At 69.2% G+C, this 115343-nt stretch carries 103 protein-coding genes and 2 riboswitches (2 of these 105 only partly in view); of the genes, 59 read left to right on the top strand and 44 right to left on the bottom strand.

Going from position 1 to position 115343, the window contains the following annotated elements; all coding sequences use genetic code 11:
• Positions 1-390, bottom strand: the 5' portion of a protein-coding gene (locus tag QU603_RS04110; RefSeq protein WP_308493224.1) for a BglG family transcription antiterminator. The gene continues 1536 nt to the left of window position 1, outside the view; the window shows 390 of its 1926 coding nt (coding positions 1-390); it begins with the start codon at positions 388-390; its stop codon lies off the left edge, out of view.
• Between the two features lie 151 nt (positions 391-541).
• Between QU603_RS04110 and QU603_RS04105 the strand changes: the two genes are divergently transcribed.
• The 6 genes from QU603_RS04105 (at position 542) to QU603_RS04080 (ending at position 6396) form a co-directional block, all read left to right on the top strand.
• Positions 542-946 carry a PTS sugar transporter subunit IIB gene (locus QU603_RS04105; RefSeq protein WP_308493223.1) on the top strand — a complete coding sequence of 135 codons (405 nt, stop codon included), beginning with the start codon at positions 542-544 and terminating at the stop codon, positions 944-946.
• Entirely contained in the window at positions 943-1215 is a 273-nt protein-coding gene (locus QU603_RS04100) for an HPr family phosphocarrier protein (RefSeq protein WP_308493222.1), read from the top strand. The genes QU603_RS04105 and QU603_RS04100 overlap by 4 nt, the downstream gene beginning before the upstream one ends.
• A 124-nt stretch (positions 1216-1339) precedes the next feature.
• Positions 1340-2965, top strand: coding sequence for a phosphoenolpyruvate--protein phosphotransferase (gene ptsP, locus QU603_RS04095; protein WP_370655345.1), 1626 nt, complete (start codon positions 1340-1342; stop codon positions 2963-2965).
• A 31-nt stretch (positions 2966-2996) separates the two neighbouring features.
• Positions 2997-4667, top strand: a complete 1671-nt coding sequence (locus QU603_RS04090) for a PTS mannitol transporter subunit IIBC (RefSeq protein WP_308493220.1) — start codon at positions 2997-2999, stop codon at positions 4665-4667.
• A gap of 129 nt (positions 4668-4796) precedes the next feature.
• Positions 4797-5237, top strand: a complete 441-nt coding sequence (locus QU603_RS04085) for a PTS mannitol transporter subunit IIA (RefSeq protein WP_308493219.1) — start codon at positions 4797-4799, stop codon at positions 5235-5237.
• 10 nt (positions 5238-5247) lie between these two features.
• Complete coding sequence (locus tag QU603_RS04080) at positions 5248-6396, top strand: mannitol-1-phosphate 5-dehydrogenase (protein ID WP_308493218.1); 1149 nt, start codon at positions 5248-5250, stop codon at positions 6394-6396.
• Positions 6397-6407: 11 nt separating this feature from the next.
• On the opposite strand, the gene QU603_RS04075 is transcribed toward QU603_RS04080, so the two are convergent.
• The 4 genes from QU603_RS04075 to QU603_RS04060 are packed head-to-tail and all read right to left on the bottom strand — an operon-like array spanning position 6408 to position 11711.
• The gene (locus QU603_RS04075) at positions 6408-7397 is read right to left on the bottom strand and encodes an ABC transporter permease (RefSeq protein WP_308493217.1); all 990 of its coding nucleotides are present in this window, start codon (positions 7395-7397) and stop codon (positions 6408-6410) included.
• Positions 7394-8329, bottom strand: coding sequence for an ABC transporter permease (locus QU603_RS04070; RefSeq protein WP_308493216.1), 936 nt, complete (start codon positions 8327-8329; stop codon positions 7394-7396). The genes QU603_RS04075 and QU603_RS04070 overlap by 4 nt, the downstream gene beginning before the upstream one ends.
• Positions 8326-10047 (bottom strand): dipeptide ABC transporter ATP-binding protein, encoded by a 1722-nt coding sequence (locus QU603_RS04065; protein ID WP_308493215.1) that lies wholly within the window; start codon positions 10045-10047, stop codon positions 8326-8328. Before QU603_RS04065 ends, QU603_RS04070 begins: the two co-directional genes overlap by 4 nt.
• Positions 10044-11711 carry an ABC transporter substrate-binding protein gene (locus QU603_RS04060; RefSeq protein ID WP_308493214.1) on the bottom strand — a complete coding sequence of 556 codons (1668 nt, stop codon included), beginning with the start codon at positions 11709-11711 and terminating at the stop codon, positions 10044-10046. The genes QU603_RS04065 and QU603_RS04060 overlap by 4 nt, the downstream gene beginning before the upstream one ends.
• Before the next feature lie 295 nt (positions 11712-12006).
• On the opposite strand from QU603_RS04060, the gene QU603_RS04055 reads away from it, so the two are divergent.
• Positions 12007-12963, top strand: a complete 957-nt coding sequence (locus tag QU603_RS04055) for a hypothetical protein (RefSeq protein ID WP_308493212.1) — start codon at positions 12007-12009, stop codon at positions 12961-12963.
• 28 nt (positions 12964-12991) lie between these two features.
• Here the strand turns inward: QU603_RS04055 and QU603_RS04050 are convergent, their stop codons facing one another.
• The 9 genes from QU603_RS04050 to QU603_RS04010 form a co-directional block, all read right to left on the bottom strand.
• A complete protein-coding gene (locus QU603_RS04050; protein WP_308493211.1) occupies positions 12992-13690 on the bottom strand; it encodes an SDR family NAD(P)-dependent oxidoreductase in 699 nt (232 codons plus the stop codon).
• An 11-nt stretch (positions 13691-13701) separates the two neighbouring features.
• Positions 13702-14817, bottom strand: coding sequence for an adenosine deaminase (locus QU603_RS04045; RefSeq protein ID WP_308493210.1), 1116 nt, complete (start codon positions 14815-14817; stop codon positions 13702-13704).
• Between the two features lie 49 nt (positions 14818-14866).
• Positions 14867-16168 (bottom strand): thymidine phosphorylase, encoded by a 1302-nt coding sequence (locus QU603_RS04040; RefSeq protein ID WP_308493209.1) that lies wholly within the window; start codon positions 16166-16168, stop codon positions 14867-14869.
• Positions 16165-16563 (bottom strand): cytidine deaminase, encoded by a 399-nt coding sequence (locus tag QU603_RS04035; RefSeq protein WP_308493208.1) that lies wholly within the window; start codon positions 16561-16563, stop codon positions 16165-16167. Before QU603_RS04035 ends, QU603_RS04040 begins: the two co-directional genes overlap by 4 nt.
• Positions 16564-16642: 79 nt before the next feature.
• The gene (locus tag QU603_RS04030) at positions 16643-17923 is read right to left on the bottom strand and encodes an ABC transporter permease (protein WP_308493207.1); all 1281 of its coding nucleotides are present in this window, start codon (positions 17921-17923) and stop codon (positions 16643-16645) included.
• Complete coding sequence (locus QU603_RS04025; RefSeq protein WP_308493206.1) at positions 17920-19272, bottom strand: ABC transporter permease; 1353 nt, start codon at positions 19270-19272, stop codon at positions 17920-17922. Before QU603_RS04025 ends, QU603_RS04030 begins: the two co-directional genes overlap by 4 nt.
• On the bottom strand, positions 19269-20786 hold the full coding sequence (locus QU603_RS04020; protein WP_308493205.1) for an ABC transporter ATP-binding protein: 1518 nt from the start codon (positions 20784-20786) through the stop codon (positions 19269-19271). Before QU603_RS04020 ends, QU603_RS04025 begins: the two co-directional genes overlap by 4 nt.
• Before the next feature lie 77 nt (positions 20787-20863).
• On the bottom strand, positions 20864-21979 hold the full coding sequence (locus tag QU603_RS04015) for a BMP family lipoprotein (protein WP_308493204.1): 1116 nt from the start codon (positions 21977-21979) through the stop codon (positions 20864-20866).
• Between the two features lie 133 nt (positions 21980-22112).
• Entirely contained in the window at positions 22113-23228 is a 1116-nt protein-coding gene (locus QU603_RS04010; RefSeq protein ID WP_308493203.1) for a mannose-1-phosphate guanylyltransferase, read from the bottom strand.
• A gap of 173 nt (positions 23229-23401) precedes the next feature.
• Here QU603_RS04010 and sdhC point away from each other — a divergent pair, with 173 nt between their 5' ends.
• The 8 genes from sdhC to trpS all read left to right on the top strand — a co-directional run bounded on the left by sdhC (position 23402) and on the right by trpS (position 30836).
• On the top strand, positions 23402-23836 hold the full coding sequence (sdhC, locus tag QU603_RS04005) for a succinate dehydrogenase, cytochrome b556 subunit (RefSeq protein WP_308493202.1): 435 nt from the start codon (positions 23402-23404) through the stop codon (positions 23834-23836).
• 1 nt (position 23837) lies between these two features.
• Positions 23838-24299 (top strand): succinate dehydrogenase hydrophobic membrane anchor subunit, encoded by a 462-nt coding sequence (locus QU603_RS04000; protein WP_308493201.1) that lies wholly within the window; start codon positions 23838-23840, stop codon positions 24297-24299.
• A 20-nt stretch (positions 24300-24319) separates the two neighbouring features.
• The gene (sdhA, locus tag QU603_RS03995) at positions 24320-26125 is read left to right on the top strand and encodes a succinate dehydrogenase flavoprotein subunit (RefSeq protein WP_308493200.1); all 1806 of its coding nucleotides are present in this window, start codon (positions 24320-24322) and stop codon (positions 26123-26125) included.
• Positions 26125-26892 (top strand): succinate dehydrogenase iron-sulfur subunit, encoded by a 768-nt coding sequence (locus tag QU603_RS03990; RefSeq protein WP_308493199.1) that lies wholly within the window; start codon positions 26125-26127, stop codon positions 26890-26892. Before sdhA ends, QU603_RS03990 begins: the two co-directional genes overlap by 1 nt.
• A 62-nt stretch (positions 26893-26954) precedes the next feature.
• Positions 26955-28277 (top strand): YhjD/YihY/BrkB family envelope integrity protein, encoded by a 1323-nt coding sequence (locus tag QU603_RS03985; RefSeq protein WP_308493198.1) that lies wholly within the window; start codon positions 26955-26957, stop codon positions 28275-28277.
• A gap of 10 nt (positions 28278-28287) precedes the next feature.
• Positions 28288-29148 carry an exodeoxyribonuclease III gene (locus tag QU603_RS03980; protein WP_308493197.1) on the top strand — a complete coding sequence of 287 codons (861 nt, stop codon included), beginning with the start codon at positions 28288-28290 and terminating at the stop codon, positions 29146-29148.
• Between the two features lie 168 nt (positions 29149-29316).
• A complete protein-coding gene (locus QU603_RS03975) occupies positions 29317-29781 on the top strand; it encodes a hypothetical protein (RefSeq protein ID WP_308493196.1) in 465 nt (154 codons plus the stop codon).
• Positions 29782-29825: 44 nt separating this feature from the next.
• A complete protein-coding gene (gene trpS, locus QU603_RS03970) occupies positions 29826-30836 on the top strand; it encodes a tryptophan--tRNA ligase (RefSeq protein WP_308493195.1) in 1011 nt (336 codons plus the stop codon).
• 255 nt (positions 30837-31091) lie between these two features.
• Here trpS and QU603_RS03965 read toward each other — a convergent pair whose 3' ends face one another.
• Positions 31092-31742 (bottom strand): FMN-dependent NADH-azoreductase, encoded by a 651-nt coding sequence (locus tag QU603_RS03965; RefSeq protein ID WP_308493194.1) that lies wholly within the window; start codon positions 31740-31742, stop codon positions 31092-31094.
• An 89-nt stretch (positions 31743-31831) separates the two neighbouring features.
• Between QU603_RS03965 and QU603_RS03960 the strand changes: the two genes are divergently transcribed.
• The 7 genes from QU603_RS03960 to QU603_RS03930 all read left to right on the top strand — a co-directional run bounded on the left by QU603_RS03960 (position 31832) and on the right by QU603_RS03930 (position 38163).
• A complete protein-coding gene (locus tag QU603_RS03960; protein ID WP_308493193.1) occupies positions 31832-32167 on the top strand; it encodes a winged helix-turn-helix transcriptional regulator in 336 nt (111 codons plus the stop codon).
• A 55-nt stretch (positions 32168-32222) separates the two neighbouring features.
• The gene (locus QU603_RS03955) at positions 32223-33083 is read left to right on the top strand and encodes a DNA-formamidopyrimidine glycosylase family protein (RefSeq protein ID WP_308493192.1); all 861 of its coding nucleotides are present in this window, start codon (positions 32223-32225) and stop codon (positions 33081-33083) included.
• A 60-nt stretch (positions 33084-33143) separates the two neighbouring features.
• A riboswitch (FMN riboswitch) is annotated at positions 33144-33297 on the top strand.
• A gap of 72 nt (positions 33298-33369) precedes the next feature.
• Positions 33370-34437 carry a bifunctional diaminohydroxyphosphoribosylaminopyrimidine deaminase/5-amino-6-(5-phosphoribosylamino)uracil reductase RibD gene (gene ribD, locus QU603_RS03950; protein ID WP_308493191.1) on the top strand — a complete coding sequence of 356 codons (1068 nt, stop codon included), beginning with the start codon at positions 33370-33372 and terminating at the stop codon, positions 34435-34437.
• Positions 34437-35183, top strand: a complete 747-nt coding sequence (locus QU603_RS03945) for a riboflavin synthase (protein ID WP_308493190.1) — start codon at positions 34437-34439, stop codon at positions 35181-35183. The genes ribD and QU603_RS03945 overlap by 1 nt, the downstream gene beginning before the upstream one ends.
• Entirely contained in the window at positions 35180-36520 is a 1341-nt protein-coding gene (gene ribA / locus QU603_RS03940) for a GTP cyclohydrolase II (RefSeq protein WP_308493189.1), read from the top strand. The genes QU603_RS03945 and ribA overlap by 4 nt, the downstream gene beginning before the upstream one ends.
• Complete coding sequence (ribH, locus tag QU603_RS03935; protein WP_308493188.1) at positions 36517-36990, top strand: 6,7-dimethyl-8-ribityllumazine synthase; 474 nt, start codon at positions 36517-36519, stop codon at positions 36988-36990. The genes ribA and ribH overlap by 4 nt, the downstream gene beginning before the upstream one ends.
• 42 nt (positions 36991-37032) lie before the next feature.
• Entirely contained in the window at positions 37033-38163 is a 1131-nt protein-coding gene (locus QU603_RS03930) for an aminotransferase class V-fold PLP-dependent enzyme (RefSeq protein ID WP_308493186.1), read from the top strand.
• A 137-nt stretch (positions 38164-38300) separates the two neighbouring features.
• Here the strand turns inward: QU603_RS03930 and QU603_RS03925 are convergent, their stop codons facing one another.
• Entirely contained in the window at positions 38301-38726 is a 426-nt protein-coding gene (locus tag QU603_RS03925; RefSeq protein WP_308493185.1) for a DUF2269 family protein, read from the bottom strand.
• Positions 38727-38993: 267 nt separating this feature from the next.
• On the opposite strand from QU603_RS03925, the gene QU603_RS03920 reads away from it, so the two are divergent.
• Positions 38994-39896, top strand: a complete 903-nt coding sequence (locus tag QU603_RS03920) for a hypothetical protein (RefSeq protein WP_308493184.1) — start codon at positions 38994-38996, stop codon at positions 39894-39896.
• Between the two features lie 15 nt (positions 39897-39911).
• Here the strand turns inward: QU603_RS03920 and QU603_RS03915 are convergent, their stop codons facing one another.
• From QU603_RS03915 to QU603_RS03905, 3 genes are read right to left on the bottom strand one after another with little or no spacing between them, the layout of a single operon-like run.
• Entirely contained in the window at positions 39912-40745 is an 834-nt protein-coding gene (locus QU603_RS03915) for an ABC transporter permease (RefSeq protein WP_308493183.1), read from the bottom strand.
• Positions 40742-41647, bottom strand: coding sequence for an ABC transporter permease (locus tag QU603_RS03910; protein WP_308493182.1), 906 nt, complete (start codon positions 41645-41647; stop codon positions 40742-40744). Before QU603_RS03910 ends, QU603_RS03915 begins: the two co-directional genes overlap by 4 nt.
• A complete protein-coding gene (locus QU603_RS03905) occupies positions 41644-42585 on the bottom strand; it encodes an ABC transporter ATP-binding protein (RefSeq protein WP_308493181.1) in 942 nt (313 codons plus the stop codon). The genes QU603_RS03910 and QU603_RS03905 overlap by 4 nt, the downstream gene beginning before the upstream one ends.
• A 149-nt stretch (positions 42586-42734) precedes the next feature.
• Here QU603_RS03905 and QU603_RS03900 point away from each other — a divergent pair, with 149 nt between their 5' ends.
• Together QU603_RS03900 and QU603_RS03895 are read left to right on the top strand one after the other, a co-directional pair.
• Positions 42735-43841, top strand: a complete 1107-nt coding sequence (locus QU603_RS03900) for a 5-methyltetrahydropteroyltriglutamate--homocysteine S-methyltransferase (RefSeq protein ID WP_308493180.1) — start codon at positions 42735-42737, stop codon at positions 43839-43841.
• A 131-nt stretch (positions 43842-43972) separates the two neighbouring features.
• On the top strand, positions 43973-45652 hold the full coding sequence (locus QU603_RS03895) for a class I adenylate-forming enzyme family protein (protein WP_308493179.1): 1680 nt from the start codon (positions 43973-43975) through the stop codon (positions 45650-45652).
• A 60-nt stretch (positions 45653-45712) separates the two neighbouring features.
• Here QU603_RS03895 and QU603_RS03890 read toward each other — a convergent pair whose 3' ends face one another.
• From QU603_RS03890 to QU603_RS03875, 4 genes are read right to left on the bottom strand one after another with little or no spacing between them, the layout of a single operon-like run.
• Positions 45713-46705 (bottom strand): VOC family protein, encoded by a 993-nt coding sequence (locus tag QU603_RS03890; RefSeq protein WP_308493178.1) that lies wholly within the window; start codon positions 46703-46705, stop codon positions 45713-45715.
• 28 nt (positions 46706-46733) lie between these two features.
• Positions 46734-47801: a 4-oxalomesaconate tautomerase gene (locus tag QU603_RS03885; RefSeq protein WP_308493177.1), complete on the bottom strand. Its 1068-nt coding sequence runs from the start codon at positions 47799-47801 to the stop codon at positions 46734-46736.
• Positions 47791-48504 (bottom strand): 4-carboxy-4-hydroxy-2-oxoadipate aldolase/oxaloacetate decarboxylase, encoded by a 714-nt coding sequence (locus QU603_RS03880; protein ID WP_308493176.1) that lies wholly within the window; start codon positions 48502-48504, stop codon positions 47791-47793. The genes QU603_RS03885 and QU603_RS03880 overlap by 11 nt, the downstream gene beginning before the upstream one ends.
• The gene (locus QU603_RS03875) at positions 48501-49256 is read right to left on the bottom strand and encodes a PIG-L deacetylase family protein (protein ID WP_308493175.1); all 756 of its coding nucleotides are present in this window, start codon (positions 49254-49256) and stop codon (positions 48501-48503) included. The genes QU603_RS03880 and QU603_RS03875 overlap by 4 nt, the downstream gene beginning before the upstream one ends.
• Positions 49257-49435: 179 nt before the next feature.
• Here QU603_RS03875 and ligM point away from each other — a divergent pair, with 179 nt between their 5' ends.
• Positions 49436-50839, top strand: coding sequence for a vanillate/3-O-methylgallate O-demethylase (gene ligM / locus QU603_RS03870; protein WP_308493174.1), 1404 nt, complete (start codon positions 49436-49438; stop codon positions 50837-50839).
• Positions 50840-50857: 18 nt separating this feature from the next.
• Complete coding sequence (locus QU603_RS03865) at positions 50858-52435, top strand: AMP-binding protein (RefSeq protein WP_308493173.1); 1578 nt, start codon at positions 50858-50860, stop codon at positions 52433-52435.
• A gap of 147 nt (positions 52436-52582) precedes the next feature.
• Here QU603_RS03865 and QU603_RS03860 read toward each other — a convergent pair whose 3' ends face one another.
• Entirely contained in the window at positions 52583-53452 is an 870-nt protein-coding gene (locus tag QU603_RS03860; protein ID WP_308493172.1) for an IclR family transcriptional regulator, read from the bottom strand.
• 45 nt (positions 53453-53497) lie between these two features.
• The gene (locus QU603_RS03855) at positions 53498-54868 is read right to left on the bottom strand and encodes an aminomethyl transferase family protein (RefSeq protein WP_308493171.1); all 1371 of its coding nucleotides are present in this window, start codon (positions 54866-54868) and stop codon (positions 53498-53500) included.
• 263 nt (positions 54869-55131) lie between these two features.
• Between QU603_RS03855 and QU603_RS03850 the strand changes: the two genes are divergently transcribed.
• The 5 genes from QU603_RS03850 to QU603_RS03830 are packed head-to-tail and all read left to right on the top strand — an operon-like array spanning position 55132 to position 59825.
• The gene (locus tag QU603_RS03850) at positions 55132-55914 is read left to right on the top strand and encodes an ABC transporter ATP-binding protein (protein WP_308493170.1); all 783 of its coding nucleotides are present in this window, start codon (positions 55132-55134) and stop codon (positions 55912-55914) included.
• Positions 55901-56611, top strand: a complete 711-nt coding sequence (locus tag QU603_RS03845) for an ABC transporter ATP-binding protein (RefSeq protein WP_308493169.1) — start codon at positions 55901-55903, stop codon at positions 56609-56611. The genes QU603_RS03850 and QU603_RS03845 overlap by 14 nt, the downstream gene beginning before the upstream one ends.
• Positions 56612-56614: 3 nt before the next feature.
• On the top strand, positions 56615-57496 hold the full coding sequence (locus QU603_RS03840; RefSeq protein WP_308493168.1) for a branched-chain amino acid ABC transporter permease: 882 nt from the start codon (positions 56615-56617) through the stop codon (positions 57494-57496).
• Complete coding sequence (locus QU603_RS03835) at positions 57496-58566, top strand: branched-chain amino acid ABC transporter permease (RefSeq protein WP_308493167.1); 1071 nt, start codon at positions 57496-57498, stop codon at positions 58564-58566. The genes QU603_RS03840 and QU603_RS03835 overlap by 1 nt, the downstream gene beginning before the upstream one ends.
• 2 nt (positions 58567-58568) lie before the next feature.
• On the top strand, positions 58569-59825 hold the full coding sequence (locus QU603_RS03830; RefSeq protein WP_308493166.1) for an ABC transporter substrate-binding protein: 1257 nt from the start codon (positions 58569-58571) through the stop codon (positions 59823-59825).
• A 77-nt stretch (positions 59826-59902) separates the two neighbouring features.
• Here the strand turns inward: QU603_RS03830 and QU603_RS03825 are convergent, their stop codons facing one another.
• On the bottom strand, positions 59903-60547 hold the full coding sequence (locus QU603_RS03825; RefSeq protein WP_308493165.1) for a GntR family transcriptional regulator: 645 nt from the start codon (positions 60545-60547) through the stop codon (positions 59903-59905).
• Between the two features lie 225 nt (positions 60548-60772).
• Here QU603_RS03825 and QU603_RS03820 point away from each other — a divergent pair, with 225 nt between their 5' ends.
• The 4 genes from QU603_RS03820 to QU603_RS03805 all read left to right on the top strand — a co-directional run bounded on the left by QU603_RS03820 (position 60773) and on the right by QU603_RS03805 (position 66703).
• Entirely contained in the window at positions 60773-62269 is a 1497-nt protein-coding gene (locus tag QU603_RS03820; RefSeq protein ID WP_308493164.1) for an aldehyde dehydrogenase family protein, read from the top strand.
• Positions 62270-62449: 180 nt separating this feature from the next.
• Positions 62450-62662: an AsnC family protein gene (locus QU603_RS03815; protein WP_308493163.1), complete on the top strand. Its 213-nt coding sequence runs from the start codon at positions 62450-62452 to the stop codon at positions 62660-62662.
• Between the two features lie 63 nt (positions 62663-62725).
• Complete coding sequence (locus QU603_RS03810) at positions 62726-64801, top strand: ABC transporter ATP-binding protein (RefSeq protein ID WP_370655324.1); 2076 nt, start codon at positions 62726-62728, stop codon at positions 64799-64801.
• 75 nt (positions 64802-64876) lie between these two features.
• A complete protein-coding gene (locus QU603_RS03805; RefSeq protein WP_308493162.1) occupies positions 64877-66703 on the top strand; it encodes a molybdopterin-dependent oxidoreductase in 1827 nt (608 codons plus the stop codon).
• 102 nt (positions 66704-66805) lie between these two features.
• Here QU603_RS03805 and QU603_RS03800 read toward each other — a convergent pair whose 3' ends face one another.
• Entirely contained in the window at positions 66806-68587 is a 1782-nt protein-coding gene (locus tag QU603_RS03800; RefSeq protein ID WP_308493934.1) for a phosphoenolpyruvate carboxykinase (GTP), read from the bottom strand.
• A gap of 219 nt (positions 68588-68806) precedes the next feature.
• On the opposite strand from QU603_RS03800, the gene QU603_RS03795 reads away from it, so the two are divergent.
• Complete coding sequence (locus QU603_RS03795) at positions 68807-70246, top strand: helix-turn-helix domain-containing protein (protein WP_308493161.1); 1440 nt, start codon at positions 68807-68809, stop codon at positions 70244-70246.
• 115 nt (positions 70247-70361) lie between these two features.
• On the opposite strand, the gene QU603_RS03790 is transcribed toward QU603_RS03795, so the two are convergent.
• The 4 genes from QU603_RS03790 to QU603_RS03775 all read right to left on the bottom strand — a co-directional run bounded on the left by QU603_RS03790 (position 70362) and on the right by QU603_RS03775 (position 72890).
• A complete protein-coding gene (locus QU603_RS03790) occupies positions 70362-71492 on the bottom strand; it encodes a winged helix DNA-binding domain-containing protein (RefSeq protein ID WP_308493160.1) in 1131 nt (376 codons plus the stop codon).
• A 103-nt stretch (positions 71493-71595) separates the two neighbouring features.
• Entirely contained in the window at positions 71596-71946 is a 351-nt protein-coding gene (locus QU603_RS03785) for a DUF202 domain-containing protein (RefSeq protein WP_308493159.1), read from the bottom strand.
• Positions 71943-72302 (bottom strand): YidH family protein, encoded by a 360-nt coding sequence (locus QU603_RS03780; RefSeq protein WP_308493157.1) that lies wholly within the window; start codon positions 72300-72302, stop codon positions 71943-71945. The genes QU603_RS03785 and QU603_RS03780 overlap by 4 nt, the downstream gene beginning before the upstream one ends.
• Before the next feature lie 63 nt (positions 72303-72365).
• Positions 72366-72890, bottom strand: a complete 525-nt coding sequence (locus QU603_RS03775) for a DUF2127 domain-containing protein (RefSeq protein WP_308493156.1) — start codon at positions 72888-72890, stop codon at positions 72366-72368.
• Positions 72891-72961: 71 nt separating this feature from the next.
• Here QU603_RS03775 and QU603_RS03770 point away from each other — a divergent pair, with 71 nt between their 5' ends.
• The 4 genes from QU603_RS03770 to QU603_RS03755 all read left to right on the top strand — a co-directional run bounded on the left by QU603_RS03770 (position 72962) and on the right by QU603_RS03755 (position 77896).
• A complete protein-coding gene (locus tag QU603_RS03770) occupies positions 72962-73612 on the top strand; it encodes an HAD-IA family hydrolase (RefSeq protein ID WP_308493155.1) in 651 nt (216 codons plus the stop codon).
• Between the two features lie 151 nt (positions 73613-73763).
• A complete protein-coding gene (locus tag QU603_RS03765; protein WP_308493154.1) occupies positions 73764-75413 on the top strand; it encodes a thiamine pyrophosphate-binding protein in 1650 nt (549 codons plus the stop codon).
• Positions 75414-75581: 168 nt separating this feature from the next.
• Positions 75582-77195, top strand: a complete 1614-nt coding sequence (locus QU603_RS03760) for an ATP-binding protein (protein ID WP_308493153.1) — start codon at positions 75582-75584, stop codon at positions 77193-77195.
• Positions 77192-77896 carry a response regulator gene (locus QU603_RS03755; protein WP_308493152.1) on the top strand — a complete coding sequence of 235 codons (705 nt, stop codon included), beginning with the start codon at positions 77192-77194 and terminating at the stop codon, positions 77894-77896. The genes QU603_RS03760 and QU603_RS03755 overlap by 4 nt, the downstream gene beginning before the upstream one ends.
• 55 nt (positions 77897-77951) lie before the next feature.
• Here QU603_RS03755 and QU603_RS03750 read toward each other — a convergent pair whose 3' ends face one another.
• Positions 77952-79838 (bottom strand): FAD-dependent monooxygenase, encoded by a 1887-nt coding sequence (locus QU603_RS03750; protein WP_308493151.1) that lies wholly within the window; start codon positions 79836-79838, stop codon positions 77952-77954.
• Positions 79839-80011: 173 nt separating this feature from the next.
• On the opposite strand from QU603_RS03750, the gene QU603_RS03745 reads away from it, so the two are divergent.
• A complete protein-coding gene (locus QU603_RS03745; protein WP_308493150.1) occupies positions 80012-80788 on the top strand; it encodes an IclR family transcriptional regulator in 777 nt (258 codons plus the stop codon).
• A 134-nt stretch (positions 80789-80922) separates the two neighbouring features.
• On the opposite strand, the gene QU603_RS03740 is transcribed toward QU603_RS03745, so the two are convergent.
• The gene (locus tag QU603_RS03740) at positions 80923-82350 is read right to left on the bottom strand and encodes an MFS transporter (RefSeq protein WP_308493149.1); all 1428 of its coding nucleotides are present in this window, start codon (positions 82348-82350) and stop codon (positions 80923-80925) included.
• Between the two features lie 133 nt (positions 82351-82483).
• Here QU603_RS03740 and QU603_RS03735 point away from each other — a divergent pair, with 133 nt between their 5' ends.
• The 9 genes from QU603_RS03735 (at position 82484) to QU603_RS03695 (ending at position 91337) form a co-directional block, all read left to right on the top strand.
• The gene (locus QU603_RS03735) at positions 82484-84049 is read left to right on the top strand and encodes a fumarylacetoacetate hydrolase family protein (protein WP_308493148.1); all 1566 of its coding nucleotides are present in this window, start codon (positions 82484-82486) and stop codon (positions 84047-84049) included.
• A complete protein-coding gene (locus tag QU603_RS03730) occupies positions 84046-84717 on the top strand; it encodes a GntR family transcriptional regulator (RefSeq protein WP_308493147.1) in 672 nt (223 codons plus the stop codon). The genes QU603_RS03735 and QU603_RS03730 overlap by 4 nt, the downstream gene beginning before the upstream one ends.
• Before the next feature lie 34 nt (positions 84718-84751).
• A complete protein-coding gene (gene hpaE / locus QU603_RS03725) occupies positions 84752-86311 on the top strand; it encodes a 5-carboxymethyl-2-hydroxymuconate semialdehyde dehydrogenase (protein WP_308493146.1) in 1560 nt (519 codons plus the stop codon).
• 32 nt (positions 86312-86343) lie between these two features.
• Positions 86344-87507 (top strand): 3,4-dihydroxyphenylacetate 2,3-dioxygenase, encoded by a 1164-nt coding sequence (gene hpaD, locus QU603_RS03720; protein ID WP_308493145.1) that lies wholly within the window; start codon positions 86344-86346, stop codon positions 87505-87507.
• A 26-nt stretch (positions 87508-87533) separates the two neighbouring features.
• Entirely contained in the window at positions 87534-88319 is a 786-nt protein-coding gene (gene hpaH / locus QU603_RS03715; protein WP_308493144.1) for a 2-oxo-hept-4-ene-1,7-dioate hydratase, read from the top strand.
• Complete coding sequence (locus tag QU603_RS03710; RefSeq protein WP_308493143.1) at positions 88304-89116, top strand: HpcH/HpaI aldolase family protein; 813 nt, start codon at positions 88304-88306, stop codon at positions 89114-89116. Before hpaH ends, QU603_RS03710 begins: the two co-directional genes overlap by 16 nt.
• A 67-nt stretch (positions 89117-89183) precedes the next feature.
• Positions 89184-89726 (top strand): hypothetical protein, encoded by a 543-nt coding sequence (locus QU603_RS03705; protein WP_308493142.1) that lies wholly within the window; start codon positions 89184-89186, stop codon positions 89724-89726.
• 100 nt (positions 89727-89826) lie between these two features.
• Complete coding sequence (locus QU603_RS03700; RefSeq protein WP_308493141.1) at positions 89827-90213, top strand: YciI family protein; 387 nt, start codon at positions 89827-89829, stop codon at positions 90211-90213.
• 41 nt (positions 90214-90254) lie between these two features.
• A complete protein-coding gene (locus QU603_RS03695) occupies positions 90255-91337 on the top strand; it encodes an RNA polymerase sigma factor (RefSeq protein WP_308493140.1) in 1083 nt (360 codons plus the stop codon).
• A gap of 104 nt (positions 91338-91441) precedes the next feature.
• On the opposite strand, the gene QU603_RS03690 is transcribed toward QU603_RS03695, so the two are convergent.
• Both QU603_RS03690 and glyA read right to left on the bottom strand, forming a co-directional pair.
• Entirely contained in the window at positions 91442-92329 is an 888-nt protein-coding gene (locus QU603_RS03690; protein WP_308493139.1) for a bifunctional methylenetetrahydrofolate dehydrogenase/methenyltetrahydrofolate cyclohydrolase, read from the bottom strand.
• A gap of 184 nt (positions 92330-92513) precedes the next feature.
• On the bottom strand, positions 92514-93788 hold the full coding sequence (gene glyA, locus QU603_RS03685) for a serine hydroxymethyltransferase (protein ID WP_308493138.1): 1275 nt from the start codon (positions 93786-93788) through the stop codon (positions 92514-92516).
• 43 nt (positions 93789-93831) lie between these two features.
• Positions 93832-93914, bottom strand: a riboswitch (ZMP/ZTP riboswitch).
• Between the two features lie 103 nt (positions 93915-94017).
• On the opposite strand from glyA, the gene QU603_RS03680 reads away from it, so the two are divergent.
• On the top strand, positions 94018-95586 hold the full coding sequence (locus QU603_RS03680) for a beta-N-acetylhexosaminidase (RefSeq protein WP_308493137.1): 1569 nt from the start codon (positions 94018-94020) through the stop codon (positions 95584-95586).
• Positions 95583-96734, top strand: coding sequence for an N-acetylglucosamine-6-phosphate deacetylase (gene nagA, locus QU603_RS03675; RefSeq protein WP_308493136.1), 1152 nt, complete (start codon positions 95583-95585; stop codon positions 96732-96734). The genes QU603_RS03680 and nagA overlap by 4 nt, the downstream gene beginning before the upstream one ends.
• A 4-nt stretch (positions 96735-96738) precedes the next feature.
• On the opposite strand, the gene QU603_RS03670 is transcribed toward nagA, so the two are convergent.
• Complete coding sequence (locus QU603_RS03670) at positions 96739-98871, bottom strand: alpha-galactosidase (RefSeq protein WP_308493135.1); 2133 nt, start codon at positions 98869-98871, stop codon at positions 96739-96741.
• A 482-nt stretch (positions 98872-99353) separates the two neighbouring features.
• On the opposite strand from QU603_RS03670, the gene QU603_RS03665 reads away from it, so the two are divergent.
• From QU603_RS03665 to QU603_RS03655, 3 genes are read left to right on the top strand one after another with little or no spacing between them, the layout of a single operon-like run.
• Entirely contained in the window at positions 99354-101018 is a 1665-nt protein-coding gene (locus tag QU603_RS03665) for a sigma-70 family RNA polymerase sigma factor (RefSeq protein WP_308493134.1), read from the top strand.
• Positions 101019-101077: 59 nt separating this feature from the next.
• A complete protein-coding gene (locus QU603_RS03660) occupies positions 101078-101506 on the top strand; it encodes a YrdB family protein (protein WP_308493133.1) in 429 nt (142 codons plus the stop codon).
• Positions 101503-102894 (top strand): FAD-binding oxidoreductase, encoded by a 1392-nt coding sequence (locus QU603_RS03655; protein WP_308493132.1) that lies wholly within the window; start codon positions 101503-101505, stop codon positions 102892-102894. Before QU603_RS03660 ends, QU603_RS03655 begins: the two co-directional genes overlap by 4 nt.
• Before the next feature lie 30 nt (positions 102895-102924).
• On the opposite strand, the gene QU603_RS03650 is transcribed toward QU603_RS03655, so the two are convergent.
• The 6 genes from QU603_RS03650 to QU603_RS03625 all read right to left on the bottom strand — a co-directional run bounded on the left by QU603_RS03650 (position 102925) and on the right by QU603_RS03625 (position 109206).
• Complete coding sequence (locus tag QU603_RS03650; RefSeq protein WP_308493131.1) at positions 102925-103704, bottom strand: glucosamine-6-phosphate deaminase; 780 nt, start codon at positions 103702-103704, stop codon at positions 102925-102927.
• Positions 103697-104665, bottom strand: a complete 969-nt coding sequence (locus tag QU603_RS03645) for an ROK family protein (protein WP_308493130.1) — start codon at positions 104663-104665, stop codon at positions 103697-103699. Before QU603_RS03645 ends, QU603_RS03650 begins: the two co-directional genes overlap by 8 nt.
• A gap of 43 nt (positions 104666-104708) precedes the next feature.
• Positions 104709-105605, bottom strand: a complete 897-nt coding sequence (locus tag QU603_RS03640) for a carbohydrate ABC transporter permease (RefSeq protein WP_308493129.1) — start codon at positions 105603-105605, stop codon at positions 104709-104711.
• Positions 105602-106582, bottom strand: coding sequence for a carbohydrate ABC transporter permease (locus QU603_RS03635; protein ID WP_308493128.1), 981 nt, complete (start codon positions 106580-106582; stop codon positions 105602-105604). Before QU603_RS03635 ends, QU603_RS03640 begins: the two co-directional genes overlap by 4 nt.
• A gap of 28 nt (positions 106583-106610) precedes the next feature.
• Entirely contained in the window at positions 106611-107942 is a 1332-nt protein-coding gene (locus QU603_RS03630; RefSeq protein WP_308493127.1) for a sugar ABC transporter substrate-binding protein, read from the bottom strand.
• Positions 107943-108015: 73 nt separating this feature from the next.
• Positions 108016-109206, bottom strand: a complete 1191-nt coding sequence (locus QU603_RS03625) for an ROK family transcriptional regulator (protein WP_370655323.1) — start codon at positions 109204-109206, stop codon at positions 108016-108018.
• Between the two features lie 186 nt (positions 109207-109392).
• Between QU603_RS03625 and QU603_RS03620 the strand changes: the two genes are divergently transcribed.
• On the top strand, positions 109393-110817 hold the full coding sequence (locus QU603_RS03620; protein WP_308493126.1) for a L,D-transpeptidase: 1425 nt from the start codon (positions 109393-109395) through the stop codon (positions 110815-110817).
• 62 nt (positions 110818-110879) lie between these two features.
• Complete coding sequence (locus tag QU603_RS03615; RefSeq protein WP_308493125.1) at positions 110880-111755, top strand: LLM class flavin-dependent oxidoreductase; 876 nt, start codon at positions 110880-110882, stop codon at positions 111753-111755.
• Positions 111756-111816: 61 nt separating this feature from the next.
• Here QU603_RS03615 and QU603_RS03610 read toward each other — a convergent pair whose 3' ends face one another.
• On the bottom strand, positions 111817-114036 hold the full coding sequence (locus QU603_RS03610) for an NADP-dependent isocitrate dehydrogenase (protein ID WP_308493124.1): 2220 nt from the start codon (positions 114034-114036) through the stop codon (positions 111817-111819).
• A 154-nt stretch (positions 114037-114190) separates the two neighbouring features.
• Here QU603_RS03610 and QU603_RS03605 point away from each other — a divergent pair, with 154 nt between their 5' ends.
• On the top strand, positions 114191-114643 hold the full coding sequence (locus QU603_RS03605) for a GNAT family N-acetyltransferase (RefSeq protein ID WP_308493932.1): 453 nt from the start codon (positions 114191-114193) through the stop codon (positions 114641-114643).
• A gap of 230 nt (positions 114644-114873) precedes the next feature.
• Here the strand turns inward: QU603_RS03605 and QU603_RS03600 are convergent, their stop codons facing one another.
• On the bottom strand, positions 114874-115343 hold the 3' portion of the coding sequence (locus tag QU603_RS03600) for a hypothetical protein (protein WP_308493123.1). The gene runs 313 nt beyond the window's last position; 470 of the gene's 783 nt are visible here — the last part of the coding sequence; its start codon lies off the right edge, out of view; the stop codon is at positions 114874-114876.

Here is a 115343-nt window from a genome sequence, read left to right as displayed (position 1 = left end):
CACTGCCCGCACCCGCGCGAGGTCGGCCTCCACAGTCGCCCCCGACACGTGCAGCCGGTCGGCCGTCTCGTGCACGTCGATGCCGTCGTCGGCCTCGAGCAGGTCTCGCACCAGCTCATGCAGTCGGTCGCGCGGGGTCGCGGCATCCCCCGCCGTCGTCTGCAGCGCCTGGGCAGCGTCGGGTCCGGCCCGGTAGCCCTGCGGACCGGATTCGACCGCGGCGCCGGGCTGCTCCTGCCCGCTGCGGGCCACGCGGGAGTTCAGCGCCGTGACGTACGAGCGCACGCTGCGGGGCGTGACTCCCAGCGCGTCGGCCAGGCGTGCGGCCGTCACCCAGTCGCCGTCCTGCGTGAGCAGCGCCAGCAGTCGGTCCTGTCGCGCTCTGGTCACCCGCCGCTCCTCCTTGGCCGCGCACCGGTACGCCGTCCGAACCAGTCAACCATGTGCGGCGGGGCCGCGGTGGGTTTCCGCCCCTGCGGAAACAGATCTGGTTGTCGGCCGCGCGCACCCCCCGCCACAATGGCCATCAGGAGGCGGATCGATGAGGATCGTGGTGCTGTGCGGGGCGGGTGCGTCCAGCACGTTCGTCGCGCAGCGGCTGCGTCGTGCATTCGCCGCACACGCGCTGGCCCACACCGCGACGGCCGCGCCGCTGTCGGCGATGCCCGGCTGCCTGAACGAGGCCGATCTGCTGCTGGTCGGCCCGCACCTGGCCGACCGCATCGACGAGCTGGCTCGGGATGCCGCGGCCCGCGGCGTGCGCGTCATGCCGCTGCCGTCCGACATCTTCGGCGACCTCGACGGGTCGCGCGCGCTGCAGATGGTGACCTCCGCGTTCGCCGATGCCGGCCTCAGCGACCGCGCGCCCGGACCTGACGCGCGCGCAGACGTCACACCGCACCACACCGATCCCGCCGAGGCGGGCCGACGAAGGGAACACCCATGACTCTGAGCAGAACCGTTCGGATCGGCTCCTCTCACGGGCTGCACGCGCGCCCGGCCAAGCTGTTCGCGCAGGCGGCCAGAGACGCCGGCATCCCGGTGACGGTCGCCAAGGGCGACGGCACCCCGGTCAACGCCGCCAGCATCCTCGGAGTCATCGCCCTCGGCGTCGACCAGGGCGACGAGGTGACTCTGACCGCCGACGGCGAGGGTGCCGCCGGCGTCCTCGACACGCTCGCCGAGCTGCTGACCACCGACCACGACGCCGAGTGACCCACCGACGGCAGACGAGGACGACATCGTGAGCGTGAACCCCGTGACCCCGGGCCCCGTGACCCCCCGCTCCGTGACAGGGGTCGGCATCGGCCAGGGCGTGGCCCAGGGGCCGGTGGCCCGCATGGCCGACCCGCTGCCGGCGCCCGCCGACACGCCCAGCGCCGCTGACGTGGATTCCGAGCGTGCACGCGCGGGCGACGCCCTGGCCGCCGTCGCCCGCGAGCTCGAGTCCCGCGGCGCACGCGCCGGAGGCGCCGCGCAGGAGGTGCTCGAAGCGCAGGCGATGATGGCCGAAGACCCGTCGCTGGCCGACGAGGTCGAGTCGCGCCTGGCCGCCGGAAAGACTGCCGAGCGCGCCGTGTACGAGGCGTTCGCGAGCTTCCGCGACACGCTCGCCGAGATGGGGGGCTATCTCGGCGAGCGTGCCGCGGATCTGGATGATGTCGCCGGGCGCATCATCGCCCGGCTGCAGGGCGTCGCCGCGCCCGGCGTGCCCGAGCCGGGGCATCCCTTCGTCCTCGTCGCCCGGGACCTCGCACCCGCCGACACCGCCCTGCTGGACCTGGACCAGGTGCTGGCACTGGTCACCAGCGACGGCGGCCCCACCTCGCACACCGCGATCCTCGCCCGCGAGAAGGGCATCGTCGCCGTCGTCGGCGCCGCCGGTGCGGTCGATCTGGCCGACGGTCAGACGGTGATCGTGGATGCCGCGGCCGGCGCGGTCACCGTCGACCCGTCCGCCGACGACCTGGCCGATGCCGCCGAGCGGGCACGGGCCCACGCGGCCGCGGCATCCGCCCCGCCCACCGCCGGCGCGCTGTCCGACGGCACCCCGGTGCCGCTGCTGGCCAACCTCGGCAAGCCCGGCGACGCAGAGGCCGCCCGCGCGCTGGGGGCGGAGGGCGTGGGACTGTTCCGTACCGAGTTCCTCTTCCTCAGCTCCGACGAGGCACCGACCGTGGCCGCCCAGCGCGCAGAGTACGAGCGGCTGCTGGCAGGGTTCGCCGGCACGAAGGTCGTCGTGAGACTGCTGGATGCCGGCGCCGACAAGCCGCTGCCGTTCCTCAACGACAGCGAAGAGGAGAACCCGGCGCTGGGCGTGCGCGGGCTGCGTGCCCTGCGCTCGCACGAGAACATCCTGCGCGACCAGCTGACCGCGCTGGCCGAGGCCGACGCCGCCACCCGCGAGCGCGGCGAAGGCGCCGACCTCTGGGTCATGGCGCCGATGGTCGCCACCGTCGAAGAGACCCGGTACATCACCGCACTCGCTCGGGAGCACGGCATCCGCACCGCCGGTGTCATGATCGAGATCCCCGCCGCAGCGCTGCTGGCCGACCGGCTGCTCGCGCACACCGACTTCGCCTCGATCGGCACCAACGACCTCACGCAGTACACGATGGCCGCCGACCGGGTGCTGGGCGCCGTCGCCGGCTACCAGGACCCCTGGCACCCGGCAGTGCTGCGGTTGGTCGCCGAGGTCGGTGCCGCCGGACGCGCACACGGCAAACCGGTCGGCATCTGCGGTGAGGCCGCCGCCGACCCCCTGCTGGCCCTGGTGCTGGTGGGGCTGGGCGCGACCACCCTGTCGATGGCGCCGGCAGCCCTCGCCGACGTGCGCGCACTGCTTCTGACCCACAGCCTCGACGACGCAACCCGCGTGGCCGAGGCTGCCCTCGCCGCAGACGACGCCACCGCCGCACGGGCGGCTGCGACGGCTGCGGCATCCTCCTCCCCCACCCCGGCGTGAGCCGGCACACCCGAGAGAAAGAGACACTGCCATGACAACGGCGTCACCCCCCGTCGCGACCAGCGGCGGCAAGAAGGCGCAAGTCGCCGTCCAGCGATTCGGCACGTTCCTGTCCGGCATGATCATGCCGAACATCGCGGCCTTCATCGCCTGGGGATTCATCACCGCCCTGTTCATCGCCACCGGCTGGCTGGGCTGGTGGCACCCGATCGCCCCCATCCTCGGCGGGTTCGGCAACGCCGACCAGACCGGGTGGGCGCACGCGATGACCCAGCTGGCCCAGGCCGCCGAGGGCGGGGCCACATTCCCGCAGTACGTCGGTCTGGTCAGCCCCATGATCACCTACCTGCTGCCGCTGCTGATCGCCAACACGGGCGGCCGCATGGTCTACGGCGAGCGCGGCGGCGTGGTCGCCGCCATCGCCACGACCGGTGTGATCGTCGGCACCACGATCCCCATGTTCATGGGAGCCATGGTGATGGGCCCGCTCGCGGCACTGCTGACCAAGTGGATGGACCGGATCTGGGACGGCAAGATCAAGCCCGGCTTCGAGATGCTGGTCAACAACTTCAGCGCCGGAATCCTCGGCATGATCCTGGCCGTGATCGGATTCTTCGTGTTCGGTCCGGTCATGACCTGGCTCAGCGACGGCCTGGGGGCGATCGTGAGCTGGCTGACCACCAACGGCCTGCTGCCGCTGCTGTCGATCATCGTCGAGCCCGGCAAGGTGCTGTTCTTGAACAACGCCATCAACCATGGAGTGTTCACGCCACTGGGCACGCAGCAGGCGCTCGAGACCGGACGCTCGCTGCTGTTCCTGGTCGAGGCGAACCCCGGGCCGGGCCTGGGCATCCTGCTCGCGTTCACGTTCTTCGGGGTCGGCATGGCCAAGGCGTCTGCGCCCGGCGCGATCATCATCCAGTTCTTCGGCGGCATCCACGAGATCTACTTCCCGTACGTGCTGATGAAGCCGATCCTGGTGATCGCGGCCATCGCCGGCGGCATGACCGGTGTGGCCACCAACGCCGTGTTCGGCAGCGGTCTTCGCGCCCCTGCGGCGCCGGGATCGATCATCGCGGTGCTGATCCAGACCGCGGGCGAGAGCAACTTCGGGCCCGGCTGGGGCTACGTCGGCGTGATCCTCTCGGTCGTGCTGGCCGCCACCGTCACGTTCCTGGTGGCGTCGGTGTTCCTGCTGCGCACCCGTCGGCGCGACCTGGCGATGGAGGGTGCCGGCGACCTGTCGGCAGCCATCGCCCAGACCGAGGCCAACAAGGGCAAGTCGTCGCAGGCGCTGTCCGGTCTGCGTGACCGTGCGCAGGCCGACGCCGCAGCCGAGGGCACCTCGATCGGTGACGAGGTCACCGCCGCGGGTGTCGCCGCCGGCGCCGTGCTGACCGGCCGGCGCGTGGACAGCATCGTGTTCGCGTGCGACGCGGGCATGGGTTCGTCGGCGATGGGCGCCAGCGTGCTGCGCAACAAGATCAAGAAGGCAGGGGTCGAAGGGGTGACCGTGGTCAACAAGGCCATCGCCAACCTCGACGGCTCGGCCGACCTGATCATCACGCAGAACCAGCTGACCGACCGTGCTCGGGCGAAGGCCCCCGAGGCGATCCACGTGTCGGTCGACAACTTCATGAATTCCGCGAAATACGACGAGGTGGTGGACCTGGTGCGCGAGCAGCACCAGGATGAGCACTAGACCGCTGCGGGGCCGGGCGGGCATACGCCCCCGGCCCCGTGGCCCTCGCCGCCGGTGCGCCGCCTGCGGCGGCACGCACGGGCTCGACAGCACGACGGCGTACGCAGACGCATGAAGAGAGGTAACAACATGGCACGCGAGGTTCTCTCCACCGGGCAGGTCCGCATCCATTCGGACGGCGCCAGCCGCGATCAGGCGATGAAGGAGGCCGCCGACATGCTCGAGGCCGCCGGCGCGGTCACCAGCGCCTATTACGACGCGATGCAGCAGCGCGAGCGCACGGTGTCGACCTACATGGGCAACGAACTGGCGATCCCGCACGGCACGAACGAGACGAAGGATGCGATCCTCGACTCGGCTCTGGCGGTGATCCGCTACGACGGCGGCGTGGACTGGGACGGCGAACCGGTCACCTTCGTGATCGGCATCGCCGGCAAGGGCGACGAGCACCTCGAGATCCTCTCGCAGATCGCCATCCTGTTCTCGGATGAAGACGAGGTCGCCCGTCTGAAGTCCGCCGGCTCCCCCGAGGAGCTGTTCAGCATGCTCGCCTCGGTGAACGAGTCGTGAGGGCCGCGGCATGAAGGCCGTCCACTTCGGCGCCGGCAACATCGGACGCGGCTTCGTCGGCCTGCTGCTGCACGACGGCGGCTACGACCTGGTGTTCTCCGACGTCGCAGCCCCGCTCGTCGACGCCATCAACGCGGTCGACTCCTACACCGTGCACGAAGTGGGCGCCGGCGGCCGCGACACCGTCGTGACCGGCTTTCGGGCCATCAACAGCGCACAGGACCCGGATGCCGTGGCCGACGAGATCGCCACCGCCGAGGTCGCCACGACCGCTGTGGGCCCCACGATCCTGCGGTTCGTGGCCCCGCTGATCCTCGAGGGCCTGCGTCGCCGGCCGGCGGATGCTCCGCCGCTGCAGGTGATGGCGTGCGAGAACGCGATCGGGGCGACCGACGTGCTGCGCGGTGAGATCGAGGGCGCCGCAGGCGACGAGTGGGCCGTGCTGCACGGACGCGCCGTGTTCGCCAACACGGCGGTGGACCGGATCGTGCCGGCCCAGCCCGAAGGAGCGGGGGTGGATGTCACAGTCGAGCCGTTCTTCGAGTGGGCGATCGAACGGCCTGCGTTCGGCGACCGGCTGCCGCACATTCCCGGCGCGCATTTCGTGGACGAACTCGCACCGTACATCGAGCGCAAGCTCTTCACGGTGAACACCGGCCACGCCGCCACCGCGTACTTCGGGGCGATCGCGGGGATCGAGCAGATCTCCGCCGCCCTGGCCGAGCCCGGCATCGCCGCACGGGTGGCCGCCGCGCTCGAAGAGACCTCGGCACTGCTGGCGGCCAAACACGGTCTGGACGCCGCCGAGCTCGCCGCCTACCGGGCGACGATCCTGGACCGATTCCGCAACCCCGCACTGCCCGACACCGTCTGGCGCGTGGGGCGCCAGCCGCTGCGCAAGCTGTCGCGGCATGAGCGGTTCATCGGCCCGGCCGCCGAGGCGGCCGAGCTCGGCCTGCCGGTGTCGGCCCTGGTCGAGGCCGTGGGTGCCGCCCTCGCGTTCGACGATCCCGCCGACGAGCAGTCGGTGTCGCTTCAGCAGCTGCTGCGTGAGCTGGACGCCGACGTGTTCACCGAAGAGGTGACGGGGCTGATCCCGGCCGACGCCCTCTTCCCCGCCGTGCGCGCCGTGGTGGCCGCCCACCAGGCCGGCCGGTAGCCGGGTCCGCGTCAGGCTGTCTTCACGCGCGGGTCGACGAAGCCGTACAGCAGGTCGACCACGAAGTTCGCGAACACGATCAGGAACGCCGCGAACAGGGTGAATCCCACCACGAGCTGCAGGTCGAGCGTGTGCACGCCGTCGATCAGCAGCGCCCCGAGCCCCTGCATCGAGAACACCTTCTCGGCGATCACGGTGCCGCCCAGAAGGCTGCCCAGGTCGAGTCCGAAGATCGTCACGACCGGGATGATGGCGTTGCGCAGCCCGTGCCGGGTCACGACCCTCGGCTCGCTCAGGCCCTTGGCCCGCGCGGTGCGGATGTAGTCCTGCCCCATCGATTCGATCATCTCGCCGCGGGTGAGCCGTGCATAGATGGCCGCGCTGATGAACGCCAGCGTGCACCACGGCAGCACGAGATGCAGGAACCACTGCACGGGATCTTCGGTCAGGGGCACGTACCCGCCGGTGGGCAGCCACTGCAGCGTGAACCCGAACAGCAGGATCCCCAGCAGCCCGACCAGATAGCTCGGCGCCGAGACCCCCGCGATCGCGAAGGTCATGACGGTGCGGTCGGCCCAGGTTCCGCGCCGCAGGGCCGAGATCACGCCGCCCGCAACCCCCAGCACGAGCCACAGCACGGCTGCGCCGACGGCGATGGATGCCGAGACCGGGAATCGTGAGGCGATCAGGTCGGTGACCGACGCGTTCTGCTGGAACGAGTAGCCGAAGCAGGGCGCCGCGCATACGACGGCGGCATCGCCCGAGCCGAAGGTGCGGCCGGCGACGATCCCCCACAGGAAGGCGCCGAGCTGCTGCCACCAGGGCAGGTTCGTGCCCATGAACTGCTCGGCGCGTGCGAGGTTCTCGGGCGTGCAGGGCTTGCCGCAGCTGAGCTGGGCGGGGTTGGCCGGGAGCAGGTAGAAGATCGCGAACGAGATGATCGCCACGACCAGCAGCACCAGGACCATGCCGGCGAGGCGCTGCAGGATGAATCGCGTCATCGCCGGACCCCCTTCGGATCGAGCGCGTCGTGCAGGCCGTCGCCGAGCACGTTGAAGGCGAGGGTGATCAGGAACAGCGCGGCACCGGGGAACACGAGATACATCGGCGTCACCTGCACCCACCCGACGGCCTCGCCGATCGTGCGGCCCCAGCTGGGAGTGGGCGGCGGCACGCCCACACCCAGGAACGACAGCGCCGCCTCGAACCCGATCATCGAGGGCACCATGATCGTCGTGTACACGATGATCGTCGCCGACACGTTGGGCAGCACCTGGCTGACGGCCACCCGCCATCCGCCGGCGCCCATGGCGGTGGATGCCGTGACGAACGCGCGCTCGCGCAGCGACAGCACCTGTCCGCGCACGACGCGGGAGATCGAGGGCCAGCCGAACAGCCCGATGACGATGATCATGAACAGAGGACGGGGGAAGGCGCTGGGCACGATCGCGGTCAGGGCGATCATGAACACGAGGGTGGGAAAGCCGAACATGACATCGACCACCCGGCTGCCGACCCGGTCGTACCAGCCGCCGAAGAAGCCGGTGGTCAGCCCCACGAACACCCCGATGAGCACCGAGATGACCGTGGCGCTGATGCCCACCAGAAGCGAGATGCGCGCGCCGTAGACGACGATCGAGAACAGGTCGCGGCCGGTCAGAGGCTCGACGCCGAACCAGTGCGTGGCGCTGATGCCGCCGCCGAAGCCGAGCGGTGCGCCGGATTCGTCGAGCAGATCGACATGGTACGTGTACGGGTTCTGCCCGGTGATGCCGGTCAGCAGCGGCGCGAAGATCGCGGCGAGCACGAACACGACGATGGTGACCGCCCCCGCGGTGGCCCACGGGTCGTGCAGCACAGAGCGGGCGACATGGGCGAACCCGGTGCGCTGTGACGGGATGCCGGTGCCTTCGACCGTGTTCGCGACGGTCATGCGACGGCCTCCGCATCGTCGTGGGTCAGTCGACGCCACTGCTCGCGGCGCTCGCGCTGGGCGATCGGGTCGGCCACCGGAGCTGCGGCGATCAGGCGCCGGGTGTATGCGTGGGCCGGGGCGGTCAGCAGTCGCCGCGCGGGACCCACCTCGACGATGTGGCCGCCCTGCAGCACGGCGACATCCTGCGCGACCTCTTGCACGACGGCGAGGTCATGGCTGATGAACAGGCTCGCGAAGCCGAATTCACGCTGCAGCTGCACGAACAGTTCGAGCACGGTGGCCTGCACCGACACGTCCAGGGCGCTGGTGGGCTCGTCGGCGATCAGCAGCGCCGGGCGCAGCGCGACGGCGCGGGCGATCGCGACGCGCTGGCGCTGCCCGCCCGACAGCTCGTGCGGGTAGCGCTGGGCGTATGAGGCCGGCAGCTGCACGGCATCCAGCAGCTCGGCCACCCGCGCGCGGCGCTGCGCGGCCGGCAGTCTCGCGTGCAGCCGCAACGGCTCGGCGATGGCGCGCCCGATCGTGGAGCGCGGGTTGATCGATGAGGCCGGGTCCTGGAACACATAGCCGATGCGGCGCCGCACGGCGCGCAGCCGCCGGTGCGAGGCGGTCGCCAGATCCACTCCGTCGACCTGCACGCGTCCTGCCGCCACCGGCACGAGGCCTGCCAGCGCTCGACCCAGCGTTGATTTTCCCGACCCCGATTCTCCGACCAGGCCGAACGTGCATCCGGCGTTGATCGTGAAGCTCGCCTCGCTCACGGCGTGCACGCTCGTGCGGCCCCACCCGTTGGCGCCGTACACGATGTCGACCTCGTGCACCTCGACCACCGGAGAGGAAGAGGATGCCGCAGCCGCGGCATCCGGCGCCACGAGATCGGGCGCGGATCCGCCGGATGCGGGCGCGTCCAGTCGCGGCACCGCCTGCAGCAGCCTGCGCGTGTAGTCGGCCTGCGCCGCGGCGAACAGGGTGTGCACCGGGGCGCGCTCGACCACTTCGCCGGCGCGCATCACGATCACGTCGTCTGCCAGGTCGGCGACCACGCCCATGTCGTGGGTGATCAGCAGCACCGCCATGCCGCGCTCGTCGCGCAGCGTGCGGATGAGGTCGAGGATGCCGGCCTGCACGGTGACATCCAGTGCTGTCGTCGGCTCGTCGGCGATGAGGATCTCAGGGTTGCACGAGATCGCCATCGCGATCATCGCGCGCTGCAGCTGCCCGCCGCTGAGCTCGTGCGGGTGGGAACGGGCGACACGTTCCACGTCGCGGATGCCGACAGAGCCCAGCAGGTCGCGCACGTGCGCGCGCACGTCGGCGTGCGAGAGCCGTCCGTGCGTCTCGAGGACTTCGGCGATCTGCCACTCGATCGTGTACACGGGGTTGAACGCGTTCATCGGCTCTTGGAAGATCGTGCCGATCCGGGCGCCGCGCACCGCCCGCAGTTCGCGCTGCGATGCGCCCACCAGCTGTCTGTCGCCGAGCAGGATGCTGCCGGTCACCCGCGCCGTCGGCGGCAGCAGCCCCAGGATCGACATCGCGGTGACGGACTTGCCCGACCCGGATTCGCCGACCAGTGCCAGCACGCGCCCGGGGTACAGGGCGAAGCCCACGCCGTCTACGACGGTGCGGGCTTCGCCTCGGGTGCCACTGGTGTCGGCGAACGCGATGCGGACCGCGTCCGCCGACAGCAAGGGTGCAGGTGGTTCGAGCGTCACTGTCCCAGTGTGACAGTGAGGTAGTTCGGATACGCGGGGAACGACGCGATGAAGAAGTTCTTCACATCGCTGCCGGCCAGGAACGACTGCTTCGCATAGGTCAACGGCACGACTGCGGCATCCTGCATGATGCGCTTGTCGGTCTGCGCCCACAGCTTCTGCGCGGCGGCCGGGTCGACGGTCGCGCTGGCCTGGGCGATGAGCTTGTCGACGTCCGGGTTCGAGTAGCGCGACAGGTTGTACCCGCCGCCGCCGATCTGGCTCGAGGCGAACAGCGGCTGGATGTTGCCGTTCGCGCTCGGGAAGTCCGGCTGCCAGCTGCTGAGGACCAGATCGTAGTCGGGGTTGGCTCCGGTCGTGGCGTCGTTGAACAGGGTGTTCACGTCGAGGGGCTTGATCGTCACCTGGATGCCCGCGCGCTCGATGCCCTGCTGCAGCGCCTGCGCCTGCGCCTGGTTGGACGGATCGTTCTGCGCCCACAGCACCAGCTTCAGATCGGACGAGTGCCCGGCCTCGGCCAGCAGCTGCTTGGCCTTGGCGACGTCACCGTCCGCGCCCGACGGATACAGGTCGTATTCCTCACGGCCCGGGATGCCGGGGGTGATCAGCGTCGTCGCGCGGATGGCCGCCTGCGGGCCGCCCTGCGCGATGATGAACGCCTTCGTGTCGACGGCGTACTCGATCGCCTGACGGACCTTGAGGTCCTTCAGCGCCGGGCGCTGAGTGTTCAACGCGAGGTAGGTGAGGGGTCCTGCGTCACTGGTGGCCAGGCGCTTCTTGGCGTCGGGGTTCTTGTTCACGAGGTTCAGCTCGGCGGCGCCGAGATAAGTGGCCAGGAACGACGTCTTGGCACTGCCGGCGTCACTGATCAGCGTCTGTGTGCTGGTCGAGACATCCTGGCTCTCTTTGAACACGATCTTGTCGGGGCCGGCCGTTCGCACCGGATCGGTCTTGGCGTCCCAATGCGTGTTGCGCACGAGGTCGAGCTCGGTGCCCTGCTTGTTGGAGGCGACCTTGTAGGGTCCGGTGGCGACGGGGTTCTCGCCGTAGGTCTGCGGGTTGTCCTTCGCCTTGGGCACCGGCGCGAATGCCGGCATCGACGCGATCCACGGCCAGTCGCCGTATGGCGCGTTCAGGTGGAAGACGATCGTCTTGGCGTCGGGGGTCTGGATCGAGGCGAGCTCGCCGCCGGTGTAGGGGCCCTTGTAGTCAGCACCGCCCACCAGCAGCGACTTGTGGTAGCCGAGGCCGCCGGACAGCTCCGGGGCGAACGAGCGCTCGATGCCGTATTTGATGTCCTGCGCGGTGATCGGCGTGCCGTCGGCGAACTTCAGGCCGTCCTTGAGGGTGTACGTCCACGTCTTGCCGCCGTCGCTGGCGGTGCCGATCGTCGTCGCCAGGTCGGGGACGACCTCGGCGGGCTTGCCCTTCTGGATGTCCCACGTCGTCAGGCGCCGCTCGATCAGACCCATGGTCGTGATCGCGAGGTTCTGGCTCTTGGCGGGGTCGAGGTTGATCTGCGTGGCCTGCGTGAGGATCGTGAGCGTGCCGCCCTTGCCCCCGGACGCGCTGGTGCCGTTGTCGGTGCTGCCGGAGCACGCGGTCAACGCCATGGCCGCCGCTGCGGCCAACGCGATGGCCGCCGCCAGGTGTCGTCGTCTCATATGATGCCTCTTCTGTCCACTGCGTGTGTCCGCCGCTTGTGTACGCGGCTTGTATCCGCCGCACGGATGCGCGCATGCCGAGATGCCACGGTCGCCGCAAGCGTCGGGGGTTTCGGGGGCGCGGCGTGGCCGCACCCCCTCAAGTACCAGCCTGATGTGGCCCCGCCGTATTCCCGAAACGGATCGAAACCCACGGTCATGCGGCGTCCGTCCGCGCCCAGCGGCAGGTCTGTCTGCGAATGCCCTGAGAGTGGTACCTTGGCGGGGTGCCGAGAATCCCGAACGAGGCGCGGTAGTGAGCGACGATGCTGACGTGCGTGTCGATGCGGTCCCGCGCGCGCTGAACGGCGTGGATGCCGCGGCCGCGGCATCCGGTGCACCGGCCTTTCCCCTCCCGCTGTCGACGCCGCCTCGTCGACGCGCATCGCGTCGGCACACCCTCGCGATCCTGGGCACGGCGGTGGCCGCCACGCTCCTGGCGGTGTTGGCCGGCACCTCGCAGGCCTCGACGGTCACGGCCGTCACGAGGCCCGCCGTCACGCCCCCGCTCGCCCAGCTGCGCTCCGTCCATGACGACGCCGCCGGTGTGCTCACCCGGCTCGCGCGCACCGCGGCTGCGGCGCCGCCGGCGACGAGCACGACGATCGATTACCAGACCTGGAACCTGGACCTGGTGACGGATCCCGCGCAGACGGCGGCGGCGCAGTTCATCCAGCCGCGCGAGGTCACTGTCGCACGCGGCGGGGCCACCGTATCGGTGGTCGCCCGGGCGGGAACGCCGTTCGCCGACACCGGCGCGGTCGTGATCCCGGCAAGTGCCCACCCTGCGGGCCAGATCATCGCGCAGTACACGATGGAAGATCCGGTCCCTGAGCCGCCCGAGTCGTCTGCGAAGTGGGCGGCGTATCTGGCACGGACGTTCGGGGTGGATGCGTCAGCCCCCGCCGGCGAGATCCTGATGCAGGTTCCGACCATCCTGGATTCCTGGCGTCTGGACGCCGCGCAGACCTCGGCCATGCTGACCTTCCTCAGCACCGCGCACTCCCTCGAGGTGGCCGGCAGCGGCAGAGATCGCCTGGGCCGGCGCGGCACCGTGCTGGTGGGGCCGTCGGCCGACGGCCAGCATCAGGCCCGCGCCACGATCGAGGACCGCACCGGCCGGGTGCTCGCCGTCGAGGTCGTCTACACCGGCGGAACCCGCGCAGACCTCTCATCGCCGTGCGTCACCTCGTACACGGCATGGAGGTACTGAGCTCTGAGGCCGCAGGCGGCGACCGGTCTCACCAGGGGACGGTCTGCCCCCGATAGTCGAGGTAGTGCAGGCCGCCTGCGCCCGAGCGCGCCTCGATCACATCGACCACCCCGCGAGAGCTGTCTTCGACGGTTCCCGTCGCGTCGGGTCCGCCCAACTCGGTACGCACCCATCCGGGCGCCATCAGCAGCAGGGTGCGCGGGTCATCGGGATGGCGTGCGGCGAAGCTGCGCATCAGCTGGTTCAACGCCGACTTGCTCGCGCGGTAGATCTCCCAGCCGGTCACCCGCGTGTTGTTGGTGACGCTGCCCTGCCCCGACGACATCACCCCGATGGTGCCCGTGTCGGGTACCAGATCGTGGAACTGCTCGACGAATCGCACCGGGCTGAGCGCATTTGTCAGCATCACCCGCTGGAACGTCGAAGTGGCGATGTCGGCCACCGTCTCCCACCGGTCGTGCGTCGTGCCCGCGTTCACGAACAGCAGGTCGAAGCCGGCGCCGGTCAGTCGCTCGTGGAGCGCGGCCACCGAGTCAGGATCGTCGATGTCGACCGTCTCGAGCTGCAACCTCCCGGCAGAGCGTTCGGCCAGGGTCGCCAACTCGCCGGCGCGGGAGCGTCGGCTGGTGGCCGTCACCTGCCATTCGCGCTCCAGCAGCCGTTCGACCAGTCCGAGACCGATCCCCCGCGACGCTCCGACGATCAGCGCCCTCTTCGTCACCGTCACCGCCACAGGTCTCAGCGGTCGAATCCGGCGGCGATGACCTCCACGAGCTCTTCGCGCTCTTCGACCGGCAGGAAGGCGCCGGCGGCGGCATTGAGCTGGAACGCCTCGATGTCGGCCAGGTCGTAGTCGAACGTCTCTGTCAGCAGCGCCAGCTCGCGGGTCAGCGACGTGCCGCTCATGGTGCGATTGTCGACGTTGACCGTGACCGCGAAGCCCAGCTGGTAGAGCAGGTCGAACGGGTGATCCGAGAGCTCTTCGCCCCAGGCGGCGACCGCACCGGTCTGCAGGTTCGAGGAGGGCGAGAGCTCCAGCGGGATCTCGCGGTCGCGCACCCACCGCGCGACGTCGCCGAATCGCACCTGCACGTCATCGCCCTCGCGACCGACGAACTCCAAGTCCGATGCGATGCGCACGCCGTGGCCCAGCCGCAGCGCGCGCCCGTCCAGCAGCGCCGAGCGGATCGAGTCGATGCCTGCCGCCTCGCCCGCGTGCACCGTGGTCGGGAAGAACTGCGAGGCCAGGTAGTCGAACGCCTCACGCAGCCGTGAGGGCGGAAAGCCGTCCTCGGGGCCGGCGATGTCGAAGCCGACCGCGCCGCGGTCGCGCCACGACACGGCCAGTCGGGCGATCTCCAGCGAGCGGTCGGTATGGCGCATCGCGGAGATGAGCTGGCCCACGCGGATGTCGTGCCCTGCCGCGGCTGCGGCATCCTCCCCTTCGTCGATGCCCCGCTGCACGGCGTCGACCGCGTCATCGAGGCTGAGCCCCTTCGACACGTGCTGCTCGGGCGCCCAGCGCACCTCACCGTACACGACGCCGTCGGCGGCGAGGTCCTCGACGAATTCGCGGGCCACGCGGGTGAGGCCCTCGCGCGTCTGCATGACGGCGGTGGTGAGGTCGAACGTCTTCAGGTACTCCACCAGCGAGCCCGAGTCGCTCTGCGTCGCGATCCAGCCGCCGAGGGCGGCCGCGTCGTGCTCGGGCACCTCGACGCCCGCCGCGTCGGCGAGCTCGATGATGGTCGCGGGCCGCAGTCCGCCGTCGAGGTGGTCGTGCAGCGAGACCTTCGGCAGGCTCCGCAGCGAGACGCCGTCGATGCTGGCGTCGCCGTTCTGTTCGATGGGCATGATGTTCCTCACGAAGACGATGGATGCCGCGGCAGCGGCCGCAGCACGGTCAAGCGGTGATGCGCTCGATCACGAGGGGGCGCGTCGCCGGGGCGACGGCCTCGACGGCCCACCCGCCTTCGAGAACCTCGAGCGCACGCGGGATGCGCGACGCGTCGGCGGCGCCGAGGGTGAACAGCGGTTGACCGGCTGCCACGCTATCACCCGGTTTGACGTGCAGATCGATACCGGCCTCGTGCACCACCGGATCCTGCGGCCGTGCCCGGCCCGCGCCCAGCCGCCAGGCGGCCACGCCGAAGTCCCACGCGTCGATGCGGGTGACCACACCGGCCGACGGCGCGGTCACGGTCTCGGTCTCGCGCGGCGTGGGGAGCACGGCATCCGGATCGCCGTCCTGCGCGCGGATCATCGCACGCCACACGTCCATCGCCCGGCCGTCCTGCAGCGCCGCTTCCACGTCGGCGTCGGGCTGCCCGGCCAGCGCCAGCATTTCGCGGGCCAGGGTCACCGTCAGCTCGACCACGTCGGCGGGGCCGCCTCCGGCGAGCACCTCGACCGATTCGCGCACCTCGTTCGCATTGCCGATCGCCAGCCCGAGCGGTGTGTCCATGTCGGTGATCAACGCCGTCGTGGCCACCCCCGAATCCGTGCCCAGCGCCACCATCGTCTGGGCCAGGTCGCGAGCGCGGCCCAGGTCGTGCATGAAGGCGCCCGACCCGACCTTCACGTCGAGCACGAGCGATTCGGTGCCTTCGGCGATCTTCTTGGACATGATGCTGGAGGCGATCAGCGGGATCGCCTCCACCGTCCCCGTGACGTCGCGCAGCGCGTACAGGCGCTTGTCGGCGGGGGCAAGGCCGGTGCCCGCCGCACAGATCACGGCGCCGAGTTCGCGCAGCTGCGCGAACAGCTCGTCGTTCGAGAGCGCCGCGCGCCACCCGGGAATCGACTCCAGCTTGTCGAGCGTGCCGCCCGTGTGGCCCAGGCCTCGGCCGCTGAGCTGCGGAACGGCCACTCCGAACGCGGCCACGAGGGGCGCAAGCGGCAGCGTGATCTTGTCGCCCACCCCGCCGGTGGAGTGCTTGTCGACCGTGCGACGGCCGAGCCCGGCGAAGCTCATCCGCTCCCCCGACGCGATCATCGCGTCGGTGAGCACGCGGATCTCGCCGCGGTCCATGCCGTTCAGCAGCACCGCCATCGCGAAGGACGCCATCTGCGCATCGGTGACGTATTCGCGGGTGTAGGCATCCACCATCCAGCGCAGCGCCGCCTCGGAGTTGCCGGTGCGATCGCGCTGCGCGCGGATCACGTCGACCGCGTCGAACGCTTCGACGCGCGCAGGCTCGGTCATCGTGCGCTCTCCAGGTCGCGCGGACCGAACGCGTCGGGCAGCACCTCGTCGATCGTGCGGATGCCCGAGACGGTGTCCAGCAGCATGCCGGGGATCGCGTGCTCGTTCAGCAGCTGACGGCACCGGCCGCACGGCATGATCGTCGCCCCCTCGCCGTTCACGCAGGCGAACGCCACCAGCTGCCCCCCGCCCGAGCGGTGCAGGTCCGAGATCAGCCCGCACTCCGCGCACAGGGTCAGCCCGTACGACGCGTTCTCGACGTTGCAGCCCGAGATGATCCGTCCGTCGGTCACCAGCGCCGCCGCCCCCACGCGGTACCGCGAATACGGCACGTACGCGTGCTCCGAGGCCTCACGCGCCGCCGCATGCAGTGCATCCCAGTCGATATCGGTCACGATGTTCGCTCTTCCTTCGCGTCGGGTCTGGATGCCACGCCCCGCCGCAGCCCGATTCGCCGGGCGGCGGCATCCCGCGTCATCCCTTTATGTATGGTTTGCCGTCGGCTGCGGGGGCCTTGATCTGTCCGGCGAATCCGGCCACGGCCAGGATCGTGACGATGTACGGCAGCATCAGCATGAACTCGCTGGGAATCGGCGTCTTCAAGACCGTCAGCAGGTTCTGAAGATTGGTCGCGAAGCCGAACAGCAGCGCCGCCAGGGTCGCCCTGATCGGGTCCCAGCCGCCGAAGATCACCGCTGCCAGCGCGATGAAGCCGAGGCCCGCCGTCATGTCCTTCGTGAAGTGCGGCACCGAGACCAGGGTGAAATACGCCCCGCCGATGCCGGCGATCCCACCGGCCAGCAGCACGTTCCAGAACCGCGTGGGGTTCACCTTGATGCCCACGGTGTCGGCGGCCTTGGGGTGCTCGCCCACGGCGCGCAGCCGCAGGCCCCATCGAGTGCGGTACATGCCCCAGGCGACCACGGCCACCACCACGTACATGAGGTACACGATGAAGGGCTGGTGGAAGAACACCGGGCCGATCACCGGGATGTCGCCCAGCAGCGGGATCTTCCATTTGGGGAAGGTCGGCGCGCTGTTCAAGGTCTGCTGGGCCGGCGCGAGCAGCGCACCGTAGAGGAAGCCGGTCAGGCCCGAGACCAGCACGTTCAGCACGACACCGACGATGATCTGGTCGACGAGATAGCGGATCGCGAAGGCGGCCAGGACGAACGCGACCAGGACGCCGCCGATCACCGCGCCGATCAGGCCCACGTACGGGCTGCCGGTCATGCTCGCCAGCAGCACCGCGCTGAACGCGCCCAGCAGCAGCTGGCCCTCGATCGCGATGTTCACGACGCCGCCGCGTTCGCCGATCACGCCCGCCAGAGCGCCGTAGACCAGCGGCACCGACAGCGACAGTGCGCCCGCGAGCGTGCCCGCGACCGGGACGACCCCTCCGTCCTGCGCCGCCCACGTGAGGAAGGCGAACATCGCCAGCACCGCGAAGACGATCGGCAGCCAGAGGCGCGTGCGGCGGTAGGCCACGGCATCCAGCCATGTCCAGGCCGTGAGCACCACCAGCAGGGCCCACGAGATCCACACCGTCGGCGCGGACGGCACGTGCACGTCGGCCAGCGCGATGGCCGATCCGGAGTCGCTGAGGCGGAACACGCTGTCGCCGGTCACCGGAGACAGCAGGAACAGCAGACCCAGCAGCACGTCCACGATCGACAGGGTGATCGGCAGCTTGAAGTGCCGGGTGCGCACGACGTCGAGCTGCAGCTCTTTCACGTCGATGGCAGGCGCCGTCATGAGGCCACCGCCTTCTGCTCGGTCGCCGCGCGTTTGCGAGCGATGCGCGCCCGCGCCCGCGGCGAGCGCTCGGAGTCGTCTTTGGGAAGGCCGAAGATCGAGCGCACCAGAGGCGGAGCGGCGATGAACAGCACGATCATCGACTCCACGACCAGCACGATGTCCACCGGAATGCCCTCGGCCGCCTGCATCGTGAACGAGCCCGCCTTCAGCGCGCCGAACAGCAGACCCGCCCAGAAAGTGCCCCATGCGCGGCTGCGGCCCAGCAGCGCCACGGTGATCGCATCGAAGCCGATGCCCGCGTCGATGCCACCGTCGAAGCCGCTGGTGACAGACCCGAGGATCTGGTTCATGCCCGCCAGGCCCGCCAGCGCACCGGCGAGGACCATCGCGTACACGTACATGCGCTGCACGCTGATGCCCGCCGCCCGCGCGGCGTGCGGGTTCTCACCGACCGCGCGCAGCCGGAATCCGAGGCTGGAATGCTCGATGAGCCACCAGACGATCAGCGTCGCCAGGATGACGACCGGGAAGCCCCAGTTCAACAGCGGGAACTGCGGCCCGAACAGTGACGGGAACTGCGCGGATTCCGGCGTGGCCGCCGAGATCGGCTGGTTCTGGTCGGGTTTGCGCAGCAGGCCGGGGGTGCGCACCATCCAGCTCAGCAGATACAGCGCGACGTAGTTGAGCATGATCGTGAGGATCACCTCGTGTGCGCCCGTGCGCGCTTTGACGAGCCCCGCGATGCCGCCCCAGACCGCGCCGCCGATGATGCCGGCGATCAGAGTCAGCGGCAGGTGGATCCACATCGGCAGGTCGAGGTTGAAGGTCACCAGCGCCGCCGTGGCACAGGCGATCAGCATCTGGCCGCGGGCACCGATGTTGAACAGGCCCGCGCGGAACGCGAGCGCGACACCGAGACCGGCGGCGATCAGCGGCGCGGCGAAGCCCAGCGTGTTCGTCAGCGGCCGGATGAACTTGATGAACGAGTTCGCCTCGGGGTTGATGACCGCACCCTGGAACATCGCGTAGTAGCCGCCCGAGACGGACTGCCAGATCGCGACGAACGTGTCGCCGGGCCGCGAGAAGAAGTAGCCGGCAGCGGCCTGCACGTTCTCGTCGGTGACCGCGATGAGGATGCCGCCGGCGACCATCGCGGCGACGATGGCCAGGATCGTGGTGACCACCGAGCCGCGCAGAATCTCGCGGATCAGCTGATTCGAACGCGGTGCCGGAGGGATCTCGGGCTCGGCGGCCGACTGGCCGGTGAGCGGACCGGATGCCGCGGGCAGCTGTTCGGCGGGCAGCCCGATGTCCTCGGGCCCCGCGCCAGGGACTCGGTCGCTCATGCGGCGTCCTCCGTCGGGTTCTCGCCGGCCATCATCAGGCCGAGCACATCGCGCGGGGTGTCGGCGGGGACGATGCCCACGATGCCGCCGCGGTACATCACCGCGATGCGGTCGGCGAGGGCGACCACCTCGTCGAGTTCGGTGGAGACGACCACCACCGGAACTCCGGCGTCACGGGTGGCGATGATGCGTTTGTGGATGAATTCGATCGAACCCACATCGACGCCGCGCGTGGGCTGCGAGGCCAGCAGCAGCTTCAGATCGCGGCTGAGCTCGCGGGCGATCACGACCTTCTGCTGATTGCCGCCCGACAACGACCCGGCAGGGCTGGCGGGGCCCTGCGTGCGGATGTCGAACTCGCTGATGCGGCCGCGCGCGAACTCCTCGAGGTCGCGGCGGCGGATCGTGGCCGCCGACTGGAACGCCGGGTCGCTGCTGCGGTCGAGGATGAGGTTCTCGGCGACCGAGAACGTGCCGACCAGCCCGTCCTCCTGCCGGTCTTCGGGGACGAACCCCACGCCTTCGTCGAGGATGCGGCGAACGCTCTGCCCGACCAGTTCGGTGCCGTCCAGCGTGATCGATCCCTCGACCCGCTCCTGCAGTCCGATCATGGCTTCTGCGAGCTCGGTCTGGCCGTTGCCCTGCACGCCCGCGATCGCCAGCACCTCGCCGGGGCGCACATCGAAGTCGACGCCGTCGACCACGACGGCGCCGTCGTGGCTGAGCACGCGCAGGCCGCGCACTTCGAGTCCGCCACCGGGGCGGATCTGCGGCGGGTCCTTGTGCACTGTCAGCTCCACCGCCCGGCCCACCATCATCGAGGCCAGCTCGGTGTTGGTGGCGCTGGGGCTCGCTTCGCCGATGACCTTGCCGAGGCGGACCACGGTGATGCGGTCGGCGACCTCACGCACCTCGCGCAGCTTGTGCGTGATGAACACGATCGCGGTGCCCTCGTCGCGCAGCTGCCGCATGATGCGCATGAACTCGTCGGTCTCCTGCGGGGTGAGGACGGCTGTGGGCTCGTCGAAGATCAGGATCTTCGCATCGCGGGCCAGTGCCTTGACGATCTCGACGCGCTGCTGCACGCCCACCGGCAGGTTCTCGACGAGGGCGTCGGGATCGAGCTCGAATCCGAAGCGATCGGACACCTCGCGCACCCGCCGCCGTGCGGCGGCGAGATCGAGGATGCCGGGGCCGCGGGTCTGCTCGTGCCCGAGCATGAGGTTCTCGGCGACGGTGAACACCGGGATCAGCATGAAGTGCTGGTGCACCATGCCGATGCCGGCCTCGATCGCGTCGCCCGGACCCCGGAAGTGCTGCGGCACTCCGTCGATGAGGATCTCGCCCTCTTCGGCCTGGTACAGACCGTAGAGCACGTTCATCAGCGTCGATTTGCCGGCGCCGTTCTCACCGAGCAGCGCGTGGATCTCGCCGCTGCGCAGTTCGAGGTCGACGTGGTCGTTGGCCACCAGGCTTCCGAAGCGCTTCGTCACGCCCCGCAGCTCCAACTTCATACAGTGCACCCTATCCAGCGAACGGTCGTTGAGCGAGGCCCGTCAGGGCACTCGCTCAACGACCGGATCGGCTTGTCTTACTTCGGCGAGTTCGTCGAGGTCACCTTGAGGTCACCCGAGATGATCTGCTGCTTCAGCTCGTCGAGCTTGTCGGTCAGCCCCGACGGCAGCTTGCTCTCGAAGTCGTGGAAGCTCGACAGGCCGACGCCGCCGTTCTCGAGTGTGCCGATGTAGGGCGAGAAGTCCATCTTTCCGGTGGCGGCCGAGCTCACCGTGTCATAGACGGCCTGGTTGATCTGCTTCATGATCGACACCAGCGTGACATCGGCCACCGACGGGTCGGCCACTGCCAGGTCGGAGTCGACACCCAGCATCACGGTGTCCTTGCCGCTGTCCTTGATGGCGGCCGCAGCGCTCTGGTAGATGGGTCCACCGACGGGCAGGATGACGTCCACGCCCTGGTCGAGGATGCCCTTGGCGGTCTGCTTGGCCGTGTCGTTGGCCTGGAAGCCGCCCGTGAACGAACCCTTCTGGGTTGCCACATCCCAGCCGAACGTCTTCACGCTCGCACTGTTGTCTTCGTTGTACTTCTGCACGCCCTCGATGAAGCCGTCCATGAAGATCGCGACCGACGGGATCTGCAGGCCGCCGAAGGTGCCCACCTTGTCGACCTTGCTCTGGTCGCTCCACGCGGCGGCCGCGTAGCCGCCGAGGTATGCCGCCTCCACCGTGTTGAACAGGATCGGCTTGATGTTCGGAGCGTCGGGCTTGCCGTCGCCGTTCGCGTCGGCGCCGTCGTCGATGATCGCGTAGTTGATGTCAGGGTTGGCCAGAGCCGACTTGATCGTGTCGGCCGACAGCTTGAAGCCGACCGAGATGATCAGGGTGCAGTTCTGCGAGACCAGGCTCTCGAGGTTGGGGGCGAAGTCGCTGGCCGAGTCCGACTCGACGTCGATGGACTTGACGCCCAGCTCCTTGGCGGCCTTGTCGATGCCCTCCTTGGCCGACTGGTTGAACGAACGGTCGTTCCACCCGCCGTCATCCGAGACGATGCAGGGCTTGAACCCGGCGACGGCGGTCTTGCCGCCTTCGGTCGGGTTCGCTGCGGGCGCCTGGCCGCAGCCGGCGAGCGCGAGGACAAGGCCGGCAGCGGCGGTGACGCCGGCGAGCTTACGTGCAGAAGAGATGGTCAACTCGACCTCCACAGACAGATGGGCGCCGCAGGATCTCGCGGCGGTGCTTAGAAGTTACCCAGTGTGACATCCGAATTGCGCACTTCGCACCCCGCGACATGCGAATGGTTATCAACCCGCAATGATGGGGTGGCTAGAGCACATCACCACGCCCGGTCAGCTTCAGGGCGTCGACGACGCCTTTGACGCGCTGGGCGTTCTCGCTCGTGGTCACCAGCAGCGCGTCGGGGGTGTCGACGACGACGATGTCCTTCACGCCGATCAGCGAGATCACCCGTGAGGTCTGACTGACCACGATGCCGCTGGCAGCGTCGGAGAGGATGCGGGCATTGGGGCCGAGGATGGCCAGGTCGTTGGGGCGCCCGTGCGAGTTCAGCTTGGCCAGGCTGGCGAAGTCCCCGACGTCGTCCCAGTCGAAGTGTCCGGGGATCACGGCCAGTCGGCCGCGTTCGGCAGCGGGCTCGGCGACCGTGTAGTCGATCGCGATCTTCTCCAGCGTCGGCCAGACGCGGTCCACGACCGGTCCGCGCGCGTCTCGGTCGTCCCAGGCCTCGGCGAGGTCCATCAGCCCCGCGTACAGCTGCGGCCGGTTCTCGGCGATCTCGCCCAGGAGTACGTCGGCGCGCGCGATGAACATGCCCGCGTTCCACAGATACGAGCGGTCTGCGAAGTACTCCCGTGCGGTGTCCTGATCGGGCTTCTCGACGAAGCGCTCCACCAGTGCCGCCTCCGGCGCTCCCTCGACGAACAGCTCCCCGGCCTTCTTGATATACCCGAAACCGATCGACGGCTCGGTGGGAGGGATGCCGATCGTGCAGATGTATCCCTCGCGGGCGACCGCGATCGCCTGCCGGACCGCCCAGTCGAACAGATGCGGCACCCGGATGACATGGTCGGCCGCGAACGACCCGACGATGACGTCGGGCTCGCGCCGCGACAGGATCGCGGCGGCCAGCCCGATCGCTGCGGTCGAGTCGCGGGGCTCGGATTCGAGGAACACGTTGTGATCCGGAATGTCGGGCAGCTCCTTCTCCACCGCGGCGCGGTGCGCACGCCCGGTGACCACCGCGATGCGGTCGGCCCCCGACAGCGGCTCGAGACGATTCCACGTGTCGCGCAGCAGCGTGTGGCCCGACCCGGTCAGATCGTGCAGGAACTTCGGCGCGTCGGCCCGTGAGAGCGGCCACAGCCTGCTGCCGATACCGCCGGCGGGGATGATCGCATAGAAGTCGGAGACGGGTTCAGCCATACGCACAGGCTAGCCGCCCGCACCCTCGAAACGCCCGAGGTAAGGCCTGCCTGAGTCGCCCCTGTGCGACCGACGGGAATAGGATGGGAGCCGCGCCTGCGTGACGCCGAGGCCGTTCGGCCTTTGAGGGGCATCGATCGCCCCGACTCGAGTTCTACCCAGGGAGGACGGCCGTGTCTGCACCAGCACGGGTCACACCGAAGGTATCCGAGACCACTTCTCGAACCCCGCGCGGAACGCTGTACCGCGGGCATGAGGGAATGTGGTCCTGGGTGCTGCATCGCATCACCGGCATCGGGATCTTCTTCTTCCTGCTGGTGCACATCCTCGACACCGCGCTGATCCGGGTGACTCCGGCGGCGTACGACGCGGTGATCAGCACCTACAAGAATCCGATCATGGGGCTCGGCGAGATCATCCTGGTCGCCGCGATCGCCTACCACGCGTACAACGGTCTGCGCATCATCCTCGTCGACTTCTCCGAGAAGGCAGCGAAGTACCAGCGCCAGCTGTGGTGGGGAGTGCTGGCCCTCTGGGTCATCACGATGGCGGGGTTCGTCCCTCGTCAGCTGATGGTCATCGCCGCCGAGATCACGGGAGGGCACTGACATGACCGCCGACACTCTGGCCGCCCCGCGCAGTCCTCACGGCGACCCCGCAGCCCCGCGTCGGAAGGGCCTCAACCTCGAGAAGTGGGGTTGGGTGTTCATGCGCGGGTCGGGCGTGCTGCTGGTCGTGCTGATCTTCGGGCACCTGTTCGTCAACCTCATCCTCGGCGAGGGCGTCCGCCAGATCGACTTCGCATTCGTCGCCGGCAAGTACGCCACGCCGTTCTGGCAGTGGTGGGACGTGATCATGCTGTGGCTGGCGCTGATCCACGGCACGAACGGCATGCGCACGATCGTCAACGACTACGTCGGTCACAACGGCACGCGCCGCACGCTGATCTGGGCGCTGTGGATCGTGGCCGCCTTCCTCATCCTGCTCGGCACGCTCGTGGTCTTCACCTTCGACCCGTGCCCCGCAGGCTCGCCCGCAGATCTGCTGCCCAGCTTCTGCCCGGCACCGTAAGCAACCGTCCTAGGAGTCCCGTGAGCACCCAGACACAAGGCGACGTCGTCAAAGACGGCGTGCACTACCACCAGTTCGACATCGTCATCGTGGGCGCCGGCGGCGCCGGCATGCGGGCGGCCATCGAAGCCGGCCCCGGCGCGAACACGGCCGTCATCTCCAAGCTGTACCCGACGCGATCGCACACCGGTGCCGCGCAGGGCGGCATGGCGGCGGCGCTGTCCAACGTCGAAGAGGACAACTGGGAGTGGCACACGTACGACACCGTCAAGGGCGGTGACTACCTCGTCGACCAGGATGCTGCCGAGATCCTCGCCAAAGAGGCGATCGACGCGGTCATCGACCTCGAGAACATGGGCCTGCCGTTCAACCGCACGCCCGAGGGCAAGATCGACCAGCGGCGCTTCGGCGGTCACACCCGCGACCACGGCAAGGCCGCGGTGCGTCGCGCCTGCTACGCGGCCGACCGCACGGGTCACATGATCCTGCAGACGCTGTACCAGAACTGCGTGAAGCTCGGCATCAATTTCTTCAACGAGTTCTACGTGCTCGACCTGATCACGACGAAGGATGCCGACGGCAAGACGCAGATCGTCGGCGTGGTCGCCTACGACCTGGCCAGCGGCGAACTGCACGTGTTCCAGGCCAAGGCGATCATCTTCGCCACCGGTGGCTTCGGCAAGATCTTCAAGACCACCTCGAATGCGCACACCCTCACCGGCGACGGCGTGGGCATCATCTGGCGCAAGGGCCTGCCGCTGGAGGACCTCGAGTTCTTCCAGTTCCATCCCACCGGCCTGTTCGGGCTCGGCATCCTGCTCACCGAAGGTGCCCGAGGCGAGGGCGCGATCCTGCGCAACGCGTCGGGCGAGCGCTTCATGGAGCGCTACGCCCCGACCATCAAGGACCTGGCCCCGCGCGACATCGTCGCCCGCAGCATGGTGCAAGAAGTCATGGACGGCCGCGGCGCCGGCCCGCACAAGGACTACGTCTACCTGGACTGCACGCACCTGGGCGCCGAGGTCCTCGAGACCAAGCTGCCCGACATCACCGAGTTCGCCCGCACCTACCTGGGTGTGGACCCGGTCACCGAGCCGGTGCCGGTGATGCCCACCGCGCACTATGCGATGGGTGGCATCCCGACCACCAACAACGCCGAGGTGCTGCAGACCAACACCGAGGTCGTGCCGGGCCTGTATGCGGCCGGCGAGTGCGCGTGCGTGTCGGTGCACGGCTCGAACCGCCTGGGAACCAACTCGCTGCTGGACATCAACGTGTTCGGCAAGCGCGCGGGGCGCAACGCCGTCGAGTACGTCAAGACCGCCGAGTTCCGGCCGCTGCCGGAGGACCCGGCGGGCGCCGTGCGCGAGCTGATCGAGGGGCTGCGCAACAACCCCGGCACCGAACGCGTCGGGGCGCTGCGCAAGACGCTGCAGAACGAGATGGATATGAAGGCGCAGGTGTTCCGCACCGACGAGTCGCTCGGCGACGTGCTGAACACGATCGAAGAGCTGCGCGCGCGGTACAAGAACGTGCACGTCGACGACAAGGGCCGCAGGTTCAACACCGACCTGCTCGAAGCCGTCGAGCTCGGATTCCTGCTCGACATCGCCGAGGTCGTCGTCCACGCAGCACGCAATCGCAAGGAGAGCCGCGGCGGTCACATGCGCGACGACTATCCGAAGCGTGACGACGAGAACTACATGAAGCACACGATGGCGTACCTGACCGGTGACCCGCATTCGTCGGATGCCACCGATCACATCACGCTGGACTGGAAGCCCGTCGTCATCACGCGCTACCAGCCGATGGAGAGGAAGTACTGATGTCCACGGTCGTCGAGTCTGGTCCGGTGGCGTCGTCGGGCGAAGCGCCCATCCAGACGTTCATGGTGACGTTCAACATCCGGCGATTCGACCCCGAGGTCGATGCGGAGCCGCGCTGGGTGGACTACGACGTCGAGATGTACCCCACCGAACGCGTGTTGGACGCCCTGCACAAGATCAAGTGGGAGCAGGACGGTTCGCTCTCGTTCCGTCGCTCGTGCGCGCACGGCGTGTGCGGGTCCGATGCGATGCGGATCAACGGCCGCAATCGCCTCGCCTGCAAGACGCTGATCAAGGACCTCGACATCTCGAAGCCGATCTACATCGAGGCGCTCAAGGGCCTTCCCCTCGAGAAGGACCTGATCGTCGACATGGAACCGTTCATGGACGCGTACAAGGCCGTCAAGCCCTTCCTGATCGCCCACTCGCACCCCGAGCACGGCAAAGAGCGCATTCAGTCGGCCGAAGAGCGTGCGCGCTTCGATGACACCACCAAGTGCATCCTGTGCGCGGCGTGCACGTCGTCGTGCCCGGTGTTCTGGACCGACGGACAGTACTTCGGCCCCGCGGCGATCGTGAACGCGCACCGGTTCATCTTCGACTCCCGCGACGACGCGGCCGACGTGCGCCTGGACATCCTCAACGACAAAGAAGGCGTGTGGCGCTGCCGGACGACCTTCAACTGCACCGAGGCGTGCCCCCGCGGCATTCAGGTCACGCGCGCGATCGCCGAGGTGAAGCAGGCGGTCCTTCGCGGAGGACGTTGAGCCCTCACCTCTTGTGCGCGAGCGCCCACCGGATTCCGGTGGGCGCTCGCTATCGTTGACCCGTGACCCAGCCCACTCGAGCCCAGCGCACGGCCGGCAGCCACGAGGCTGCTCACCGCGCGCGTGAGCACGAGGAGCATCTCAAAGAGCACTTCGACGAAGCCGAGCGCGAACTGCGCGAGCGCTTCGCGTCACCGATCGAGCGGGCAACGCTCCTGACCCGACGCACGCTGGCGCTGTTCCCGGTGCGGGTGTGGCGGCGCTTTCTCAAGGACAACGGGTTCCTGCTCGCCGCAGGCGTCAGCTACCAGGCGCTGTTCGCATTCTTCGCGGCGATCTACGTCGCATTCACGATCATCGGCATCTGGCTGGGCGTCGACTCGGACGCCGGCTCGGAACTCGCCAGCAACTGGTTGATCGACCTGATCAACCAGTACGTCCCCGGCCTGATCGGCACCGATGACGCGAACGGCATCATCGAAGCGTCCCAGCTGCAGCAGATCGTCACCGCCAGCGCCGGGACCCTGACCATCACCGGCATCATCGCCGCCGGCACCCTGGTGTGGACGGCCATCGGCTGGGTGACTTTCTCGCGGCGCGCGGTGCGCGACATCCTGGGCCTGCCGTTGGACTCCCGCAGCTACATACTGCTGAAAGCCCGCGACTTCCTGGCCGCCCTGATCTTCGGACTGGCCATGGTCGTCGGCGGCCTGCTGAACAACCTCGGCACGTGGGCCCTCACCTTCATCTTCGATCTGCTGCACATCAGCACGTCGTCGGGCTGGTTCCTCGCCGCCGTGCGCATACTGACGGTCCTGATCTCGCTCGCGCTGAACACGGCGGCGCTGGCCGGACTCTTCCGTTTCCTTGCCGGAGTGGGCCTGAAGGGCAAGCGCGTCAGGCCGGGCGCCCTGCTCGGCGGCATCGGCATCACGATCCTGCAGCTCGGTGTCGGTCTGCTGCTGTTCTACACTCCCGCGAACCCGCTGCTGGCGACGTTCGCAATCTTCATCGGCCTGCTGCTGTGGTTCCGCCTGATCGGGATCGTCACGCTCGTGGCCGCCGCGTGGATCGCCGTCGCCGCAGCCGATGCCGACGTGCCGCTGCAGGCGCTCACCGAACAGGAACGCCTGCGTGCCGCACACGAAGAGCTGCTGCGTGCGGCCCGAGATCGGTTGCGCACCGCGCGCGCCGCGCGCGACGCGACCCCGTGGCTGCGCCGCCTGCCCGCCAACCGCGCCGTGCGCGAAGCCGCGAGCGAACTGCTGCGGGTGGAGACGTCGGCGCCCGCTCCGCTGCATGTCTCCGTCCCGCCCGCCAGCAGCGCACGGGGCCGGAAGGATGCTGCCCCGGCCACCGCTGAGCGTCACCGCGCGCGTCGCTAGGCTGGAGTGCATGCCTTCCCCCGCACATCAGCCCGGCACCCTGCGCATCGCTTCGATCAACGTGAACGGCATCCGAGCCGCCGTGCGCAACGGCATGCTCGATTGGCTCGCCGGCGCCGAGGTCGACGTGTTGGCGCTGCAAGAGGTGCGGGCGACGGCCGAACAGCTGACCACCGCCCTGCCCGGGTGGCAGACCGTGAGCCACGAGGCTCTCGCCAAGGGGCGGGCAGGCGTGGCGATCGTGACCCGGACACCGGTCGCCTCGGTGCGCACGGGGCTGGATGCCGACGAACTCGACTCGGCCGGCCGCTGGATCGAGGCCGACGTCACGCTCGGCGACAGGACACTGACGGTCATCAGCGCCTACGTGCCCACCGGCGAGGTCGGCTCCCCCAAGCAGGACCAGAAGTGGGCGTTCCTGGACGCGATGGGCCGGCGCATGCGCGAGTTGGCCGGCGACGGCGCGCTCGCGCTGATCATGGGTGACCTGAACGTCGGGCATCGTGAGCTCGACATCCGCAACTGGCGGGGCAACGTGAAGAAGGCCGGGTTCCTCCCCCGCGAGCGCGCGTACTTCGATCGGTTCTTCGGCGAGACCGGGGCGACGGTCGAAGGCGTGGACGGCTCGGCGGGGACGGGCCTGGGCTGGGTGGATGTCGGCCGCAGGTTCCACGGCGAGGTGGACGGCCCCTACACCTGGTGGTCCAGCCGCGGCAAAGCCTTCGACAACGACACGGGCTGGCGCATCGACTATCACGTCGCGACCCCCGCGCTGGCTGAGCGCGTGCGCGACTACTGGATCGGGCGCGCGCCCTCGTGGGACACGCGCTGGAGCGACCACGCTCCCGTCGTCGTCGACTACGCGCTCTGACGCCTCCTGCGCGGTCCCAGGCGCTCACGGATCATCCACAGATCCGCTGCTTCGCGCCCTGCACAGGCCTGTGGAGAGCTAGCGTCGATGCCGTCGGCGGCCGATGTGCGCCGCCGACGGCTCCGACCACGAGCCGTCCCGCGACTGCGAAGGAACACAGTGACGATCATGACCGATACCGTCGAGCCCTCTCTCGCCACACTCGCCCGGGGTCTGTCCCAGTACGCGGAGGAACAGCGTGAGACACGCACCCGTCTCGAGGTGCACATAGAGGCCTCCGGCCGCTATTTCCTCGGCCTGGAGAGGATGTTCGACGGGCTTCGCGACACGATCAGCGCCCAACATCTCCTGGTGTCAGGTGACATCGGCGCCGCGCGTCGAGACATCGCCACGGTCGAAGAGCACATCGGACTGCTCACGACGATGGTCACGGCGCACGGCAAGCGCCTGGACGGCATCGACAGCAGACTCGACGGCATCGACGGCAGACTCGACGGCATCGACAGCAGACTCGACGCGCACGACAAGCGGTTCGACGCCATCGACACGCGACTGGACGGCATCGATGCGCGACTGGGCGGGCTGACCGACGTCGTGGTGCAGATCCGCGATGCCGTGATCCCCCGCGGTTGACGCTGCGGCGCGGGGCCGCGGCATCCACTCAATAGACTGTGGGAGTGAACAAGCCCCGTCTCTACTCCGGAATGCAGCCCTCCGCCGACTCGCTCCAGGCCGGCAACTACATCGGGGCGCTCCTGCAGTGGCGGGATCTGCAAGACACCTACGACGCCTACTTCTCAGTCGTCGACCTGCACGCGCTCACGCAGCCGAACAACCCGGTCGAGCTGCGTGAGAAGACGCGTCGCACAGCGGCGCAGTACATCGCGGCCGGCATCGAGCCGTCCCGGTCGACACTGTACGTTCAGTCGCACGTGCCGGCCCACGCCGAGCTGGCATGGATCCTCTCGACGCTGACAGGCTTCGGCGAGGCCAGCCGCATGACGCAGTTCAAAGACAAGTCGCAGCGGTACGGCACCGACGGCACGACGGTCGGACTGTTCACCTACCCGGTGCTCATGGCCGCCGACATCCTGCTCTACCAGACCGACATCGTGCCGGTCGGCGAAGACCAGAAGCAGCACGTCGAGCTGACCCGCGACCTCGCCGAGCGCTTCAACAGCCGGTACGGCAAGACGTTCGAAGTGCCGCGGCCGGTGATCCAGAAGGACACCGCCCGCATCTACGATCTGCAGAACCCGACGTCGAAGATGTCGAAGTCGGCGGAATCGGATGCCGGTGTGCTGTGGCTGCTTGATGAGCCGAGCGCATCGGCGAAGAAGATCATGCGGGCAGTGACCGACTCCGAGGGCACGGTGCGCTACGACCGCGAGAACAAGCCGGGTGTCTCGAACCTGCTGGTGATCTATGCCGCACTCACCGGGCGGCAGATCCCCTCGATCGAGGACGAGTACGCCGGGCGCGGCTACGGGGACTTCAAGAAGGGCCTGGCCGAGGTCGTCGTCGACGAGTTCGGTCCGGTGCGCGAGCGCGCGCTGGCGCTGCTGAACGACCCGGCCGAACTCGATCGGGTGCTGGCGGCGAACGCGGCGCGCGCATCCGACGTCGCCGAGCGCACGCTGGCCGAGGTCTATGAGAAGGTCGGGCTGCTGCGCCGCGTCGTCCTCTGAGCCGCACTCACGTGTTGATGCTCCTGGCGCATCAACACGTGAGTGCGCGCGAAGCAGCCACTGCGCGCACCCCGCACGGCGATCAGACCGCACGACGAACGACCTGCACAGCAGCCGCACGACGGCTGCATCGCTGGGCTCTATCCGGCGATGACCGGGCGCCGGTGGCCTGGCCGGTGCTCTGATCTTCGCCGAACGGAGCAACGGCGGCCGCGATGATGATCCGCGGCCGCCGTCCCCACTCGCCGTATCGGGTCAGGCCGCCAGCGACTGCACCTGCGTGGCGATGGCGCGACCGTGCTCAATCGCGAGCTGCTCGGCTGCGGCCTTGATCTCCGCGGCCTGATCGGCGAACCGATCCATCGCGGGATCGACGCCGACGAGAGTGAACTGGCGCTGGACGACGCGCAGGTCGGCGCCCCACACGTCGCGGAACACCCGGGTCAGCCACGGAGTGGCGTGATCCCACCCGTCCTTCGGGGTGCCCGGGTTGTAGTTGCCGCCGAGCACGGAGGCCAGCACGACGGGCTTGTCGTTGAGTGCGCCGCCGGCGATGCGGGGGTCGGTGTAGGTGAGGTCGTACCACGTCTTCACGTGGGCCGGCACTCCCCAGTTGTACAGCGGAATCGCCAGCAGCACGGCATCCGCCTCGATCAGTTCGTCTGCGAGTTCGGCGGCGCGGGCAAGAGCGGTGCGCTGGGCAGGACTGCGGTCGGCCTCGGCTGCGAAGCCACCGGTGACGGCCTCGCGCCAGATCGTCGCAGACAGCGGTTCGCTGCCGATGTCACGACGGACCACGGCAGCCCCCGGATTCTCGGCGGACCATTCAGACTCCACCAGGTCGGCCAGCGCACGGCTCTGAGAAGTGGCGGGCATGATGCTGGCGTCAAGACGGAACAAAGGCATTGCATCTCCAAATACTGATTGACTACGTAAAACAAAGCGACTTGCGCGACGCTAGCACAGGTTCGGCCGACGCGGCTAGTATCGATGTCATGTCCGACATGAAGGCCGAGCCGCGCGCCTGTGACGAGGCGATCACTCTTGCCTTCTCGGTGCTGGGCAAGCGGTGGAACGGGATGATCCTCGGCGTCCTCGGCTCGGGCAGCGCATCATTCGTCGGGCTGCGCAAGGCCGTCCGCGGCATCAGCGACACCGTGCTGTCGGAGCGTCTGTCCGGTCTCGCCGAGGCCGGGCTCGTGCGCAGAGTCGTCGCGGAAGGGCCACCGGTCTCGGTCACGTACGAGCTCACGGCCGCCGGCGCCGACATCGTGCCGGCCATCCAGGCGCTGGCGGCGTGGGCGACCCGCAATCTGCAGCCCCTCCCGTGACCCGCACGTGGCCCGTGCCGGGACCGATGTCGGCAGCGCGTGACAGGATGGGCGCATGCCGGAGATGCCGGAAGTGCAGGGCCTGGTCGAGTTCCTCGGCGGTCGCGTCGTGGGCACCGAGATCACACGCGCAACCGTCGCGGCCATCGCTGCGCTGAAGACATACGACCCGCCGATCGACGCCCTGCGCGCGGCATCCATCACCGGTGTCACTCGCCATGGCAAATTCGTCGACGTCGCGACCGACGCCGCGCATCTCGTCTTCCACCTGGCGAAGGCGGGGTGGCTGCGCTGGTACGACGCGCTGCCGTCGACGATCATCAAACCCGGCCGCACGCCGATCGCGCTGCGAGTCGCGCTGTCGGACGGCTCAGGCTTCGATCTCACCGAAGCCGGCACCAAGAAGTCGCTGGCCGTCTACGTCGTGCACGACCCCGCCGATGTACCCGGCATCGCCCGCCTCGGCCCCGATCCGCTCGATGCCGGGTTCACCCGCGAGGCCTTCGCCGCGCTGCTGGCGGGCAAGCGCACGCAGATCAAGGGGCTGCTGCGCGATCAATCGGTGATCGCCGGAATCGGCAACGCCTACTCCGACGAGATCCTGCACGCCGCGCACATGTCACCGTACGCACTGGCGGCCACCCTCGGTGACCACGAGGTCACGGGCCTGTACTCGGCAATGCTCGTGACGCTGAAGGATGCCGTGGCCGAGGCATCCGGCAAACCGCCCGCCGACCTCAAGGACGCCAAGCGGCGCGGTATGCAGGTGCACGGACGGCGGGGCGAGGCGTGCCCGGTGTGCGGCGACACCGTGCGCAGCGTCTTCTTCGCCGACAACAGCCTCGAATACTGCGCGACCTGCCAGACCGGCGGCAAGGTGCTGGCCGACCGACGCCTGTCGCGACTGCTGAAATAGCCGAGGGTGATGGCTGCGGGAATGATCCGGCGGCCGATGCGTTGGGTAGACTCAGAGCAGAAACGTGCTCCGGGGTCGGTGAGAATCCGAACCGGCGGTGACAGTCCGCGAGCCGCGACGCCCGACAGGCGCCATGGTCGAGCCGGTGGAATTCCGGAACCGACGGTGATGTGATGGTCCGCCATCGCTAGTCCGGATGGGAGGCAGCACGCGGCGTACGCCTGCGCGTGGTCCGCTGATCCTTCCCGTCGAGCGTCGGAGCCGACACAGTCGGTCAGGAGAACGGATGACGGTCAGCGACGTCGAGCACGACGCCATGCGGCGCGCGCTCGCCCTCGCACGCCGCGGCCCTCGCGGCGTGAACCCACAGGTGGGTGCGGTGATCCTCTCCCCCTCCGGCGACATCCTCGCCGAAGGCTGGCATCACGGAGCCGGCACCCCGCACGCCGAGGTCGATGCGCTCTCGCAGCTCTCCCCCGGGCAGGCGCACGCCGCCACCGCGGTGGTCACGCTCGAGCCGTGCAATCACACCGGCCGCACCGGGCCGTGCTCGCTGGCGTTGATCGACGCCGGCGTCGCCCGCGTCATCTACGGCCTGGACGACCCGAACCCGCGCGCGAGCGGCGGCGCCGAACGGATGCGGGCTGCCGGCCTCAGCGTCGTCGGCGGCGTGCTCGCCGACGACGGCGTCGCACAGCTGCGCGACTGGCTCACCGTGCAAGAGCTCGGCCGCCCGCACGTGACGGTGAAGTGGGCGCAGAGCCTGGACGGCCGGGCCGCGGCATCCGACGGCACCAGCCAGTGGATCACCGGACCCGCAGCCCGCGCCGACGTCCATCGCCGCCGCTCCGAGGCCGATGCGATCATAGCGGGCACCGGCACGGTGCTCGCAGACGACCCCGCCCTGACCGCTCGCACCGAGGACGGCGGCCTGTACGATCACCAGCCCCTGCCGGTCGTCCTCGGCGCGCGGGCGACGCCGGATGAGGCGGCCGTGCGCCGTCACCCGGTGCCGCCGCTGTTCGTGTCCGACCACGACCTGCACGCGCTGCTGCAGACCCTGCGCGAGCGCGGAGTGCAGCGCGTGTTCGTCGAAGGCGGCCCGACCGTGGCCAGCGCGTTCGTGCGCGCGGGCCTGGCCGACGAGGTCCTGGCCTACATCGCCCCCGTCCTGCTCGGCGGGCGGCGGCTCGCGCTCGGCGACCTCGGCGTCGACACGATCGGCGACGCGCGGCGACTGACCGTGGCATCCATCGACAGACTCGGCGACGACCTGCTCGTCGTCGCGAACCCGGAGCACACTGCGCCTCGCAGCGCGCTCGGGCACCCAGCCGCTCAGAAGGAGAACGCCTGATGTTCACCGGAATCATCGAAGAGGTCGGACAGATCACCGCCGTCTCGCCCTCCGGCGACGGCATGCGACTGACCGTGCATGCCCCGCTCACCGTCTCGGATGCCGCGCACGGCGATTCGATCGCCGTGTCGGGCGTGTGCCTGACCGTGGTCGAACAGGGCGAGGACTGGTTCACCGCCGACGTGATGCGACAGACCCTGGAGATGTCCACGCTCGACGAGATCCCCGTCGGGCGACGCGTGAACCTCGAACGCGCGCTGACGGCCACGGCGCGCCTGGGCGGCCACATCGTGCAGGGACACATCGACGGCACCGGCGAGGTGCGACAGGTGCGCCCGGGCGCGCAGTGGCGCGTGCTGCGCATCGGCATCCCGGCAGGTCTGGCCGACCTCGTCGTCGACAAGGGCTCGATCGCCGTCGACGGCGTCTCGCTGACCATCAGCGACGTGAGCGCTGCCGGTGCCCACGACCCGTGGTTCGAAGTGTCGCTGATCCCCGAGACCCTCACCGCCACAACGCTCGGTGAGCGCGCGCCCGGCGAACGCGTGAACCTCGAGACCGACATCCTCGCCCGACACGTGCGACGGCTCGCGCAGTTCGCCGCAGCCTCGGCTGCGCCGCGGATCGCCGATGATCTCCCGTCCGAGCTGGACGGGTCCGAACCCAACAGTGTCCATTCAGACGAAGTCCATTCAGACGAAGCCCATTCAGACGAAGTCCACTCAGACGAAGGAGGGCTCGCATGAGCCTGGCCACGATCCCCGAAGCACTCGAGGCCCTGCGACAGGGCCGCCCGGTGCTGGTCGCCGACGACGAGAACCGCGAGAACGAGGGTGATGCCATCCTCTCGGCACAGCTGGCGACGCCCGAATGGCTCGCCTGGACGATCCGGTACTCCAGCGGCTACCTGTGCGCGCCGATGCCGGCCGACTGGGCCGACCGGCTCGACCTGCCCCCGATGGTGGCCAACAACCAGGACTCGCGCGGCACCGCGTACACGGTGAGCGTGGACGCCGCCGACCGCGTCTCGACCGGGATCAGCGCCACCGACCGCGCGCACACGCTGAACGTGCTGGCCGATCCCGACTCGACTCCGACCTCGGTCATCCGCCCCGGCCATGTGCTGCCGCTGCGCGCCGTGGACGGCGGCGTGCGCGAGCGCAGCGGCCACACCGAAGCAGCCGTCGAGCTGATGCGTCTGGCCGGGCTCGCCCCGGTCGGAGCGATCGGCGAGGTCGTCAACGACGACGGCAGCATGATGCGCCTGCCCGGTCTGATCGAGATGGGCGAGCGTGAAGGAGTGCCGGTCATCACCATCGAGCGGCTGATCGCCTATCTCGACGAGCACGAACCGCGCACCGAGCAGGTCACCCACCGGCGCCGCGTGAGCCTGCGCGCCGAGGCGAACGTGCCCACCGCACACGGCCGGTTCCGCTTTCTCGCGTACAAGGACCGCATCACCGGCACCGACCACCTCGCGGTGGTCTCGGGCACCCTGGACGGCGACGCGCCGCTCGTGCGCGTGCACTCGGAATGCCTGACCGGTGAGGCATTCGGCTCCTTGAAGTGCGAATGCGGTCCGCAGCTGCAAGCGGCGCTGGATGCCATCGACAAGGACGGGGGCGTGGTCATCTACATGCGCGGCCACGAGGGGCGCGGCATCGGTCTGATCAACAAGCTGCGCGCCTACAGCTTGCAGGAGCGCGGCCTGGACACCGTCGACGCCAACCTCGCCCTGGGCCTGCCGGCCGACGCCCGCGACTACGCCGCGGCTGCCGGCATCCTCTCCGACCTCGGCGTGCAGCGCGTGCGTCTGCTCACCAACAACACCGACAAGGTGCGCCAGCTGCGCGAAGCCGGGCTCGACATCGTCGAGCAGGTGCCGCTGCTGGTCGGGGTCGGCCCCAACAACCACCAGTATCTGCAGACCAAACGCGACAAGATGGGGCACCTCATCGACACCGACGACCTCGAAGAGGCGCTGCAGGACATGCGGGATGCCGAGGCCCTGCACGGCGTGACAGGACACGGCGCGGCAGAGGCAGAACACGGTGAGATCGAACCCAAGGGAGCAGACGCGTGAGCAGAACCGGAGCGCCGAAAGCACACGAGATCGACGGCACCGGCGTGCGGGTGGTCATCGTCGCCGGCACCTGGCACGAGACCATCACCGAAGGGCTGATCGCGGGAGCGCAGCGGACCCTGGAGGCCGCCGGCGCCGAGCACCGGCTCGTGCGCGTGCCCGGCTCGTTCGAACTGGCGCTGGCAGCCCAGGCCGCATTCGCCGGGGGTGCCGACGCGGTCGTGGCCCTGGGCGTGATCGTGCGCGGCGGCACTCCGCACTTCGACTACGTGTCGCACGCGACCACCGACGGACTGAACCGGGTGGCACTGGATGCCGGTAAGCCGGTCGGATTCGGGATCCTCACTCTGGACGACGAGCAGCAGGGCCTGGACCGGGCGGGCCTGCCCGGTTCGAAGGAGGACAAGGGCGCAGAAGCCGCCGAAGCGGCCCTGCGCATGGTGACCGTGATCGGCGAGCTCGCCGGCTGACGGCATCCTGATCCACCGCGTCCGCCGTGCCATGCTGGTGGTATGAGCCTCCCCCGCGCTGAGATCGACCCCGATGGGCTGCTCGAGTACTCGGTGGTGTTCACCGACCGCTCGCTGAACCACATGTCGGCACGCTTCATCGGCGAGATGCAGCAACTGCTCGGCATTCTGCGCACCACGTACCACGCCGACAGCGCCGCGGTCGTGCCGGGCGGCGGAACCTACGCGATGGAGGCGGTCGCGAGGCGCCTGGCCACCGGCAAGCGGTGCCTGATCGTGCGCAACGGGCTGTTCTCGTACCGGTGGTCGCAGATCCTCGACACGGGACGCATCAGCGACGATGTCGCCGTGTGCACGGCCCGCCCGGTCGAAGACGTGCCGCAGGCGGCGTGGCAGCCAGCGCCGCTCGGCGAGGTGATCGAGGCCATCCGCACGCAGCGCCCGCAGGTCGTCTTCGCCCCGCACGTCGAGACGGCCGCGGGAATCCTGCTGCCCGACGACTACGTCCGCGCCGTCGCCGACGCCGTGCACCACGTCGACGGCATCTTCGTCCTGGACTGCATCGCATCCGGCGCGATGTGGGTCGACATGGAGGCGCTCGGCGTCGACGTGCTGCTCAGCGCGCCGCAGAAGGGATGGAGCGGCACCCCGTGCGCGGGGTACGTCATGCTCAGCCCTGCGGGGCGGAAGGCCGTGGCATCCGGAACCGCGACGAGCTTTTCGATCGACCTCGCGAAGTGGCTGGACATCTCGGACGCCTACCGCGACGGGCGTGCCGCCTACCACGCGACGATGCCCACCGACTCGCTCGCCGCGAACCTGGTGCGGATGGTCGAAACCCGCGACCGCGGACTCGAGACGCTGCGCACCGCGCAGGTCGAGCTCGGCACACGCGTGCGAGAGCTGTTCGCATCGCACGGGATGCCGTCGGTGGCCGCATCCGGATTCGACGCGCCGAGCGTGGTCGTCGTGCACACCGACGACGCCGACCTGCACAGCGGCGCCGCCTTCGTGCGCGAAGGCGTGCAGGTCGCTGCGGGAGTGCCGCTGCACTGCGGCGAGCCGGCGACGTTCTCGAGCGTGCGCGTCGGACTGTTCGGGCTCGACAAGCTCGGCGACGTCGACGGCACCGTCACGCGGCTGGCGGCGGTGCTCGACCGCATCCGGGGCTGAATCTCGCGGTTGAGTCTCGCGGTTGAGTTCCCGGGGCGTGCCGCGTCGGGGCGCGGTGCTGTCGGCGCGCGGTGCTGTCGGGGCGCGGTGCTGTCGGGGCGTGCCGCGTCAGGGGCGCGCGGTCGCGACGGGCGCGATCAGTGCCAGACCATCAGCAGGACGACCACGAGCAGCAGCAGACTCGCGATGCCGCTGCTGGCGGTGATCACGCCGTAGCCGGCGGGCTTGGTGCCTTCGGCTGCACCGTCGACCTGGCCGGCGGCCTTGTTCAGCTGCGGTGCGACGACGAACACGCTCAGCACGAAAGCGATCACGTAGGCGATGATCGACCACAGGATCCACGGAGTGCCGATGCTGATCTTCCACGCGCCGGCCACGCCGAACCCGATCACGAAAGTGATCAGCGAGAGCCACGAGAAGATCGCGGTGGACTTTGCCAGGCTGCGCACTGCAGACGCGTTGCCGGATCGCAGCGTGCGCAGGCCGGTCATCGGGATGACGGCCATCGGGCCGACGATGAAGACGGCGGTGATGACGTGCAGGATGATCATGACGGTACCCATGCCTTGAGCCTACGTCATGTCGGCCCTCACCTTATGCCACCCTGAAGGCTGGCGGCGCTCGCGCCCTCCCCGCCGCCGAGATCTGCGAGTTGACACAAATGGCCGGAATTGCGCGCCCCTTAGCGGCCACTCCTGTCAACTCACGGACCCCGCCGGGCCGAAGGGCGCGGCGGCCGGGCGGGAACGGAGTGCGGGAGGAGAGGATGCCGCGGCGCGGGGTGTGGATAACTAGACGGGCGTGGTCGGCTAACGCGACAGGCTGGGAGGATGGCGCGACGCAGCACTCCCCTCCCCGAGCCCTTTCCCGGGAAGTCGTTTTCGGTCGCGACCGCTCGGGGCCACGGCATCCCGCGTCGTCGCACCCGCGGGCGGGACCTGATCCAGCCGCACCGCGGGGTGCGCGCGCCTGCCGGTGTGGTGTTCTCGTTCGCGCGGGAGTGTGCGACCCTCTTCCTCGTCCTGCCATCGTGCTCGGCATTCAGCCACGTGACGGCGGCACGGCTGCACGACCTGCCGCTCCCGCTCGCCCTCCAGAACGACGACTTCTTCGATGTCATCGTGCCGCGCGGCGTGCGGGCTCCCCGGCGAAAGCGGGTGCGCGGGCACCAGTCCGCGCTCGGCGAGAAGGATGTCGACAAACGGACGAAGGTGCGGGCCACCACGCCCGAGCGCACGTTCTGCGACCTGGCGACCATGCTCACCCTCGGCCAACTCGTCGCCGTCGGTGACGAGCTGCTCGCACGCGGTGGCCCACCGGCGCGCAAGCGGCTCGAAACGGCCGTGCGGCAGCATCCGTCACGGAGACATCGACGCGTCCTGTGTCGCGCTCTCGACCTGCTCGACCGCAGGGCGGAATCGCCCAAGGAGTCCGAACTGCGGGTGCTGTTGATCGAGGCCGGATTCTCCGCGCCGGCGGTCAATCACGTCGTGCGCACCACCGATGGAGCCTTCGTCGCCCGGGTCGATCTCGCCTACCCGCAGCTGAAGATCGCCATCGAATACGAGGGCGACCACCACCGCGAGAACAAGGACCAGTGGCGCAAGGACCTCAAGCGCCGGCGCCGGCTCGAGGCACTGGGGTGGCTCTATCTGGCCGTCACCCAGGCTGACCTCGACGACCCCACCGACCTGATCGCCGACCTGCGCGCCGCCGTCGCCCGCCGCTCCTGACCGCCCCGCGGGCGATCAGTCCAGGAACAGGGCACGCAGGCGCTTGGTGGTGAAGACCAGGCCGACGGCGATCATCACGACGTAGTAGAGGACGTGCCAGATCATCGCGGTCGAGTAGGCGCCCGTGGTCAGCGCCCGGATCAGCTCGACACCGTGCCACAGGGGGAAGGCCATGATGACCGACTGGATCCACTGCGGGTAGATCGAGATCGGGTACAGCGTCGCCGAGAACAGGAACATCGGCAGCAGCACGATGTTGAGCCAGTCCATGTGCTGGAACGTCTTCATGTAGCTGGTGACGGCCATGCCCAGGCTGGCGAACCCGAATGCGATCAGCAGCACCGCCGGCAGAGCCAGGATCGCGGTCGCGGCAAGGTTGAGCCCGGCGACTTGCATGATGATCATGAACCCGCACGCATACACGAGTCCCCGCAGCAGCGCGTACAGGATCTCGCCGAGCGCGACATCCAGCGGGCCGAGCGAGGTGGCCAGCATGCCCTCGTAGAGCTTGCCGTAGTTGAGCTTGAAGTACACATTCCACGTCGAGTCGTAGATCGCGCCGTTCATGGCCGACACCGCCAGCAGCGCCGGTGCGATGTACGCGGCGTAGGAGACGGCCACGCCCGGCGTCACCTGGACCTCGCCGATGAAGCTCTGCAGACCGATGCCCATCGACAGCAGGTAGAAGACCGGCTCGAAGAATCCGGAGAGGATGACCACCCAGCTCGACGAGCGAGCCGCGATCAGACCGCGCTGCACGACCGCCCAGGGGTTGCCCGCCCACAGCGCTCGCACACCCCCGCGGCGGGGCACGGCATCCCGCATCGTCTCGGGAGGCGCGACGGTCATTTCGCCAGCCTCCGGGTGAAAGCGCGGCGGGTCAGCAGGTAGCCGCCGATGCTCAGCACGAGCAGATATCCGACGTGCACCACGAGCATGACGACGTTGACCGGCGCGTCGAACGTGGCCATGCGGCCGAGTTCGGTCGCATGCCACAGCGGCGAGATCCAGCCGATCCACTGCAGCCCCCAGGGCAGCACCGCGAGCGGGTAGAACGTGCCCGAGAACAAGAACATCGGCATGAAGACGAACCGTTGCACGAGCGCGAACTGGCCCTTGTCGGCTTCGAGAGATGCGGCATATGCCATCAGCGGCATGCCGAACGAGAGGCCGGCCACGAGGCCGATCAGCACCGAGATCCAGCCTGTCGCCGGGTCGGGGACCGTCATCATCCCGGTCATCGCGCCGAACGCCCAGATGAACAGGTAGTACGCGCCGCCGGCGAACAGCATCCGCGCCGAGGCGGCGATCATGACGCCGTTCGCGATCTGCGGCGACGAGAGGGCCGAGGCGTTGAAGCCGTAGAAGTAACGTCGCCACTTGAAGCCGGCCATCACGGGGTAGGTGAATTCTTCGGATGCCACGGCGATGGTCGCCGTCATCAGCAACGCGGGTGCCACGAACACGAGGTACGACACCGCGCCGCCGCCACCGGTGGGAATGTCCTGCTGGATGAGGGCGGCGAGCCCCACCGCGAGTCCGAACAGATACACGAGGGGCTGGCCCAGGGCGCCCACGACGATCGTCCAGCCATAGGCGCGCATCGCGCGCAGCATGTGCTCGGTGGCGTACCACGAGCCGAACCGGCGCGGTCTGCGCCCGCGGGCCATCGCCTCGGCGCGCAGCTCGTCCAGCGACGGGTGGGCGTAGGTCGCGGCATCCGAGCCGCCCTGAGCCGGTCCCGGAGTCATTCGATCAGCGACCTTCCGGTCAGCCGCAGGAAGACGTCTTCGAGGCTGGAACGACGCACGAGGCTCGTCAGCGGCTGCAGGCCCAGCTCGGCGACGCGGGCCAGCACGGCCTCGCCGTCACGCGCGTAGATGAGGATGCGATCGGGCAGCACCTCGAGGCGATCGCCGAGGCCTGCCAGCTGGGCTGCGGCGGTCTCGTTGTGCTGCGATCCGAAGCGCAGCTCGGCCACCTCGCGGCTGGAGTGCTCGCGAATCAGCGAGGAGGGCGTGCCCTGCGCCATGATGCGCCCCTTGTCGACGACGATCAGGCGGTCGCACAGCTGCTCGGCCTCGTCCATGTAGTGCGTGGTCAGCACCAGGGTCGTCCCGCGCTCTTTGAGCCGGAACAGGCGGTCCCACAGCACATGCCGAGCCTGCGGGTCGAGGCCGGTGGTCGGCTCGTCCAGCAGAAGGACGCGCGGGTCGTTGATGAGGCCGCGCGCGATGGTCAGGCGCCGCTTCATGCCGCCCGAGAGCTGGTCGACCTTGCTCTTGGCCTTCTCCTCCAGCTGCGCGAATGCGAGCAGCTCGTCGGCCTTCTGCGCGCACACCTTGCCGGGCAGACCGAAATAGCGCCCGTACACGTAGAGGTTCTCGCGGGCGTTCAGCTCACCGTCGAGGTTGTCTTCCTGCGGCACGACGCCCAGCCGCGAACGGATCTCAGGGCCGAACCGGTCAGGGTCGAGCCCCAGGATCTCGAGGTCACCGGAGGTGCGCGTCGAGACAGCGCCGACCATCTTCATCGTCGTCGACTTGCCGGCTCCGTTGGGACCGAGCAGACCGAACGATTCACCGGGGGCCACCTCGAAGCTGAGGTCGTCGACGGCGCGGAAGTCGGGCTTGCCTTTCACCGCGTACGTCTTGACGAGATTCGCGGCACGGATCACAGGTGCGAGCACCGGATCACTCTAACCAGTTCCGACGACATCGGCCGGAGCGGGAGAACGGCGTGCACCCGGCAGCCCCGCCGTCGACGCGATGTCCGCGGCCGATGACGCTCGATGACGACCGAACCGGCTCAGCGATGAATGCGGGTTAGCATCACCCGGTGACCACTCCTGCCTACCGCGCCGATATCGTCGGCAGCTTCCTCCGCCCCGCCGCTCTCAAGGACGCCCGCGCCCGGCACGCCGAGGGGACCCTCGACGACGGGGGCCTGCGCGAAGTCGAAGACGCGGCCATCGCCGATCTCGTGCAGAAAGAGGCCGACAACGGGCTGCAGGATGCCACGGACGGGGAATTCCGTCGTTCCTGGTGGCACTTCGACTTCTTCGGGCACCTCGGCGGTGTCGACCTCGTCGAACTGGACCACGGCATCCAGTTCCAGGGCGTGCAGACGAAGTCACGAGGCGTTGAGGTGAACGGTCCCATCCGGTTCGACCCGCAGCATCCCTTCCTGGACCACTTCCGCGCGGTCAAGGATCTCGCCACGCGCACCGGCGCCACACCGAAGTTCACGATCCCCTCGCCGACGGTGCTCGACTTCCGCCTCGAGCCCGACCACATCGCCGGCGGCTATGACGGACGCGACGCGATCGTCGACGACCTCGTGCAGGCCTACCGCGACGCGCTGGCCGCGTTCTACGACGCCGGGGCCCGCTACCTTCAGCTGGATGACACGGCGTGGGCCTATCTGTGCAGCGAGGCCGAACTGGCCAAGGCCCGTGAGCGGGGCATCGCCACGGATGGCATCGCCGAGCGCTACGCCGGCATTCTCAACCGCGTGCTGCAGGGCAAGCCCGATGATCTGACCGTCACGACCCACGTGTGCCGCGGCAACTTCCGCTCGACCTGGATCTCGTCGGGCGGCTACGAGCCGGTGGCCGAGCAGCTGCTGGACGTCGTGCAGTACGACGGCTACTTCCTCGAGTACGACAGCGATCGCGCCGGCGGGTTCGAGCCGCTGCGGTTCCTGCCCGAAGGCGACAAACGGGTCGTGCTGGGGCTGATCACAAGCAAGTCCGGTGAGCTGGAGAATCCCGACGACGTCAAACGCCGCATCGACGAGGCCTCCGCGTTCGCACCGCTCGAGCAGCTCGCGCTGAGCCCGCAGTGCGGTTTCGCCTCGACCGAAGAGGGCAACGTGCTCAGCGAAGACGAGCAGTGGGCCAAGGTCCGCTCGGTCGTGGACATCGCCGCCGACGTCTGGCGCTGACCGGCCGCGACTTCGGCGGAAACGCCGGGGGCAGGGATGCCGAACCCCGGCGCCGAACGATGCATGACGTGCGAGTCCGGCCCCCGATATGCTGGCGACAGCCTCGACGAAGCGGATCAGGAGACGTCACCATGGGGAACACCGACTACGACCCGAGCGAACTCAAGCGCGTGTTCGAGGCCCACTTCACGTGGGCCGCAGCATTCGAACGCAACACGCACCGTTATGCCCACCGACCGGCGATGACCGACCCGCCCACCGGCCGCCGATGGACCTATGCCGAGCTCGGCGAGACCACCGGACGCCTGGTCGAGGGACTGCGCGCGGCGGGTGTGGGCGTCGGCGACATCGTGTGCCACCAGTTGAAGAACACTCCCGAGTTCGCGTTCCTGTACATCGCCGCACAGGGGCTGCGGGCCGTGAGCTCTCCGATGAACTTCCGCCTCGCGCCGGCCGAGACCGCGCACATCCTCGACCAGGCCAAGCCCGTGGTCTTCGTCTACGACGGGACGGATGCCGCGAACGTCGCGACCGCCCTGGAGCTGGCCGCGCATCGCCCGCGGGTGCTCGCAGCGGTCGGCGGCGATCAGGCGGGTCTCGTCGAGGGCGCGATCGCGTTCGAGGACCTGTTCGCCGCGGATGCGGCATCCTTCCGCGCGCCCCAAGACGCCAGCACCTGGGACGAGACGAGCCGTCTGTACACGAGCGGCACCACCGGCATGCCCAAGGCCGTGCCGCTGACCAGCCTGAACGAGGTGCTCACCGCCCACGACGTGACGATGCACTTCCCGCTCGGGCCCACCGACAAGTCGATGAACATGTCGCCCTGGTTCCACCGCGGCGGCAACTACTGCGCGGGCCCGAACACGGCGTTCTTCGTGGGCGCCGAAGTGGTCACCCTCCCCCAGTTCGATCCCGACGTCGTGCTCGACGCGGTCGAGGACTACCACCTCACCTATGTCATCGGCGCCCCGACGAACCTCGAGCGGCTCGCCGAGGTGCAGGAGGCCCACCCCCGCGACCTGTCCAGCCTGCGCGGCATGGTGACGATGGGCGCGCCGCTCAGCCACGATGCGGCGCTGCGCTACCAGCGCGTGCTGACCCCGCGCATCGCGAACGGATACGGCACGACCGAGGCGTTCTGGAACACGTACCTGCGCCCCGACGACCTGCCCGAGGCCGCCGGGGCCGCCGGACGCGCATGCCTGGACGACGACGTCGCCGTCGTGCGCGTGCAGCGGGACCGGATCTCGGCGCCCGACGAGCACGCGCGCCACGACGGGCAGGAGATCGGCGAGGTCATCATGCGCTCGGTCAAGTCGGGGTACTCCTACCTCGGCAACCCCGAGGAGCAGGCTGAGAAGTTCCGCGACGGCTGGGTCTATCCGGGCGACCTGGCCACCTGGGACGAGGACGAGATCGTCACGATCGTGGGACGCAAAGACGACATGATCATCTCCGGCGGCGAGAACGTGCACCCCGTGCAGGTCGAAGAGGTGCTGGCCTCGCACGCCGGCGTCGCCGATTCGATCGTGGTCGGTCTGCCCGATCCGCAGTGGGGCGAGATCGTCGTCGCCTACGTGCAGCCGCGAGAGGGTTCATTGACGGATGCTGCGGCTGCGGCATCCGAATTGGATGCCTTCGTGCACGCCAGCGTCAAGATCGCCGACTACAAGCGGCCGCGCAGGTACGCGTTCGTCGACGAGCTTCCTTACACAGCCACCGGCAAGAAGCAGCACTTCAAGATGAGGGAGCAGGCACCGGCCGACGCCGAAGCCGGCCGCTTCATCGCCCCCGCCCCCGGTCGTTGAGCGAGCGCGCGCGCAGCGCGCCCAGCCGAGACGCCCCCGGTCGTTGAACGAGGGGACGCGTCAGTGGCCGGCGAGGGCCTGGCGGTCGATCTCCTCCTGGTTCTCGACGTACGGCGTGCCGTGCGTGTGGAAGGTCGCGACCGTCTTCATGCCCCAGGCCTGCCCCTTGGCTCGCTCAGCGGCGCTCCACTCCACGACGGGCCAGTCGGGGTCCAGCAGCAGACGCGCCTGCGCGTTGGCGAACTCGATGCGGTTGCCGCCGGGCTCCCACACGTACAGGAAGAAGGTCTGGTTGATGGCGTGCTTGTAGGGGCCGTACTCGATGTAGACGCCGTTCTCGAGGCAGATGTCGGCGGCCTTGAGGATGTCCTCGCGCGAATCCGGGGCGAACGCGAAGTGGTGGAAGCGCCCCCGTTCGCCGGTCCAGTCCTCGGAGTAGACGACGTCGTACGACTTCTGGTGGAACCGGAACCACCACGCAGCCATGTGCCCGTCGTCCATGCGCACACGCTCGGACTCCCGGGCGAACATCACGTCGCGCCAGAACTCGCCGGCGGCGTCCACGTCGGCGGCCAGGTAGTTGATGTGGTCGAGCCGGCGTGCGTTGATGCCGCGGCCGGGATAGGCCGAAGCCTGGTTCTTCAGGGCCGGGCGGTCCTGGTCATCGGGCACGTAGTGCTCGGTGTCGTAGTAGAGCGCCATGAGGTGTCCGTCCGGATCTTCGAACTCGAACGACCGGCCCACACCCACCTCTGGCTCACGCCAGCCGTGTCCGAGGCCGGCCTTCTCGATCGCGGCGACCCGGCGGTTCAGCGCGTCTTCGCTCGTCGCGCGGAACAGCGTGCGGCCTGCACCGTTGGTGTCGGATGCGGTGAGCTTGAGCGAGTAGAGCTGGTATTCGTCCCACGTGCGCAGGTACGCCGAGTCCCCCACCCGCGCGACTTCGCGCATGGCGCAGATGTCGCGGAAGAAGTGCAGGCTCTCTTCGAATTTCGGGGTGAACAGTTCGACGGCGCCGAGGTGCGCGAGATCGAAATTCTCCTGGTGTGCCATGGGTCCTCCTTGACTGGTGACGGGCGGTTCACGATCGCGGGCGCGGAAAAACGCGTCCGTCGAAGAGTTTGCGGGCGGTGCGCAAGGACGCGGATGTCGCGCGCCACACGCCGTCGTCCTCGTGCAGCTCGACGCGGGCGGTGAAGGTCCCGCGCGGGTGCTCCAACGGCGTGTCGCTGTCATGCATGATCTGGGCGAGGTCGGCGCCGACGGCACCGGGGATGCGGATCCCCGCGGCCACCGAGGCCGCCATCAGCACCCCGATCGAGGTGTGCACGCGGTGCGGGATGAATGCACGCGTCGTGACGGCCCCGCCCTCCCGCGGCGGTGAGAGCAGAAACATCTTCGGCACCGTCTGCTCGGCGACATCTCCCAGGCCGAACAGCTCCCCCGCGGCCAGGCGCACCCGCTCGACCTCGGCGCGCAGGGCGGTGTCGCCTTCGAGCCGGGCCGGGGCCTCGCTGCCGTCGATGCCGAAATCCGCGGCGTCCATCAGCACCACCGGCATGCCGTTGTCGACGAGTGTGACGCGGCGGCCTGCGACGGTGTCGGCGACGTGACCGGTCGGCAGCAGCGGACGCGAGCCGGTCAGGGCGAGGTCGATGGGGCACGCGGTGCCCGGCACCCCGTCGATGTGGGCGTCGCCGTCGTAGTCGGGCATTCCGCCGGAGACGGCGAAGGATGCCGTGGCCACATCACCGGTGTTCAGCAGACGTATCCGCACCGTCGCCGTCTCGCCCTGCGCCGCGATCAGGCCGCGTTCCAGCGCGAACGGACCGACCCCGGCCAGGAGGTTGCCGCACGTCTGCCGATCGCTGACCTGCGGCTCGTCGACGGCGACCTGCAAGAAGAGGTAGTCCAGGTCGATGTCGGGTTCGGCCGAGCGGGAGACGATGGCGACCTTGCTCGTGAGCGGGTGCGCGCCGCCGATGCCGTCGATCTGCGCCGGGTCGGGGCTGCCCATGATCCGCAGCATGAGGTCGTCGCGTACGGCGGGATCGTCGGGAACGTCGTCGGCGATGAAGTAGGCGCCTTTCGAGGTGCCACCGCGCATCAGCATGCAGCGGACGCCCTCACGCACCACGTCAGCGGGCATCGTATTCCTGCTGGGTCATATAGACGACGCCGAGGTCCGTCAGGCTCGCGCGCAGGCCCTTGCGGTCAAGGCTCAGCTGGCCGTCGCGGTAGGCGACCCGGTCGGCGTCTTCTTTCGCGATCCGCGCGTCGGAGGCGGAGAGGGCGGATGCCGCATCCTCACGCGGAACGCAGACGATGCCGTCGTCGTCGGCGATGACGACGTCGCCGGGATGGATGACGACGCCACCGATGATGACGGGCACGTTCACCGACCCGGGTGTGGCTTTCACGGTGCCCTGGGCGCCCACCGCCGTCGCCCACACGGGAAAGCCCAGCGCGCGCAGCTCTGCGGTGTCGCGCACGCCCGTCGTGGTGACCAGACCCCGCACGCCGCGCGCGTGCAGCGCGGTGGCGAACAGTTCGCCGAACGCACCGTCGGTGGACGGTGAGGTGGTGGTGACCACGAGCAGGTCGCCGGCGCGGCACTGCTCGACGGCCGCATGGATCATGAGGTTGTCGCCGGGGTGGCTGAGCACGGTCACCGCGGTGCCGGCCACCCGCACATCCTGCTGGATGGGGCGCAGCCCGATGCCTGCCGGCCACGTGCCAACCAGGCCCGTGCGGCCCATCGCCTCGTGCACCGTCGCGACCCCGTGCACGGCGAGCGCATCGACGGTGGCGGCGTCGGCGCGGGCGATGTCGGTGACCACGACAGCGGTCATGACAGCTCTCCGGTCACCTGCGGGTAGTAGCGCACATAGGCCTCGCCCATCGTGTCATGCGGCAGGCCGAGGTTCGGTCCGGCGTTGCGGCGCACCTGCACGCCGCGGCGCACGGCGAGGTCGGTGTAGTACGACCACATGTGCTTCTGGGCGGGCAGACACTCCATGGCGGCGCGCTTGCGCGGGAAGGCGTCGGTGATGTCCAGCAGGACGTTGGGGCGGAAGTCGCACTGCTCGCCCTGATGCGGCTCGAAGAAGAACACCGGCGGTGCGCCGATGATCTGCTCCTTCGTCGGGAACGAGCCGTCGGCATTGGCCACGCCGATCGCCTGCGCGAGCACACGCGCCTGCAGCGCCATGCGCGCCGCCGCCGGGTGGTCGCCGTTGTACGGGTCGACGAGGGTGTGGGTGAGCACGACCGTCGGCTGCACGCGCCGGTACAGGCCGACCAGGGTCGCCACCGCGTCGTCGCTCTCGCGCAGAGGATAGTCGCCGAGGTCGAGGAACTCGATGTCGGCGCCGAGGGCGGATGCCGCGGCCTGAGCCTCATCGCGGCGGGTGGCCTTGATCTCCTCGAGCGATCTGCCCGCCAGCCACTGACTGGCCGATTCGCCGCGCTCGCCGTAGCTCAGGCATGCCACGGTGACCCGTTCGCCGCGCATCGCGGCGGCGGCGATGGCCCCTCCGGCGCGCCATACGAAGTCCCCCGCATGAGCGCTGACGACCAGAAGGGAACCGGCGTTGTCGACCATGGGACTCCTCGGGATGCGTGATCGTTCGGCTCCATCCAGACAATCACACCGCGTGACATTGGTCAAGAAATTGTCTACAATCTTGGAGCCGGGCGCATTACCTATGGACATAGGCATCATCGGTCCGTAGGATCAGCACCAATCGTGACGGACCCGCCCACGACGTCGAAGGAGACACCATGGCCGAAAATCTGCAGCAGCTGCTGGACGAGAAGGGGAACGTCGTCCAGATGCTCCGCAACTCGCAGCTGGGCGCCTACATATATCCGATCGTCCCCACCGAGTTCTCGAACTGGCGGCGCGAGCAGAAGGCCTGGCGCGAGACGGCCGTGCTCTACGACCAGACCCACCACATGGTCAACTTCTTCATGTCGGGACCGGGCGCGCTGAAACTCCTCAGCGACACCGGCATCAACTCGTTCGCGAACTTCCCCGTCGACACCGCGAAGCAGTTCGTGCCCACCGCCTCCAACGGCGGCGTGATCGGCGACGGCATCCTGTTCCACGAAGCCGAGAACGAATACGTCTATGTGGGCCGCAACCCCGGGGCCAACTGGCTGCAGTTCCACGCCGAGACCGGCGGATACGACGTCGAGACCCGCTACGACGATCGCTCGCCCTCGCGTCCGTACGGTCAGGCCGTGCACCGCGACTACTACCGCTTCCAGATCCAGGGTCCCAACGCCTGGCCGATCATCGAGAAGCTCGCCGGCGGCCCGGTCGAGAAGGTCAAGTTCTTCCACATGGGTCACCTGACCATCGCCGGCTCCTCCGTGCGCACGCTGCGTCACGGCATGGCAGGGATGCCGGGCCTCGAGCTGTGGGGTCCGTACGCCGATCACGGCCGCATCCGCGACGCGATCCTCGAGGCCGGCGCCGAGTTCGGCATCGAGCCGTGCGGCGCCCGCGCCTACTCGTCGAACACGCTGGAGTCGGGATGGATCCCCTCGCCGCTGCCGGCCATCTACACCGGCGGCGAGATCGAGCGACGCTTCCGCGAGTGGCTGCCCGCCGACGGCTACGAAGCCATCAACGCGATCGACGGCTCGTTCGTCTCCGACGACATCGACGACTACTACACGAACCCGTGGGAGCTCGGCTACGGCTCGTTCGTGAAGTTCGACCACGACTTCATCGGCCGCGACGCCCTGGAGAAGATCGACCCGACCACCCAGCGCAAGAAGGTCACGCTGGCGTGGAACGACGAGGACCTGGGCAAGATCCTCACCTCGGTGATCGACCGCAGCGGCCCCGGCTACCAGTTCTTCGATCTGCCGAACGCGAACTACGGGTCGAGCAACTTCGACTCCGTGATCGACGCCGACGGTCAGAACGTCGGTCTGTCGATGTTCACCGGCATCACCGCGAACGAGCGGCGCGGCCTGTCGCTGGCCACGGTCGATCACGACGTGCCGATCGGCGCCGAGGTGCGGGTGCTGTGGGGCGAGAGCCCGAACACGTCGAAGAAGACCGTCGAGCCGCACGAGCAGATCGCGGTGCGTGCCGTGGTCAGCCCGGTGCCCTATGCCGAGACCGTCCGCCAGGAGTACCACGGCGGATGGCGCACGACGGGAAAGCTCTGAGCGGCGGCGAGCGTCGGAATGCGCGCGCATTACGCGGACGTGTGGCGGGCGGTGGCCGATGCCGCCCCCGACCGCACGGCCATCCGATCGATCGACGGTGACACGTGGACGTACGCCCGATTCGCGCGGGAGGCGGGGGCGCTGGCGAGCTCCCTCGCCGCCCGCGGCGCGGCCCCGGGCGACCGGGTCGCGATGCTGCTGCACAATCGGCCCGAGTTCCTCATCACGATGTTCGCGTGCCTTGCCGCGGGCATCATCCCGGTGCCGCTGAACTACCGGCTGCGTGCGAACGAGGTCGCAGCGCTGCTCGACGACGCCGACGCGCGCGTGCTGATCGCACCCACCTCGACGAAGGACGTGGCGCAGGATGCCGCGGCCGCCGCATCCACTCCCCCCGCTCTGCTCTGGATCAGCGACGGCGGCGACAGCGCGGAGCCCTCATGGCGTGAGGCCACCGCGACGGTGGCAGACCTGCCCAGTCCTCCGGACAACGCCGAGCTGTGGCTGTACACCGGAGGGACGACCGGGCGTCCGAAGGCCGTGCGGTGGGACGAGCAGGAGATGTTCGAGGCGCAGATGGCGCCCACCTACTCGGTGATGGACCTGGAATGGCCACGGACGGTCGAGGACGCGGCGCGCATCGCGACCGACCCTGCCACCCCGCTCGTGGTGACGCTGCCGCTGTCTCCGTTCCTGCACGGGACCGCGATGACGACCGCCATGAACACCCTCACGCTCGGCGGCACCGTGCTGGTGACCTCGTCGCCGCGGCTGGACCCCGAGGCCTCTGTGCGCTTCGCGGCCGACGCGTCCGCCACCCGGCTGATCGTCGCCGGCGACGGCGTCGCGATGCCGCTCGTGGAGGCCGCCGAACGGCTGCAGGTCCGCCTGCCGGCGATGCGCAGCGTGATCAGCTCGGGCATGCGGTTCAGCCCCGAGACCAAGCGTCGCCTGCACGCGCTGGGGGAGCTCACCATCATCGACATGCTCGCCTCGACCGAAGGCGGCGTCTACGCGTCGACCACGACGACCGGCCCGCAGGATCTGCCGGGTCGCCCGCGTCTGTTCCCCAGCGCCGTCGTGCTGGATCAGGACCTGAACGAAGTGCAGGACCGACCGGGGGCGCTGGGCATCCTCGCCCAGCGCGGAGCGTTGCCGCTGGGCTACTACGGCGATCCCGAGAAGACGGCCGCCACCTTCCCGGTGATCAACGGCGTGCGCCACGTCATGCCGGGCGATTGGGTGCGCGTGCAAGACGACCGGCACATCGAGTTCTTGGGACGCGGCAGCGGGGTCATCAACACCGGCGGCGAGAAGGTCTACCCGCTCGAGGTCGAAGAAGTGCTGCTCGAGCACCCCGCGGTGGCCGACGTCGTCGTGCTGGGCGCCCCCGATCCGCGGTTCGGCGAGATAGTGACCGCCGTCATCTCCCGCCGACAGGATGTCACCGCCGACGAGCTGCTGGCCTTCGTCAACGAGCGGCTGGCCGGATACAAGCGGCCGCGGCACATCCTGTTCCGCGCGTCGCTGGATCGCACCCCGACCGGCAAGGTCGACATGGCCGGGCTGCGCGACGAGGTGATCCGCGACCGCTGAGCCGACCCGGGCCGCCGAGCACCCGTGGCGCTGGCGGCCGGCGACAGGTCGAAGCCGCGCACGCTCGCTCCGGCGTCGCGCAGTCCTCGTGCATGGATGCGGCCGGCCTCGCCGAGGCCGAGGATCGCGATCGTCGGCATGGCCAGATCACCCCAGGCCCGACGCGGCGTGGTTCTCGTCCCGCCCCGCGAAATACTCCAGCGACGCACGCGACCCGCTCACGAGTGGGCCGGCACGCCGGCGCCCGGACTCGTCGTCGGGCAGGTATGCCTCCTGCAGCGCCCGCCCGATCCCGGTGGCCGCGACGGTGAGCAGCTCGACGATGGGCTGCGCGGCTGAGCCGTCGTTGCTGACGACGACCCCGAGCGCGGCGTGGACGACCCCGAGCGGACCCAGCACCGGCACCGCGACGCCGCGGGAGGCGTCGTGGATGTGTCCGGGCAGATCGGCGAACCCCTGGCTGCGCACTCGGCGCAGCTGCTCGCGCAGCGCCTCACCGTCGCTCGTCGTGTGCGCGGTGAACCGCGGCCAGCCGGCGGCGATGACGTCTGAGACGACATCGTCCTCGGCGTGCGCGAGCAGCACGAGGCCGCTCGATGACACCGGCAGCGGAGTGCGACCGCCGATGAGGGTCGCGTTCACGACCGCGTCAGGCGTGGAGATCCGCTCGATGAACAGCACGTCGCGACCGCTGCGCACACCCAGCTGCGTGTGCTGGCGGATGCGGGCGTGCACGCCGCTCATCCAGGGGCGCGCGAGCTCGCGCAGGCCCAGCGCGCTGGGCGTGCGCGCGGCGAATTCCCACAGCCGCACGCCCAGCCGGTACGACTTGTCCGGCAGCCGCTCGAGCAGTCCTTCGGCCTCGAGCTGGGTCACCAGCCGATGCGCGGAGGACGCGGCCAGGCCTGCGGCGTCCGCGATCTCGGACAGCGTGAGGTACGGCCGGAACGCGTCGAACGCCTCCAGCACGCGCAAGTGCTTGCGCAAGACGGATTCGCCGTCGGATCCCCGCGCCATGCCGCCTCCCTCGTCGGACAGGCTAACGCTTCTCGGCGGGGCCGTTCACTGGTTTGCGCGATACACCGTCCTCGCGTATTCGTGATACGGCGCGGGTGCGACCGTCGCGCGGATGCGCACCTGCCGGTGGGCGCGGTCGGCCTGCGGCTTGTGCGAGACCGGGTCCTCGCCCCACACCACGTCGACCTCTGTTCCCTCGGGGATGTCGGCGTCCAGTGTGGCCAGCGACATGTAGAGCTGATCGAAGGCGACATACCCGGCGTCGGTGGAGATGCCCACCCGCCGGCCGTCCTTGACGACCTCGTCCATCTGGTAGAAGCCGTAGCGGGCCTTGGGGAACTCGAGGAACTTCGCCGGGGTCCCGGGCTCGAGCTGTGAACGGACCACGTCGGCGACGTCGGCGGAGTTCCAGATGAGGGTCACCTTGTGCCGGCGCTGATTCTCGGCGTGCTTCTCCAGCGCCGCTCGCCCGTGGAAGTCGTGGTCGAAGCGCACGGACTTGCCCAAGCCGATGTCGTACGGCGTCATGTAGTAATCGTGCACGTCTTCGGAGTACAGCGACCCGCCGATCGAGCCGGCGCGGGCGGCGGGAAGCCACTCGCGGTATTCGGCGAAGTCGTCGTCGAAGATCGCGGGGAACGGTGTGGGCACCCAGCCGGATTCCAGCGGCGACGCCGAGTACGCCTTGGCACCCACCCGGCGGATGTCGAACTCGGCGCCGGCGTCCATCAGCGCGTTCAGGACGATCTCGTTGTCTTCCCACGGACCGTAGAACTCGAAGCCCGGCTGGCCGGCCATGCCGTGCCGCAGCGCCCTGACCGGGCGACCGGCGATCTCGACGTCGCCGATGTGGAAGAACTTGATCTCGGGGGCGGGCCCGCCGAACACCTTCTCCATCACTTCGTCGGCCTTGGGGCCCTGCAGCTCGTAGCGGTAGAACGTCGGCGGTCCCTGGCGCATGTGCGAGTTCGCCTCGAGGCGGTGATGCACGTCCTTGCCGGCAGCTTCTGCTTTCTCGGCGTTGAACCGCACCCAGTCGATGAGCAGGTGGTGCCCGATGAGCACCCGTCCTTCTGCGCCCTCGTGGTTGTAGAACAGGATGCCGTCGCCGACCAGGTACCCGTCGGCATTGACCGCGATGAGCTGTTTGGCAACGCCCGGTCGGAACGTCCCGAAGGTGTTGGGCGAGATCGACGACAGCATCGGGATGAGGTCGTCGCCGTGCAGGAACAGCTGGGTCATGTGGTGGGACTGGTCCATCAGGGCGACCGTCGTGTTCCAGGCGCGCTGCTCGTCACGCCAGTTCGTGAACTCCGGGGCCACCGGGAAGGTGAATGCGGGCCAGTCCTGGTTGCGCAGCAGCGGCACGGCGCCGCCGGCTCGGGTCATCGCTTGCGCGAGGGATTCGGTAGTCATCGTCGACCTCCATCGTGGGTTCGTGGGTTCGCCAGGAACGCTAGGCAGGTCCCGGTGCCACCGGTCGCGAGATTCCGTTCAACGGAATCGATCCTCGCACCGCCTGGTATATGCGCTGGGATGTACCCGTGCACAACGGTTGGATAAAGACACGCGCAATGTGAATCCAAAATCGTTGACAATCTGAGCGTGAATCCGTAGCGTCCCGTCCAAGGACGCCAGGCACGCGTCTGCGAAGAAGCGACGAATCGGAAAGGCGGGCAATGGGAGCTCGACTGACCCTGGGGGATGTCAGCCTGCACTTCGGCGGCGTCTCCGTCCTCGACAAGGTGGGATTCGACGTGGAGCCCCGACAGATCTTCGGGTTGGTCGGACCCAACGGCGCCGGCAAGACGTCACTGTTCAACTGCATCAGCGGGCACTACCGCCCCAGCAGTGGATCCATCATGATCGACGGCGAAGAAGTGCGCGGCTCACGCCCCGCGACGCTGGCCCGACACGGTCTGGCCCGCACCTTCCAGCACCCGGCACTGCAGCTGAACCAGACCGTGCTGCAGAACGTCATGCTGGGCGCGCACACCCGACTGCCCGGCGGCCCGCTGGAGTGGGCGCTGCACCTGCCGCACACCGCCCGCGCCGAACGCGCACTGCGCGAGGAAGCGCGTGAGCTGCTCGAGCGCAACGGCTTGGGCTGGGCGACCGACGTCCGTGCCGACGAGCTCTCGCACGGCCTGCACAAGGGCATCGAGCTGTGCCGGGCACTGCTGATGCGCCCCACCCTTCTGCTGCTGGACGAACCGGCCGCGGGACTGCCGCACAACGAGGTGGAGCAGCTCATCGCCTCGGTGCGCCGCATCCGGGACGAAGACGACATCACCGTCATCATCGTCGAGCACAACATGGGACTGATCGCCGCGCTGACCGACCGTGTGGTCGTGCTCGACCACGGCCGCAAGCTCATGGAGGGCACCGCCGCCCAGGCGCAGGCCGACCCGCGCGTCATCGAGGCCTACATCGGAAAGGACGCCGCCGATGCCGCTGCTTGAGCTCGAATCGGTCACGGCGTTCTACGGCCCCGTCCAGGTGCTGGACGGAGTGTCGCTGACCGTTCCCGACGGTGGCGCCGTCGGGATCCTGGGTGCCAACGGCGCCGGCAAGACGACGACGCTGCGCTCCATCAGCGGCACCGTGCGCGCCGCCGGGAAGATCACCTTCGAGGACAAGAACATCCGGGGTCTCGGGCCCGACAAGGTCGCCGCCCTCGGCATCGCGCACGTACCCGAGGGCCGGGGCACGCTCGGGGACCTCAGCGTCCGTGAGAACCTTCGCGTCGGCGCGTATCTGCGCAAAGACCGCAAGGCCATCGCCCACGACATCGACTACTGCCTCGATCTGTTCCCGCAACTGCAGAACCGGATCCGCTCGACCGGCTCGGCCTTGTCCGGCGGTGAGCAGCAGATGCTCGCCATCGGCCGGGCGATCATGGCAAAGCCTCGGCTCATGCTGCTGGATGAGGCATCCCTGGGTCTTGCCCCCGGCACGGCGAAGACCGTCTACGAGGCCATCGGGCGACTGCGCCGGGAATCCGGCATCGCCATGGTCGTGGTCGAGCAGAACGCCAACCTTGCCTTCACCCTCGTCGAGTCGGCGACCGTCCTGGAGACCGGCCGCAACGCGCTGTCCGGCACGACGGCCGAGCTCAAGGGCATGGACGAGATCCGACGCGCATATCTGGGAGGGTGACCGGTGGGGACGTTCGTTCAGCTCTTCGTCGACGGGTTGTCGACAGGATCGATCTATGCAGCCCTGGCGCTGGCCTTGGTGCTCGTGAATCAATCGACGGGCATGGTCAACTTCGCGCAGGGCGGCATGGCCGTGCTGTCGGCATACATCGCCTGGTGGCTGACGACCCTGGGCGTGCCGCTGATCGTCGCGATCCTGATCTCGGTCGCCGCCTCGTTCGTCATGGGCGCGCTGATCGAGCGCTATCTCATGCGCCGCTTCGAGCGCGGTGACCCCGATACCGCGATCGTGGTCACCATCGGCCTGCTCACGCTGATCACGGGACTGTGCGGCTGGCTGTGGACGTACAACAACAAGCAGTTCGCGTCGCTGTTCTCGCTGGACACGGTCCCGTTCCTGGGTGCGTCGATCAGCCTGCGATCGATCGGAACCTTCGCGGTGATCCTGGTGATGATGCTGCTGCTGCAGGCGCTGTTCCTGGGAACGAAGCTCGGGCTCGCGCTGCGTGCGGTCGCCATCAACCCGCAGTCGGCGGCCTTCTCGGGCCTGCCCGTGGGGCGACTGCTCATGATCGGCTGGGGCCTGGCCGCCGTGCTGGGCGCCGTCGCCGGGGCGCTCGTGGCACCGCAGCTGACGCTGACTCCGGGGATGATGGACAACGCTCTGGTCTACGCGCTGGCCGCGGTGATCCTGGGCGGACTGTCCAGCCCGTTCGGGGTCGTGATCGCCGCATGGCTCATCGGCGTGCTGGAGAATCTGGCGGCCGTGTATGTGCCGTTCATCGGCTACGACCTCAAGGTGGCCGTGCCGTTCATCCTCATCTTCGTCGTGCTCGTCGTGCGACCGCAAGGGCTGTTCGGCCGGAAATCGGTGGTGCGTGTCTGATGTCTGTCACCTCGTTCATGCGCACCCCGTGGGTCCGGTGGGTCGCGGTCGCCGTCGTGGTCGTCCTCCTCGCGGTCATGCCGCTGGTACTGCCCGAGTTCGCGAACCAGACGATCGCGCGCATCGGCGTGTTCGCCGTGGCCGTGCTCGGACTGAACGTGCTCATGGGCTACACCGGGCAGGTCTCGCTCGGCCAGATCTTCTTCGTCGGGCTGGGCGCCTACGTCACCGCGTACGGCGTCACCCACGAGTGGAACATCCTCATCACATTCCTGCTGTCGTTCCTGATCCCCGCGATCGTCGGGCTGATCATCGCCCTCGCCGCCGCCCGACTGGGGGGCCTCGCGATCGCGATGATCACGCTGGCGCTGCCGATCGTCGGGGTGCCGCTGGCCAAGCGGCTGGGGGAGATCACCGGCGGATCGCAAGGACTGTCGGCGCGGTTCAGCGGCGCCCCCGAGTGGGCTCAGGCGGTCCCCGTCTATGACGACCAGTGGCAGCTGTACGTGGTCCTTCTCATCACCGCGATCGTCTTCCTGCTCACCCGCAACCTCGTCCGCGGGCGCTACGGCCGTGCGTTCGCGATCGTGAAGGGCAATGAGTCCGTCGCCTCCTCGATGGGGATCTCGCCCTACTGGTACAAGGTCATCGCCTTCACCGTGGCATCCCTCATCGGCGGCGTCGCGGGATTCCTGTACATGGTCGTCATCCAGTACACCTCCCCCGAGACGATGAGCTTCGGGCACTCCATCACCCTGCTGGCCTCCATGGTCATCGGCGGCGCGGCCAGCATCGTCGGGTCGCTCATCGGCGGCGCGTACTACGTACTCGTCCCGCAGCTGACCAACATCGTGGACCCGAACTCGACCGCGCTGCTGCAGGGCGCCATCCTCCTCATCGTCCTGTTCGTCCTGCCCGGCGGCATCGTGTCGCTGCCGCGCGTCATCCATCGACTGCTCAGCCGCGGACGCGGCGGCGCAGGACGAGCGCAACAGACCACTCCGATCGCGGAACCGAACCCGGCCGCGGCATCGGAGGGAACCACAACAGAGAGGCAAGATCAGGCATGAACATGCGCAGAACAGCCCGGAACACCCTCGGCGCCGTCGCCGTGGCATCCGTCGTCGCGCTCGCACTCGCCGGCTGCGCCCGCGGCGGTGGGGGCGACAACGGCGATGGCAATACGGCGACAGCCAGCCCGGGCATCACAGACACGACACTGACCATCGGCATCACCACGCCGCTCAGCGGCGCTACGGCCGGACCCGGAACCTGCACCGTCGCAGGCGCGAAGGCCTACTTCGGCGCCAAGAACGCCGCCGGCGGCATCAAGTTCGGCGACGGCAAGACGCGCGAGATCAAGATCGACGCGCTCGATGACGGCTACGACCCGCAGAAGGCCAAGGCGAACTACGACCAGCTGAAGGACAAGGTCTTCGCCATGGGCATCGGACTGGGCACCCCGACCAACCGTGCATGGCGCGAGGCCGCCATCGCCGACAAGGTGCCGCAGGTGCTGGTGGAGACCGGTGACCCGATCTTCAGCAACAAGGCGGACAGCCCGTGGCAGCTCGGCTTCGTCCCCACCTACATGAACGAGGGTGAGGCGTTCGGCAAGCTCCTGGCCGCGTCGGGTGCGAACCACAAGGTCGCGGTGCTCTCCCAGAACGACGACTACGGCGAGGGCTACGTCGAAGGCTTCAAGAAGGGCATCGAGGGTGCGTCGAACATCACGATCACCAAAGAGCTCACCTACGAGGCCACCGACACATCGGTCGATGCGCAGCTGACCGAGCTGGCCGCCACCGACGCCGACGTCTTCTTCAACGCGATGTCGATCACCCCGCTGGTGATCTCGGCATTGCAGAAGGCCCAGCAGCTGAACTGGAAGCCCAGCTGGTTCCTGCCCTCGAACACCTCGAGCCCGAAGGCGATCCTGGAGCCGGGCAAGGCAACGGCCTTCCCGGGGATCTACTCGGTGGCCTTCTCGAAGGCGGTCGCAAGCCCCGCATACGCCGACGACGAGGACGTGAAGACGTTCCTGTCCGACCTCAAGCAGTACGGCGACTACCAGGACGTCCCGGCGTTCCCGCACTGCCTGTGGAGCTACATCAGCGGCGCGACGCTGGAGCAGGCGTTCGGCAAGATGACCGAACCGACCCGTGCGAACTTCATGGAGGCGCTGCGCTCGATCTCCGACTTCACGGCGCCGCTCATGCTGGAAGGCACGTCGGTGAACACGACCGAGGACGGCCAGCCTGCCGTCTCCAGCGTGGTCGTGCAGAAGTACAACGGCAAGGGGTACGACACGGTCCAGTCCTTCGGCTGATCGTGCGGTGGAAGGCCCGGCCGGGTTCTCCCGGCCGGGCCTTTCGCTGTCCCCTGTCGGGGCCGCAGCACGCGGGTTCAGTCCATCGAGCGCAGCAGCTCGGCGATGCCGGCCAGATGCACGCGCGTCGCACTCTCGGCGCCGGCCGGGTCGCGCGCCAGGATGGCGTCGATGATCGCGATGTGCTCGGGGGCGGATGTCTCGGCCCGGCCGGGCACGAATGCGAGCCGGAACTGGTGTCGTGCCGACTGCGCCCGCAGCCGCTCGAGAAGCTGCGTGGCCGTCGCCTGTCCCGCGATCTCGCGGATGCGGTGATCGAGCTCCTGGTTCGCGCGCGAGTACTCGACGAGATCGCGCGTGCCCGCCGCCGCCTCGATACGCGAGCGCAGCGCGCGCAGCACCGCCTCGTCGTCTGCCGTCAGGTTCTGCGCCGCCTTGCGTGCCACGAGCGACTCGAGCTCCATGCGCACCTCGACGATCTCGACGGCCTCCTCGACCGTGATCGCCCGCACGCGCGCACCACGGTTGGGCAGACGCTCGACCAGACCTTCGTTGGTGAGATTCAGCAGCGCCGTGCGCACCGAGGCGCGGGATGCCCCGTACCGTTCGCTGAGGTCGGCTTCGATGAGCCGCTGCTGCGGAGCGAACTCCGCGCTCTGGATCGCCTCGCGCAGACGTTGCGTCAGCTCGGGTCCTGCGAGCTGGTCCGTCGTCGTTGACACTCCGCCTCCCCATGGAGCCGCACTGGCCGGCCCCCTTCTCGACCGCACCGCGGCCGCGCTCTAGAGGATAGCGCGCGCCACCGGTTGGCGACGAGATTCGTGATGATTTTGTCGTGAGTATTGCATCCAACGCGAGGTTGAGGCACCCTGGAGCCAGGGCGCGATGACGCGCTGTCGTGCGGCCCGCCGACCCGAGTGCGGGTGCGAGGAGATAGGGGCAAAGAAATGTCCGAGACGACGACGTCCGCTGCGGTGCGGACGGGACTGTACATCGGCGGGGTTGAACGCTTCACCGACGAGGTGCTCGAAGTGGCCGACCCCGGCAAGCCGGGTGTCATCGTGGGCGAGGCGGCATCCGCCTCGAAGGAGGACATCGCCGACGCGGTGGCTGCGGCGAAAGCCGCGTACCCGGCGTGGTCCGCGCTGGGCGCGACCGCGCGAGCGGCCGCGATGGCCGACGCGATCGCCGGAGTCGGTGACGATCGAGACGAAGACGCCGCGATCCTGTCGCAGGAGAACGGCAAGATCCGGCTGGAGGCATGGATCGACGCGCTCGTGTTCGAGCTGCGCTGGAACCTCACGCTGCAGGTGGCCGACCAGGTCGAGACCACCTCGACGCTGCCGGCGATCCCGGGCGCCGTTCCCGTGAACACGCAGGTCGGCTACCAGTCACTGGGCGTCGTGTCGCTGATCGTGCCGTTCAACTGGCCGATCGCGATCCTGGGTGCGTCGCTGCCGAACGCTCTGCTGGCCGGCAACTCGGTCATCGTCAAGGTGCCGCCGACAACCCCGCTGGCCATCACCCGCGTCGTGCAGCGGGTGGCCGAGAAGCTGCCCACCGGCGTGCTGAACGTCGTCAGCGGCAAAGACGAGAACATGTCGGGGCTCGTCCAGAACCCCGACGTCGCGAAGGTGTCGTTCACCGGCAGCGTGAACGGCGGCAAGCGCATGATGCAGATGGGTGCGACGACCCTCACGCGTGTGACGCTCGAACTCGGCGGCAACGACCCGGCGGTGTTCCTCTCCGATGCGATCATCGACGATGAGCACCTCGACCGCCTGTACGCGGCGATCTTCGACACCACCGGTCAGATCTGCATGAGCGCGAAGCGGGTCTTCGTGCATCGGTCACGCCTGGACGAGGTCGTCAACGGTCTTGCCGCACGGTGCGAGAAGGCGGTGCTCGGCTACGGGCTGGACGAGGGCACGACGATGGGCCCGCTGAACTCGCCGGCGCAGAAGGCGTTCGTCGACGAGATCATCGAAGAGGCCAAGGATGCCGGTGCCGACGTCCGCGAATTCGGCGAGCTGCCCGGCGGCGACCTGGCCGGCGGCAACTTCGTGCGGCCGACGCTCGTGATCGACCCGGCCCTGTCGCTGCGCGTGGTGACGCAGGAGCAGTTCGGTCCAGTCATCCCGATCATCCCGTTCGACGACGAAGACGAGGCAGTGCGCCTGGCCAACGACACCTGGGCCGGCCTGTGCGGATCGGTGTGGACAGCCTCGACCGAGGCCGCCCGGCGCGTGGGCTCGCAGCTGGTCTGCGGCTACGTGTGGGTGAACGACCACGGCGCGACGCGTCTGGACCTGCGCGCCCCGTTCGGCGGCATGAAGGGCTCGGGCTTCGGCCGCGAGCAGGGCATCGAAGGCGTCCGGGACTTCCAGGACACCCGCTCGATCGCTTTCCTCGACGCGGACGCTCTGGCGGCCATGCCGCACTGACCCACCGACGCTGCTCGCCGACCCGACGACGGGCAGAATGCTGAAACCGGGGATCCTTCCCGCACCCGGGGCACCGCCCCGTCGTGCAGAGGGTCCCCGGTTTCGGCGTTCCTGCGTCTCCCGAGACGCATCTGTCAACTCAGATTGACGATTGGGCGTACGTCAACTAAGGTTGACGTCATGAGCGATCAGATCCCCACCGCCCTGGGCACCGATGACCGCGACGAACCGCTCGTCGCCTTGCGTCGGCTGCAGGCCGCGCGCGCCGAGATCGCGCGCGCCGAGGCGGAGCAAGTGCGTCGTGCGCGGGCTCAGAAATACTCGTGGCTCGCGATTGCCGATGCGCTCGGAGTGTCCAAACAGGCTGCGCATAAGAAATACGGAAGAAGATAGTCCGGGCGCCTTGCGCGTCGAGCCACCCCCTCCCCCTCCCCCACGTCGTCAAGGAGACCCACCGTGTCCGCCACCGCCGCGCCGTCCCGCCCCGCGCAGTCCGCGCCTGCACCGGCCCGCCGATCGCTGTTCCACCGGCGCAAGGATGACGGTCCGCGCGCAAGCCTGGGGCAGCTGCTGCCCTACATCTTCGAGCACCGGGGTGTCATCACCGTCGTCATCGTGCTCAGCGTGATCGGCGCCGTCGCGAGCCTGGCGCAGCCGCTGATCGTCGGCCAGGTGATCACCCGCGTGCAATCGCACGATCCGCTGGGCTCGCTGATCTGGCTCCTGGTCGTGCTGGTGGTCGTGGCATCCCTCGTCTCGGGCTACCAGCACTACCTGCTGCAGCGCACCGGCACCGCCGTCGTGTATTCGAGCCGACGGCGCCTGATCGCCCGCATCCTGCACCTGCCGATCAGCGAGTTCGATGCCCGGCGCACCGGCGACCTGGTCTCGCGGGTGGGCACCGACACGACCCTGCTGTATGCGGTGCTCACACAGGGGCTGGCGGATGCCGTGGGCAACGCGCTCATCTTCCTCGGGGCGCTCATCGCCATGGCGATCATCGACCCCGTCCTGCTCGCGCTGATCGTCGTGGTCATCGGAGCCTCGGTGGGCGTGGTCGGGGCTCTCAGCGGACGGATCCGCCGCGAGACGCGCATGCAGCAGGAGAAGGTGGGCGAGCTCGCCTCGGGCGTGGAGCGGGCCGTCGGCTCGATCCGCACGATCCGCGCCGCCGGCGCCGCCGAGCGCGAGGAGCAGTCGATCACGACCATCGCCGCAGAGACCTACACGGTCGGCGTGCGCATCGCGAAGGCCTCGGCGCTCATCGTGCCGATCGCCGGGATCGCGCTGCAGGTCTCGCTGCTGGTGGTGCTGGGCGTGGGCGGATTCCGCGTCGCATCGGGGGCGATCTCGATCGCCGCGCTGGTGACGTTCGTGATGTTCCTGTTCATGCTCATCCAGCCTCTGGGCACGTTCTTCGGCGCGATCATGTCGGTCAACCAGGCGCTGGGCGCCCTCGGCCGCATCCAGGAAGTGCTCGACCTGCCTGTCGAGACGGCGGACGACGCCGCGATCGCCGCGCGAGTCGCCGCATCCTCGCCCGCACCCTCGCTGTCATCCTCGCTTCACGCGAGGGGATATCACGAAACGAGGACCGATCGCGGCGAAACCACCCTCGCGTCGTCCGATCCCCTCGCTTCGCGCGAGGATCCGGCATCCACCCCCGCCATCGAATTCCGCGACGTGCGGTTCGCCTATCCCGCCGCGGCGGTCGACGCGCGACGTAAGACCGAGTCCGAGGCGCTCGCACTGCTCGAATCGGCCCGCGTGGACACGTCGGCGATGGAACTGCCCGACGATGACACCGCCGACGATGACACCGCCGACGGTGCCGCTGACGCACGAGAGCGCGCAGATGTGCTGCACGGCATCTCGTTCACCGTGCCGCGCGGTGCACGCGTGGCGCTGGTCGGCCCGTCGGGGGCGGGCAAGTCCACGACGCTGGCCCTCATCGAGCGGTTCTACGACCCGACCGACGGCGCGATCCTGCTGGGCGGTCAGGATGTGCGCACGCTGGACCGTGCGACACTGCGCGCGCAGCTCGGGTATGTGGAGCAGGACGCCCCCACTCTGGCCGGCTCCATCGCCGACAACCTGCGGCTGGCCTCGCCCGAGGCCACCGACGCCGACTGCGAGCGCGTGCTGCGCGCCGTGAACCTCACCGAGGTGCTCGAGCGCAACCCGCTCGGGCTGGAGGCCCCGGTCGGCGAGGCGGGCGTCATGCTCTCGGGCGGCGAGCGCCAGCGCCTGGCGATCGCGCGGGCGCTGCTGGCCGCTCCCCCGGTGCTGCTGCTGGATGAATCGACCTCGTCTCTGGACGGCTTGAACGAGCAGCGCATGCGCGAGGCCATCGATGCGGTGGCCACCGGCCGCACCCTCATCGTCATCGCGCACCGCCTGTCGACAGTGGTGGATTCCGACCACATCGTCGTGATGGATCACGGGCGCGTCGTCGGGACCGGAACACACTCCGAGCTCGTGGCATCCACCCCGCTGTACCGAGACCTGGCCAAGCACCAGCTGCTGGTGTGACAGGCCGCTTCAGTGCCACCTCCGAAAGTTTGTATAAAGCTTGTGAAAATCAGGCGGCTCTCCTAGCCTGAGACCGTGGACCGCACTGAGTCACCCTCCGAGCCGGCACCCGAGCCGACACCCGATACCACGCGAGCGTCTCAGACGCCCGACGACGAAGCCATCACTCCCGGCGCCCTGCATGATCTTCGGGAGCAGTTGAAACTGCCCGAAGACACCATCGACACGCACACGTGGGCGGGATCCATCCCGGATGCCCGTGGCACCGCGCCCCACGTGCGCGTCGGACGCGACAAATGGTTCAACCTGATGTGGTTGATACCCCTGGGGTTCGCAGCGCTGGTCGCCGCGATCGCCATCGCCCAGGGACTGCGCGAGGTGCCGGCCGTGCAGCAGTTCATGCACACCTACCCCGGCACCGTCTTCCCGCCGGATGCCGAGCAGAACGCCGGGTTCCCGGCGTGGGTGGGCTGGCAGCACTTCTTGAACATGTTCTTCATGATCTTCATCATCCGTTCGGGTGTGCAGATCCTGACCGACCACCCGCGCCTGTACTGGACCCGGCACTCCACCCCGGGCAAGGAATGGTTCCGCTTCCAGAAGCCGGTGCCCGACGACCCGCTGTGGACCGCGAAACAGGACTCCGTGAACGTCCCCAGCTGGATCGGCCTGCCGGGCCTGCGTCACTCCATCGGCCTCGCCCGGTGGTGGCACCTGGGCATCGACACCCTGTGGCTGGCCAACGGCATCGTGTTCGTCGTGCTGCTGTTCTCGACCGGACAGTGGAAGCGCGTCATCCCCACCAGCTGGGATGTGTTCCCCAACGCCGTGTCGGTGGCGATCCAGTACGCGTCGCTGAACTGGCCCACCGAGCACGGCTGGGTCGCCTACAACAGCCTGCAGCTGCTGGCGTACTTCATCACGATCTTCATCGCCGCCCCGCTCGCGCTGATCACCGGCCTGGGCATGTCGCCGGCGCTGTCGACCCGCATGCGCTGGATCAGCTCCCGCTTCAGCATCCAGGCGGCGCGGTCGCTGCACTTCCTGGTGCTGTGCTGGTTCCTTCTGTTCATCGTGGTGCACGTCACGCTCGTGTTCACGACCGGCGCACTGGAGAACCTCAACCACATGTACGCCGGGCGCAATGACCGGACCTGGGTCGGGTTCTGGATCTTCGCCGCGTCCCTCGTGGTGATCATCGTCGGCTGGGTTGCGGCATCCCCCCTCACGCTGCGCAAGCCGCGCCTGATCCAGCGCGTCGGCTACGCCCTCATCGGACCCGCCCAGCGTCTGTTCGAGCACGTGGACGCGAAGCCCGGCCAGTACACCGAGAAGGACATCTCGCCGTATCTGTGGCACAACGGCAAGTACCCCGAGACCGACGAGTACCGTGCACTGTTCGAGAACGACTTCGCCGACTACCGACTGCGCATCGGCGGGCTCGTCGACAACCCCGTCGAGCTGAGCCTGTCCGAGCTGCGCGCGCTGCCGCACCACGAGCAGATCACCCAGCACTTCTGCATCCAGGGGTGGTCGGGCGTGGCCAAATGGGGCGGCGTGTCGATGTCGACGATCCTCGAGTTGGTCAAACCCCAGGCCGACGCGAAGTGGGTCGTGTTCTATTCGCTCGGCGACGGGCCCGACGGCGGCACATACTACGACGCGCATCCTCTCGCACAGATGAGCTATCCGCTGACGATGCTCGCCTACGACATGAACGACGAGCCGCTCTCGTACGGCCACGGCGCCCCGCTGCGGTTGCGCAACGAGGTGCAGCTGGGGTTCAAGCTCGTCAAGTGGATTCGCGGCATCGAATTCGTCTCCGACTTCGCCGAACTCGGCGGCGGTTACGGCGGCTACAACGAAGACCACGAGTTCTTCGGCTACCGCCAGTCGATCTGACCGCCCGGTCGCGAGCACACACGTAAACGACGAGCGCACATCGAACTTGCGTCGGTTCGATGTGCGCTCGTCGAGATCATATGATCTCGTCACGCCGGAGGGTCAGGATGCCACGGCCTGCCGCAGGCGGTAGCGCAGCGCCGCCAGCTCGGCCTGCAGCGCCGCGGGGATCTTGCCGTCGAACGTTGCGAAGTACTCCTCGGTGAGGTCGGCCTCCTGCTGCCAGGTCGCCGGGTCCACCGCGAACAGCTCGCGCAGGTCGTCGTCCGAGATCTCCAGGCCCTCGAGGTTCAGGTCCTCCGTGTGCGGCAGCCGGCCGATGGGGCTCTCGACGGCGCCGATCTCCCCGTTGATGCGACGGATGATCCAGTCGATCACACGCGAGTTGTCGCCGAAGCCCGGCCACAGGAACCGGCCGTCGGCGCCCTTGCGGAACCAGTTGACCTGGAAGATGCGCGGCGCCTTGTCGAAGCGCATGGCCTGGCCGACCTTGAGCCAGTGCCCGAAGTAGTCGGCCATGTTGTAGCCGCAGAACGGCAGCATCGCGAACGGGTCGCGGCGCAGCTCGCCGACGGTGCCCTCGGCGGCCGCGGTGCGCTCGCTGGAGATGTTCGCACCCAGGAACACGCCGTGCGTCCAGTCGGTGGCCTCGACCACGAGCGGGACGTTCGTGGCGCGGCGTCCGCCGAACAGGATGACATCCAGCGGCACCGCCTCTTCCCAGTCGGGGGCGATCTGCGGGCACTGCGCCGCGCTGACCGTGAAGCGCGAGTTCGGGTGCGCCGCGGGCCGGCCCGACTCGGGGGTCCACGGGTTGCCCTGCCAGTCGATCAGGTCGGCGGGTGCCTGGTCGGTCAGACCCTCCCACCACACGTCGCCGTCGGGGCGCAGCGCCACGTTGGTGAAGATCGTGTTGCCCCACAGCGTCTCGACCGCCGTGACGTTGGTGGATTCGCCGGTGCCAGGAGCGACGCCGAAGAAGCCGGCCTCGGGGTTGATGGCCCACAGCCGTCCGTCCTCGCCGGGACGCAGCCAGGCGATGTCGTCACCGAGCGTCTCGACCCGCCAACCCGGGATCGTCGGACGCAGCATCGCCAGGTTCGTCTTTCCGCAGGCCGAGGGGAACGCGGCCGCCACGTGGTAGGCCCTGCCGGTCGGGTCGATGACGCGGATCAGCAGCATGTGCTCGGCCAGCCACCCCTCGTTGCGGCCGATCACCGAGGCGATGCGCAGTGCGAAGCACTTCTTGGCGAGGATCGCGTTGCCGCCGTAGCCCGAGCCGTAGGAGTAGACCTCGAGCGTGTCGGGGAAGTGCACGATGTACTTCTCGTCGCTGCACGGCCACACCACATCCTGCTCACCCGGCCCCAGGGGGGCGCCGACCGAGTGCACGGTCTTCACCCACGGGGCGCCCTGGGCGATCAGTTCGGTGACCGCGTCACCGACACGGGTCATGATGCTGACGGATGCCACGGCGTAGGCGCTGTCGGTGACCTGCACGCCGATGTGCGAGAGCGGCCCGCCCACGGCGCCCATCGAGAACGGGATGACGTACATCGTGCGGCCGCGCATCGAACCGGCGAAGATGTCGTCCATGGTCCGGTGCATCTCGGCCGGATCGGCCCAGTTGTTCGTGGGTCCGGCATCTTGTTCGCGGGCAGAGCAGATGAACGTGCGCGCTTCGGTGCGGGCGACATCCTTGGGGTCCGAGCGGGCCAGGTACGAGCCGGGACGCCACTCGGGATTCAGCTTGATCAGCTTTCCCTCATCGACCATCTCGCGCAGGATCGCGTCGTTCTCGGCACGCGAGCCGTCGATCCAGTGAATGCGGTCAGGGCGGGTGAGGGCGGCGATCTCGTCGACCCAGTCGACGAGCGCCTTCATGCCGGGGCCGTCGTACTCGGGTCGAGCACCGAAATCCTGCTCGGCGCGCAGGCGGTGAAGACCTGCTGCCGGTGCGTGGTGGGCGATCGATTCGGCCAGGGCCATGGCTGCTCCCATCAGGTAGGCGTATGTGCTACATCCCCACCTTCGCAATACTGGAGCCAGTCTTTCCGCGATTCTCAGTGCAAAGAAGTGCGATTCTTTCGCTATGATCAAGGAATGCCGTCCACCGTCGAGCTGAGCACCCTCGGCCACCGCATCCGTCATCATCGTCTCTCATCGGGTCTGACCCTCGACGAGCTGGGCGCCCAGGTGGGTGTCGCCGGCAGTCATCTCAGTCTGATCGAGAACGGCAAGCGTGAACCCAAGCTGTCGCTGCTGCAGGAGATCGCGCGGGCGACCGGGACCGATGTGACCGATCTGCTCTCATCGGAACCGCCGAACCGGCGCGCAGCCCTGGAGATCGAACTGGAACGCGCCCAGGCCGGATCCGTGTTCCGGCGCCTGGGCATCGCGCCCGTGAAGATCACCAAGGGCACCAGCGACGAGACGATCGAGTCGATCCTCGGTCTGCACCGCGAGCTGCAGCGGCGCGAGCGCGAGGCCAGCGCGACGCCCGAAGAGGCCCGGCGGGCCAACACCGAGCTGCGGCTGAACATGCGTGAGCGCGACAACTATCTGCCCGACATCGAGAAGCTCGCCGAGAAGCAGCTGCGCGCAGCCGGCCATGGCACGGGCGCCCTGACGCACCGCACAGTGAGCATCATGGCCGAGCAGCTCGGCTTCGAGCTCATCTATGTGAGCGACCTGCCGCATTCGGCACGCTCGGTCACCGACCTCGAGAACGGACGCATCTATCTGCCGCCGGCATCCATCCCCGGCGGGCACGGGCTTCGCTCGATGGCGCTGCAGGCCATGGCGCACCGGCTGCTGGGGCACACCCCGCCCACCGACTACGCCGACTTCCTCAAGCAGCGCCTCGAGATCAACTACTTCGCCGCGTGTTGCCTCATGCCCGAGACCGCGTCCGTCGCGTTTCTGCAGGGCGCCAAGAAGGATCGCAACCTCGCCGTCGAGGACTTCCGCGATGCGTTCGGCGTCACGCACGAAGCGGCCGGCATGCGCATGACGAACCTGCTCACCCGTCATCTCGGCATCCCTCTGCATTTTCTGCGCGTGGACGGATCGGGGGCGATCTCGCGGGTGTACGAGAACGACGACCTGCCGCTGCCGATGGACGTGACCGGAGCCGTCGAGGGCCAGATGGCATGCCACAAGTTCTCGGCGCGTGCGGCGTTCTCCGAGAAGAACCGCACGACCGAGCACTACCAGTACACCGATACGCCGGCGGGCACCTTCTGGTGCGCGACGCAGACCGGGTCCACATCGGCCGGTGAGTTCTCGATCACGGTGGGAGTGCCCTTCGACGACGCGAAGTGGTTCCGCGGCCGCGAGACGCCCGGCCGGGCGGTCTCGACCTGTCCCGACGAGTCGTGCTGCCGGAGGCCTGCGCCCGAGATCGCCGCCCACTGGGAGGGCAAGGCGTGGCCGAGCGCGCGGGTGCACATGCAGATGTTCAGCCCGCTGCCGCGCGGCGCGTTCCCCGGCGTCGACGACGGCGAAGTGTATTCGTTCCTCGACAAGCACGCGCGCGAGTAGGAGCGCGCGCGCCATCATCCCCCTCGGGGAGGCTCACGTGTTGATGCTCCACACGCATCAAGACGTGAGTCGGCGCGCAATGCACCCCGGTCGCGCGCCGGCAGCGGTCGTGGCCTCAGCCGGCGATGAAGCGCGCGTAGCGTGCGAGTGCCGCCTCGACGGCGGCGGGGGATGTCGCGGCTCCCTCGGCCAGGTCGGGCACCGGGGCATCCCCGTGCCGGCCGACGGCCTTCGAATGCGCCCACGCACCGACCACGGCACCGTCCTCGATGAGGATCGGACGCACCAGCCCGTTCTTGCCCGGCCCGACCAGCGCGGCAAGCTCGGGGGCCGCCACCGTCGTGCGGTCCGCATAGGAGATGTAGTACTCATCGAACGACGGCAGGGCGATCACCCGGGGCGCGGCAGGATCTGACGCCGGCAGGGTGGCGGCCGTGTACACGCCGTCGTCGACCTCGACAAGGCGATCGACGGATGCCGCGGCCGCCCGCCGCGCGACGGTGGCCGGCAGGCCCGACCACCACGCGAAGTCGGCGGCTGACGCCGGACCGTGGCCCGTGATGTAGCGCACGAACAGTTCGGCAAGCGGGTCGGCAGGCGCCGCCGACCCGCCTATCCACTCCCCGCTGAGCACGAAGTACTGCTCGCGGGTGGGCGCGCCGTCGCGGGCGACCACCGGACCCTGGCACAGCACCCCGCGCACGGCCAGCTCGTAGACGATGTGCGCGTGTCGACGGTCGGTCGCGTCGATGCCGGCACCCGAGAGCACCCCGAACAGCTGCTCTCTGGTCAGTCGGTTGCCGCCTGCCAGCGCCGCGGTGACGACGCGCTGCGCTTCGGCGAGCGCCGCAGCGTCCAACCCATGGCGGCGATACATCGCCGACGCCTGCCTGCTCTGCCGCTGCCCGGTCAGTTGCAGCACCCAGCCGAGATCGCGGGCAGGAATCACGTGGATCGTTCCGCGCATCGTCCACGCGCGCACCAGGTCGCCACGGTCGAACGCGGCATCGACGTCGGAGAGCGTCGGGGGCGCGGCATCCTCCCCCGATTGCAACCCGTTCGACCCGGTGCCGCTCGACCCGGTGCCACCGCCGCGCGAGCGGACGGCGAGCGCCCAACGGCCGCCCCAGAACTCCTGCGCCTGTACGGCCAGCAGGTGCTCGGCGGCCTCCAGCGGCGTGGCAGCGGGAGCGGTGAGCCGATGTGCACGCAGACGCGCATCGACGAGAGGGGCGGGCGAGCTCATCCCACCAGCATGGTCGATGCCGGCGACATCGCCCGATGGCGCGATCACCGGCGCGCGACCGCTATGTGTCCCGACGAAGCCCAGGACCACGGCGATCGCCCGCTCACCACGGACGCCACAGCGCGAACAGGATCACGACGGCCGCTGCACACGCGACGACGACGGCGGATGCGACGAGGGCGGGCAGCGTGCCATCCGTGTGCAGCCGTCCCGACCCGGTCAGGCCCGCATGGGCGCGCCGGTAGCGCCGCGCGCTGAGCACCCAGGCCAGCCCGGCCAGCACGATGCCGGCCGCCCCGAGGAAGGTCGCCCACGGTCCCAGCGCATCCGACAGGTACTTGATCGCGACGGCGTTGCCTGCCACGAGCGCCAGGCACGTGCGCTGCCATGACAGCAGCGTCCGCTCCGGCTGCAGTCCGGAGTCGAACGGCGCCCGGGACGCGGCATCCGTCACAGGAACATCCCGACCACCAGCAGCAGCGTCGCCAGCACCACGCCGATCACGACCACGACCCCGGTCGAGGGGCCTGTCAGCGCACGGCTCTCGCGCATGGCCCGCTCGTGCCGTGCCCACGAGAACCACGCGTGCACCCCCGCGACGACTGCGAGCACCACGAATATCAGCGCCGCGATGAACCGGAGGACCGGCTCGATGTCCAGCTGCAGCGCCTCGATCGCGACACCGACGGCCAGGAGGCCGAGCGACGTGCGGATCCACGCGAGGAATGTACGCTCGTTGGCCAGGCTGAAGCGAGGGTCGGGCTCGGAGCCGACGCCGTACACGCTGCGGGGGAATCGACGTTCGGTCATGGATCGATTCTGCCCGCACGTCGCTGCGATCACGGCGACCACGCGGCACCGCGACGACACGCATCAGTGCGGCGGGGGCAGTGCGGAGTCGTGATGTCGCCGCTCACGCCGAGCCCTGTGCAATCTGTACTCGCGCAGAGTCAGCGCGACGATGAACACGTCGAACAGGGTCAGCGCCAGCATCCCCCAGGTGAAGTCCACGATCATGTCGTAGACCTGGTACCCGATGAACACGATGAGGAACCCGAGCAGCCACGGGTACGCCCAGAGGTGGTCGCGCAGCACGGCCACCACGAGCACGACCTTCACCGCCCCGTGCAGCAGCAGATAGACCGCGCCGAACAGCGTGGCCGACGCATCGAGGGATGCCGCGAAATGCACGAGCGCGTTCGCGATGAGGTCCTTGGGGTCCTCAGACAGCTCGTGCTGCGTGAGCACCTGGACGATCAGCGAGATCTGCGCCGGCTTCAGCACGAGCAGCAGGGTGCCGCCGACGAGTTCGAGCACGCCGTCCAGGCCCTTGAGGATCAGGCTGATCCAGAAGACCCGATCCAGCAGCCAGTGCCGGCGAGCGGGCGAGACCCTCATGGCGTGCACGTTACCCCTGCTCTCGATGTCGTCGGTGTGAGGGGGCGCGTACCGCACGAGAGAATGGACCCATGCCGCAGACCTTCACCGCCGACGCCGTCCTGCTCGACATGGACGGGACGCTGGTCGACTCGACCGCGGTGGTCGAGCGGCTGTGGCTGGAATGGGCCCAGCGCCACGACGTGGACGCCGACGAGGTACTCGCCGTCGTGCACGGCCGGCAGGGGCACGAGAGCATGGCGATCCTGCTGCCTGCGCGCGACCCGGCGATCAACGCCGCCGAGAACGCCGAGCTGCTGGCCGCCGAGAGCGCCGACACCGATGGCGTGGTCGCGATCGCCGGAGCAGCCGAGTTGCTGGCGGCCACCGTCGATGCCCCGCACGCGCTGGTCACCTCGGCCGACGAGAGGTTGGCCGCCTCGCGCATGGGTGCGGCGGGGCTCAGGATGCCGGTGGTGCGCGTGACGGCCGAGCACGTGTCACGCAGCAAGCCCGACCCCGAAGGCTTTCTGCGGGCGGCGACGCTGCTGGGCGTCCAGCCGTCGCGGTGCGTCGTGTTCGAGGACTCCGAGACGGGGATCGCCGCGGGGCTGGCCGCCGGGATGACGGTGATCGGCGTGGGCCCCCGCGCCGCCGGCCACGGCGCCGCCGCGGTCATGCCCGATCTCACGTCCGTGCAGATCAGCACCGCCGGCTCCGGCATCCGCATCGCCCTCACCTGACCCGCCGACCATGCGCCGATATACTCGGAGCGTCCGGCCGACCCGCGCTTGTGTGCGTCAGACGCCGGTGCTCGAAAAAGGGGCACGAAGCGCGGCGCAGCGTGCGAGACACATACGGATTCTCACTCTCCGTGTCTCGAAAGGCTTCGTCATGCCCACCGTCTCCGCGCACGTCGCCACCACCCTGGCCGCCCACATCGACAACGTCTTCGGCGTGATGGGCAACGGCAACGCCTATTTCCTCGACGCGCTCGAGCGTGACACCGACGCGACCTACACCGCCGTGCGGCACGAGGCCGGCGCGGTCGTCGCCGCCGACGCGCACTACCGCGCGTCGGGTCGGATCGCTGCGGCCACCGCGACCTACGGCGCGGGATTCACCAACACGCTGACGGCGCTGGCCGAGGCGGTGCAGGCCCGCATCCCGCTGATCCTCGTCGTCGGCGACGAGCCGACCAGCGGTCCGCGCCCGTGGGATGTCGACCAGATCGCGATGGCGTCGGCTGTCGGGGCGCGCACCTACACGGTGGGACGAGCGGATGCCGCGGCCACGACAGTGATCGCGATCGAGCACGCGCTCTCCTACCGTGTGCCGACGGTGCTGGCCATCCCCTACGACGTCGCGCGCCTGGAGGCCGGTGCCGTGCCTGCCGCGCCCGAGCCGGTGCTGCCGGCGCCGCTGACCCCGAGCGCGTTCGGCGCGGCCGAGATCGCCGACCTCGCGCGCACGCTGGCGAGCGCTGAGCGCCCGTTCCTGCTCGCCGGCCGCGGTGCGTGGCTGGCCGGGGCCGGTGACGCACTGGGTGCGCTGGCCGAGAAGACCGGCGCGGTCACCGCCTCGACCGCCCTGGGCCGTGGCATCTTCCCCGACGCGCGGTTCGACCTGGGCGTCGCGGGCGGATTCGGCGCCGACGGTGCCATGGCGCTGGTGCGCGAGGCCGACGTGGCGGTCGTGTTCGGGGCATCCCTCAACCAGTTCACGATGCGCTTCGGCGACCTGTTCGCCCCCGGCACGCAGGTCGTGCAAGTCGACGTCGCCCCCGCGGCCACGCACCCGCACATCGGGCGATTCATCCGGGGCGACGCGGCCGTCGTGGCATCGGCCCTGGTCGCCGAGCTCGACGCTCTGGGCGCGGCCGGCAGCGGCTGGCGCGACGGGATCGACCCGGCGGCGCTGACGGCGCGCGAGCCCGGTGACCAGCTCGCGCCCGACGGACGGCTCGACCCGCGCTCGGTGGCACGCCGCATCGGCGAGCTGCTGCCGGCAGATCGCGTGGTCGTCTCGGACGGCGGGCACTTCATCGGCTGGGCGAACATGTACTGGCCGGTGGCCTCACCCGACCGCATGATGATGGTCGGCACGGCGTTCCAGGCGATCGGCCAGGGGTTTCCGTCGGTCGCAGGCGCAGCCTTGGCCCGCCCCGAATCCACGGTGGTCCTGACCACCGGCGACGGCGGCGGTCTGATGGCGATCGCCGACCTCGAGACGGCGGTGCGGGTGGCCGGCGGGAGGGGCCTTGCCGTGGTCTGGAACGACGGCGCCTACGGCGCCGAAGTCAACCTGTACGGGCTGAAGGGCCTGGCCACCGCGCCGATGCTCATCCCCGAGGTGGACTTCGCCGGGCTGGCCGAAGCCGTCGGGGCCGAGGGAGTGGTCGTCCGCACGCTGGCCGATCTCGACCGGCTGGAGACATGGGCCGCCCTTCCGGCATCCCAGCGTCCGTTCCTGCTGCTGGACTGCCGCATCTCATCGAGCGTCATCGCGCCGTACCAGCAGGAGATCATTCGTGTGAACTCCTGAGCGCACGGCGCAGTCCACGGCCGGGTTTCGTGCGTTCTGCTCAGTGCCTCTCAGTGCCGTATGCCGCGAATCGAGGTCGATCACCCATCGGCGAGTGGCACAATGACCTGGGCGCGTCTTCACCCGCGGCGCGCCCGGATGCCACCGCAACGAAGCCGGAGAGTCCGCATGGCCCGCAGCAGCAGTCGCCTGTCGACGAGCATTCTGCGCACGCAGATCGCCCTGCTGTTCTCCGCCCTGCTGGTCGGGTTCGCCCTGTCGCTGTGGCAGGCGCACAACACTCTGGTGCACCAGTTCGAACAGCGCGCCCTGGCGATCGCGAACACCGTCACCGTCGAGCCCGGCATCGCCGACCTGGTGCGCACGCATGACCCGCTGGGGATCATCCAGCAGCGGGCCGAGGCGATCCGCCATTCCACCGGCGCACTGTTCGTGGTCATCACCGATGACCGCGGAGTGCGCTTCTCGCATCCGAGTCCCGATCGCATCGGGCAGGTCGTCTCCACCGATCCCGACGAGGCTCTGTCGGGAAAGACCGTCGTCAACGTCGAGCGCGGCACGCTCGGACTGTCGGCGCGTGCGAAGGTGCCGCTGCGCGCCGACGACGGCGCGATCGCCGGCGAGGTGTCGGTGGGCATCGACGCCGAAGAGATCGAGTCGGGGGTCTGGCGCCTGCTGCCCTCGATCGCCCTGTATTCCGGGATCGCCCTGGCTGTCGGCGTCGTGGGATCGATCCTGCTCTCGCGGCGCCTGAAACGCCAGACGTTCGGGCTCGAGCTGCGCGAGATCGCGACGCTGCTGCAAGAGCGCGAGGCCATGTTGCACGGCGTCGCCGAAGGCGTCATCGGACTCGGCTCCGACGACAGGATCGCCCTCATCAACGACGAGGCCCGGCGGCTGCTGGATGTTCCCGACGCGCACGTGGGTGCGCCGGTGGCTGCGGCGATCCCGGCCGGGCGGGTCCGCGACATCCTCACCGGCGACATCAGCGGCAGCGATCTCGTCGTGGTCACCGACCAGCATTTTCTCGTGGTGAACCGGATGCCGGTGCACCTGCAGGGGCGGGACCTCGGTCACGTCGTCACGGTCTCGGACCGCACCGAACAGGAGGGACTGCTGCGAGAGCTGAACAGCGTGCGGGGGCTGACCGATGCGCTGCGCGCGCAGCAGCACGAGTTCGCGAACCGGGTGCACGCCCTGTCGGGCATGCTCGAGCTCGGGGCGATCGACGAGGCCACCGCGTACGTCGCCGAGCTGTCCACGACCGCCACGAACCTGGCCACCCGATTGCAGCAGCAGATCGCGAGCCCGCAGCTGGTGGGACTGCTGGTGGCCAAGTCGGTCGTTGCCGGCGAGCGCGGCATCGCGCTCGTGCTCACCGATGAATCCGAGCTCGGCAGCGATCAGGGCGACTCGCGCGTACTGCTCACGGTGCTGGGCAATCTCGTCGACAACGCGATCGACGCCGCCGTCGCCGGCTCCGCACCCGGCCGGGTCGAAGTCGACCTGCGCCCCGTGGGCGAGACGATCCGGGTGCGCGTGAGCGACTCGGGCCCCGGCATCCCGCCCCACGCGGCCACGCAGGTGTTCGACGACGGCTTCACCACCAAGCCCGACGACGGCGTGCGCCGGCGCGGACTGGGCCTGGCCCTCGTGCACCGCATCGTCGTCCAGCACAGCGGCACCATCGCGGTCTCGGAGGGGCCCGGGGCCGTGTTCACGGTCGAGCTGCCGCTGAACGAACCCGCACACCACTCCGCACATCTGACGGTGACGACATGACCGCCGCGCCTCCGGCTCTGCGCACCCTGATCGTCGACGACGACTTCCGCGTCGCCTCGTTGCACGCGCAGTTCGTTGCCAAGGTGCCAGGGTTCGACGTCAGCGGCATCGCGCACACCGCCGCCGAGGCGTTCGAGATGGTGGCCACGGACCGGCCCGACCTGGTGCTGCTCGACCTGTACCTGCCCGATGAGCCGGGCCTGGACCTGATGCGACGCATGGGCGAGCTGCCCGACCAGCCGGGAGTGATCGTCATCACCGCCGCCCGCGACCTCGACCACATCCGCACCGCCATCACGCAGGGCGCCGTGCACTACCTGGTCAAACCTTTCCGCTTCGCCACCCTCGCCGAGCGGCTCGGCGCGTTCCGCGACCTGCACGTGCGGCTGGCCGACCTGGGCGCCCGCACCGACGCCGCCGACCAGCAGGAGGTCGACGGGCTGTTCCACCTGATGCGCACCGGCTCGATCACGACGCCGCCCAAGGGCCAGTCCGCCGAGACCATGCGACTGGTGCGTGACTACGTCCGTCAGGCCGATCCCGACGTCTCGGCCTCCGATGTCGCCGGACACCTGGGCATCAGTCGTCCGACCGCGCAGCGCTATCTGACCTCGCTGGCCCAGCAGGGAGTGATCGAGCTGCGGCTGCGCTACGGCACGACCGGGCGCCCCGAGCACCGCTACCGCACCGTCGGCGGCTGAGCGGGCCGCGTGCGTCGCGGCCGCTCCCCCGCGGCATCCTCCCCTGCGGGGCGAATCAGGATGCCGCGGGCACCAGGTTCTGCGCGAAGAACGCGCCGAGCTCGTCGGTGGCCTGCAGCGGCAGCACCGCAGCCACGTACTGGTCGGGCCGGACGACGACGACCACGCCGTCCCGCGACAGACCGCGCTCGTCGAAGATGTCGGTGTCCGACCCCGTGGCGTACACCTTCTCCCAGTTCTTCAGGTGCAGCGTTCCGCAGCGCGGGCGGAACACATCGGGCGCGGCGACCACGTCGATGTCTTCGTGCGGCTGCTGGTAGATCACCTTCACATCCAGCACCGCGTCTTCGTCGGCACCGGCCGGCGTGTAGCGCACGACCGGCGAGTCGGGCGAGGTCTGCATCCATTCCGCCCAGTCGGCCAGGGCGGATGCCTCGCCCTGCCCCGGACGGTCGGCGAACGCGTAGACGCGCCAGCGCCCGTCGGCGCGGTGGTGGTGGCCGATGTGCTCGACGTTGCCGTCGCACACCCGCACGGCCTGGGCGGACTTGAACCGCTTGCCGAGCGGGAACCCGGTCGCCAGTTCCTGATGGGTGGCCTCGCCGATGATCATCGACGGCGGGTACTGCGTCATGAACCCGGACGGGAATTCGCTGGTGGCCAGGTAGAAGTTCGCCAGCTCCTGCGGGTCGGAGATCTCTTCGGGCTTGCGGGCCATGAGCGAGGACCACTGGCGGTCGAAGTCGATCAGCTGCTGGGCGACCGGCTGCCGCTCGGCCGAATACGTCGACAGCAGCGAGGCGGGGCTGCGTCCGGTGAGCACAGAGCCGAGCTTCCAGCCCAGGTTGAAGCCGTCCTGCATCGACACGTTCATGCCCTGGCCGGCCTTGGCCGAGTGCGTGTGGCACGCGTCACCCATGAGGAACACATGAGGCGCGTGATCGGCATCCACATCCACGTCGTCGAACTTGTCGGTGACGCGGTGACCGACCTCGTACACGCTGTGCCAGGCGGCCTGCTTGACCTCGATCGTGTACGGGTGCAGGATCTCGTTCGCCTTCTCGACGATCTTCTCCAACGGAGTGGACCGCACGTGGTGGTGGTCGTCCTCGGGCACCTCGCCCAGATCGACGTACACGCGCGACAGGTAGCCGCCCTCGCGCGGGATGTGCAGGATGTTGCCGGCCTCGGCGTTGATCGCGCACTTGGTGCGCCAGTCCGGGAAGTCGGTCTCGACGGTCACGTCCATGACGCCCCACGCGTGGGCCGCGAAGTTGCCGATGTGCTTGCGGCCGATCGCCTCGCGCACCTGGCTGCGCGCACCGTCGGCACCGCCGACGTACGTGGCACGCACCGTGCGCTCCTGGCCCTTGCGGGGACCGGCGACGTAGCGCACCTGCACCTCGACGGGGTGCTCCCCTTCCGGGTGCACGGTGAGCCCGACGAACTCGATGCCGTAGTCGGGCGTGATGCGCGCCGGTCCGCGCTGGGCCGCCTCGGCGAAGTAGTCGAGCACCCGCGCCTGGTTCACGATCAGGTGCGGGAACTCGCTGATGTCCTTGGCGTAGTCGGCCTGCCGCGTGGTGCGGATGATGTTCTCGCGATGCTCGGGGTCGGGCGTCCAGTAGTTCATCCACGCGATGTTGTAGGCCTCGCTGATGATGTGCGGCCCGAAGCCGAACGCTTGGAACGTCTCGACGCTGCGCGGCTGGATGCCGTCGGCCTGGCCGAGGACCAGACGCCCGTCGCGGCGCTCGATCATGCGCGTGACCACGGTCGGGTACTGCGACATCTGCGCGGCCAGCAGCATGCCCGCCGGTCCCGAGCCGACGATCAGCACATCCATCTCGTCGGGCAGGTCGTCCGGCCGATCGATTCCGGTGCCTGCGGCCGGCAGCACGCGGGGCTCGCCCGAGACGTAACCGTTGTGGTGGAACTGCATGGTGGGTCCTTTCCCAGACGACGATGTCGAGGTGCGTCGAGGCCTTGCCAGTGGTGAATTCGTGTTCTATATTAGAACGACGAGTTCTACTATTGAACAGATCGTATACGACAAGGGATGCTGTGTGCAAGGTCGTGCACGCAGAATCGGTCGCGCACACCCCAGGAGGCCGCATGGCGACCACGCCCCCCGCACGACCCCGTACCCGCGCAGGCACGCCCGAGTCCCGAGCCGCGGCAGGGCAGGGAGCGACGACCGCGCCGGCCTCGCAGACCCTGAGCCGCGGCATCCGGATCCTCGAGGTGCTCGCCGACGCGCAGGGCGCCCTCACCATCGACGACCTCGCCGCGCGTCTGGGTGTGCACCGATCGATCGCGTACCGGCTGCTGCGCACGCTCGAAGACCACGCGCTGGTGACCCGCGACTCGGCCGGCGGAGTGCAGCTCGGCCCGCGCATGGCGGCACTGGCAGCCGGGGTCGCGCACGACCTGCAGGCCGCCGCACTGCCCGAGCTGACGGCGATCGCGAACGAGCTCGGCATGACGTGCTTCCTCGCCGTGCTCGACCGGGACGAATGCATCACGCTGACCAGCGTCGAACCGCGGCACGCCGTCGCCTCCGTCGCGCAGCGGCCCGGGGCGCGGCATCCCATCACTGTGGGCGCGCCGAGCAAGGTCATCCTCGCCTCGCTGCCCGAGGCGGAGTGGCCCGTCGCCGTCGATGCCGCGCTGCGCGCCGAGATCACCGCCGCGCGCGAGCACGGGTTCGCCACGAGCCACGACGAGGTGATCCCGACCGTGCAGGCCGTGGCGGTGCCGCTGCGGCTGCGGCAGGGCCAGCGGCCCGCGGCGATCGCCGTCGTGCACGTCGGCCCTACCGGCGAGCCGTCGGCCATCGCGGCCCGGCTGACCCGGTCGGCCGCCGCGATCCGCGACGCCCTCGGGGCCTGACGGGCACCACCGTCACCCTGCCGCCTGCAGTCGAGTGCACAGCTGCGGGGATCATCCGCGACACGCCGACGCGCAGCATCCCGTTCCGGCGTGTCGGAAAAAATCCCCGCGGCTGTGCGCGCGGCCCGAAGCCGTCAGACCTGCTTCATGCCGTAGATCTGACCGTGCGCCTGCTGCTCCTCGTGCTCGGGGTCCAGCGGGATGCCGGAGCGATCGCGCAGCAGCAGCGTCGCGATGAAGGCGAGGACGACCACACCGGCGAGGTACCACGTGATGCCCAACGTCGAGCCGGTCGACTGGAAGATCGCCTGCGCGATCAACGGCGAGAACGCACCACCGAGCACGGCGCCGATCGCGTACGAGATCGACACACCCGAGAACCTGATCGATGCCGGGAACAGCTCGGCATACAGCGCGGCCTGCGGCCCGTAAGTCAGACCCAGTCCGACGGTGAGGATCACCAGCGCCGCCAGCAGCGACCACAGAGTGCCGATGTTGGTCAGCGGGAACAGCAGGAACACACCGATCATGAGCGAGACCCAGCCCACGATGTAGGTGTTGCGGCGCCCGATCTTGTCAGAGAGCCATCCGCCGAACCAGGTGAACACGAGCCAAGTCACGCCCGAGATGGCGACGATCCAGAAGACGGAGCCCGGGTCGAGCTGCAGCGGGCCCTTCGGGTCGGTGGCGTAGTGCTGCACGTAGCCGCCGGTGGTCATGTATCCGACGGCGTTGTTGCCGGCGAACACGAGGGCGGCGACGATCACCAGCAGCAGGTGGTGACGCAGGAGCTTCACGATCGGCATGCGCGTTTCGGCCTTGCGCTCAGCGATCTCTTCGAACACCGGGCTCTCTTCGACGCGGCGCCGCACCCAGTAGCCCACCGCGATCAGCACGATCGACAGCAGGAACGGGATGCGCCAGCCCCACTGCCCGAAAGCGGTGTCGGCCAGTGCGATGTCAGAGCCGGCGGGCACGCCCGGGAAGATCGCCTCGACGATCGCCAGCACCATCGATGCCAGCAGCAGGCCGATCGGCACGCCGATCTGCGGCGAGGCCCCGAACAGTCCGCGCTTCTTCTTCGGCGCGTGTTCGACGGCCATCAGCACCGCACCGCCCCATTCGCCGCCGGCCGAGATGCCCTGCACGACGCGCAGGAAGATCAGCAGGATGGGCGCCCAGACGCCGATCACGGCGTGGGTGGGCAGCAGGCCGACGAGGGTCGTTGCCGCGCCCATGAGCAGCAGGGTGATCACCAGCATCGGGCGACGGCCGATCTTGTCTCCGAAGTGCCCGGCCAGGAATGCGCCCAGCGGTCGGAACAAGAAGCTCACGCCGACGCTGAAGAACGAGACGATCTGAGCGAACTCGTGCCCCATCGGCTCGAAGAACAGCGCGGCGAACACGGTCGCGGCCGCGAACGCGTAGATGAAGAAGTCGTACCACTCGACCGTGGTGCCGACGACGGTGGCGAACACGACTCGACGCCGGTCCACCGAGCTGGCGATCGTGCCGGTCTGCGTGAGCCCTCCTCCATGCGGAGCGGGAGCGGATGAACTCATGGGTTGACTCCTCTGTCAATGGGACCTCATCGTCTCGGCCAGAGGCTACGAACGGCCGGAGCCTGTCGATGCCCTTGCCGGACTTCGATTGATCATATACGATTTCAGATACAACACAAGGGCGAGGGAGCTCATGAGTACGCAAAGCACTTCGACGACGGATGCCGCCGACCCGCGTTTCGCAGGACTTCCGGGCCGTCCCGGCAAGATCGTGGCGATCCACCTGAGCTACGGCTCGCGGGCCGATCAGCGCGGTCGCCGCCCTGCCGCCCCGTCCTATTTCTTCAAGCCCTCGAGCTCGGTGGCCGCCACCGGCGGCACGATCGAGCGTCCGGTCGGCACCGAACTGCTGGCGTTCGAGGGAGAGATCGCGCTGGTCATCGGCATCCCGACCCGCCGCGTGAGCCTGGACGAGGCCTGGAGCCACGTCGCGTATGTCACTGCCGCGAACGACTTCGGCCTGTACGACCTGCGCGCCAACGACAAGGGGTCGAACGTGCGCTCCAAGGGCGGCGACGGATTCACCCCGATCGGCGCGCAACTGATCGATGCGCGCACGCTGGACCCGACGACGCTGCGGCTGCGCACGTGGGTGAACGGCACCCTGGTGCAAGACGACACGACCGCCGACCTGATCTTTCCGCTCGCGCAGTTCATCGCCGACCTGTCGCAGCACTTCACGCTCGAGCCCGGCGACGTGATCCTCACCGGCACGCCCGCGGGATCGTCGGTCGTGGTCCCCGGAGACGTGGTCGAGGTCGAGGTGGATGCCACGACCCCCGACGGCGCGGTCAGCTCGGGCAGGCTGACGACCACCGTGGTGCAGGGTGAGCACGGCTTCGACGGCGCGGTGGGCTCGCTGCCGGAAGCCACCGACGCGCAGCGCGAGGATGCCTGGGGGTCACGCGAGGCCGCCGGCCTCGCCCCGGTCATTCAGCAAGCACAGCGAGACGAAACGCCTGCCCCCTTCACCCTCACAGCCGAGCTGCGATCCAAACTCGAACAGGCGCCGACGGCGGGCTTGTCGGCGCAGCTGCGCAAGCGCGGCCTGAACAACGTGTCGATCGACGGCGTCGCCGCGATGCACCCCGACGCCAAGCTGGTCGGGGTCGCAAGGACGCTCCGGTTCGTGCCGAACCGCGAAGACCTCTTCACCGCACACGGTGGCGGATACAACCCGCAGAAGCGCGCGTTCGATGCACTGCAGTCCGGTGAGGTGATGGTCATCGAAGCGCGCGGCGAGGCCGGGGCCGGCACGCTGGGCGACGTCCTGGCCGCGCGGGCGCTGGCCGCCGGCGCCGCAGGCGTCGTCACCGACGGGGCCGTGCGCGATCACGACGGTGTGGCGGCCGTGGGCATCCCGGTCTTCTCCCACGACGCGCACCCGGCGGTGCTCGGTCGCAAGCACGTCGCATGGGACTACGACCTGACCATCGCCTGCGGCGGCGCGACAGTGCAGCCGGGCGACATCATCGTCGGCGACCGCGACGGCGTGATCGTCATTCCGCCGGCGCTGGTCGAAGAAGTCGTCGACGAGGCGCTGATCAAAGAGGCCGAGGACGGCTGGGTGCTGCAGCGGGTCGCCGAAGGCGAACGCCTCGAGGGGCTGTTCCCCATGAACAAGCAGTGGCGCGCCCGCTACGAATGCCGACTGCCCGACTCGTCGGATGACACCGCGCCCGATGCGGAGCAGCGATGACCGACGCGCTCCTTCACACCGTCAGCAAGTCCCAACGGGCCTACGGGTACATCCACGACCGGATCGTGGACCATCAGTACTCCCCGGGCTACCGGCTGGTGCTCAGCGCGATCGCCGACGAGCTCGACATGAGCGTCGTGCCGGTGCGCGAGGCGATCCGCCGGCTCGAGGCCGAGGGCTACGTGACGTTCGAGCGCAACGTCGGCGCCCGCGTGGCCGTCGCCGACGAGAGCGAGTACGTCTACACGATGCAGACGCTCGGGCTGGTCGAAGGCTCGGCGATCTCGCTGGCCGCGCCCCTGCTGTCGGCGCAGCACCTCGAGCGCGCTCACCGGTACAACGCGCAGCTGCGCGCGCTGCTCGAGGACTTCGACGCGCACGAGTTCACGCGCGTCAACCAGCTCTTCCACGCGACGCTGTTCGAGTCGTGCCCGAACCCGCACATCCTCGACCTCGTGCACCGCGGCTGGCGGCGCCTGCCCGGCGTGCGCGACTCGACGTTCTCATTCATCCCCGCCCGCGCCGGCCACTCCGTCGACGAGCACGAGGAGATCCTGCGGCTGATCGAGACGGACGCCCCCGCGCTCGAGATCGAACTGGCCGCCCGCAACCACCGCTGGCGCACGATGGACGAATTCGTCGCCGCGCGGCACAGCGCCCACCACTGACAGCACCACCCAGACCCGCATCGACGGAGGAATCATGACCGATACCGCTGTGAACACCCGGCACGTGCCGGCAGACCTGCCCGGCCGCATCCAGCACTACATCGACGGCGAATTCGTCGACTCGCTGGACGGCGACACGTTCGGTGTCTTGGATCCCGTCTCGAACGAGGTCTATCTGCAGGCGGCGTCCGGCAAGAAGGCCGACATCGACCGGGCCGTCGCCGCAGCCAAGAAGGCGTTCGACGAGGGCCCCTGGCCCCGGATGCTGCCACGTGAGCGCAGCCGCATCCTGCACAAGATCGCCGACATCGTCGAGTCGCGCGACACGCGCCTGGCAGAGCTCGAGTCGTTCGACTCCGGCCTTCCGATCACGCAGGCGCTGGGCCAGGCCCGCCGCGCCGCCGAGAACTTCCGCTTCTTCGCCGACCTGATCGTGGCCCAGTCCGACGACACGTTCAAGGTGCCCGGCCGCCAGATCAACTACGTCAACCGCAAGCCGATCGGTGTGGCGGGTCTGATCACCCCGTGGAACACCCCGTTCATGCTCGAGTCGTGGAAGCTGGGCCCGGCCTTGGCCACCGGCAACACCGTGGTGCTCAAGCCTGCCGAGTTCACGCCGCTGTCGGCCTCGCTGTGGCCGGGCATCTTCGAAGAGGCGGGTCTGCCTCGGGGCGTCTTCAACCTCGTCAACGGCTTCGGCGAAGAGGGCTTTGCGGGCGACTCGCTCGTCAAGCACCCCGACGTGCCGCTGATCTCGTTCACCGGCGAGAGCCGCACGGGCCAGATCATCTTCGGCAACGCCGCGCCGTTCCTGAAGGGGCTGTCGATGGAGCTGGGCGGCAAGTCGCCGGCCATCGTGTTCGCCGACGCCGACCTGACCGCCGCCATCGACGCCACGATCTTCGGCGTGTTCTCGCTGAACGGCGAGCGCTGCACGGCCGGCAGCCGCATCCTGGTGCAGCGCGAGGTGTACGACGAGTTCGTCGAGCGCTATGCCGCACAGGCCAAGCGCGTGAAGGTCGGCTACCCGCACGATCCCTCGACCGAGGTCGGTGCGCTCGTGCACCCCGAGCACTACGAGAAGGTGATGGGCTACGTCGAGATCGGCAAGCAGGAGGCGCGGCTGGTCGCCGGCGGCGGCCGCCCCAAGGGCTTCCCCGAGGGCAACTTCATCGCCCCGACGGTGTTCGCCGATGTGAAGCCCGACGCCCGCATCTTCCAAGAGGAGATCTTCGGTCCGGTGGTCGCCATCACCCCCTTCGACACTGACGAAGAGGCCCTGGCCCTGGCCAACGGCGTCAAGTACGGCCTGGCTGCCTACGTCTGGACCAACGACCTCAAGCGCGCACACAACTTCGCGCAGGCGATCGAGGCCGGCATGGTGTGGCTGAACTCGAACAACGTGCGCGATCTGCGCACCCCGTTCGGCGGCGTCAAGTCCTCGGGCCTCGGCCACGAGGGCGGCTACCGCTCGATCGACTTCTACACCGACCAGCAGGCCGTGCACATCACGCTCGGAAAGGTGCACAACCCCACCTTCGGCACGCAAGAGCATCACACCGAGGTCGACCTCGATGACCCGGACCCCCGCTGAAAAGCCCACCACTCACGAGCAAGGACGCTGAGATGACCAACCGTAAAGACATGACGCTGACCTCGTCGGGGTACTACGTCTCCGCCGAAGCACCGATCGAGACCCCGAACCCGGTGCCGACGCCCACCAGCCCGGCCCCCGACATCCTGCGCTGCGCATACATGGAGCTCGTGGTCACCGACCTCAAGCGCTCGCGCAGCTTCTATGTCGACGTCCTCGGACTGTACGTGACCGAAGAGGACGAGAGCACGATCTACCTGCGCTCGACCGAGGAGTTCATCCACCACAACCTGGTGCTGCGCCAGGGCGCGGTGGCCGCCGTCGCCGCCTTCAGCTACCGCGTGCGCACGCCCGAGGACCTCGAGCGTGCGGTCGCCTTCTACACCGAGCTCGGCTGCGACGTGCGCCGCAACCCGCAGGGGTTCACGAAGGGCATCGGCGACTCGGTGCGCGTGGTCGACCCGCTCGGCTTCCCCTACGAGTTCTTCTACCAGACCGAGCACGTCGAGCGGCTCAGCTGGCGCTACGACCTGCACAAGCCCGGCGAGCTGGTGCGCCTGGACCACTTCAACCAGGTCACCCCCGACGTGCCGCGTGCCACGAAGTTCATGCAGGACCTCGGCTTCCGCGTGACCGAAGACATCCAGGACGAAGAAGGAACCGTCTACGCCGCGTGGATGCGCCGCAAGCCCACTGTGCACGACACCGCGATGACCGGTGGCGACGGCCCGCGCATGCACCACGTCGCGTTCGCCACGCACGAGAAGCACAACATCCTCGCGATCTGCGACATCCTGGGCGCCCTGCGCATGTCGGACCGCATCGAGCGCGGACCCGGCCGCCACGGCGTCTCGAACGCGTTCTATCTGTACCTGCGCGACCCCGACGGCCACCGCGTGGAGATCTACACGCAGGACTACTACACCGGCGACCCCGACAACCCGGTGATCACCTGGGACGTGCACGACAACCAGCGCCGCGACTGGTGGGGCAACCCGGTCGTGCCCAGCTGGTACACCGACGCGTCGCTCGTGCTGGATCTGGACGGCAACCCCCAGCCGGTCATCGCGCGCACCGACACGAGCGAGTTGGCGGTGACCATCGGCGCCGACGGCTTCTCGTACACTCGCGAGGGCGACGGCGACGACTTGCCGGAGTGGAAGCAGGGCGAATACAAGCTGGGTCACCAGCTGTAGGCGTTCCGACCTCAGAAGGAGACAGGATGCTGGAGCCCGACATCATCGCGCGCATCGCCGAGGAACTTGCCGAGGCGGATCGCACGCACGGCGTCGTCCCCCGGATCACGGCGCGCTACCCCGATGCGACCATCGAGGACTCGTACGCGATCCAGGGCGTGTGGCGGGACAAGAACCTCGCCGCCGGCCGGCGCCTGGTCGGCCGCAAGATCGGCCTCACTTCCAAGGCGATGCAGCAGGCCACCGGCATCACCGAGCCGGACTACGGCGTCATGTTCGACGACACCGTGTACGAGAACGGGTCGACGATCGCGTTCGATCAGTTCTCGAACGTGCGCATCGAGGTCGAGCTCGCCTTCGTGCTGAACGCCCCGCTCGAAGGCCCGCACTGCTCGCTGTTCGATGTGCTGCGGGCGACCGAGTACGTGACCCCGGCCCTCGAGGTGCTCAACTCGCACATCGAGCTGGAAGGCCGCACGATCGTCGACACGATCAGCGACAACGCCGCGTACGGCGCGATGGTGCTCGGCGGCATCCCGATGCGGCCCGACCAGCTCGACCTGCGCTGGGTGTCGGCCATGCTCTACCGCAACCAGACGATCGAAGAGACCGGGGTGGCCGCCGGCGTGCTCAACCATCCGGCGACCGGCGTCGCATGGCTGGTGAACAAGTTCCACCAGCACGGCTCGCGGCTCGAGGCCGGCGAGATCATTCTGGCGGGCTCGTTCACCCGACCGATGTGGGTGGAGCGCTTCGACACCGTGCACTGCGATTACGGACAGATGGGAACCATCACATGTCGCTTCGAGTGAAGCCCACCCTGCGCGACCGGCTGGCCGCAGCATCCCGCCCGCTCGTCGGAATCTGGACCTGCTCGGGCTCTGCGCTGGCCGCCGAGATCTGCGCCGGCAGCGGCATGGACTGGCTGCTCGTGGACGGCGAGCACTCCCCCATCGAACTGCACGATCTCATCGGCATTCTGCAGGCCGCCGAGGCATACCCCATCACGCCGCTGGTGCGGGTGGCCGCGAACGACATCGTGCGCATCAAGCAGGTGCTGGACACCGGGGCGCAAAACATCCTGGTGCCGATGGTCTCGTCGGTCGCCGAGGCGCAGGCGGCGGCGGATGCCGTGCACTATCCGCCGCGCGGCGGCCGCGGAGTGGGCTCGGCGCTGGCCCGTTCGGCGCGATGGAACCGCGTCGACGGCTACCTGCAGAACGCGGCCGAGCATATGTCGCTGATCGTGCAGGCCGAGACCGCCGAAGCGGTCGAGCACGCGGCCGAGATCGCCGCCGTCGACGGCATCGACGGCGTGTTCGTCGGGCCGAGCGACCTGGCGGCGTCGATGGGGCTGCTGGGACAGCAGTCGCATCCGGATGTCGTGGCCGCCGTGCACCGCGTGTTCGAGGCCGTCCACGCCGCCGGCAAGCCGGTCGGTGTGAACGCGTTCGACCCCGCCGTGGCCGACTCCTACATCCAGGCCGGTGCCGACTTCGTCGCCGTCGGCGCGGACGTCTCGCTGCTGGCGCGCGGGTCCGAGGCGCTGGCCGCCCGGTTCATTCCGGACGGCGCGGATGCGACATCCACCTCCCGCGCCTCGTACTGAGCGGGCGCCGGGCGGGCACCGACGGGCTCCTCTCGCACGTGACGGACGTATCTGACATCCTGAACGCATGAAGAAGTGGATCGTGCGGTTCGTCTCGCTGCTCGTGTTCAACGTCGTCGTGCTGCTGGTGATCGGCTTGCTCACCCCGGCCCACGTCGGCTGGTCGGCGCTGTGGGCGGGCATCATCATGACCGCTCTCGTGATCTGGGTCAAACCGCTGGTGTCGAGGTGGTTCAGGTCGATGGCGGCCGCATCGGCCGACGAGCGCACGAAGCTCGGCGAGAAGACCGTCCAGGGCGTGCTCGCCCTCGCCGTCGCCTTCGTCGTCTGGATCCTGACCGTCATCCTGACCGGTGTGAACGTGTCGGGATGGTTCTGGGGCTACGTCCTGCCGCCGGTGATCCTGCTGATCGGATGGGCGATCTACGACGCCGTCGACGACAAGGTCGAGGCACAGGCCTCCAGCCTGTATGACAAGGCCACCGGGGGTCGCTCGGTCGACACGAGGCAGGATGCCGCGGCTCCGCCGGCGACCGAGCGTGCCGGCCGCCGCGAACTGAAGGACGGACTCACCGACGAGCAGCGCAAGATGCTCGACGATCTCGGCTGATCCGGACCGCGGTCGCGTGAGCGATGTCGATTCCGATGTCGATCGGCGCTCGGCTCGATCGTCATCATCGTGTCAGCATCCACTCCTGGAAGGACCGATCATGCGATACACCCTCCTCTTGCAGTACCCCGAGATGACCACCGACGACCTCGGGCCCGAAGCGATTGCCGAGGGCATGCGCGCCTTCAATGTGTACGCCAAGGCGCTCGAGGCCGCGGGCGTGCTGCGCAGCGCCGAGGTGCTGCAGCAGAGCGACGTGACCACCACCGTCCGCGAACGAGGCGGCGAACTGCTCGTGCAGGACGGCCCCTTCGCCGACACGAAAGAGCAGCTCGGTGGAACGTTCGTGATCGAGGTCGACGACCTTGACCAGGCCATCGCCTGGGCCCGCCGGGCGCCGTCGGTCGCCTGGGGCGCGGTCGAGATCCGCCCCAGCGCGACCCGGTTCGTCGACGGCGCGTGGCAGGGCGCCGCGCCCGTGCGCTAGCGGGCGCCGGCCGGCGCCGGACGGAAGGCGGACTCGATGAGATGAGCGACCACCCGACCGAAGACGTGCGCGCCGGCGACCGAGCGCGGACCGCCGCAGAGCGCGCGGTCCGCGCCTCGTACGGCCGGCTGGTCGCGTTGCTGGCGTCGGGCACGGGCGATCTCGCCCTCGCCGAGGACTGCCTCGCCGACGCCCTCGAACGTGCCCTGCGCACGTGGCCGGAGGGCGGTGTCCCCGACAATCCGGAAGGATGGCTGCTCACTGTGGCACGCAATAGGCTGCGCGATGTGCTCGGTTCAGCCGCCCGCCGCACCGGCGCACCGCTCGACGACGCCATCGCCATGCCGGCCGGCCTTGATGTCGAGACTCTGATCGCGCGCGGCGAGGCGATCCCCGACCGACGGCTCGAACTGCTCTACGCGTGCGCGCACCCGGCGATCACGCCCTCCATGCGCACACCGCTCATGCTGCAGACAGTGCTCGGATTCGACGCCGCCCAGATCGCCACGGCGTTCGGCATCGAGCGGCAGACCATGGCGCAGCGTCTCGTGCGGGCCAAACGCAAGATCCGCGATTCCGGCATCCCGTTCGCCCTGCCCGCCCGCTCCGACATGCCGGTCCGCACGACCTCGGTGCTCGAGGCGATCTACGGGGCGTACGCGATCGACTGGCTCGACCAGCGCGAGGCGATTCGCACGTCGATCTCCGACGAGGCCCGCTGGCTCGCGGTGCTCACGGCCGCGCTGCTGCGCACCGATGCCGAGGCCTGGGGCCTGGCGGCGCTGCTGACCCTGGCCCAGTCTCGGGCGCCCGCGCGCACCGGCGACCCGTGGCCGCCCCTGGATGAGCAGGACACGACCCTGTGGGACCGCGAGCTCATCGCCGAGGGCGAGTCGCTGCTGCGCCGGGCGTCGGCCCTCGGCCGCCCGCTGGGCAGATTCCAGATCGAGGCGGCGATCCAGTCGGTGCACTGCGATCGCGCCCGCACCGGCACCCTCGACCGCACGGCACTGGTCGCGCTGTACCGCGGCCTGGTCGCAATCGCCCCGACCGCAGGGGCGCGCGCGGCGGCGGATGCGGCGCTCTCCGCGGCACAGCGCACGTCGCCCGACGGCCTCGGCTGATCACCCCATCGTTGCATCGGCAGGCACCCTGTCACCGACCATCGGCTTCGTCACGAGATGCGATCTGAACCGACGAGCCACGGCACCGGCGCACGGCCGTGTCGCTACGCGCGCGCCGCCGCCAACTCGGCGGCCTCCACCACGTTCGTCATGAGCAGCGCGACGGTCATCGGCCCCACCCCGCCGGGGTTGGGCGAGAGGAACCCGGCCACCTCGGCCACGGCGGGGTCCACATCGCCGTACACCTTGCTCTTGCCGGTTTCGGGGTCGGTCTCGCGGGTCACTCCGACATCGAGAACCGCCGCTCCGGGCTTGACGTCTTCGGCGCGCACGATGTGCTTGACGCCGGCGGCGGCCACGATCACGTCGGCCTGGCGCAGGTACGACGGCAGGTCGACAGTGCCGGTGTGAGTGAGGGTGACCGTCGCGTTGATCTCGCGACGCGTGAGCAGCAGCCCGATCGAGCGGCCGATCGTCACCCCGCGACCGACGACGACGACGTGCTTGCCCGCAAGGGAGTAATCGTTGCGCAGCAGCAGCTCGATCACGCCCCGCGGCGTGCACGGCAGGGGGGTCGTGATCGGGCTGTTCACGTTCAGCACGAGCCGGCCGAGATTCGTGGGGTGCAGGCCATCGGCATCCTTAGCCGGATCGATGCGCTCGAGGATCGCATCGGTGTCCAGGTGCTTGGGCAGCGGCAGCTGCACGATGTACCCGTGGCAGGCCGGGTCGGCGTTCAGTCGGTCGATCGTCGCCTCGACATCGGCCTGCGTCGCGTCGGCGGGCAGCTCGACGTGGATCGAGTTCATCCCGATCGCCTCGGACTGCTTGTGCTTCATGCCGACGTACAGCTGCGATCCCGGATCGGCGCCCACGAGCACCGTCGCTATGCCCGGGGTGATCCCCCGCGCCTTCAGCGCTGCGACCCGTTCGGTCAGCTCCGCCTTGATCGCCGCGGCTGCGGCCCTTCCGTCCAGCTTCTGTGCGGTCATCGTGAGGTCTCCTCGCGTAGCTTCCCCCGCCGCCATCGGCGAGGGTACATCTGACAGACGAGCGTATGGGGTTTCCCCTTCCTCTCGTCCGTCAGATGTACCCTCGCGGGTCGGAGGGCAGCAGAGGAAGGCGAATGGATGCCGCAAGCCCGCCGTCGCGGGAAGGCCGCGGCATCCGATCAGATCACTGGTGCAGGTCGGGATAGAGCGGGAACGCGGCGGTCAGCGCCGCAACCCGTGCGCGCAGGGCCTGCACGTCGGGGTCGGGCAGCAGCGCCCGGGCGATCACGTCGGCGACCTCGGTGAACTCGGCGTCGCCGAAACCGCGGGTGGCCAGCGCCGGGGTGCCGATGCGCAGGCCGGAGGTGATCATCGGCGGCCGCGGGTCGTTGGGCACGGCGTTGCGGTTCACGGTGATGTGGATCTCGTGCAGGAGATCCTCGGCCTGCTTGCCGTCGATCGCGGCGTTGCGCAGGTCGACGAGCACCAGGTGCACGTCGGTGCCGCCGGAGCGCACCGAGATGCCGGCATCCGCCACGTCCTGCTGCAGCAGCCGGTCGGCGATGATCCTCGCCCCGGACAGCACACGCTGCTGACGCTCGGCGAACTCGGGGGTCGCGGCGAGCTTGAACGCCGTCGCCTTCGCGGCGATCACGTGCATGAGCGGGCCGCCCTGCTGACCCGGGAAGACGGCGGTGTTGATCTTCTTGGCGATCTCGGCGTCGTTGGTGAGGATGAAGCCCGAGCGGGGACCGCCGATCGTCTTGTGCACGGTCGAGGACACCACGTGCGCGTGCGGCAGCGGTGACGGGTGCAGTCCCGCGGCCACCAGGCCGGCGAAGTGTGCCATGTCCACCCACAGCGTCGCGCCCACCTCATCGGCGATCGCGCGGAACGCGGCGAAATCGAGCTGGCGCGGATAGGCCGACCAGCCGGCGATGATGACCTTGGGCTTGTGCTCGAGGGCCAGGCGCCGCACCTCGTCCATGTCGATCAGCGAGGTGGCGGGGTTCACACCGTAGGCGACGATGTTGTACAGGCGGCCGGAGAAGTTGATCTTCATGCCGTGCGTGAGGTGGCCGCCCTGGTCGAGCGACAGACCCAGCAGGGTGTCGCCGGGTCGGGCGATGGCGTGCAGCACCGCGGCGTTGGCGGTCGCGCCCGAGTGGGGCTGCACATTGGCGTACTCGGCGCCGAACAGCGACTTGGCGCGGGCGATCGCCAGATCTTCGGCCACATCGACCTCTTCGCAGCCGCCGTAGTAGCGCCGCCCCGGGTAGCCTTCGGCATATTTGTTCGTCAGCACCGAGCCCTGCGACTGCAGCACCGAGACGGGCACGAAGTTCTCCGAGGCGATCATCTCGAGGTACGAGCGCTGGCGGTCGAGCTCACGCTCGAGCACCTGGGCGATCTCGGGGTCCACCTCGGACAGCGGTGCGTTGAAAAATCGATCGGTCATGGGCGTTTCTCCTCGACTCGGCACGTGCATCAGTAAGGGTGTTCACATCGGCCCAGGCGTGCGGTCGAATGCCGGTCGGTCGCTTCCCGGTGGTTACCCACCTCAACGCCAGTCGCGACACGTCGAGCATAGCGGATGCGCGCGCCCGCACTCGCGGGCAATCTCACGCCTGGTGGCGCGACGGAGAGTTTGTTAGGTTTCTTTACACAACGATCCGCGAGGAGTGGCGATGGCAGCACTGGTCCCGATCCCGGCGTCGCAGACGACGGATGCCGCAGCCTCCTCGTTCGCGCTGACCGACAGCGTCCGCCTGATCGCGGTGCCGGCAGCCCGCGCAGCCGCCGCGATCACCGCCGCGGCACTCGAACCCCTGCTGGGCCGCACGCTGGAGATCACCGAGCAGCCCGCACGGTCCGGTGACATCGTCCTGAGCTGTCTCGACCACGGTGAGCACGAGGCCTACACGCTGACCGTCGCACATGACGGCGTGCAGGTCATCGGCGGCGACGCGGCCGGTCTGTTCTACGGCGTGCAGACGCTCGTGCAGCTGGTCGCGGCATCCGGCGCCGAACGGCACATCGCGGCGACCGTGATCGAGGACCGGCCGCGGTTCGCCTACCGCGGGGTCATGCTCGACGTCGCCCGACACTTCTTCCCGGTGCCGGTCATCGAGCGCTACATCGATCGGATCGCCGCGTTGAAGCTCAACCACCTGCACCTGCATCTGACCGATGACCAGGGGTGGCGGCTCGAGCTGCGTGCGCACCCCGAGCTCACCGCGCTCGCCTCGAGCACCTCGGCACAGGGCGATGCCGGCGGCTTCTTCACGAAGGACGACTACGCGCGCATCGTCGACCACGCCGCCGCCCGGCACGTCACGATCGTGCCCGAGATCGACGCGCCCAGCCACACGCACGCGATCAGCCTCGCCCACCCCGAGCTCATGGAGCCGATCGCCCTCCGCGAGAGCGTCATGAATGTCGTGAACGCGTTCGGCGGCGGGGTGCCCACGGCGGGAGAGCCCTACACCGGGTTCGCGGTCGGATTCTCGTCGCTGAAGACGCGCGACGAGGCGACCTACGACTTCTTGGCCGATGTGTACGGGGAGCTGGCAGGCATGACTCCCGGCCCGTATCTGCACGTGGGCGGCGACGAGGCGCTGGGGACCGACCCCGCCGACTTCGCCGACTTCATGAACCGTGCGACCCGCATCGTGGCCGACCTCGGCAAGACGCCGATCGCCTGGCACGAGGCGGGAGCGTCGGGCGATCTGTCCGACGACACGATCGGGCAGTACTGGGGCCTGACCACCCCTGCAGAGGGCATGGGCGAGAAGGCGCGCACGTTCGTCCGAGCCGGTTCGAAGGTGATCCTCTCACCCGCCGATGTGATCTACCTCGACATGAAGTACGACGCAGACGACCCGCTCGGGCTGACCTGGGCCGACGGCCCGACCAGCGTCGAGGACTCCTACACGTGGGAGCCCACGGCGATCGTCGACGGCATCGGCGAAGACGACATCCTGGGCATCGAAGCGCCGCTGTGGACCGAGACGATCCGCACCGCCGCCGACATCGACACCCAGGCGTTCCCGCGTGTCGCATCCGCCGCCGAGATCGCGTGGTCGCCGGCCGGCGGGCCCGAGCGCACGTGGGCGTCCTTCCGCACCCGCGTGGGCGGGCTCGGGCCGCTCTGGCACCGCCAGGGCATCGGGTTCCACCACTCCCCCGAGATCGCATGGGCACCCGGCAGCGGCGACGACGCTGCCGCCGACGACCGCGGCGAGGCGGATCGGTGAGCTGCGATCGCGTCATCCACTCGGCTCGGCTGCTGGATGCCGGGCAGGTCACCGACGATGCCTGGGTGGCCTTCCAGGACGGTCTGGTGGCCGGCCGCGGCACCGGTGATGTGTGGCGCGACCTCGATCCGCGGCACGCGACGGATGCCGCCGGCGCGTGGCTGGCCCCGGGGTTCATCGACATCCACGGCCACGGCGGCGGGGGCGCGTCGTTCGACGACGGCGCCGAGGCCATTGCGGTCGGCCGCGGCGTGCACCGCGCGCACGGCACCACGCGTGCGGTGATCTCGCTGGTGACCGCCTCGATCGATGACCTCGCCGCCCGCGCGGCCCAGGTCGCCGAACTCGCCGCCGCCGACCCCACGATCCTCGGCTCGCACCTGGAGGGGCCGTTCCTGGACATCGGGCACAAGGGCGCCCACATGCCGTCGCTGCTGCGCGCACCCGACGACGCCGCGATCGACCGACTGCTCGCGGCCGGTGCCGGCACGATCCGCCAGCTCACGATCGCACCCGAGCTGCCCGGGGGTCTGGCGGCGGTCGCACGGCTGGCTGCTGCCGGCGTCACGGTGGCCATCGGCCACACCGATGCCGATGAGCACGTCGCCCGCGCGGCGTTCGAGGCCGGGGCGACCATCCTCACCCACGCGTTCAACGCGATGAACGGCATCCATCACCGCGCGCCGGGCCCGGTCGTGGCGGCACTGGGCGATCAGCGTGTGACGCTGGAGGTCGTCGCCGACGGCACGCACGTGCATCCCGACGTGATCCGGCTGCTCGTGCAGGGCGCGCCCGGCCGTGTCGCCCTGATCACCGACGCGATGGCGGCCACCGGGTCCGCGGACGGGCGCTACGAGCTCGGGGGGCTGGCCGTCACCGTCTCGGGCGGGGTCGCCCGACTCGTTCACGGCGGGGCGATCGCCGGCTCCACGCTGACGCAGGATGCCGCGATCCGACTCATGGTCGAACGCGTCGGGATGCCGCTGCCCGACGCCGTCGCCGCGGCCACGATCGTGCCGGCCCGCGCGATCGGCGTGGCCGATCGCTTCGGCGCGCTCACACCGGACCGTGCCGCCGACGCCGTGCTGCTGGATGAGACGCTCACCGTGCGCGCGGTATGGGTCGACGGCGACCCCGTCGGTCGCTGAGCCCTCAGAGCGCGCTCAGCTCGAGCACGAACGCCTGCACGGGCCACAGCGGCGGCAGCTGCAGGCCGACCTCGGCCAGCACGGCGCCGGGCAGCTCGATGACACCGGCCGAGAACCATGGTGGCGTGACCCAGCCGTGCCGCGCCGGTCCCAGCTCATCCTTCACGCTCACGCGGTACGTGCGCTCAGGGTCGAGTCCGGACAGCAGCAGGCGTTCGGCGCGCGCGTCTTCGAGCGAGGCGACCGTGGCGACCACGACCACCGCGGCGGCGGCATCCTTCGCCGTGAACGCCGTGACGCGCCAGGCGGGATCACGAAGCGTGGGATGCGATACGCGCCCCGCGTGCATGATCGCGCGCAGCCGCTTGTACAGGGCGGCGAAGGCCGCGACCTGCGCGCCTTCGTCGTCGCTGAGCTCCATCAGGTCGGACTCGAAGCCCGCCGAGCCCATGAGGCTCGTGGCCATCCGGTACGACAGGTCTGTGGCCCGCCCCGAGCCGTGCGAGACCGCCGGGCCGACGTGCGCGCCGACCAGCTCGGGCGGCAGCAGCAGCCCGGTCCAGCGCTGGATGTCCTGCCGCTCGACCGGATCGTTCGAGTCGCTCGCCCAGACGCGGTCGCACACGGCCAGCGCCCCCAGGTCGGTGCGTGCCCCGCCCGACGCGCACGATTCGATCTCGAGACCCGGATGCCGGGCCTTCAGCTCGGCGACCATGCGGGTGAACGCATGCGTCTGCGCGTGCGTACCGGGCCGGCCGGCGTGCAGGCTCTCGATCGTGTCGCGGTTGTGGTCCCACTTGATCGCGTCGACGCCGAGCTCGCCCACCAGCGCATCGATCTGCCCGAACACATGCGCGTAGGCGTCGGGATTCGCGATGTCCAGCACGTACTGCGTGCGCCACGACAGCTCGGCCGCGTGCTGCAGATGCCGCGGATCGTGCAGCAGCCAGTCCGGGTGGCTGCGGGCCAGGTCGGAATCCAGGCTCACCATCTCGGGTTCGAACCACAGCCCGAACTGCATCCCCAGCGCGTGCACGCGCTCCACGAGCGGGGAGAGGCCGTCGGGCCACACCGTGTGGTCCACGATCCAATCGCCGAGGCTCGTGCTGTCGTCGCGGCGCCCGGCGAACCAGCCGTCGTCGAGCACGAATCGCTCGAACCCGAGCCGGGCGGCGCGCTCGGCGAGCGCGATCAGTCGCGCCGGGTCGTGGTCGAAGTACACGGCCTCCCAGGTGTTCAGCGTCAGCGGCCGCGGCGACGAGGGATGCTGCGGCCGCCCGCGCAGCCAGGTGTGCACGCGCGCGGCCAACCCGTCCATGCCGTCATCGGCATACACGAACGCGACGTCCGGCGCTGCGTAATCCTCCCCCGCGCCGAGCACGATCTCGCCGGGTCGGAGCAGCTCCCCGGCACCGATGCGGGTGCGCTGGTCGGTGATCCGGTCCAGCCGGTAGCTCGTGTCGGAGGACCAGGCCACGTGCACGCCCCACATCCGCCCGCTCTGCCACTGCGGTTCGCCGACGCTTGCGACCAGCATCGTGGCGGCGTCGTGCCCGGGCCGCCCCCGGCGCGATTGCCGCACCGTGGAGCCGGGCGGCATGACGGTGACCACGGGGCGCTTCTCGCGCGCCCAGCGCCCGTCGAAGGTCAGCGTGTGCGAGGCCGTCGTGGGCACCGGCAGACTGGGCTCGAGCCAATCGACCTCGACCGGCTCGCCGTCGTTGCGCAGCTGTGAGCGCACCCACACGACCCCGCCGGTGGCGACCTCGATCTCCACCCTCACGCTCAGCTGCGCGGCGTCGTCGACGGCGTCGATCACGCAGCGCGTCGCGTCGTGCACGATCTCATCCAGCCGCCACCTCGCGCGCAGCAGCACTCCGCCGCGCCGCAGCGACATGCCGGGCCGGCCGCTGTATCCATCACCCTCGTCGGGCAGGATCGTCGCCTCCCATGCGGCGTCGAGGGTTCCGGGCGGCGTCTGGCGATCCACCGCAGCCGACAGCACGCCCGCAGTCAGGTCCCCCAGCACGCCCTCGGGCAGAGCAGCGCCCCAATGCAGCACACGCGGCAGTCCGGGGTGCGTGGCATCCACCACCACACCCACCCCATCGCGCTGCAGCACGAACGGATCGGTCATGCGGTCCTTCCCGCGACGCCCGCGCGTGCGACGCTGACCCGAGCGTACAGGTCGGACTTCAGTCGGGCAGCCGACGGGACCGGTGGCCCGTCCCCAGCGGACCACGACCCGGGCCACCATCGGCGACGGCCGGCCCTGCATGCGTTGCAGCCTGCCGCCGGGCAGACCGCGGTGCAGGCCGCGGGAGGTGGAAGCCCCTCCCCCGAGATGCTTCCCCCTCCCGTGACTGCCACTGGTGGCAGCCACAGCCCGCACTCCGCCCCCCGGTGAAGTACGAGCTCGCTCATTGATGAGACGACCGTCGGCCGAAATCATGACGCGACTCCGCGAAAAAAGTTCTGTCAGCTCGGAAACCACCGCCGATCACGGGGTCCTCAGGCTCCGTGTTGGCGCTGCACAGTGGAAACACGCGAGAATGGTTCCAGCGCCGCACCCGAACGACGCGGACCCGCGCACCCGACCTTCCCGTGCAGGAGAGACCCATGACCGCGCCCGATGGCGACGACACCGCGCTCGACGAGACCGCAGACGCCGATCTCGTGCTGCGGTCCCGCTCGGGCGATTCCGACGCGTTCGGCGAGCTGTGGCGGCGACACTATGTCTCGGGCCTCGCCGTCGCGCGGTCGGTGTCATCTTCACTGGATCCCGACGACCTCGTGCAAGAGGCGTACACGCGGATCTTCCGTGCGATCCAGCGCGGCGGCGGCCCCACCGGGGCATTCCGCGCCTATCTGTTCACCAGCATCCGCAACACGGCCGCTGCGTGGGGCCGCGGTCGGCGTGAGGTCGCGGTGGACGAATTGGATGCCGTGGCCGACCCCGACTCGTCAGACCAGGCGGCCAATGACGCCCTCGATCAGGGACTGACCCACCAGGCCTTCGGCTCCTTGCCCACTCGGTGGCAGGAAGTGCTCTGGTACAGCGAGATCGAGCAGATGAAGCCGGCGGCGATCGCACCGCTGCTGGGGATGTCGGCCAACGCGGTCGCGCAGCTGGCCGTGCGCGCCCGCGAGGGCCTGCGCGAAGCATGGATCCAGGCCCACCTGCGGTCGGTCGAAGAGGGTTCGGCCTGCAAGCCCACGATCGACCTGCTCGGGGCGTACTCGCGCGGCAACCTCGGTCGACGCGACCGCGACCGCGTCGAGGCGCATCTGCACGGATGCACGCGGTGCACGATCGTCGCCGGCGAAGCCGACGCGGTCTCGCGGCGCCTGGCCATCGTGCTGCTGCCGCTGTTCCTGGGCGCAGGCGCGACCGGATACGCCGCATGGCTGCAGGCGGGAGCGCCGGTCACCCTCGTGGCCGCGATGCCCTCGTCGGTCGTGCAGGGCGCGGTCGTGGTCGGAGGCGGGAGCGGCGGCGGAGCGGGCGCCGTCGCCGGCGGGACTGTCGCGGGCGGCGGCGGCGCGGCAAGCAGCGGCGGCACGGCCTCGGGTGGCGGCGGACTGGCCGGCACCGCGGCGATGGTCGGACTGGTGGCCGCCGGAGTGCTGGTGGCCGCCACCATCGCGGTGGGCGCCGTGCTCGTCCCCCGGCTCGCATCGACCTCGCCCGCAGACTCGAAGCCGGCAGACGAGGCGGTGGCCGCGGCACCGGCTCAGGGGCCGCCTGCCGTCGCGCCGGCCCCACCCATGCTGGCGCCACCCGCCCCGCCGGCGCCGGCACCACCCGTCCAACCGCCTCCGGCGGCGCCGCCTGCACCGGCACCGCCGGTGGCCCCGGACTCCGTCGTCACCGCCCCGCCCGTCGCACCCCCGACATCCGCGCCCGTCGCGCCCCCGGCATCCGCTCCGGTCGCATCGGCGCCGCCGACGACCGCACCGACGCCTGTCCCCACTCCCACGGCGACGCCGCCCGCGCTGCCGGCGGGTACACCGCAATTCGGCACGTCGACCTCGGCGAGGCACGCGCTCCGGGTCACCGTGACCTTCCAGATCGCCGGCACGGCCGGTGCGACCGTCGAAGTGCTGCTCGACGGCGTCCGGTGGTCGACGGTCACACTCGACGACACCGGCTCTGCCGAACAGCGCGTGACCGCCGCGTGGCACGACATCCACCTCTTCGACGCGCAGGTCGGCATCCGCTACATCGCCGCGGGCGAGATCGGCGACACGAACGCGGTCGAGATCAGCTCGCTGCTGCCGTGACACCTGCTCCGGTCGCAGCGGCCGCAGCGGGCTCCGGGACGCCCGCGTAGACTGGAGGCATGTCCTCCCCCGACCACGCCGCGCCTTCCGGCGCGGCCGCACAGCCGGCCACGAGCACACCGACCAGTGCCGGTGACCTGCCCGCCGGTGTGCGGCAGCCGCTGGCCGCCGTCGACCTGGTTGCCTTCGCCTGCGAGCTGTTCGCCTTCTTCACACTGGCGTTCTGGGGCTTCGCGGGGTGGCCGTTCCCGTGGAACATCGGCATGGGCCTCGGCCTGCCGATCGTGGCGATCCTCTTGTGGGCGCTGTTCGTCTCGCCGCGTGCGGTCCTGCGCGTGCACCCGTTCATCCGAGCCGTGATCGAGCTGCTGGTGTTTGCCGCCGCGACTGTGGCCTGGTGGAGCATGGGGCAGCCGTGGGTCGGACTGGTCTTCGCCGTCATCGCGGTGACGGCGGGCGTGATCGCGGGGCGCCGCCGGTTCGCATGACCGCATCCGGCGCGCACACCGACGTGCACTCTGAGGTTCTCACAGCGCTGCGCGCAGCCCTGGGCGGCCGCCTCGACACGTCGCCCGAAGCGCTGAGCGCGGCCCGCGCCGACAAGTCCGGGCACGCGGCGCCGGGCACTCCGATCGCTGTCGTGCACGCGGCATCCATCGCCGATGTCCAGGCGACGCTGCGCATCGCGACCGAGACCGGCACCCCGGTCGTTCCCCGCGGCGCCGGCACGGGACTGGCCGGCGGTGCGAACACCGGCACAGGCGAGATCGCGCTGTCGGTGCGCGCGATGGACCGCCTGCTCGAGGTGCGCGCCGACGACCTGCTGGCCGTCGTCGAGCCGGGGATCATCAACGCTGACCTCAACGAGGCGCTCGCCCCGCACGGAGTGTGGTGGGCACCCGACCCTGCCAGCCGCGCGATCTCCACCGTCGGCGGCAACATCGCCACCGGCGCCGGCGGCCTGCTGTGCGCGAAGTACGGCGTCGTCCGCGACGCAGTGCTGGGCCTGGACGTGGTCCTCGCCGACGGGCGGCTCCTGCACCTGGGCCATCGCAGCGTCAAAGGCGTCACGGGTCTGGACCTCACGAGCCTTTTCATCGGGTCCGAGGGCGTGCTGGGGGTCATCGTCGGGGCGACCCTGAAGCTGCGACGCATCGTGCCCGGCGCCGTGCACACCCTGGCTGCCACCTTCCCGGACGTGCACGCGGCAGCAGCGGCATCGGCGGCCGTCACCGCCGCCGGCCTCCAGCCCTCGATCATGGAGTTGATGGATGCCACGAGCCTGGCCGCCACTCATCGCCTGCTGCACCTGCCCGCGCCCGAGCCGGGCGCCGCTCACCTGACCGTGCAGACCGACGGCCCGGCCGCCGCCGACGAGGCTGCGGCGATCGAGCGCGTGCTGCGCCAGGCAGGCGGCGACGTCGTCGCCTCGGGCGACCGCGCCGAGGGTGAGCGATTGCTGGCCATCCGCCGCTCGATGCACCCCGCGATGGAGACGCTGGGCACGACCCTCATCGAAGACGTCGCAGTGCCGCGCAGCCGCCTCGCCGAGATGTTCGACGAGGTGGCCCGGGTCGAGCGCGAGCACGCGGTGACGATCCCGGTCGTCGCCCACGCCGGCGACGGCAACCTGCATCCGAACTTCATCTTCGAGGGCCCCGACGTACCGGCCCAGATCTGGGCCGCCGCGGACGATCTGTTCCGCTCTGCGCTGCGCCTGGGCGGCACGCTGACCGGCGAGCACGGCATCGGCATCCTCAAGAGCCGGTGGCTGGCCGACGAGCTCGGCGAGGACCAGTGGCGTCTGCAGCGCGACGTCAAAGCCGTGTTCGACCCGCGGGGCATTCTCAACCCCGGCAAGGTGTTCGCGGGCTGACAGCCGCCATCCGGGCCTTCGCCGGGTGGCTTACAGGCCCTGCCAGGCGGGCTTGTTGTCGTAGGTGTACCGGTAGTAGTCCGCGTGCTGCAGACGGGATGCCGCCGCTTCGTCGACGACGACGCTCACCCGCGGGTGCAGCTGGATCGCCGATCCCGGAAGGGATGCCGTGACCGGTCCCTCGACGGCGCCCGCGACGGCCTCGGCCTTGCCTTCGCCGAAGGCGAGCAGCACGAGGTGACGCGCACGCAGGATCGTTCCGAGACCCTGTGTGATGCAGTGCATCGGCACCTGATCGATTGAATCGAAGAAGCGCGCGTTGTCCTGCCGGGTCTGCGCGGTCAGTGTCTTGACCCGGGTGGATGACGCGAACGATGACCCCGGCTCGTTGAAGCCGATGTGCCCGTCGGTGCCGATTCCGAGGATCTGCAGTTCGACGCCGCCGGCGGCGGCGATGGCCCGTTCGTAGTCCTCACCGGCGTGCTCGATCGTGGAGATCGCGCCGTTGGGCACGTGGATGCGCTCAGGGTCCAGCCCCAGCGGCTCGATGACCTCGCGGCGGATGACGTTGCGATAGCTCTCGGGGTGTGCCGGGTCGATGCCGACATACTCGTCGAGCGCGAAACCGCGCACACGCGAAACGTCCACGCCGCGCAGACGTTCGGGCAGCGCCTCGTAGACCGGCACCGGGGTCGACCCGGTGGCAAGGCCCAGCACGACGTCAGGATCGTGCCGGATGAGCCCGACGATCTCGTCGGCGACCAGTGCTCCGGCCGCCTTCGCATCGGCGACGATGATGACCTCAGCCATGGGCAACTGTCTCCTTCGTGTCGTGGGCGGTGATTCCGGCCGCCCCGTCCGGGCCCTGCTCCGCGCGCGCTGCTCCCACCAGCGCGGCGCCGAACGCAGCCGCCGCAGACCCGCGAGGCAGCAGCTCGACGCGGTCGGCGAGCGCGAGCGATCGCATGAATGCCGAGGCTTCGGCACTGGCGGCCAATTGCCGGACCACTCCCGAAAGGAGCCTATCGCCGAGGGCGGTCAGTCCGCCGCCGAGCACGACGACGTCGACATCGCAGGTGAGCACGAGAATGCGGACGGCCGCCGCCACGCCCTCCACAAGCCCCGCGCGCAGCCGCTGCGCATCCGCATTGCCGGCATCAGCGGCATCCAGCATGTCCAGCACCGGCAGTGGCGCAGGCCGCCCCCACCGCTTCGCGATGGACGCGCCGCCCGAGAGAGCCTCGATGCAGCCGAGCTGTCCGCAGCGGCATCGGGGCCCCTGCGGGTCGACCGAGATGTGGCCGACCTCGCCGGCGGTGCCGTGCGCTCCCCGCCACAGCCGCCCGTCGCGCACGATGCCGGCGGCGATCCCGGTGCCGAGATTGAGGTAGGCCATCGTCTCGGAGCGACCCGCGCGCAGCGCGTACGCGCCGATCGCGGCGGCCTTCACGTCGTTCTCGACGCCGACGGGCGCCCCCAGCCGCGCGCTCACGGCGGCGGCGAGGTCGAGGTCGGCGACGCCCAGGTTCACCGCGTGCATGACCCGGGTCGTGCCCGGCCCGACCTGTCCCGGCATGCCTACACCGACCGAGGCCACTGCGGCCTCGCCGATGTGCGCGCGCCTCAGTGCCGCCACGGCGTCCAGCACCGTCTGTGCCACGCCGTCCGGACCCCAGCCTGTGGCCAGGCGCACCCGCCCGGCGATGTGGCCGGCCGCATCCACCGCAACGGCATCCGTCTTGGTGCCGCCGACGTCCAACCCCACTCTCATCGGCCGTCCTCCCTGCAGGAGGCGGCTCGTGCACTCGTGCGCATCAGCCCTTGACCGCCCCCGCGGACATGCCGGTCACGAGATGACGCTGGATGATGAGGAACACGATGACCACCGGCAGTGAGAACAGCACCGACGCCGCCATCTGACCGCCGTAGTCCACCGGCTGATTGGGCACCGCGAACGAGGCCAGCCAGATCGGCAGCGTGTACATGCTCGTGTCCTTCATGAAGGTGAACGCGAGGATGTACTCGTTCCAGGCGGTGATGAATCCGAAGATGCTGGTGGAGATGAGACCGGGGATGACGAGCGGGAACAGGATGCGCCACAGGATCGACCACGTGCCCGCCCCGTCGACCATGGCTGCCTCTTCGACTTCGACCGGGATCATGATGAAGAACCCGCGAAGCGACCAGATCGAGAACGGGAGCACCGCCGCGATGTAGGCGAGGATCAGCCCGATGTACTTGTTGAGCAGGCCCAGGTCGTTGAAGATCAGGAACTGCGGGATCAGCAGGGCCGCCCCCGGCAGCATCTGCACCGCGAGGATCAGCACCATGATCGTGCGTCGTCCGCGGAAGCGGAACCGGCTCAGTGCCGCCGATGCGAACAGCGCGATGAGCAGGGCGAAGATGATCGCCGTGAACACGACGATCACGCTGTTGCGCAGGTTCAGCAGGAACGTGGTCTTGGTGACGGCCGTGATGAAGTTCTGAATCGTCGGCGTGTGCGGCCAGAACTGCGGCACCGGGGTCATGACCTCGGAGCGCGGCTTGAACGCCGTGATCGTCATCCAGTAGACCGGGAAGATCCAGATCACACTGAACACGAATGCGATGATCGTCGACCAGATGGGGTAGCGGCGGCGCTTGCGGCGCGGCCGCGAGCCGCGCACGGCTTTCGTCGTGACGGACTCGGTCTCGGTGACGGTGGCGCTCACAGGTCTTCTCCCGATCGCAGCAGGGAGCGGATGTAGAAGCCGCTGATGATCATGAGCATGAAGGTGGTGACCACGGCGATCGCCGATCCGGTGCCGATCCTGAAGGCGTTGAAGGCGGTGAGGTAGCTCCAGATGCCGAGCGTGGCGGTGGTGTTGTTCGGTCCGCCCTGCGTGGTCAGCCAGATCTGGTTGAACACGTTGAAGTCCCAGATGATCGACAGCACGGCGATCAGCAGCAGGGTGGGCTTGAGGTAGTTGAGCACGACCGAGAAGTAGATGCGCCATTCGCCGGCGCCGTCGATGCGAGCCGCTTCCACCAGCGCGGTGTCGATCTGCGTCTGGGCCGCATAGGTGGTCAGCGCGATGAAGGGCACTGCCTGCCAGACCACCAGCATCCAGATGTTGAACAGGCCCAGCCACGTGTTGTTCGTCCACGACAGACTCGTCTGATCGCCGAAGACCCCGAGTTGCGTGATCATCCAGTTCACGACGCCGTAGCCGGGCTGGAACAGCCAGTTCCACACCTGCGCCGAGGCGACGTTGGGCATGCCCCAGGCGAAGATCAGCACGATCGTGACGACGTAGCGCATCACGGGTCCGACCTGGACCATCAGCTGCGCGACGCCGAGGCCGATCACGAGGCTCCCGACGACCAGCGCCGCAGTGAACCCGAGGGTGAGGATCGTGGAGGACCAGAACTGCTGGTCGGTGAAGATGTCGACGTACTGCTGAAAGCCGACGCCGTGGTACTCACCGGTGAACAGCGTGCGCTGGTTGTAATCGGTGAACGATGTGTAGACCAGGAAGACGATGGGCGCGACGATCAGCGCCAGGATCACGATCCCGGCGGGAGACAGCAGCCACAGGGGGGCGAAGCGGGCCTGCCTGCTGAAATGGCGAGGGGGCCGTGGCCGCCGCCCACGGGGGGCGGCGGCCACACCCTCACCTGCGACGACTGCCGCAGTGGAGGTGCTCATACGTTCTCTTCGTCGGGAGGGGCAGGGATTACTGGTTCAGCGTGGAGTTGACCGTGTCATCCCACGCCTTGGCCGCGTCTGCGGGCGACTTCGTGCCCGAGGCCACGGTCTGGAAGAACTGCTTCATACCCGGGTCCTCCAGCTGCGCCCAGTTGCCCGACGGCGGGGTCGCCTTCGAGTTCTGCGCCGCCTGGAAGAACGCCTTCTGCAGGTCGGTGAGCGTGCCTCCGTCGACGGCCTTCTTCGACCCCTCGACGCTGTTGGGGATCCAGCCGTCCTTGACCACGTTGGTGTTCTGGATGTCGGGGCCGGCTGCGATCTTCGTCCACACGCGGGCGAGGTCCTGGTTCTTGCTCTTCTGAGCGATTCCCCAGACCGAACCGGCGAGCATCACCGGCTGCGTGCTGCCCGAGACGCCCGGCATCGCGAACGTGCCCAGGTCGGCGTCGGTGATCTTCGGGTTGGCCTTCTCGATCGCGCCGATCTCCCAGTTGTTGCCGATGATCGCGCTGGACTTGCCGTCCGCGAACACCTGGTCCTGGTCGGGCTTGTCGGTGTTCAGCGTCTGGCTGGCCTTCGACGAGTAGGTGTTCTGGAAGCTCTTCCAGTCGGTGAGCCCCTGCTGCGCCTTCGCGTCAGAGAAGCCGGCGACCCACGTGCCGTCCTGCTGGGCGGCGATGTCCCCGCCGGCGTCCCAGATCCACTGCATGCCCGCATACCAGTACTGGCCGGGCAGGTAGAACGACGAGAAGTCGGAGGCCGTGTTCTTCGCCTTGACCTTGTCGAGGGCCGCCTTCAGTTCGTCGTATGTCGTCGGCGCAGCGGTCACGCCCGCAGCCGCCCACATCGTCTTGTTGTAGATGACGGTGCGGGTGGCGCCGAACGAGGGGACGCCGTAGAGCTTGCCGTCGATGGTGGCGGGGTTGGCCAGGCCGTCGAGCCAGGTCTGTCCCTGGGCGAGTGCGTCCTTGTACGAGGTCAGGTCGGCCAGGCCGCCGCTGGAGGCGAACGTGGAGACCTGCGTGTTGCCGATGTCCACGACGTCGGGCGGGGTGTCGGTGGCCAGGGCCGTCGTGATCTTGGTCGCGATGTCCTGCCACTGCTGGGTCTCGACCTTCACCTTGGCGCCGGTCTCGGACTCGAACTCCTTGTTGATGGCGGCAAGTGTGGCATCCGAAAGGTCGCCGGTCATCGCCCACACCGTCAGGGTGCGGCCGCTGCCGTCGACCTTGCCGATCTGGCCGTTGTTGTTCTCGCCGCCGGTGTCGCCACCGGTGTTGCCGGCGCTCGAGCACGCGCTCAGCGCGAGCGCGGCTGCGATGCCGACGGCGCCGATCGCAACAATGCGTGATGTGCGCATTCTGTCTCTCCTTGTTGCCTTCGTGGTGTGGACAGACCGGGTGGCCTATCCGGGGGGGGATTGTGTGAGGCGCCTATGACACCCCGAGTTGTCCTGACAGGACCATGACCGCCGCACCGCGCAGGACGATGTCCGGACCCTGCTCGGTCATGCGCACCCGGATTCCCTCGTGGACTTTGGCGAGGGTGCGGGTACGAAGGGTCTCGGCGGTTGCCGCTGCCAGCGGGCCGTCGAGGAGATCTTCCGGGCCGGACAGGACGACCTCCGACAGGTCGAGCGCGCCGACCACGGGGGCCAGGGCGATGCCCAGGCGCTCCCCCGCGTCTCGCAGGACGCCTGCGCGCGCGTCATCGTCGTGAGCCTCGGCCAGCCGCGCGTGCAGTGACGGGGCCGAGATCCATGCCTCCAGGCATCCGATCTTGCCGCATGAGCACAGCGGACCGCCGTCGGTGGCGACGGTGACGTGGCCGATCTCACCGGCGGCGAAACGACTGCCGATCATCGGGCGGCCATCGGAGAGCAGGCCCGAGCCGACACCGCGACCGACCTTGACGAGGATGACGTCGTCGCCGGCGTCGCCGAACGTGTACTCCGCAAGAACGGCGGCGTTCGCGTCGTTGGCGACCACGACCGGCAGCTTCAGCTCGTCGCGCAGCGCGCCTTCGAGGTCGAACCCGGTCAAACCGAGGTTCGGCGCGGTCAGCACGACCCCCGCGTCGTCGACGATGCCGGGTGTGCCCACGCCCACGCCCAGGACGGGCGCGTGCGAGTCGGCGACCAGTTCGGCAGCGAACGCGATGATCGCACCGATCACATCGCCGTCGGCGCCGGGATGCGGGATCTCGCGGCGCACCACGATCTGGCCGTCGAGGGTGAGGATGCCGCCGGTGAACGACGACGTTCCGGAAAGATCGAGGCTCACGATGCGATGGCCCGCGTGGTCGAGGTCGACGAGAATCGCGGGCTTGCCCGGCCGCGACACCTCGCGCACGCCCTTTTCGGCGACGAAGCCATCGGCGATGAGCTCAGAGATCAGATCCGAGATCGTGACCCGTGTCAGACCCGTCGCACGTGAGAGGTCGGCACGGCTCATCGCTCCGCGGTGGAACAGGGTCTGCAGCACGAGCGAGCGGTTGTGTGCGCGCGCGTGCTCGGGCAGTACCTTGGCTGCGTGACGCCGGTGTCGCACAGGCGTCATCACCGCTGACTTCTCTGCGGCGGCCGATTCAGTGGAAGGGCCGCGCCGCGCTCCCGATGCAGACATGTTTGTTAGTACACCTTACGAACACTGCCCGCGCAAGCTTCGATCCGAATTTGAGTAGCGAGTTTACAAAAATGTTATGCGGAATCCGCGGAAACACGCGGGTCCGCCGAGGCGCCGGCCGGTGCGGCCGCCCCGGCAACTCGAATACCATAGAGCCCAGGGGAAGCACAATCGGGGGTGATGTGCGTGCAGGATGACGCACCCAAGAATTCAGGTGACGGCGCAGCCGAGGGTCTGGGCGCGACGGCGTTCGCCTGGGCGCCGTCGCCCGCACCCCAGCGCCATCGGCGTTGGGGGCTCTGGATCGGCACGCCGCTGGCGATCGCACTGGTGGGAGTGGTCGCCGCCTCGGTGATCCTGATCGCACCGGGCACCGCCATCGCCGGCGTGCAGGTGGGGGGCATGACCACGGGAGCCGCCGCGGCGGCGATCCAGCGTCAGCTGGACCAGACCCAGCTGACCCTGACCGGCGACGGCGTCGATACCACAGTGTCGGCGGCATCCCTCGGTGCGAAGGTCGACGCCAAGGCCCTTGCCGATGCCGCCTACAGCGACCACCCGATGTGGAACGTCGGCTCCTGGTTCTCGGGCACGCGCCATGCGCCGGTCGCGCTGGACGCCGCCAAGGCCGATGCCGCACTGCGCAAGGTCGCGCCCTCGTCCTATCGCGACGCGAAGAACGCGACCATCACGTTCGATGCGAACAAGAAGTCGTATGTCGTCGCGCCCTCGGCAGAAGGCAGCGGCGTGGATCTGAGCGCAGTGACCGAGGCCGTGCAGAAGGCGTTCGTCGACGGCGAGGCGACGGTGTCGCTGCCGGCGACGACGGTGCCGACCGCACCGGCGATCGCCACGGCCACAGCGCAGAAGACCGCGACGAGCCTGAACACCATGCTCGAGAAGGTGGGCTTCTACGTCGGCAAGGAGCGCACCGTCGCCATCAGCCCGGCCGTCGCGGCATCCTGGCTCACCGTCACCCCCAAGGGCAGCGCGTTCCAGATCAGCGCAGACACCGCCGCGATCCAGAAGATCGTTGACACCCTGCCCAAGAAGATCGATCGCGCTGCGCAGAACGGCACCGCCATCACCGACACCCAGGGAAAGGTTCTGCGCGCGCAGGTCGCGACCCTGGACGGACGCAGCCTCGGCGACACCTCCGGCGTGGCAGCCTCGTTCGCGGGCCAGCTGGCCAAGGGCGACGGCGTCTACGCGCTGCCGGTGTCGGTCACCGCGGCCAGCACCACGAAGATCGCGCGTCATGCCGTTGTCGATCTGAGCGAGCAGACCGCGTACTTCTACGAGAACGGAAGCCTCTGGCGCAAATACCTCGTCTCGACCGGAGATGCCCACCACGCCACCCCGACCGGACACTTCCGGGTGTTCGCACACGTGCGCATCCAGGACATGGGCTGCTACCCCGGCGCCGAGTACTGCACGAAGGATGTGCCCTGGGTCACGTACTTCGCGCCGGACATCGGGTTCCACGGCACCTACTGGCACCACAACTTCGGCCACGTGATGAGTCACGGCTGCGTGAACATGCCGATCGACATCGCCCGCCAGATCTACGAGTGGTCGCCCGAGGGCATGGAGGTCACCGTCCAGCCGTGACCGTCCAGCCGTGACCGTCCGGCCGTGAGTCGACGCGCCCCGCGATGCGAGAGGATGTCGGCATGCGCATCGGCATCGTCATCCTCCCCCAGCGTCCGTGGCACGAGCAGCGCGAGCTGTGGCGGCGGGCCGAGGACTACGGCTTCGACCATGCGTTCACTTACGACCATCTGTCGTGGCGGTCGCTGGCCGGTCAGAGCTGGGGGGCGACCGTGCCGACCCTCGCCGGCGCGGCGCTGGTGACCGAGCGGATCAGGCTGGGCACGTTCGTGGCGTCGCCGAACTTCCGCCACCCGGTGCCGTTCGCCAAAGACCTCGCGACCATCGACGAGATGTCCGGCGGGCGGTTCACCCTCGGTCTCGGTGCAGGAACGACCGGCTTCGACGCCGATGTGCTGGGTACTGCGCCGCTGACCGCCGGTGATCGGCACGCCCGGTTCATGGAGTTCGTCGACGTGCTGGACCTGTTGCTGCGCTTCGAACAGCCGGGCACGGACGGCATCGACTTCGACGGACAGTGGTACACGGCCGCGCGGGCACGCATGGTGGGCCGGCCGGCACAGAGCCCGCGGATGCCGTTCGTGATCGCCGCGAACGGGCCGCGCGGCATCGCCCGCGCCGTCCAGACCGGCCAGGGGTGGGTGACCACCGGCCCCGCGACCGACGACGAGCGGGAGTGGTGGAGTGGCGTGGGCGCACTCGCCCGGCGCGTCGACGATGCCGAGGCCGCGGCATCCCGCACCCGTCCGCTGGACCGCTATCTGTCACTGGACAGCGGCGCGGCATACTCGCTGGCCAGCGCGGTGCGGTTCGAAGACGCCGTCGCCCGCGCCGAGGACCTCGGGTTCACCGACGTGATCGCGCACTGGCCGCGCGCCGACGGCATCTATGCCGGCGATGAATCGGTGCTCGACCAGATCGCCCCGGCGTCGCGGTAGCCGCTACCGGCAGAGGAGGAGGGTGGATGCTGTCGGCATCCACCCCCGCCTCGTCACGGCGTCAGCTCAGGCCGTCGATGATGCCGTTCAGCGTCGCCGAGGGGCGCATGACCTCTGCGACCAGCGCGCCGTCCGGGCGGTAGTACCCGCCGATCGATACCTCATGGCCCTGCACGGCCAGAAGCTCCTCGACGATCGTCTTCTCGTTCTCGGCCAGGGCCGCCGCCACCGGGGCGAAGACCGCCGCCAGCTCTGCGTCGTCGGCCTGCTGGGCGAGCTCGCTCACCCAGTACAGCGCGAGATAGAAGTGACTGCCGCGGTTGTCGGTCGTTCCGAGTTTGCGGCCCGGCGACTTGTCGTTCTCCAGGAACGTCCCGGTCGCAGCATCCAGCGTCGCCGCCAGAATCTGCGCCTTGCCGTTGCCGGTGAACCCGGCGTAGTGCTCGAGCGAGGCGGCCAGTGCGAAGAACTCGCCCAGCGAGTCCCACCGCAGGTAGTCCTCGGCCAGCAGCTGCTGCACATGCTTGGGCGCGGACCCGCCGGCACCGGTCTCGAACAGGCCGCCGCCCGCGAGCAGCGGCACGATCGAGAGCATCTTGGCGCTGGTGCCGACCTCGAGGATCGGGAACAGGTCGGTCAGATAATCGCGCAGCACGTTGCCGGTCACCGAGATCGTGTCCTGGCCCTGGCGCAGCCGCGCGAGCGAATAGCGCGTGGCTTCGGCCGGCGGCAGGATCATCGTGGTGACCCCGGTCGTGTCGAGCTTGCCGAGGTAGGTGGCCACCTTCGCGATCAGCTGAGCGTCGTGCGCACGATTCGCATCGAGCCAGAACACTGCCGGCACGCCGGTCGCACGCGCGCGGGTCACGGCCAGCTTGACCCAGTCGCGCACCGGGATGTCCTTGGTCTGCGTGGCGCGCCAGACATCCCCCGGCTGCACGGCGTGCTCGATGAGCACCTCGCCCGCACTGTCGACGACCTGCACGTGACCTGCCGTGGCGATCTCGAAGGTCTTGTCGTGGCTGCCGTACTCTTCGGCGGCCTGCGCCATGAGCCCGACGTTGGGGACGCTGCCGATCGTGGCAGGATCCAGCGGACCGTTCGCGATGACGTCGTCGATCGTGGCCTGGTAGACCCCGGCGTACGACGAATCGGGGATGACGGCCAGGGTGTCGTCCTCGCCGCCGTCGGCGCCCCACAGCTTGCCGCCGTTGCGGATCAGCGCGGGCATCGAGGCATCCACGATGACGTCGCTGGGCACGTGCAGGTTCGTCGTACCCTTGTCGCTGTTCACGTACGACAGCCGTGGTCCCGCCGCGAGGTCGGCCGTGATCGCGTCGGCGATCTGCGCCCCGCCTTCGACCGCCGCCAGACCCGCGAGGATCGACCCCAGGCCGTTGTTCGCGCTGAGCCCGGCTTCGGCGATCTTGTCGCCGTAGCGGTCGAACACGTCGGCGAAGTAGGCCTTCACGACGTGGCCGAAGATGATCGGGTCCGAGACCTTCATCATCGTGGCCTTCAGGTGCACGGAGTACAGGACGTCGGCATCCTTCGCCTGCTGCAGCGTCTCGGCCAGGAACGCGTCCAGCGCCGCCGCCGACATGAACGTGCCGTCGATGATCTCGCCGGAGAGCACCTTCAGACCGGTCTTCAGCGGGGTGACCGTGCCGTCCTCGGCGACGTGCTGGATCGTCAGCACGTCATCGTTGGGGATCACCACGGACTTCTCGTTGCTCTGGAAGTCGTCGTGACCCATCGTGGCTACGCGGGTCTTCGAGCCCGCCGGGAACGGCTTGTTGACGTGCGGGTGCTTGCGCGCGTAGTTCTTGACCGCCAGAGGGGCACGGCGGTCGCTGTTGCCCTCGCGCAGCACGGGGTTCACGGCCGATCCCTTGATGCGATCGTAGCGGGCGCGCACATCCTTCGCCTCGAGCGTGTCGGGCTCGTCGGGGAAGTCGGGGATGTCGTATCCCTTGCCCTGAAGCTCGGCGATCGCGGCCTTCAGCTGCGGGATCGAGGCCGAGATGTTGGGCAGCTTGATGATGTTGGCCTCGGGCAGGGTGGCCAGGCCCCCGAGCTCGGCCAGCGCGTCGCCCACCTGCTGCTCGGGAGTGAGCTTCTGCGGGAAGGCGGACAGGATGCGCCCGGCCAGCGAGATGTCGCGGGTCTCGATGTGCACGCCGGCCTGTCCGGTGACGGCCTGGATGATCGGCAGGAAGGATGCCGTGGCCAGCGCCGGGGCCTCGTCGGTGTACGTGTAGATGATGGTGGAATCGGTCACCGCGCGCCTCTTCGTTTCACGGGAGAATTAGGGGTCGCCCCAGCTTACCGTGACACCTGAGATATCTTGATATCGAGATATCTCAGGTGGCCGTGCATCACCACCGCCGCTGTGCGGCGTGCGCGACGTCGGCGTTTGCGGATACTCTGGCCTCATGCGTGAGCTGCGACTGGTGGAACTGTCCGCGACGACCATTGTGGCCGTGAACAACTTTTCGCTGAAGCCCGGGCAGGAAGAGTTCCTCTCGCCCATCAGCTATGGCGTCGCAGCCACCGTCGTCAACCCGCAGACCTCGTGGCAGCGCGTCGTGGTCGACGGCGACGAGGTCGTCGGCTTCATCAGCGCGAACTTCGACAACGACTTCCCCCAGGAGCATTTCCGGTCGGTGCTGTGGCGCATCAACGTCGATGCGGATGAGCAGGGTCGTGGCGTGGGCCGCTTCGCCGTGGACGGGTTGATCGCCGAGGCGCGCTCGCGCGGCATGGATCACGTGAACGTCATCTACGAAGCCGGCAGCGGCGGTCCCCAGAAGTTCTTCGAGCGCGTTGGTTTCACGCCGGTCGGTGAGACCGAGTACGGCGAGGTCATTGCCGAGATCGCCGTCTGACCACCCGCACGACCGGCGACGAGCCGGCGGCGGGGCCCCGGATTTCCCTCCCCCACCGAGGCCTCGTCGCCTTCCTGCGTGGTCTCCCTCGCGCGAAGCGAGGGGATCTCACGAAACGAGGATGAATACCGCGGTTTGAGCCCTCGTTCCGTCAGATTTCCTCGCCTCGAGCGAGGACGGACCCACCGGCGGCCCGCACCGGGCCGGCCGCACCGAGCCGGCCGCGCGGTTCAGCGGTCGCGCCGCCGAGCATTCCATTGGCCCAGGGCGTCCGCGGTGCGGTTCAGCGCCTCGGTCGATCGCTCCATGACCGTGCGGGCGGCGTCGCGCAGCGCCCCGGGCAGATCCGGCTGCACGTTCTCACCGCGGGCGGAGCGCTCGGCGGCGTCGAACGCGCGCTCGAGCTCGTCGACGGCACGACGGTAGGCGGAGAAGTCGGATGCGGTGACCCGCGCGCTCTCGCGCGACGGGCGCCGATCCCGCGCCTGTTCGAGTGCGGCCAGGAACACCGCCGTGTGCGGGTCGCGGGCATCGCTCATCTTCGGGAATGCCAGAGCGGCCGCCGGGTCGGTCTCGTAGCGCATCCACCGCGTGAGCACCGCGTCATGACGGGCGTGCAGACGATCCAGCGGCAGGCCCCCGGCCCCCATGCCCGCGCGCTCGGCCGACACGCGCACCCGCGCCGCCTTCACCTGTGCCA

Origin of the sequence: Microbacterium terrisoli, assembly GCF_030866805.1 — a bacterium.
Lineage (GTDB): Bacteria > Actinomycetota > Actinomycetes > Actinomycetales > Microbacteriaceae > Microbacterium > Microbacterium terrisoli.
Note: the sequence above shows the minus strand (reverse complement) of the source record. Positions and strands in the feature narration are given on the sequence as shown.

Excerpts from the sequence above, each read along its gene's own strand:
- ribD (WP_308493191.1), top strand. The coding sequence starts at position 33,370 with ATGACGGTCAGCGACGTCGAGCACGACGCCATGCGGCGCGCGCTCGCC.
- QU603_RS03930 (WP_308493186.1), top strand. The coding sequence starts at position 37,033 with ATGAGCCTCCCCCGCGCTGAGATCGACCCCGATGGGCTGCTCGAGTAC.
- QU603_RS03800 (WP_308493934.1), bottom strand. The coding sequence starts at position 68,587 with ATGAAGGCGCTCGTCGACTGGGTCGACGAGATCGCCGCCCTCACCCGC.
- QU603_RS03645 (WP_308493130.1), bottom strand. The coding sequence starts at position 104,665 with ATGAGAGTGGGGTTGGACGTCGGCGGCACCAAGACGGATGCCGTTGCG.
- QU603_RS03755 (WP_308493152.1), top strand. The coding sequence starts at position 77,192 with ATGACCGCCGCGCCTCCGGCTCTGCGCACCCTGATCGTCGACGACGAC.
- QU603_RS03660 (WP_308493133.1), top strand. The coding sequence starts at position 101,078 with ATGTCCTCCCCCGACCACGCCGCGCCTTCCGGCGCGGCCGCACAGCCG.
- QU603_RS03665 (WP_308493134.1), top strand. The coding sequence starts at position 99,354 with ATGACCGCGCCCGATGGCGACGACACCGCGCTCGACGAGACCGCAGAC.
- ptsP (WP_370655345.1), top strand. The coding sequence starts at position 1,340 with ATGGCCGACCCGCTGCCGGCGCCCGCCGACACGCCCAGCGCCGCTGAC.
- QU603_RS03780 (WP_308493157.1), bottom strand. The coding sequence starts at position 72,302 with ATGACCGAACGTCGATTCCCCCGCAGCGTGTACGGCGTCGGCTCCGAG.
- QU603_RS03955 (WP_308493192.1), top strand. The coding sequence starts at position 32,223 with ATGCCGGAGATGCCGGAAGTGCAGGGCCTGGTCGAGTTCCTCGGCGGT.
- QU603_RS03960 (WP_308493193.1), top strand. The coding sequence starts at position 31,832 with ATGTCCGACATGAAGGCCGAGCCGCGCGCCTGTGACGAGGCGATCACT.
- QU603_RS03770 (WP_308493155.1), top strand. The coding sequence starts at position 72,962 with ATGCCGCAGACCTTCACCGCCGACGCCGTCCTGCTCGACATGGACGGG.
- QU603_RS04090 (WP_308493220.1), top strand. The coding sequence starts at position 2,997 with ATGACAACGGCGTCACCCCCCGTCGCGACCAGCGGCGGCAAGAAGGCG.
- QU603_RS04000 (WP_308493201.1), top strand. The coding sequence starts at position 23,838 with ATGACCGCCGACACTCTGGCCGCCCCGCGCAGTCCTCACGGCGACCCC.
- QU603_RS03820 (WP_308493164.1), top strand. The coding sequence starts at position 60,773 with ATGTCCGAGACGACGACGTCCGCTGCGGTGCGGACGGGACTGTACATC.
- QU603_RS03795 (WP_308493161.1), top strand. The coding sequence starts at position 68,807 with ATGCCGTCCACCGTCGAGCTGAGCACCCTCGGCCACCGCATCCGTCAT.
- QU603_RS03605 (WP_308493932.1), top strand. The coding sequence starts at position 114,191 with ATGCGTGAGCTGCGACTGGTGGAACTGTCCGCGACGACCATTGTGGCC.
- QU603_RS03695 (WP_308493140.1), top strand. The coding sequence starts at position 90,255 with ATGAGCGACCACCCGACCGAAGACGTGCGCGCCGGCGACCGAGCGCGG.
- QU603_RS03830 (WP_308493166.1), top strand. The coding sequence starts at position 58,569 with ATGCGCAGAACAGCCCGGAACACCCTCGGCGCCGTCGCCGTGGCATCC.
- QU603_RS03625 (WP_370655323.1), bottom strand. The coding sequence starts at position 109,206 with ATGTCTGCATCGGGAGCGCGGCGCGGCCCTTCCACTGAATCGGCCGCC.
- QU603_RS03705 (WP_308493142.1), top strand. The coding sequence starts at position 89,184 with ATGAAGAAGTGGATCGTGCGGTTCGTCTCGCTGCTCGTGTTCAACGTC.
- QU603_RS03700 (WP_308493141.1), top strand. The coding sequence starts at position 89,827 with ATGCGATACACCCTCCTCTTGCAGTACCCCGAGATGACCACCGACGAC.
- QU603_RS03690 (WP_308493139.1), bottom strand. The coding sequence starts at position 92,329 with ATGACCGCACAGAAGCTGGACGGAAGGGCCGCAGCCGCGGCGATCAAG.
- QU603_RS03975 (WP_308493196.1), top strand. The coding sequence starts at position 29,317 with ATGACCGATACCGTCGAGCCCTCTCTCGCCACACTCGCCCGGGGTCTG.
- QU603_RS03615 (WP_308493125.1), top strand. The coding sequence starts at position 110,880 with ATGCGCATCGGCATCGTCATCCTCCCCCAGCGTCCGTGGCACGAGCAG.
- QU603_RS03760 (WP_308493153.1), top strand. The coding sequence starts at position 75,582 with ATGGCCCGCAGCAGCAGTCGCCTGTCGACGAGCATTCTGCGCACGCAG.
- QU603_RS03655 (WP_308493132.1), top strand. The coding sequence starts at position 101,503 with ATGACCGCATCCGGCGCGCACACCGACGTGCACTCTGAGGTTCTCACA.
- QU603_RS03750 (WP_308493151.1), bottom strand. The coding sequence starts at position 79,838 with ATGCAGTTCCACCACAACGGTTACGTCTCGGGCGAGCCCCGCGTGCTG.
- QU603_RS03890 (WP_308493178.1), bottom strand. The coding sequence starts at position 46,705 with ATGGCACACCAGGAGAATTTCGATCTCGCGCACCTCGGCGCCGTCGAA.
- QU603_RS04085 (WP_308493219.1), top strand. The coding sequence starts at position 4,797 with ATGGCACGCGAGGTTCTCTCCACCGGGCAGGTCCGCATCCATTCGGAC.
- QU603_RS04045 (WP_308493210.1), bottom strand. The coding sequence starts at position 14,817 with ATGCCCATCGAACAGAACGGCGACGCCAGCATCGACGGCGTCTCGCTG.
- hpaD (WP_308493145.1), top strand. The coding sequence starts at position 86,344 with ATGACCAACCGTAAAGACATGACGCTGACCTCGTCGGGGTACTACGTC.
- QU603_RS03880 (WP_308493176.1), bottom strand. The coding sequence starts at position 48,504 with ATGACCGCTGTCGTGGTCACCGACATCGCCCGCGCCGACGCCGCCACC.
- QU603_RS03745 (WP_308493150.1), top strand. The coding sequence starts at position 80,012 with ATGGCGACCACGCCCCCCGCACGACCCCGTACCCGCGCAGGCACGCCC.
- QU603_RS03740 (WP_308493149.1), bottom strand. The coding sequence starts at position 82,350 with ATGAGTTCATCCGCTCCCGCTCCGCATGGAGGAGGGCTCACGCAGACC.
- QU603_RS04105 (WP_308493223.1), top strand. The coding sequence starts at position 542 with ATGAGGATCGTGGTGCTGTGCGGGGCGGGTGCGTCCAGCACGTTCGTC.
- QU603_RS03710 (WP_308493143.1), top strand. The coding sequence starts at position 88,304 with ATGTCGCTTCGAGTGAAGCCCACCCTGCGCGACCGGCTGGCCGCAGCA.
- QU603_RS04070 (WP_308493216.1), bottom strand. The coding sequence starts at position 8,329 with ATGACCGTCGCGAACACGGTCGAAGGCACCGGCATCCCGTCACAGCGC.
- QU603_RS03850 (WP_308493170.1), top strand. The coding sequence starts at position 55,132 with ATGGGAGCTCGACTGACCCTGGGGGATGTCAGCCTGCACTTCGGCGGC.
- QU603_RS03885 (WP_308493177.1), bottom strand. The coding sequence starts at position 47,801 with ATGCCCGCTGACGTGGTGCGTGAGGGCGTCCGCTGCATGCTGATGCGC.
- ligM (WP_308493174.1), top strand. The coding sequence starts at position 49,436 with ATGGCCGAAAATCTGCAGCAGCTGCTGGACGAGAAGGGGAACGTCGTC.
- QU603_RS03875 (WP_308493175.1), bottom strand. The coding sequence starts at position 49,256 with ATGGTCGACAACGCCGGTTCCCTTCTGGTCGTCAGCGCTCATGCGGGG.
- QU603_RS03730 (WP_308493147.1), top strand. The coding sequence starts at position 84,046 with ATGACCGACGCGCTCCTTCACACCGTCAGCAAGTCCCAACGGGCCTAC.
- glyA (WP_308493138.1), bottom strand. The coding sequence starts at position 93,788 with ATGACCGATCGATTTTTCAACGCACCGCTGTCCGAGGTGGACCCCGAG.
- QU603_RS04040 (WP_308493209.1), bottom strand. The coding sequence starts at position 16,168 with ATGACCGAGCCTGCGCGCGTCGAAGCGTTCGACGCGGTCGACGTGATC.
- QU603_RS03915 (WP_308493183.1), bottom strand. The coding sequence starts at position 40,745 with ATGACCGTCGCGCCTCCCGAGACGATGCGGGATGCCGTGCCCCGCCGC.
- QU603_RS03775 (WP_308493156.1), bottom strand. The coding sequence starts at position 72,890 with ATGAGGGTCTCGCCCGCTCGCCGGCACTGGCTGCTGGATCGGGTCTTC.
- QU603_RS03650 (WP_308493131.1), bottom strand. The coding sequence starts at position 103,704 with ATGGCTGAGGTCATCATCGTCGCCGATGCGAAGGCGGCCGGAGCACTG.
- QU603_RS04080 (WP_308493218.1), top strand. The coding sequence starts at position 5,248 with ATGAAGGCCGTCCACTTCGGCGCCGGCAACATCGGACGCGGCTTCGTC.
- QU603_RS03965 (WP_308493194.1), bottom strand. The coding sequence starts at position 31,742 with ATGCCTTTGTTCCGTCTTGACGCCAGCATCATGCCCGCCACTTCTCAG.
- QU603_RS03680 (WP_308493137.1), top strand. The coding sequence starts at position 94,018 with ATGGCAGCACTGGTCCCGATCCCGGCGTCGCAGACGACGGATGCCGCA.
- QU603_RS03635 (WP_308493128.1), bottom strand. The coding sequence starts at position 106,582 with ATGAGCACCTCCACTGCGGCAGTCGTCGCAGGTGAGGGTGTGGCCGCC.
- QU603_RS03895 (WP_308493179.1), top strand. The coding sequence starts at position 43,973 with ATGGGGAACACCGACTACGACCCGAGCGAACTCAAGCGCGTGTTCGAG.
- QU603_RS03990 (WP_308493199.1), top strand. The coding sequence starts at position 26,125 with ATGTCCACGGTCGTCGAGTCTGGTCCGGTGGCGTCGTCGGGCGAAGCG.
- QU603_RS03860 (WP_308493172.1), bottom strand. The coding sequence starts at position 53,452 with ATGGCGCGGGGATCCGACGGCGAATCCGTCTTGCGCAAGCACTTGCGC.
- QU603_RS03925 (WP_308493185.1), bottom strand. The coding sequence starts at position 38,726 with ATGGGTACCGTCATGATCATCCTGCACGTCATCACCGCCGTCTTCATC.
- QU603_RS03735 (WP_308493148.1), top strand. The coding sequence starts at position 82,484 with ATGAGTACGCAAAGCACTTCGACGACGGATGCCGCCGACCCGCGTTTC.
- QU603_RS03980 (WP_308493197.1), top strand. The coding sequence starts at position 28,288 with ATGCCTTCCCCCGCACATCAGCCCGGCACCCTGCGCATCGCTTCGATC.
- QU603_RS04010 (WP_308493203.1), bottom strand. The coding sequence starts at position 23,228 with ATGGCTGAACCCGTCTCCGACTTCTATGCGATCATCCCCGCCGGCGGT.
- QU603_RS03630 (WP_308493127.1), bottom strand. The coding sequence starts at position 107,942 with ATGCGCACATCACGCATTGTTGCGATCGGCGCCGTCGGCATCGCAGCC.
- QU603_RS03920 (WP_308493184.1), top strand. The coding sequence starts at position 38,994 with ATGGCGCGACGCAGCACTCCCCTCCCCGAGCCCTTTCCCGGGAAGTCG.
- QU603_RS03790 (WP_308493160.1), bottom strand. The coding sequence starts at position 71,492 with ATGAGCTCGCCCGCCCCTCTCGTCGATGCGCGTCTGCGTGCACATCGG.
- QU603_RS03945 (WP_308493190.1), top strand. The coding sequence starts at position 34,437 with ATGTTCACCGGAATCATCGAAGAGGTCGGACAGATCACCGCCGTCTCG.
- QU603_RS04020 (WP_308493205.1), bottom strand. The coding sequence starts at position 20,786 with ATGAAGTTGGAGCTGCGGGGCGTGACGAAGCGCTTCGGAAGCCTGGTG.
- QU603_RS04060 (WP_308493214.1), bottom strand. The coding sequence starts at position 11,711 with ATGAGACGACGACACCTGGCGGCGGCCATCGCGTTGGCCGCAGCGGCG.
- QU603_RS03765 (WP_308493154.1), top strand. The coding sequence starts at position 73,764 with ATGCCCACCGTCTCCGCGCACGTCGCCACCACCCTGGCCGCCCACATC.
- QU603_RS03670 (WP_308493135.1), bottom strand. The coding sequence starts at position 98,871 with ATGACCGATCCGTTCGTGCTGCAGCGCGATGGGGTGGGTGTGGTGGTG.
- QU603_RS04075 (WP_308493217.1), bottom strand. The coding sequence starts at position 7,397 with ATGACGCGATTCATCCTGCAGCGCCTCGCCGGCATGGTCCTGGTGCTG.
- QU603_RS03865 (WP_308493173.1), top strand. The coding sequence starts at position 50,858 with ATGCGCGCGCATTACGCGGACGTGTGGCGGGCGGTGGCCGATGCCGCC.
- QU603_RS03855 (WP_308493171.1), bottom strand. The coding sequence starts at position 54,868 with ATGACTACCGAATCCCTCGCGCAAGCGATGACCCGAGCCGGCGGCGCC.
- QU603_RS03845 (WP_308493169.1), top strand. The coding sequence starts at position 55,901 with ATGCCGCTGCTTGAGCTCGAATCGGTCACGGCGTTCTACGGCCCCGTC.
- QU603_RS03835 (WP_308493167.1), top strand. The coding sequence starts at position 57,496 with ATGTCTGTCACCTCGTTCATGCGCACCCCGTGGGTCCGGTGGGTCGCG.
- QU603_RS04030 (WP_308493207.1), bottom strand. The coding sequence starts at position 17,923 with ATGACGGCGCCTGCCATCGACGTGAAAGAGCTGCAGCTCGACGTCGTG.
- QU603_RS03910 (WP_308493182.1), bottom strand. The coding sequence starts at position 41,647 with ATGACTCCGGGACCGGCTCAGGGCGGCTCGGATGCCGCGACCTACGCC.
- hpaE (WP_308493146.1), top strand. The coding sequence starts at position 84,752 with ATGACCGATACCGCTGTGAACACCCGGCACGTGCCGGCAGACCTGCCC.
- QU603_RS04100 (WP_308493222.1), top strand. The coding sequence starts at position 943 with ATGACTCTGAGCAGAACCGTTCGGATCGGCTCCTCTCACGGGCTGCAC.
- QU603_RS04025 (WP_308493206.1), bottom strand. The coding sequence starts at position 19,272 with ATGAGCGACCGAGTCCCTGGCGCGGGGCCCGAGGACATCGGGCTGCCC.
- ribA (WP_308493189.1), top strand. The coding sequence starts at position 35,180 with ATGAGCCTGGCCACGATCCCCGAAGCACTCGAGGCCCTGCGACAGGGC.
- hpaH (WP_308493144.1), top strand. The coding sequence starts at position 87,534 with ATGCTGGAGCCCGACATCATCGCGCGCATCGCCGAGGAACTTGCCGAG.
- QU603_RS03815 (WP_308493163.1), top strand. The coding sequence starts at position 62,450 with ATGAGCGATCAGATCCCCACCGCCCTGGGCACCGATGACCGCGACGAA.